This is a genomic window from Halorubrum aquaticum (assembly GCF_900113615.1).
In the GTDB taxonomy this organism is placed as follows: Archaea; Halobacteriota; Halobacteria; order Halobacteriales; family Haloferacaceae; genus Halorubrum; species Halorubrum aquaticum.
In genome coordinates this window covers 1-111,433 of sequence record NZ_FOPZ01000007.1, presented here as the reverse complement: position 1 = coordinate 111,433, position 111,433 = coordinate 1, and the positions used below count along the sequence as shown (strand labels likewise).

Here is a 111,433-nt window from a genome sequence, read left to right as displayed (position 1 = left end):
CGCCACACCCCCTGTTTCCCGTCGAGCCACGCGACGACGACGACGTGCGGGAGCGTCAGCGCCGCGATGGCGACGAGCGAGACCGCGAGGAGGTCCCCGGCGTCGCCGACGCCGGAAGGGACCGCGAGCGCCATCCCCCCTACGACGAGGAAACCGCCGAGCGTGAGCGGCGCGGCGTCGCGAGCGAACCGACGGAGCGCCCCCCGGACGCCCCTCGCGTCGTCGGAGAGGTCCGAGACGGCGTCCGGGTCCACCAACAGCAGCCGTCCGACGTGACGGAGCGAGTGCCAGGCGGCGAAGTAGACCCCGATCGCGAAGACGGGCGCGGAAAGGAGGAACCACGCCCACAAGAGCCCCGTCTCGCCGACGTCCCGGAGCCACCCCCGACGGTCCGCACCGTTCCGGACGCGGCGGTACCCGAGCCCCAGGGACAGCAGCGTCGCGACCGCCATGGCCGCGCCGATCGCGAACCGTGTCGCCGGGGCAAAGAGCGGATCGAGGGCGGTAGTGGCGGTAGTGGCGGTAGTGGCGGTTCCGTCGACGACGAACAGCCCGACGACGCGCTCGAGGACCAGCCGGTACTCCTCGGGGCGGCTCACCAGCGGAACGGCCATCGGAAGCCCGCCGCGGACGAACAGGGTGAGCGCCCGCTCGCCGCGCGTCGGGAGGTGTTCGACGCCGGCGACGGCGAGCGCGGCCACGTCGCCCTGCCCCCAGTGGAGCCACGTGAGCCCGAGGAATCCGACGAACGCGACGGCGGGCGCGGCGACGAACGTGACGACGACCGCGCCGCCGAGAACCGCGTAGACGACGGAGACGACCGCCACCGACCGCCGGAGCGACACGCCGCCCTCCGCTCCGTCGCCGGCAGCCGCCCGCAGCGGTACCAGGTGATCGACCGCGCCGTGGGCCATCCCGACGACGAGGGTACCGAGCACGAACGCCGCGATGCCGATCTCGACCGGAAACAGAGGGGTGACTGCCCCGAACGGAACCAGCGCCGCCAGCGCGATCGCGGGATACCGTGTGAACCAGCGGTCGACGACCGATCGCGCGGCGCGGTCGTCGTTCCCCGGGTCAGTCATCGACGGGATCGGGGTCGACGCCCGGTTCGATCGGCTCCGTCGGCCCGACCGGCTCGACCGACTCGGTCGGCCCCGTCGGCCCGATCGGTTCGTCCGACTTGACGGGCGTGACGGCTCGCGTGACCGTCCGGTCGACCGCGTCGCCGCGACGGTCCGCCGCGATCGTCCCCCGCCGGTCGTTCCGGTCGAGGACCCACTCGAACAGGACGAGCCCGTTCGCGGCCATCAGCCCGGCGGCGACGAAGAAGGCCATCTCCTCGATCGGGAGCCCGAGAACGGCCACGCCGGTGGTGAACTCCGCGGAGACGCGCCAGGTTCCCAACCCGATCGCGATCCGGTCGACGGTCCAGAGGTACGCCGCCGGCCCGAGGGTCGCCGCGAGCCACGGCCGGGGCGCCCGGGCGAGGTAGCCGCCGCCGACGGCCCACTGGAGCGCGAGGACGGGGCCGACCCACGCGAGGAGTCCGCCGAGATAGCGGAACGACGGGTCGAGGGAGACGAGCCACAGGCCGCCGACGAGCGCCGCGAGACCGACGAGGACGCCCGCGATCCGCGGGCGGCGGTCGAGGTCGCCCTCGCGGAACGTCGGGTCGAAGCCGACCCGGTGGAGCGCGAGCGCGACGAGAAGGGTCTGGATCGCGAAGAAGAGGTACTCCCCGAGCGGAACCGACAGCGCCCGGACGAGCACCGCGCCGTCGGCGTACCACCACGCCCCCCGGCGGATCATGTGGGCGATCCACGGCGTCGTGTACGCGTACGCGATGCCGACGAGGACCGCGATCCCCGCGGCCGCGCGGCGACGGCGGACCCCCTCGTACCGTGGCGCGGTCGCCCACAGCGCCGCGAGCGCGGGGAGGGTGAAGACGAGGTGGAACTGGAGGTACGTCGGGGTGGGGATCACCGTACCACCCGAACGGAAACGACCATGGAGTGACGTCCGAGTCGCTCGGTATTAACGATCGGTCCCGATTATCCCGAACGGATCTGCCGGCGTCGGAAGCGCCGGGGGCGTCGGAGTCGGCGGCGGTGGTTCACGCCGACTCCGACAGCACGCCGTGTGCCTCGAGCACCTTCCCGAGGCGGTACATCGAGGCGACCACCGCGTCGCATACCGGTCTGACCGCCGGCTTCGGCACGAACCCGACGGAGAGGCCCGCGACCTCGAGCATCGGGAGGTCGTTCGCGCCGTCCCCGACCGCGACCGTGGAAGCCATCGGGACGCCGAGGTCCGCGGCGAGGTCCGCCAACGCGTCGTCCTTGGTGCCCTCGATCAACGGGCCCTCCGCCTCGCCGGTGAGCCTCCCGTTCGCGATCGGCAGGCGGTTGGCGACGATCGTGTCGGCCTCGACGCCCTCGCGTTCGAGCGCGCGCTCGACGCCGCGCTCGAAGCCGCCGGTGAGCACCGCGACGTGGTGGCCGTCCGCGCGGAGCCGTGCGATCAGCCGCGCCGCACCCGGCCGGAGCCGGACCGCGTCGTACGCCTCGTTCGCGTCCGCCTCGTCGAGGCCGCCGAGCAGCTCCGCCCGGCTGTAGAGGCTCTCGGCGTAGCTGATCTCGTCGTTCATCGCCCGTTCCGTGATCTCGGCGACCTCGTCGGCGACGCCCGCTCGCTCCGCGAGCAACACCGTCATCTCGGAGTCGGAGAGCGTGCCGTCGAAGTCGAACGCGATCAGGCTCATGCCCGTCGTTGGTCCGGCAGGGGTCTTTAAGCGCCTGATCGGCGGGCGGATCGGAATCCGCCCTCCGCTCCGGTGGCCTTTTGCCCGCCCCGGGCGTCCCTGCCGACATGAACCGCGCCGAGATCGACTTCGACGACCTCCTGAAGGTCGTTCTCGCGCTCGCGATCGTGTGGCTTCTCCTGGAGATCCTCGGGACGGTACTGAATCTGACCTTCGCGCTGCTCGAAGCCCTCCCGACGCTGATCGTCGTCGTCATCGTCGTCCTGATCGCCTTACGGCTCGCCGATCGGATCTGATCGCGTCCGAACCGTGTTCAGCCTCAACGTCCCGCTTCCGCCCGCGGTGGGGCGTCTCGCCGACGATCTCCACGCGAAACGCTCGGGGTTCGATCGGGTACGCGACCGACACACGCTCGTCTGTAAGCGGTTCGGGACGGACGACGTGACGGCGGGAGGCGAGGCAGCCGGGTCGCCGCCGCCCGGACCGGAGGCCCTGGCGCGGCTCCGCGAGGACCTCCGACCGCGTCTCGCGCCGGTCGACCCCTTCGCGGTCGCGATCACCGGGGTCGACGCCTTCGAGACTCCCGCGTCCGGCTCCGGCCCGGTCGTCTATCTCGCCGTGGAGAGCGACGGACTCGTCCGGCTCCACCGTCGGCTGTGTGCCGCCTACGGCGCGATCGAGGCGATCGAGGGCGACGCGTACGTGCCCCACGTCACGCTGGCGCGCGGCGGGGAACCGGCCGTGGTGAGGGAGGTGATCGACGGTGGCGTCGCGTTCGAGCCCGTCCGGTGGCGGGTCCACGCGCTGGACCTGTACGACCCCGAGTTCCGCGAGGTCGCGGCGACGCTCGAGCTGTGACGCGAGGAGGTGCGAGCGGGGCGCGAGCGGGATGCGGCGACCTCGTGAGCGTCCCGACGCGCGAACCCCCGCAGCGACGACCTTAATCGGCCGAACGCCCAACGTCCGGTGATGTCGGAGTCGTCGGGAATGGACGCGTTCACCCACCTCGGGAGCGAGGTCCGTGAGGCGCTCTCCGAGCGGGGGTTCTCCACGCCGACGGAGCCACAGCGGAAGGCGATACCGCCGCTTTCGGCCGGTCGGAACGCTCTCGTGTTGGCTCCCACGGGCACCGGGAAGACGGAGACCGCGATGTTGCCCGTCCTCAACGCGATCCATCGCGCGCGCGACGCCCCCGGCGACGAGCCGCGCGAGGGGATCTCCGCGCTCTACGTCACGCCGCTGCGCGCGCTCAACCGCGACATGATGGACAGACTGGAGTGGTGGGGCGACCGGCTCGGGATCGAGGTCGCGGTGCGCCACGGCGACACCACCCGGTACGAGCGGTCGAAGCAGGCCGACGACCCGCCGGACGTGCTGATCACGACGCCGGAGAGCCTCCAGGCGATCCTGACCGGCTCGAAGATGCGGGTCGCCCTCGCCGACGTCGCCCACGTCGTGATCGACGAGGTCCACGAGCTGGCGTCGGCCAAGCGGGGCGCACAACTCACCGTCGGGCTCGAACGGCTCCGGCGGGTGGCGGGGCCCTTCCAACGGATCGGACTGAGCGCGACCGTGGGATCGCCCGAGGAAGTCGGTAAGTTCCTCGTCGGCTGCGGGCGGCGCGACCCGGACCGGGAGGGCGACCGCGAGTTCGAGACGGTCGAGGTCGCCGCCGGGACCCGGACCGACGTGCGCGTGCTCGATCCGGTCATCACCGACCGCGACTCGCGGCTGGCCGGCGAGCTCGCGACCGACGAGACGACCGCGAGCCACGTCAGGACGATCCGCGAGGTCGTCGCGGACCACGAGTCGACGCTGATCTTCGTCAACACGCGACAGACCGCGGAGGCGCTCGGGTCGCGGTTCAAGACGCTCGCCGAGGACGACCCGGAGGGGGAGGCGGTGGCGATCGAGGTCCACCACGGCTCGCTCTCGAAGGAGGTCCGCGTCGACGTCGAGGACCGCTTCAAGTCGGGCGAGGTCGACGGGCTCGTCTGTACGTCCTCGATGGAGCTCGGCATCGACGTGGGCCGCGTCGACCACGTGGTCCAGTACGGGAGCCCCCGCGAGGTCGCCCGGCTGCTCCAGCGGGTCGGGCGGGCGGGCCACCGCCGCGATCTGGTCTCCGAGGGAACCGTCGTGACGCAGGGCGGCGACGACACGCTGGAGGCCATGGCGATCGCCCGGCGGGCGAGCGAGGGGCTCGTGGAGCCGGCGAGCATTCATCACGGCAGCCTCGACACGGTCGCCAACCAGATCGTCGGCGTCGTGATGGACGAGGGGGAGGTCCACGCCCGGACGGCCTACGAGACGATCACGAACGCGTACCCCTTCCGGGGGCTCTCGGAGCCGACGTTCCAGGAGATCGTCCGCGAGCTCGACGGCAACCGGCTGTTGTGGCTCGACGAGGAGTCGGACACCCTCGAGAAGTCCGGCGGCACCTGGCAGTACTTCTACGCGAACCTCTCGATGATCCCCGACGAGTCCACCTACGAGGTGTACGACATGTCCTCCCGGCGGGGGATCGGGACCTTGGACGAGCGGTTCGTCGTCAATTTCGCCGGGCCGGGCGAGACGTTCGTCCAGCGCGGCGAGATGTGGCGGATCACGGAGGTCGACGAGGAGGAGGAGCGCGTCGAAGTCACCCCGATCGCGGACCCCGCCGGCGAGGTCCCCTCGTGGGTCGGGCGGGAGATCCCCGTTCCGCGGCCGGTCGCCGAGGAGGTCGGGCGGATCCGCGGGGAGGTCGCGGGCGCGCTCGAGGCCGGGTCGACGCCGGCGGCGGTCGCGGGCGACCTCGCCGAACGGTATCCGGCCGACGAGCGGACGGTCCGTGAGGCGATCGGCACGATCACTGACCACGTCGACGCGGGCCGTCCCGTCCCGACCGACGAGCGGGTCGTGATCGAGGGGAGCGCGCGGACCGTCGCGGTCAACGCGACGTTCGGTCACGAGGTCAACGAGACGCTCGCGCGCCTGCTCGCGGCGCTCGTCGGCCAGCGCACGGGGTCGTCCGTCGGGATGGACGTCGACCCCTACCGCGTCGAGTTCGAGGTGCCGGGCGGGGTCGGTCCGGGGACGTTCCGGGAGGTCCTCGAGACGACCGACCCGGACGGGTTGGAGGCGTACCTCGAGATCGCGTTGAAGAACTCCGACGCGCTGAAGTTCACGCTCGCGCAGGTCGCCGCGAAGTTCGGGTCGGTCAAGCGCTACCGCGAGGGGCGCGGGCGGTTCGGCGGCGACCGCCTCCTCGCGGCCCTGGAGGGGACGCCCGTCTACGACGAGGCGCTCCGGGAGGTGTTCCACGCCGACCTCGCGGTCGCGGAGACCGCCGAGGTCCTCGAGGGGATCCGGTCCGGGGCGATCGAGGTCCGAACCGCCCGCGAGCGGACCCCGCTTGGAACCGCCGGGCGGTCGGCCGGGACGGAGTTCCTCGTGCCCGAGAACGCCGACGCCGACGTGATCGAGACGGTCCGCGAGCGCATCCGGAACGACCGCGTCCGCCTCTTCTGTCTCCACTGCCGGGACTGGGAGCGGACCACGAAGGTCCGGCGGGTCCGTGAACGGCCCGAGTGCCCCGAGTGCGGGTCGACGCGGGTCGCGTCGCTGAACCCGTGGGACGAGGAGACGGTCGCGGCCGTCCGCGCGACCGACAAGGACGACGAGGAGGCGCGCCGCACCGAGCGGGCGCATCGGGCGGCGAGTCTGGTCCAGTCACACGGGAAGCGCGCGGTGATCGCGATGGCCGCCCGCGGCGTCGGCCCGCACAACGCCGCCCGGATCATCAACAGGCTGCGCGAGGACGAGGACGAGTTCTACCGCGACGTGTTGCGTCAGGAGCGCGAGTACGCGCGGACGCAGTCGTTCTGGGATTGAGGTCGTCGTCCGGGATCGAGGTCGTCGCCGCGGCCCCACGCCGCCGTCCGCGGTCGCGGAGATCACTCCGTGAACGGCCCGCGGCCCGATCGAGCGCGTGCTTCGGATCCGCGATCATAGATCAGTAACGACCATGAGGGAAAGAAAATCAGTAGTAATACCATTTCGAGAACGATATACGCACAGATCATCACGACTCTCCTTCATGATCCGGTAATAGAGAACTTGGTGAGTGGATGAACCACATATTTATATACTTGCTTACGAAACGGTGGGTTGATCCATGGTTAGGTCAGACGCGGACATGAAACGGCGTGACTTCCTGAAAGCGACCGGTGCGGGCGGCACGGTCGGAATTACGGCCCTCGCCGGCTGTTCCGGCGGCGGTGGCGGCGGCGACGACGGGAGCGGCGACGACGGGAGCGGCGACGGCTCGAGCGGCGACGGCTCGAGCGGCGATGACGGCTCGAGCGGAGACGACGACGGGTCGAGCGGCGGCGGCAGCAACCTCCCGACGTACACCTACGTCAACAACGCGCAGAGCTACAACCCGCCGCGACACGACGCGATCAACCTCATCGCGAGCCAGTTCGACGAGGAGCTCGGACTCGACATCGAGGTCGACGTGCTCGAGTGGGGGACCCTGTTCAGCCGGGTCTCCGAGGAGTACGACTACAGCTTCTCGACGTGGCACACGTTCTTCGTCTCGGAGCCGGTGACCGAGCTGAACAACCTGTTCAACTCGGGCAACACCGACCCGGGCCAGGGGAACTACTCGGGCTACGAGAACGAGGAGCTCGACGAGATGATGGGCAACTACCTGGCCGAGCCGGACGCCGACACCCGGGTCGACCAGGCACACGAGATCCAGCAGACGCTGATGGACGACGTGCCCACGATGCCCATCACGCAGATGCCCCAGACGGCCATCTACAACAACAACCAGGTCTCCAACTGGGAGGCGGACCTCGCGAACGGGTTCAACTCCTACTGGACGATGATCAACCTGGAGATGCAGGGCGGCGAGACCGCCCTCAAGGGGTACTGGCCGGAGACGCTCTCGACGATGAACGTGCTCGGACACAACGACGAGAGCAAGCACGTCTACCAGTTCAACATGATGTACGACTTCCTGGTCCAGCTCAACAACAACGCCGAGCCGGACCCCGAAGTCAGCCTCGCGACGGACTGGGACCGCGTCGACGAGACCACGATCGAGTACACCATCCGGACGGACCACTCGTGGCACGACGGCGAGGACCTCACGGTCGAGGACGTCGCGTTCACGTACAACTACATCAACGACAACGAGGTGCCGCTGTACTCCACGCAGTCGCAGTACCTCGAGGGCGCCGAGGTCGTCGACGAGGAGACGGTCCGGATCAACATGTCCGAGCCGTTCGGCCCGTTCCACCTCGGGATCGCGAACCTCATCCCGATCATCCCCGAGCACATGTGGGCCGACCGCGACAACCCGAGCCAGGCCAACATCTCCGAGCCGGTCGGCAGCGGTCCGATGATGTTCGACTACTGGGAGCAGGGCAGCGAGTTCGGCCTGACGAAGTTCGAGGAGCACTTCGCGCCGGTCGACTTCGACCGCCGCTTCTGGCGGGTCATCCCCGAGGCGTCGACCGTGTGGGAGAACCTCATCAACGGCGAGCTCAACTACGAGCCGTTCGGCCGGATCGACCGCAGCCTCGACCAGAACCAGGACAACGAGAACATCGGGACGCAGTTCAACACCGCCGCGACGTTCTGGCACTTCACGTCCAACACGCGTCAGGAGGGTCTCGACGACCCGCAGATGCGGAAGGCGCTGGTCGAGTCCATCCCGCGGACGCCCATCGTCGACCAGATCCTCTTCGGCTTCCCGGAGCCCGGCTTCAACGTCGTATCGTCGGCGTTCGGGCCGCTCCACACCGAGGACGTCACCGAGTACGAGGAGAGCATCGACGCGGCCCGCAGTCGGCTCGAGGAGGCCGGCTACACCTGGAACGACGACGGCGCGATCCAGGCCCCCGAATAGGGCGGACGGGCGCATAACACACCCCCGCGACGCAATCTTTAAACGAACCACAAGGATATTAGTGACTAAGTAACATGGGAAAAGCTAGCTTCGTTGTCAGGCGCACGCTCCAACTCGTCGTGACGTTGTGGGCGGTCGGAACGGTGTTGTTCGGGCTGTTCAGGCTCATGCCCGGTGACCCGACGTCGTACGTGGTCTCCTCACAGATGACACAGGAGGCCCGCCAACAGCTCATCGAGAGCTACGGGCTCAACGATCCGTTACACATCCAGTACATTCGATTCCTCGAGAACCTCGTGGCGTTGAACTTCGGGCAGTCGTTCCACTCGAACCAGCCCGTCACCGACATCATCGCGACGTACATGCCCAACACGCTCGTGTTGATGCTGACGGCGTTCATCGTCGCGTACGCCCTCGGCATCACGCTCGGCGTGTTATCGGGCTGGTACCGCGGCTCCCGCTTCGAGCGTAGCACGGTCATCACCGCGCTGACGGCCCGGAGCGTGCCGACCTTCTACGTCGGGCTCATCGTGTTGTGGATCTTCGGCGCCGAGCTCGGCATCATCCCGATGAGCGGGATGACCAGTCTGGGGACCGGGGGACAGAGCACCGGTTTCCTCGACATGGTCTTCACGATGGACTTCCTTCGACACCTGATCGCGCCGGCGGCGGTGTTGGGGTTCTACTACATGGGATATCCCCTGCTCATCATGCGGACGAGCATGCTGGAGGTGCTCTCGGAGGACTTCATCGACGTCTGCCGGGCCAAGGGGCTCAAAGAGCGGACGATCATGTTCAAACACGCCGCTCGAAACGCCCTCCTGCCGATCATCACGGCGGCCGCGATCGCCTTAGGCTACGCCGTGGGCGGGAGCGTCCTCATCGAGACGGTGTTCGCGTGGCCCGGGATCGGTCGGGAGATGGTCCGTGCGGTCCTCCGGCGTGACTTCCCGGTCGCACAGGGCACGTTCATCGTGCTCGCGTCGACCATCATCTTCCTGAACTTCGTGGCCGACCTCGCGTACGGCTACCTCGACCCACGGGTGACTTACGACTAGACCAATGGCCCAAGAAGAACAATCAAGTCGGTCGATATACACCGACCTCGACGACACCAGCTCCGACGAGGAGATAGACAAGTGGCAGCGCACGTTCCGCCTCTGGCGGGAGACGCTCAAGGAACACTGGGGAATGTTGACCGACGAACTGTCGGTCAAGCTCTCGATGCTCACCGTCGCGGGGTTCATGCTGATCGCGATCTTCGCGCCGTTCATCGCGACCCACCAGCCGCTCCAGCGACAGTATCAGGGAGAGGCGGGGATCATCATCGACAAGTGGGCGGAGGCCTCGCTGCTCGGCGCGGACAGCGAGTACCTCCTCGGGACGACCGCGGAGGGCTTCGACATCTTCAGCCAGCTCATCTACGGAACGCGCGCCGCGCTGCTCGTCGGACTCGTCGCCGCGTTCTTCACGGCGGGCATCGGGACGCTCGTCGGGCTCGTCGCGGGCTACTACGGCGGGAAGGTCGACGACGCGCTGATGCGCCTCGTCGACTTCCTGTACGGGATGCCGCTGCTGCCGACGGTCATCGTCCTCGTCGCGGTGCTCGGCCCGGACCTCTGGAACATCATCCTCGCGCTGATCGTCCTCCAGTGGCGCTCGACCGCCCGCGTCATCCGCTCACAGTCGCTGTCGCTTCGCGAGCGGCCGTTCGTGAAGGCCGCACAGGTCGCCGGAGCGGGCGACTGGCACATCATCAGCAGACACCTCGCGCCCAACGTGCTCCCGATGACGTTCCTCTACGGTTCCTTCGGGATCGCGTGGGCCATCCTCGCCGAGGCGGGCATCTCGTTCATCGGTCTCGGCGACCCCAACACGGTCTCGTGGGGAACGATGCTACAGGCCTCCCGCGCGTACTCGGCGCTCTCGTTCGGCGCCTGGTGGTGGTTCGTGCCGCCGGGACTCTGTATCGGCCTGCTCGTCATCAGCGGCTTCCTCATCGGCCGTGGCTACGAAGAGATCACTAACCCCAAAATACAATGAGTCAACTGGAAGTCGAAGACCTCGAAGTCTACTACGAAACGGAAGAAGGGCCGGCACAGGCCGTCGACGGCGTCTCCTTCGAACTGGAAGAGGGCGAGAACCTCGGTATCGTCGGCGAGTCGGGCTGTGGGAAGACCACGCTCGCGAAGGCGATCATCGGGATCCTCCCCGACGCCGGTTACATCAACGACGGGAGCATCAACTTCCAAGGCGACGACCTGACGGAGATGACCAACGCCCAGCGGCGTCGCCTCAAGTGGGAGGAGATCTCCATGATCGCCCAGTCGGCGATGAACTCGCTGGACCCGGTGTACACCATCCGCGAGCAGATCGTCGAGGCCATCGAGACGCACCGGCCCGGAACCGGTCGCGTCGAGTCCGACGAGATCGTGACGGAGATGTTCGAGCTCGTCGGACTCGACCCGGAGCGCGCGGACGACTATCCCCACCAGTTCTCCGGCGGGATGCGTCAGCGCGCCATGATCGCGATGGCGCTCGCGCTCGAGCCGTCGCTGATGTTGGCGGACGAGCCGACCACGGCGCTCGACGTGATCATGCAGGACCAGATCCTCAAGCGGATGGCCTCGATCCAGGAGGAGATCAACTCCTCGATGATGGTGATCACCCACGACGTGAGCGTCGTGGCCGAGACCTGCGACCGGGTCATCGTGATGTACGCGGGGAAGATCGCCGAGGAAGGCCCCGTCGAGGAGATCTTCGACCAGCCGTACCACCCGTACACGATCGGCTTGAAGCGCGCGTTCCCGAACATCCGGAAGAGTAGCCAGGACCTGCTTTCCATCTCGGGATATCCGCCCGAGCTCATCGACCCGCCGCAGGGCTGTCGGTTCGCCGAGCGGTGTCCGATGGCGACCGACAAGTGCCGCGAGGAGGAGCCGGAGGCACACTACAAGAACGGGCTCCGTTCGTACTGTCACTACGCCGACGAGATCGACGCCGAGCTCCGGCCGTACGCCGACGACCCGACGACGTGGAACCAGGCGGCCGCCGCCACCGACGGGGGTGTCGGCGAATGAGCGGAAACGACGTGCTGCTCGAGGTCGACGACCTGAAGAAGCACTTCAAGGTCAATCAGGGCTGGATCGCCAGCCTGGTGGAGTCCTTCGGCAGCGGCGAGCCCGACTACGTTCACGCGGTCGACGGCGTCAGCTTCGAGCTCCGCGAGGGGGAGACCCTCGGGCTCGCCGGCGAGTCCGGCTGTGGGAAGACGACCACCGGGATGTCGCTGGTGAAACTCCACGACCCGACCGCCGGCGACATCGTCTACGACGACACGCGCCTCTCGGAGGCGAGCGACGCGGAGATCAAGCAGTTCCGCCAGAACGCACAGATGATCTTCCAGGACCCCTTCGAGAGCCTGAACCCGCGGATGACGGTGTACGACACCGTCGCCGAGCCGCTACGGATCCACAACATCCGCAACGAGACGGCACGGGTCCAGCGTGCCCTCGAGTTCGCGGAGCTGCTCCCACCCGAACAGTACTACGATCAGTACCCCCACGAGCTATCGGGCGGGCAGCGACAGCGGGTCGCCATCGCGCGGGCGCTCGTGCTCGACCCCGACTTCATCGTCGCGGACGAGCCGGTATCGATGCTCGACGTGAGCCTCCGTGCCGGGGTGCTCTCGCTTCTGGACCGGATGACGGACGAGTTCGGCCTCTCCGTCGTCTACATCAGCCACGACCTCTCGCTGCTCCGGCACATGTGCGACCGGCTGGCGATCATGTACATGGGCAAGATCGTCGAGAAGGGACCGACGGACGAGATCATCGAGAACCCACAACACCCGTACACGCAGGCGCTCATCAACGCCGTTCCCGTTCCCGACCCGGGCGTGGGTCGCGAGCGCGTCGAGCTCCAGGGCGAGGTCGGCGACGTCATCGACATCCCGACCGGCTGCCGGTTCAAGAACCGGTGTTCGGAGTACATCGGCGACGTCTGTGACCAGGTCGTTCCGCCGCTGGAGGCGAAGACGGACTTCGAACAGGACGTCGCCTGTCACCTCTACGACAGCGCGGAGGGGTACGATCCCTACCAGGACGTGACCGGGAGTCCGAGCGCGGCGGAGACGGGCGAGGAGCCTGAGTCCACGCCGGCGGACGACTAGTCCTTCCTCGACGGTCCGGTTCCTCCGTCGACCGTTAGTTTTCGTCCACGATCGGCGCGTCCAGCCGGACGCCGGGCGCGGTCACCGCGAACGGGATCTGGGATTTGTGTTTCTCACAGGTGCCCGTCACCGTCTCCCGAGCCTCGCCGATCCGCGAGACGGTCCGCAACACGTCCGGCGCGTACTCGATGGAGACGCCGTCGAGACGGCCGGCGCGCTCGCCGTCCTCGAGGCGGTACGCCTCGGCGAGCGGGAACTCCGCGGAGCCGCAGTCGGGGCTGTCGATGCTCTTGCGGTCGATGTCCTTCGCGTAGAGGGCGCTCGCCGGGAACACGCCCTGACGCTGGACCCGTTCGAACTCGTCGCGGAACCACGGCTTCTTGAACCGCTCGACGTACACGTCGGCGTCCTCACGGAGCGCCGCGGCGTCGGCGTCGCCGGTAGCGACCTCCAAGTGGCGGGCGTGGATCCGCGGCGGTTCGGTGAACCCGAGGCTCGGAACGCTGTTGCCGGCGGGGTACGCGTCCTCCTCCGCGGCGGTCGTGGTGTTGTGGAGCAGTCGCTCGACCCGTCCGTTCGAGACGAGTTGCGTCGGCGTCGTCGGTTTGACCTCGGCGTCGTAGGCGCGGGCGGCCCAGGAGCCGGCGTGGACCGCGTCCTCGATCGCGAGGTCCTCGGGTCCGATCCGGTCGCCGACGGCGTAGGGACTCATCCCCATGTAGCCGGTGTCGGCCTCGAGGTAGTGTGAGACGAAGTGGAACAGCTGGCCGGCCGCCTCCGGGCTCAACGCGACGGTCGTCTCGCCGGTGGGTGCGTCGGCCGAATCGGCGTTCGAGAGCGCTCGAGCGTCGGCGGCGGCGGTCTCGAAGACGTCGGTGACCTCCTCGAGGAAGGCGGCCCCCTCCGTCGACCCGGCGTGACGGCTCACCTTCGGCCCGTCGGCGAGCGTCAGGCTGAAGTCCACCCTCGCCCGGTCGAGCGTCGTGCGAACGACGCTGCCGGTCGTGGTGCCGACCGCCTCCTCCACGTGTGCGTCGGAGTAGTTGGCCCACTGCCGGTCGAGATCGAGGTCGTCGGCCGCCGCGAGGCCCGCCTCGACCACGGAGGTCTTCTCCTCGAGGTCGCGCGTGTGTATTCCCTCGCTCGCCCAGCCGCCGTGGGTTCCCCGGTGGCTGGTGTACGCGTCGAAGCGTCCCGGCTCCTCTTGGGCCAGGACCTCGCCGCTTCGGATCGCACGGTCGGCCACGTCGGTCAGGGCCTCCTCCTCGAGGGAGTTCGTGTAGCGATAGTCGGCCGCGCCGTCGGCGAAGACCCGGAGCCACACGCCGGTCTCGGTGAACTCCGTCGTTTCGCGGGGACCGTCGCCGGTGACGACGAGGTCGGTCTTCTCCTGGTAGACGCCGCCGACCTCCGCATACGACACCGCGTCGTCGTCCTCGAGGCTGTCGAGCAGCCAGTCCATCGCGTCCAACACGTCCTCGCGTTCGTCGCTCATGGACGTGTGATCTCCGCTCTCACACATGAAACCCCTGACTTCCGGAGCGGGTGGTCGGCGCTGCGGCGATCCGAGGACGGCGCGCCGATCAGCGCTCGTTCTCCCGGCGCTGCTCCTCGGCTTTCGCCTCGTACTGTCTCGCCACGCGCTTCTCCTGGAGCTTCTTCTTGTATTCCCAGTAGCCGGCACCGAGGATGAGGACGGCGAGAACGGTGCCCTGAAACGGCGCGCCGTCGAGCGCGAAGTAGGCGAACGCGCCGACCGCAAAGAGCAGCGAGAGCCCGAGCGTCGCCCTCGCCCACCGCTGTTTCGGCGCGCGCGGCAGGTTCATGCGAGTGGGTTCTCCTCGGAACGTATCAACGTTGGCCTTCGAAACGCCGCGATCGCCGGTCGACCCGCTAGCTCGCGCCGCCGTACGTCTCCTCGAGATATTCGACGATGTCGTCGCTCTCGGGCATCGCGTCGATCCCGTTCGCCTCGTCGACGAGGACCGGTACGCCCGTCTGGCCGCTCACCTCCTCGACTTCGGTCCGCTCGCCGTGCGCGCGCGGGACCATGACCGACTCGTACTCGAGGTCGAGTTCGGCGAGCTTCTCCTTGACCTTCGCACAGTACGGGCAGCCCTCCAGTTCGTAGAGTTTCAGGTCCGTCATCGCCCGAGAATACGGGCTCGGGAGGTAAAGAACCTCCGCGGTCGATGTACGCGGCGCGCACGGGCGGCCCGTCGTCATCGACCGCGACGATCGGCCGGGCGCTACAGGATCACGCCGCGCGTCTGGAGCACGTAGTAGACGACGAGCAGCGCCGCGATGACGTACTGGCCGAGCCGGACGTCGTCGTACTCGCCGACCGCGGCCTTGATGAGCGGGTACGCGACGATGCCGGCGGCCAGCCCGTCGGCGATCGAGTAGGCGAACGGCATCACGGTGACGGTGAGCCCGGCCGAGACGGCCCAGGCGGGGTCGTTCCAGTCGACCTCGACGAGGCCCTGGAGCATCATCACGCCGACGACGATGAGCGCGATGAAGGAGGCGTACGCGGGGATGGCTGCCACCAGCGGGATCACGGCGAGCGACGCGAGGAACAGGAGCGCGACGACGAGCGCGGTGAGTCCGGTACGGCCGCCCTCCTCGACGCCGGTCGACGACTCGATGAACGTCGTCACGGTGGAGGTGCCGAGCATCGCGCCGGCCGTGGTGCCGACCGCGTCGGCCATCAGCGGCTTGTCCATCTCCGGGAGGTCACCCTCGTCGTCGAGGAAGTCGCCGAACTGCGAGACGCCGATGAGCGTCCCGGCGGTGTCGAAGAAGTCGACGAAGAAGAAGGTGAAGACGACCAGCGCGAACGTGAGCGGCTCGATGTTCGCGAGCCCGTCGAGGAACGCGCCGGCGAGCGGCGTGATGTCGTACTGGGCGGACGGCAGCGACTCCGGGGTGACGACGCCACGCTCGAAGAGTCCGGCGAGCGTGAGTCCCCAGCCGACGACGGTGGTCGTCAGGATGCCGATCACGATAGAGCCCGTGATCCCGCGCGCCCAGAGGCCGAAGGTGAACGCGAGCCCGAGGATCCCGAGGATCGCCCACGGGTTCCCGAACACCCCGCCGAGCGTGACGAGCGTCGCGTCGTCGGGGACGACGAGCTGGAGCTCCTGAAAGCCGATGAACAGCAGGAACAGTCCGATACCGGCGCCGACCGACCGCTTCACCGGTTCCGGAAACAGTTGGATGACGTACTCGCGCGCGCCGACCGCGGTGAGCAGCATGAACAGGATCCCCTCGACGAAGACGGCGGCAAGCGCCGTCTGCCACGGGATCTCGAGCGCGATGACGACGGTGTACGCGAAGAAGGCGTTGAGCCCGAGGCCGGGCGCCAGCCCGAAGGGGCGGTTCGCGTACAGCGCCATCACGGCCGTCGCGATCGCCGCCGAGAGGATCGTCGCGATGGCGATCATCTGGAACACCTCGCCCTGTCCGTACCCCTCGATCCGGATCGCTTCGGAGAGGATCGCGGGGTTCACGACGATGATGTACGACATCGCGAGGAAGGTGGTGAGCCCCGCCACCAACTCGGTTCGGAGGTCCGATCCGTGCTGTTCGACGTCGAACCGCGCCGTCAGGGTGTCTGCGATCCCCATTGGTTACTCGTGGATACTCCCGGTGTCGAACATAAGGATTGCTACCTGAAATCAGCAGATATACACAAGTATGGATAGGATTCCGGCCGATCTGTTCTCTCGCCGTCAAAAACTGGTCGAACGTGCGCACCTCCGTGCGCGGTCACCTCACTCGAAGGTCGTCAGCGCGCCGACCGGCGCGTCGGTTATCTCGCGGGCCCGGCGCATTCCCTCGTCGCCGACGGCGATGAGCGTGAACACGCCGCCGACGTCGGCGTCGGCCTGAAGCGCGATGTCGAGGAGCAGCTCCTGGGTCTCGCCCGACCGGATCAGGTCGTCGACGACGAGCACCGTGTCGCCGGCCTCGATCGCGCGTTTCGGCAGGTAGTAGGTGAGCTCGATCCCGGAGGCGAGCCGCTGGCGCGACTCGATGAACTCCTCGACCGCGGTCTCCTTCGACTTCTTGGCGTACGCAAGCCGGGCGTCGAAGAAGGAGGCCATCGCCGCACCCAGCGTGATCCCGTCGGTCGCGGCGGTGAGCACCACGTCGGGCGAGGCGAACTCGAAGGTCTCGGCGGCGACGGGCGCGACCAGGTCGAGGAAGGACTGGTCGAAGACGACGCCGCTGTTGTCGACGTACCCCTCGTCGTCGAACGCCACGCGGGCGACGAGCTCGTCGGCGAGCGCGTCGCGGCCGACTTCGGAGACGACCTCGCGCGCCCGGTCGGCCCCGGGAAGCACGTGACCGTTCACGTAGCGGTTCAGGTCGCCCGCCGGCAGCCCCGTGAGCGTCGACAGCTCCTCGTACGTCCGCGTCTCCTTCAGCGTCCGCAACACGGCGACCGCCTGTAACTGGAGGGCCGCCTTCTCTGCGCGGTTCATGTTAATGATCGCGATCGCACAAGTATGAATACATCGAAGTCACATCACACGTGGAATGTCCACGTCCGACCGTCTCTCGAGGCTATCGCTCGCGGACGACGACGAACTCCGCGAGGTCCCGGAGGTACTCGATCGCCTCGGTCTCGGGCGGGTCCGCGTCGTCGAGCGCGGCGAGCGCGAGTTCGGACTGCTCTCTGGCCCGCTCGTCGACCTCCTCCGGCGAGAGGGAGGTCACCTGGACGACCGAGGGGCGGTCCATCTCGGCGTCCTGACCCGTCGGCTTCCCGAGGTCGTCGGCGTCGGCGGTGGCGTCCAACACGTCGTCGCGCATCTGGAAGGCGACGCCGACGCGCTCGGCGTACTCGCCGAACGACTCGATCGCCGCGGGCTCCGCGCCGCCGGCGACCGCGCCGAGCTCCGCGGCCGCCCGGAACAGCGCGCCGGTCTTCCGGCGGGCCAGCTCCATGTACTCGGCCTCCGTGGTCGGGCGGGCGGCGAGCTCCGTCGCCTCTCCCTCGCCGAGTTCGACCATCGCCTCGGCGACGGTTCGCATCGCCCGGTCGTCGGCCGAGAAGAGCGCGAACGCCTCGCCGAGCAGGCCGTCGCTCGTGATCATCGCCGGTCCGTAGCCGAACTCGGCCCACGCGGAGGGCGTCCCGCGCCGGACCTCCGAGCGGTCGATGACGTCGTCGATCACGAGCGAGGCGTTGTGGACGAACTCGATGCCGGCCGCGAAGTCGACCGCGTCGTCGGGGTCGCCGTCGAACGCCTCGCAGGCGAGGATCGTCACCGCCGGACGGACGCGCTTGCCGCCCGCGAGCACGACGTGAGCGAGCTCGTCGGACAGCTCGTCGGGCTCGACGCGGTCGATGACCTCCTCGATACGGTCCTCGACCAGCGCGACCCGGCGCTCCAGGTACTCCATCCACTGAAGGGAGGGGACCGCCGCGCAAAGGCCTAACGGAACGGCGGGACGGGAGGACGACGGACGGAACCCGGGGCGCGTCTCGAGACGGTCACACGCTTCGCCATACCACGATTCGCCATACCACGATTCGCCATACGTGTCATTGCGATGGTGGCGCGCGCCGCCGAGCGCCCGACAGGGCGCGAGGAGCCCGTGCGAGGGACGCGGCGAGTGCTCGGAGAGCACGAGCCGCGAGGCTGGGGAGGCGTGAGGTGCGGTGCTGTGCGGTCGGGTGGGGCTTTGGTGGTTATCTCCATGCCGACAACGATCTACGACCGACCGCCGACCTACTGGAACCGGATCCCGAGATCGTGGAGCCCCTTGTTGTTGCTCGCGACGTTGATCAGAAGCGGGGTGAGCCCCTCGATCTCGGGGGCGTTCGCCAGTCCGCCCGCGTCGAGCGCGCGGAGCCCCTCGATCCCCTCGGCGATGTCGGCGACGATCCCCTTCGCGTCCTCGTCGTCGCCGATCACGAGCGTGTCGATCCCCAGATCCGCGTCGAGGTTCGCGAGGCGCGCGGCCGCGAGGTTGTGGAACGCGCCGACCACCGCGACCTCGTCCGGAGCCGCGTCCGCCGCGATCCGGGTGACCGAGCCCGCGCCGGGCTTGTGGTAGTGGAAGCCGTCGTCGTCGCGTTTCATCCCGGTCGCCGGCGAGACCAGAACGTCGCCGTCGTCGAGGGCGTCGGCGACCGCCTCGACGGTGTCGCCGACGTGGTACGGCGGGACCGCGAGCACGACCACGTCGGCCCGTTCCGTGGCAGCGACGTTCTCGAAGCCCGCCACCTGGCGGTCGAGCCCGCGGCTGTCGAGTTCGGTCGTGTACTCCGCGGCTTTCGTCTCGGCCTTCCCGGCGTCCCGCGAGCCGATCAGGACCTCGTGGGACGTGTCGGCGGCGAGGCGGAGCGCGAGCCCCTCCCCGATGTCGCCGGTGCCGCCGAGTATCGCGATGTCCATGGGATCCGTGGGCGCGTTACGACCTTAGGGGTTGCGTGACCGGCCGTCCTCGCCACCGGCGGAGGTCGTCGTCCGACTGCCGGCCGGCTACGTCCGGTGCGCCTATACGCCCCCCGGCCGATCCGGCCGCCATGGAGGAGCAGGACCGCGTTTCGGCGTTCGTCGACGAGCACGGACTGGAGGCCGACCTCGCGTACCGCGTGCTCGACCTCGAGAGCGAGGTCGGCGAGGTCGCGAAGGAGGTGACGACCTCGACCGACTACGGGTCGAGCCCCGAATCCGCCGCGGTCGCCACCGACGAGGTCGGCGACTGCCTCTTCGCGCTGCTCGCGGTCGCCGAGGCGGCCGACGTCGACGCCGGAGAGGCGCTCGAGGTCGCACTCGAGAAGTACGAGGATCGGATCGAGGCGACCGGCGGGGCCGGCTCGGGGGAGTAGAAAGCGCCCGGAGTCGCCTTCCGCACCCCGCACCCGGACTACGCGCGGATCTCGATCAACAGGTCGGACTCCGGCGACTCGCCCATGATCGACCGGACCCGGTCCCACGAGAGGTCCGCGCGGGCGGTGACGGTCCCGGCCGCGATCGCGCCGCAGGCGTTGGCGACGAGAAGCGGCACCTGGTACTCGCGCGGGTCGTGGGTGAAGCCGTCGGCGGCGATCTCGGGTTCCCTCAGCGCCGCGCCGAGAAAGCCCGCGGCGAACGCGTCGCCCGCGCCGGCGGTGTCGACCGCATCCACGTCGAAGCCCGGATGCGAGACGTCGCCGTGAGGGGTGTGGACGGTCGCACCGTCGCCGCCGTGTTTGACCGCCACGACGCGGTCGTCCGGTGCGCGCGGGTCGATGTCGGTCACGTCCGCCAGCGCGTCCGCCTCGCGGTCGTTCACGAAGATCAGGTCCGCGGCGTGGAGCGCCGCGTCGTACCCGCGGTCGGTCACCCGGCGACCGGGGTCGAAGCTCCGCGTCGGACCGACCTCGGCGGCGGTCGTCGCCAGCGCGGCCGCGGTCTCCGGTGCCTGTCCCGTCAAGTGGAGGTGGTCGGCGTCGGCGAGCGTGTCGCGGTCGAGGTCGCCCGCCGAGAACGACTCGTTCGCGCCCTCGTTGGCGAGCATCAACAGCTCCCCGTTCCCGTCGACGATCACGTAGGTGACAGAGGTGGGCGCGTCGGCGTCGACGAGCACGTGACCCGGGTCGACGCCCGCGCTCGCGAGCTCGCGCAGGGCGAGCGCGCCCGACTCGTCCCCGCCGACGCTCCCGAAGACGACCGACTGCCCGCCGAGCCCCACGACGCCGACCGCGACGTTCGCGGCGCTGCCGCCGCCGGACTGTTCGAGCCGCTCGATCCGCGTCTCCCCGTCGCGCTCGGGCAGTTCGTCGACGTGGATCGTCACGTCCCAGTTGATGTGACCCGCCGAGATCACCTTCGGCGCCCCGGTCTCGGCCTCCGGCTCGAGGTCCGGGTCGACGGCGGGTTCGACCTCGTCGCCGCCGTCGGCGGTCGCCCGTCGTGAGCCGTCGTCCCCACCGCTCATGGCTCGGCCCACGGCTCCGCGGCCCCCTCGCCGAACAGCTCCCGCATCAGCGTCACGATGCTCTCCGGCGGGAACTGGCCGTGCTCGGTCACGATCGCGTCCATGTACCGCGGCGGCGTCACGTCGAAGGCGGGGTTCTCGACGGCGATCTCGCCGATCCCCTCGCGCGTCTTCCGGTCGATCACCTCGTCCTCCGCGCGGGTCTCGATCTCGACGGTGTGGCCCGTCAGCGTCTCCGGATGGAGCTTGATCGTCTGTGCGGCGGTCATGATCGGCACGCCGCGCTCGCGGGCGTTGACCGCGAGCCCCGAGGTGCCGATCTTGTTGATGACGCCGCCGTCGGCGGCGATCGAGTCGGCCCCCACGAGGACGTGGTCCGCCTCGTTCAGGTAGCGCCGCGCCGCGGAGTCGACGATGAGCGTGACGGGAACGCCCGCCTCACGGAGCTGTTCGGCGGTGATGTGGCCCTGGTTGCGCGGACGCGTCTCCTTGACTATCGCCTCGATCTCCTTGCCCTGCTCGACGGCCGCCTCGATACACGCGAGCGCGTCCGTCGAGTGACAGTGGGTCATCACCGTGTCGCCGTCGGCGAGGCGGTTCGCGCCGACGCGCCCGAGGTCCTCCTGAGCGCGGTCGAGCTGCGCGACGAACTCCTCGACCGCGTCGGTCACGCTCCCTCGGAGGGCGTCGACGCTCCGCCCGTCCATCCGTCGGAGGACGTATCGGAGCGCGTTCGGGAGCGAGACGGCCGTCGGGCGAGTCTCGCGGAGCGTTCGCGCCGCCGCACGCATCGACGCGCGGAACGCCTCGGGAGAGTCGGCGTCGATCTCGCGCGCCTGCGTAGCGAGCGCCTCCGCCGCGCCCGCCGCGATCGTCGCCGCGCCGCGGATCTCCATGGACGCGATCGCCTCCGCGGTCTCCTCGACGTCGGGGGCGAGTCGGTGATCGGTCATGTCGATACCGTTTCCCCCGAGACGGATATAAACCCCACTGGGTCCACCGGACCGGCTCTTCCGCTTAGACGTCCTCCGGCTGCTGGCCGTAGCTCTCGAAGCGCTCCTCGACGGTCGCGAGCTGGTCGTCCGTGAGGAGGTTCGGCTCCCCGATCGCCGAGGAGCGCACGTAGAGCCGACAGAGGTCCTCGACGTGGTGGGCGTTCTCGAGCGCGGTCTCGAGGTCCGGCCCGGTCACCACCAGCCCGTGATTCGCGAGGATCGCGGCGTCCGACTCGGCGTCGGCCATCGCGGCGACGACGTTGGCGGCGAGCTCCTCGGTCCCGTACGGCGCGTAATCGGCCAACGGAACCTCCCGACCCACCGCGACGATCATGTAGTGGACCGGCGGGAGCGACAGCCCGAGCGTCGCCATCGTCGTCGCCCACGGCGAGTGGGTGTGGACGATCGCGCCGGGTCGCGCGTGCTCGTAGATCCCCGTGTGCATCGGTACCTCGCTCGAGGGAGCCATCCGGCCCGCCAGACGCTCGCCGTCGAGACCCACGACCGGCACGTCCGCCGCGTCGAAGGCGTCGTACGCCACGCCGGTGGGCGTGACGGCGAAGGCGTCGCCGTCGCGAACGCTCAGGTTCCCGGTCCGTCCCGGCGTCAGATCCGACAGCGCCGACGCGTACTCCGCGACCGTCTCGCGGGCCGCCCGGAGACGCGCCGGGTCGCCGTCGCTCACGTCGCTTCCGTCGGTCACGTCGCCACCTCCGTGAGCGCCGGGAGCGACTTGATCCGGCGATCCGGCTGTCTCCCCGCGGACAGTTCGTCGGCCGGCGGGGCCTCCCCGCGAGGGTCGAACAGCACGGTGTCCATGCCGACGGCGTTGCCGCCCTCGACGTCAGTAACGACGTTGTCTCCGACCATGAGCACCTCGCTCGGGCGGCAGTCGAAGCCGGCGAGCGCGGTCGTGAACGGGAGCGCACTCGGCTTCTCGCGGCCGACCTCCTCCGAAGTGACGAGCCGGTCCACCCGGTCGTCGATCCCGAGCCGTGCGAGCTTTCGTAGCTGAACGCGGGTCGTGAGGTTCGTCACGACGCCGACCGCGACGCCGGCGTCCCGGATCGCGTCCAGCGTGGTCGTGACGCCGTCGTACGGTGTCATCTCCGTGAGGTACCCGTCCCAGTACGCCTCGCCGATCGCGTGGGCGTCGGCGGCGTCGTGAACGTCCGCGTGGAGTCGGAGCGCCCGCTTGAAGTAGATGAACCGCTCGTGTGAGGCCGCGGTGCCGCTCGTTTCGCGTTTCACGTCCCGCCGGGCGGTCGCGTAGAGGTCGTCGAACGCCGAACGGTCGAGTTCGTATCCGCGCTCGCGGAACGCCGACAGCGCCGCCCGCTTGCCCGCCTCGTTACACGCCGGATACGGATACAGCGTGTCGTCGAGATCGAAACAGACCGCTTCATACACCATGTCGGAACCTCGAGGGGCGACGACTTAAGCGTGGTTCGCGGGACTGACACGGAAGTGAGGGATCCGACGATTCAAGGCCGATGCCGCGGCCAACCGTCCCGTGCGTTGACTCAGGCCCCGAACCGGGCGAGGCGGGTGTCCGGCGACCCGGTCGGGAGCGGTCCAGCCGGCTGTCCGCCACCCCCACCGACTCACTGCTCGTTCATCGCCTCGCTCGCGATGTTGCGCCCGCGGGAGTTGAGCGCCACCTCGCGGCGAACCCGCACTTCCTCGACGACCTCCAGTTCGATCAGCCGCTCGAACGTCTCCTCGACCTCGTCGACGTCGCTGCCCAGGAACGCGGGGATCTCGAACGGCGAGACGCCCGAGTACAGCGCCATCAACACCTCCCGATCCCGGCTGGATAGGTCGACGTTCGTCGAGCTCCGCTCCTCGCCCTTCCGGAGCCACGACTCGACGAATCGCATCCGGCGTGGCGTCCCGGCGAGATGGGTCTCGATGCTCGTGTCCTCGTCGTCGGTGTGTGACACCTCGATCACGGGTTTCTTCTCGCCGTCGACGGTTCGTTTCGCGGCATCGAGCCCGCTGATGTCGTCGAGGTCGAACTCGACGAACGCACCGCCCTCGAGGGCCGCACCGAGGCCGTTCTCGTCGATCTTCACGCGGGCCTGTTCCCACCCCGTGTCCTGAACGACGCCGCCCTCGACGGCCGGGTGTTTCGCCATCAGCGTGCGCTGGTCGAGCAGCGCACGGTATACGTCGCGCTCGAACGACTCGTGTTCGGCCGCGGCGACTAACAACACCTGCTCGCCGAGGTCGAAGCTCACGTAGTTGGAGACGCGGGCGATCGACTGGTTGGCGTCGTGACGACCGCCCAGTCCCTGAAGCCGCGAGAGCGGAACCGTTCGCTTCCCGTCGTTGCTCGCGAGTATCAGCCGCCGGTTCGACAACAGAACACGACCGGGCGTCCAGGAGACGTCGTTGATCGCTCTCCCCTCGCGGACGGCGACCGCGAACCGGGCCTGCGTGTCCGTGACCTTGTACTCGCCGTCGCCGGTCGGCATTTAGACACCCCCCGCCCGGAGCTTCGAGACCGCCGAGAACACCCGCTTGCGGACCGCGGAGCTCTCGTCGTCGGTCAGGTCCTCGAGCCGGTTCAGCGTCTCCTGCCCGCCGACCTGTCCGAGCACGAACACCGCCTTCGCGCGGACGTCATCGGGATGTTCGGTGCCGAGACGGTCGAGCAACCGGTCCTCGACGACCGGTCCGCCGAGGTTCGTGAGACTCGTCGCTGCGAACTGGGCCGTCTGGGAGTCGTCGTCGTCGAGCGCGTCCGCGAGCGCTTCGACGGCCGGCTCGGAGGCCGGATCGGCGACGCGTCCGAGGATCCACGCCGCGTTCCGGCGCTGTCGGCTCTGTTTGCCCTCGGTGAGGATCTCGACGAGGGGCTCGACGACCGTGGCGTCGTCGGCCGCCTTCAGCTCCGAGACCACGCGGTCACGGACCGTGTGGCTGTGTTCGGTCGGCACGTTCGAGAGCAGTTCGATGACCGAGTACACCGCCGCGTTCCTGACGATCGCGCTCTCGTCGCCGAGCGCGCGAGCGAGCGGTTCCACCGGCTTCGGGTTGCTCGCGTTCCCGAGCGCGCCGGCGGCGATCCGACGGAGCGATTCGTCCGGGTCCTCGAGCAGGTCGATGAGGGGGTCGAGCGCGCGGTCGGTCCCGACGGCCCCCAGCGCGTTCGCGGCCGCCCGCCGGACGCGCGGTTCGTCGTCGAGCCGCTCGACCAGTCCGGGAACCGCCCGCGAGTCGGCGAACGTCCCGCAGGCGTGACACGCCCTGAGCCGTACCCGCGGGTCCGGGTCCGAGAGCGCACCGACGATCGCGGGCAGCGCGCTCGGTTCGTCGAGACGGGCGAGCGCGTTCGCCGCCGCGATCCGCAACTCGGCGCGGTCGGCCTCGAGTGCCCGGGCGAACTTCCGGGCGGTGACCCACTCGGCCTCCGATCCGGACCCACCGGTGAGCTCCGCGAGGAGCTGTTCGAGCGCCTCCTGTCCGATCTCGTCGAGAGCGTCGACGGCGGCCCCGCGAACGCCCGCGTCCTCGTCGTTCGTCGCCGCGCGCAGGAGCCCGTCGATCGTCGCCTGGTCGTCCTCGTCGGCGAGCTCGCCGAGGAACTCGACCGCACGCTTCCGGACCGCGGTGCTGTCACTCCCCAGCGCGTCCCTGAGTCGGTCGACGTTCCCCTCGCGAGCGTGCTGGTACAGCGACATCAGCGCCTCCGAAACACCCGTCGTCGCTTGTCGATCGGTTCGTACCCGTCGCTGCGGTCCGGCGGGACGCTCTCGGTCATGCCGACGACGAGGGCGCCGCCCGCCGCGAGCGACGCCTCGAGGGTGTCGAAGAGCGACCCCTTGTGGTCCGCGTCGATGTAGATGAGGAGGTTCCGACACAACACCACGTCGAAGGGGCCCCTCGACCCGTCACTGATCAGGTCGTGGGTGTCGAACGTCACGAGCCGCCGGGACGCGTCGCGGACGCGAAACGCGTCCTCCTCGCGGTCGACGTAGCGGTCCGGATCCGAGAGCGGCTCGAGCTCCTCGGCGATGTCCGTCGTCCGCGTCGTGTGGTACACGCCGTTGCGAGCGTGGTCCAGTGCCTCCTCGCTGATGTCCGAGCCGAGCACCTCGAGGCGGGACTCGTCTATCGCGTCGTCGTCACACGCGAGCATCGCGAGCGAGTACGCCTCCCGGCCGTCCGCACAGGGGGCCGACCAGACGCGAACTCGTCGCTTCTCGTCGGTGAACTCGCGCAACACGTCCCGGAGAACCTCCCACATCTCGGGGTTCCGGAAGAACTCCGTCACGTTGATCGTGAGCGCGTCCATGAGCGCCTCGCGTTCGTCGTGCTCCTCGCGGAGCAGCCGTCGATACTCGCGGTGGGACTCAGTCCCTCGCCGGCGCATCCGGGCGGTGATCCGTCTGTCGAGGTACGACTCGTTGTAGTAGCCGGGCTCGAACGGCACTGAGTCGTCGATCTGTTCGAGCACCCCCTCGAAGGCCGTGTCGCCGGTCATAGGCTCACCACGTCGAGGACGGCCACGACGTCGCCGTCGCCGAGCACGGCGGTCCCGCTGAGCCCGGGAGTCCCGGACAGCGGACCGTCGAGCGGCTTCACGACGACCTCCTCCTGGTCCAACACGCCGTCACAGTGGAGCGCCACCTTCCGGGTCTCCTCGCGGATCCGGACGAGCATCCCCTCGCCGGCGGCCGTCCCGGCGGCGCTCGCGGCCGGGACGTCGTTTCCAGTGGTGCCCGTTTCGGCACCGGCCTCGACGGCTCCCCCGTCCGTCGCCGCGGCGTCCGTCGGGCCGGCCGTTCCGTCTCCGGGGTCGGCGGTTCCGTCTCCGGTCCCGGCCGTTCCGTCTTCGTCGGCGGCGGCGAGCCGCTCCTCGAGCCGGATGACCGAGTAGAGGTCGTCCTCGTGACGGACCACCTCGTCGCCGTGGACCGTTTCCACGTCATCGGCGCGGGAGACCTCCGCGATCGACTTGATCGGGATCCCGTACTCCGTGCCGCCCACGTCGACGAACATCACCTTCACGATGGCGACGGTGACCGGGAGGCGGAAGCGCACCGTCGTCCCCTCGCCGGGCTCGCTGTCGACCGAGACTGAGCCGTCGAGGTCGCGGGCGGTCGTCCGCACCACGTCCATCCCGACGCCGCGACCGGAGACGTCGGTGACCTCCTCGGCAGTCGAGAATCCCGGGTGGAAGACCAGGTCGTACGCCTCCCCGTCGGTCATCGCCTCCACGGTCTCGCGGTCCTCGACGCCCTCCTCGACCGCCTTGTCGCGGAGGCGGTCCGCGTCGAGACCGGCGCCGTCGTCGGCGACCTCGATGACCACGTGGTCGCGCTCGCGCTCCGCCGTGAGTTCGACGCTCCCCACGGGCTCCTTTCCGGCGGCCTCGCGCTCCTCGGGGGGTTCGATCCCGTGGTCGACCGCGTTCCGCAACACGTGGACGAGCGGGTCCCGCATCTCCGTGAGGATCGTCCGGTCGAGTTCGACGTCGTCGCCCTCGATGTCGAACTTCACCCGCTTGTCGAGGTCGCGAGCGATGTCCCGGACCAGCCGGGGGAACGAGTCGGAGACCTGCGAGAACGGGATGAGCCGCATGTCCATCGCGGTGTCCTGAAGGCTGGACGCGAGCTTGTCGAGCTCGTCGAGGGTGTCCGGCTCCGTTCCGGTTCCCTCCAGCTCCCGCCGGAGCTTGATCCGGCTCGTCACGAGCTGTTCGACCAACCCGTACAGCTCGTCGACCTGGTCGACGTCGACCCGGATCGACTTGATCTCCTCCCGGTCGGTCGATCCGTCGGCCTCCGAATCGGCGTCGTCGCCGTCGTCGGGTTCGGCGCCGCCGTCCACGTCTTCGACGTCGATGGCGGCGGTTGCGTCCGCATCGACGCCGGTGGCGTCGGCGGCGGTAGCGTCGGCTCCGGATCCCCCATCCGGGTCCGCACCGAGGCCGTCCGCCACGAGCGCGGTCCGTACCGCCGTCACCTGCGTGAGCGCCTCGAGACCCTCCGCGACGACCGCCGGCTCGGCGTCGGCGACGAAGGCGTCGAAGGCCTCCTCGTACTCTCCCTCCTCCAGCGCCTCCGCGTCCGGCCGGGTGGCGTACTCCTCGAAGTTCTCCTCGAGAGCCTGAAGCACGAGCGCCGCGTCGACGCCCGGCATCGCCGTCTCGCCCACCGTCACCTCGGCGTAGACCGCGTCCTCGAACCCGGCCGCCGCGGCCGGCGGTTCCGGGACGTCGACGCCGGCGTCGACGTCGTCGGACTCGCCGCCGTCGTCCTCGCTCCCGTCGTTCCCGGCGGCGTCCTCGTCGTCGCCGTTCTCGGGTGCGTCCGCGCCGTCGTCGATCTCGACGTCCGCGGCGCCAGCGTCGACGTTCTCGTCGTCGTCTCCGTCCGCGCCGGGATCGACGGTCCCGTGCTCCTCGACGGCCCGGAGCCGCGATTCGAGGTCGGAGGGGTCCGTCGACACCTCGCCGGTCTCCTCGATCTCCGCGACCATCGCCTCGACGGTGTCGACCCCCTCGAAGAGCAGGTCCATCAGCTCGGGCGTGACCTCCCGCTCGCCGCCGCGGACCGCGTCGAGGAGGTCCTCGAGAGCGTGGCCGAACGAGGAGACGTCCTCGTACCCCATCGCGGCGGCGTTCCCCTTTAGGGTGTGTGCGACCCGGAACACGTCGTCCATCGCCGCGTCGTCTCCGGGGTCCGCCTCGAGCGCGAGCAGCGCGTTGTTGAGGTCGGTGATCCCGTCTTCGGCCTCCGCGACGAACGCGGCGCGGTGTGAATCCATCAGGCCTCACCTCCGAGGATCGTGCCGGCGACGTCGTCGAGGTCACACACCGCGTCGACCGCCCCGGTCCCGACGGCGCGTTTCGGCATCCCGTAGACGACGCAGGTCCCCTCGCTCTGGGCGACCGTTCGTGCGCCCGCGTCGGCCATCGCCCGGATCCCCGTGGACCCGTCGTCTCCCATGCCAGTGAGGATCACGCCGACGAGCGGGTCCGAGACCGTTCCCGCGGCCGACCGCATCGTCACGTCGACCGCCGGCGTCACCGACGCCTCGTCGTCGAGATCGTCGTCGTCGACGAGTTTCACGCGTAGGCGACCCGCCCGATAGCTCCCGACCCGCATGTGTCTGCCGCCGGGCGCGACGAGCGCCTCGCCGGCCCCGATCCGCGCGCCGTCCGTCGCCTCCCGCACGTCGTACGCGGAGGCCGCGTCGAGCCGTTCCGCGAACCGCGGCGTGAACGCCTCGGGCATGTGCTGGACGACGAGCACTCGACAGTCGGCCATCGGGAGCGCGGAGAGCACCCGCTCGACGGCCTTCGGGCCGCCGGTCGACGCGCCGATGACGGCGGTCAACGGTTCCTCGAGGTCGACTGCCGACGCCGAGCCCGTGGCGGACTCGGTCCGGGGCTTCCGGTCCCGCGTCGCCGCCTCGAGGTCTGCGTCGGCGACCGAGCGAACCGCCGCGACGAGCCGGTCGGCCTCCCTCGAGACGCCGGTCGACACCTCGCCGCCGGGTTTCGAGAAGAAGTCGACCGCGCCGCGCTCGAGCGCCTCGAAGGTCACGTCGGCCCCCTCCGCGGTGTGTGCCGACAGCATCAACACGGGCGTCGGCGTCTCCGCCATCAGCCGTTCGACGGCCTCGAGCCCGCCCATTCCGGGCATCTCGACGTCCATCGTCACCACGTCCGGTCGGGTCTCGGCCACCACCGACAGCGCCTCCTCGCCGTCGCCCGCCTCGCCGACGACGGCCACCCCCGCATCGGTCAGAACGTCCCCGATCAACCCGCGCATGAACGGCGAGTCGTCGACGACGACCACTCGGGGGGCGTCGCTCCGGCCGCCACGCCGATCCGTCGTCCTACTCATGTGCGAAACCGGTCCCAGAGCGAGCATAAACCCACGGACCCAGTAATCACCGGTGATAATTCAGGGGATACCGTTATTGGTCGCCTCGAGACGAGTGGAGGTATGCCAGCCACGGAGGCGGACGCCGAACACACGAAGGTACTGGAGTTCGGTCTCGGCGACGGCACGTACTGTCTGGACATCGGGGTCATCGACGAGATCGTCGACGCCGGCGAGCTCACGCGGATCCCCAACTCGCCCGACCACGTCGAGGGCGTGATGGACCTCCGGGGACGGACGACCACGATCGTCGACCCGAAGACGCTCTTCTCGATCGAGGAGACGGGCCCCCGTGAACGGATCGTCGTGTTCGACGACGACCGCGTCTCCGAGGGCGGCACGGTCGGGTGGATCGTCGACGAGGTTTTCCAGGTCAGAGACGTCGCCCCCGGGGACGTCGACGAGGGGACCACCGCGGACGACGAGGGCGTCCACGGGATCGTCAAGTCCGACGACAGGTTCGTCGTCTGGGTCGCCCCCGACGTCGCGGCCGACGCGAACGTCGAGATCGATGGATCGGGAGGCGACGCGTCGGCGGACGAGTCCGCGGAGGCGTAGGCGACGATCGTAGCGAGATCGCCGGTCTCACGCGACCCGCTCGGGTTCTCACCGCTGAAAAACGGGTGCCAACGCTTATCGGGTCGCCCGCGATGGTCCACGTATGCGAGTCTCCAGCGGGGTTCCCGGGTTCGACGAGCTCGTCGACGGGGGGTTCCCGTCCGACCGGCTGTACGTGGTGAGCGGTCCTCCCGGCAGCGGCAAGACGACCTTCTGCTCGCAGTTCGCGGCCCAGGGCGCCCGAAACGGGGACGACGTGCTGTACGTCAGCATGCACGAGACGAAGGAGGGGATCCGCCGCGACATGGGCGGGTACGACTTCGGGTTCGACCGCGCGCTCGACACCGACCGGGTGACCTTCCTCGACTCCTTCTCGGCCGATGGCCGGCGGTTCTTCGGCCTTCCGGGCGAGCGTCGTGACCGATCGGGCGTCACGAACCGCCTCACGGGGTTCGTCAACTCCCGCGACATCGACCGGGTCGTCTTCGACTCCACGATGCTGTTGCGGTTCCTGCTCGACGACGACGAGGACACCATGATCCAGCTGCTCTCCTCGCTGAAGCGGACGGACGCGACGACGATGCTCATCTCCGAGATGACCGACCCCAGTGCCTACTCCGAGGAGCACTACCTCGCACACGGCGTCGTCTTCCTCCACAACTACCTGGAGGACGAGGGGATGCGCCGCGGGATACAGGTGCTGAAGATGCGGGGAACCGACGTGAACACCGACATCCAGGACGTCGAGTTCACCGACGGGGGCATCCGCGTCGGCTCGGCGACGACGGTGACCCGGTGATGTACGACCGGACGTTCGGGACGGACTGGGAGGAGACCGAGTTGACCCGCCAGGCGGCCATCGACCGGGCGTTCGCGCTCGGGGTGGCCGCCGGCTGCGGGAGCGAGCGACCCGAGGAGCTCGATCGGATCCTCGAGGCGTTCCCGGGCGCGTACGAGCGGAGCATGATCGAGCTCGCCTACGACGAGGGACGAACCAAGGCGCTCGAGGCACCGATCGAGGAACCCGAGGCCGTCTGGGAGGAACTGGTCGACGGCGTTGGAACCCCTCGGACGCCCCCTCTTCCGGCGGCGCTGCCCGGAGCTCTCAGCGAACTGACGCTCACCCGATCACCGCGAACCGGACCACCGTCCGCGCTTGACCTGCCGAGGTTCCTCCGAAAGTGATCCCTCGGAAGGGTTTTATCGGGGTCGTCCCGTTGTGTGAGACATGAGTCCGCTTCCCGACGCTGTCGTCTCCGCCGACAGCGTCCTCGTCAGCGGACCACCGATGAGCGGGAAGTACGACCTCTTCAATCGACTGCTCGCGGCGTGGTCCGACGCACCCGTGATCGTTTCGACCGGTCGGACCGCCGAGAAGGTCCGGGCGGATCACGAGCGGCTCGTCGGCGACGACGGCGACGACCTCGTCGTCGTCGACTGCGTCACCCACCAACAGGGTGACAAACGCGCCGACACGCCGACGACGAAGTACGTGAGCGGGCCGGGCGACCTCACGGAGATCGGGATCAAGTTCACCGACGTGGTCGAGTCGTCGGCCGGGCGCGAGCGGGCGGTCGGCGTCTACTCGCTGTCGGAGCTGTTGATGTACTGGGACCCCGACCGGATCTACCAGTTCACCCGGGTGATGGCCTCCCAGTCCTCCGGGCAGGGGTGGCCGTTCGTGAGCGTCGTCGGCTCGACCGCCCACGACGAACAGGTCATCCACACGCTGTACGAGCCGTTCGACCTCGTCGTCGAGACCCGCGTCGAGGGCGAGGAACGGCAGTTCAGGGTCCTCGACCGCATGGGACAGCCCTCCGGCTGGGAGTCCTTTTGAGCACACGCCCGTGACGCCGACCCGCCCGACCGGTTCGGACCCTCACCCGATCAGTTCGAACTCGATCCCGACCGGCGGGGCGTCGACGAGTCCCCAGTAGACGAACCGGTGCGGTCCCGGTCCGAGCGGGGGACAGACGCCGAGCTCCCGGTTCGGCACGGCCGACGCGATCGCCGGCTCCTCGAGGTCGATCGACCAGCTGTAGGTGTCGCCCGGGCCGAGCGCGCCGTCCTCGACGGGGAGGTCGACCGCCTCGCCGGTCGTCGATCCGCGCACGTCGACCCACCCCTCGCCGGTCCGTCGCTGTATCGAGTACGCGTGCTCGCCGCGGGTCCCGACCGAGTCGTCTCCGGTGTTCCGGAGCACGAGCCGGATCGGCTGTCCGTACGTCTCCGCAGTGCCCTCCGCCGACAGCTCGATCGTCGTTCCGGCGCCCGTCGATTCGACGGTCCGCGACGCGACGGACTCCTCGAACGGGGCGTCGAGACGGACGAACCCGTCCTCCGAACACGACAGGGTCTCCGGCGTTCCCGCCGGCCCCTGTGGGCCGTCACCGGCGGCGGCGTCGAGACAACCGGCCGTCGCGCCGACCGCGAGGACGGCCGTGCCGGCCCGGCACAACAGCTCCCGCCGTGATCGCTCCATGCGTGTGATACGGCCGCGACGGGTTTCAACCCCGCGAGTGCGACCGACGGGACGGGAGCCGCGCTCGGCGGATCCGGCGCTCGCGTTCGGAACCGCTTTCCCGTCGGCCGGCCCATGGCCCCGTATGGAGCTGTTCGGATCCAGCGGCATTCGCGGGGTCGCACTCCGGTATCTGACGCCGGAGCTCGTCCTCGACATCGCGAAGGCGGCCGGGACGACCTGGGATGCGGACCGGGTCGCCGTCGCCCGCGACACCCGCACCACCGGCGAGCTGTTCGCCAACGCCGCCGCCAGCGGGCTCGCCGCCGTGGGCCGTGACGTCGACCGGCTCGGCGTCGTCCCCACGCCCGCGGTCGGGAACTACTGCGAGTCCACCGGCGTCCCCTGCGTGCTCGTCACCGCCTCGCACAACCCGCCGGAGTTCAACGGGATCAAGCTCGTCGGCGACGACGGCGTCGAGCTATCAGTCGACGTGTTGGAGCGGATCGAGCGCCGCGTCCTCGACGACGAGTACGACCACGCCGACTGGCGGACCGCCGGCAGCGAGACGACCGTCGAGGGCGTCGTCGACGACTACGCCGACCAGCTGATCGCCGCGGTCGACCGCGGGGCGATCGACGACGCCGACCTCACCGTGGCGGTCGACCCCGGCCACGGTGCCGCGTCGGTGAGTTCGCCGCGTATCTACCGGGAGCTCGGCTGTGAGGTGCTGACGGTGAACGCCACCCCGGACGGCCACTTCCCCGGCCGGGACTCCGAGCCGGTGCCCGAGAACCTCCGGGCGCTCTCGCGGCTCGTCGCGACCTCCGAGGCGGACGTCGGGATCGCCCACGACGGCGACGCCGACCGCGCCGTCTTCGTCGACGAGACCGGCTCGGTGGTCGACGGCGACACGTCCTTCGCGGCGCTGGCCGACGACGCGTTATCCCCGGGAGACGCCGTCGTCAGCGCGGTCAACGTCTCCCAGCGGCTCGTCGACGTCTGTGAGGCGAACGACGCCGACCTCGAGTTGACGCCGATCGGCGCGACCAACATCATCACCCGGACCCGGGAGCTGTACGGGGAGAACGTCCACGTTCCCATCGCCGGCGAGGGCAACGGCGGGGTGTTCTTCCCGCCGTATCGGCTCTCACGCGACGGGGCGTACATCGGCGCGCGCTTCCTCGAACTGCTCGCGGACGCCGACGCCCCCGTCAGCGAGGCGATCGCGCCCTACACGGACTACCACTTCGTGCGCGTCAACGTGGGGTACGAGGACGGCGACGAGCGCGAGGACATGCTGTCGGCCGCGCGAGCGTTCGTCGAGACCTCGGAGGCGACCCCCAACACGACCGACGGCTACCGGCTCGACTACGGCGACGCGTGGGTGCTCGTCCGCCCCTCGGGAACGGAGCCGAAGATCCGGATCTACGCCGAGTCCGGCGACGCCGACCGCGCCGAACGGCTGGCCGAGGAGATGCGCACCGCCGTCGAGAGCGGTCGGTAGGCCATATTCTACCCGCTCGTACGGTGGCATTGCCGACCGCTGAGCCGACGACGACGTGACTGGACCTTTGGACGCGTCCACCACGTCAGCAACGATCCGAAAACCGGAGTCTCAGTCGAGCGCCGCGAGCGCCTCCGCCGCCTCCCGCGCCGCTCGCAGGTGATCGCGGGCACGCCGCGGGTCGTCCGTCTCCTCCGCCGCGCGGGCGAACCGGGTCAGCGTCCGCGTCAGCGACTCGCGGGCCGCGGCGATCCCGCCGGTCGCGTCGCCGCCGACCGCGTCCCGGTCGGGTGCGGCTTCGCCGGCCGAGTTCGGTGACGCCGCGGTCGTCGGCGGCGTCGACGACGGCGATCGCCCGACGGCCTCCTCCGAGGCGTCATGTTCGCCGCCGACCCCGGCCGGTTCCGTGGCGTTCGGTCCGGCGTCGTTCGATGCGATGACGTCGTTCTCGACGGCGGGATCCGTGCCGGCCGTGGCGTCGACGCCGGCGTCGCCGTTGGCGGCCGCCGCCGGCCCCGGTCGGTTCCGGGCCGTTTCCGGAGCCGTCGTCTGGTCGGCAGCCGCGGCCGAGCCGTCCTCGTCCGCTCCGGTCTCGTCGCCTGCCGGGACCTCGTATCCGTCGTCGGTCGCGTGACACGTCGGGCAGAACTCCCGGCCGTCGTGTCGGAAGATCGGATCGCCACACGTCTCGCAGTGGCGGTTCGTCATCGTCGCCCCCTGTAAGAGCAACTCGGACATCCGCTGGGTGTGCTCGCGCTTCTTCTCGTCCTCCGCGAACTTCTCGCGGAGCTTCTCGCGTTCGGCCTCCTTGTCGAACCCGTCGCTCATGTGTGCTCGAACGTGGTTCGCGAAGAAAAGTCCCGTGCTCGACCGACGAAGCGGCGGAAACGCGGTGGTTCGCGGGTATCGACCCGTACTCGCGGCTGACGGGCCCGTTACTCCTCGGTTCGGCTCCGGTCGGCGTCGGGGTCGAGCTCGCCGCGGTGGATCTTCGCGCCGTCCTGGGCGACCTGTCGGCCGAGCACGGCGCACTTGATCCGCATCGGGGAGATCTCGACGCCGAGCATCTCGGTGACGTCGTCGGTGTCGAGCGCGTCGAGCTCGTCGACGGTCATCCCGTGGAGCCGCTCGGAGAGCATGCTCGCGGAGGCCATCGAGATGGCACAGCCGTCGCCGGTGAACCCGACCCGCTCGATCCGGTCGCCGTCGTCGTCGAGGTCGACCTCGATCTTGATCGTGTCGCCACAGGAGGGGTTCTCCCCGACGTGTGTGAAGTCCGGATCCTCGAGTTCCCCGTAGTTGCGCGGGTTCTTGTAGTGGTCGAGGATCTGCTGTCGGTACATGTCCGAGCCGGTTCCCATACTGGTTCCGGATAGGCCTGTCGCGTTCAAAAGCGTTCCGTCGCGGCCGTCACGCCGCCGAACTGGCCGTCACGCCATCGAACCGGCCGTCCCCGTCGATCGACGCCCGCGACGTCACTCCTCCGAACGCAACGGCGGCGTTCCCACGCCCGCCTCGGAGACGGTGGGGGCGGATTTCGACGGTCCGATCGAGGCGGCACCCTCGTCGCCGGTCGTCTCGAGGCGTTCGCGGAGCACGCCGATCAGCCGCTCGTACTGGCCGCGCTCGGACCGTTTGCGGACGTAGGCGGCCGCGCCCGATTCGAACGCTCGGGCCTCGACGACGGACTCGTGGCAGGTCGTGTGAAACAGAAACGGCGTCCGAATCCCTCGCTTGCGGGCGGATTCCAGCAGACCGATCCCGGACCCGTCCGGGAGCCGCTGTTCGGTTATCACGCAATCGACCGTCTCGAGTACCTCGCGCGCCTCCGAGACTCGACCGACCGACCGCACCGCGACGTCCGGTTCGAACCGCTCGAGGAACGTCGCGAGCACCTCCGTCGACTCCGGGTCCGGTTCCACGTGGAGGACCGTCGCCCGCGGTGGACGCTCGGTGCCGCTTCCGGGGGAGCGTTCGGGATCGCGTCCCGACGGGTCCCCCGTCTCGGTTCGCGACGGGCGGGCGTTCCCCCGATCGGAGGCGTTGGTTCGCGTGGCGGTTCCGGTCGCGTGTCGGTCTCGAGTTCGGTCGTCGGTCATGGTGTGGTTCTGGGGCGACGCGTCGTCGACGGAGGACGGCTACTACGTGTGTAGTATTCGTTTCTCTCAGAGTCGAAATTCGTGTGTCACTAGGATAAGTATTGTGCGGCCCGGGTTGTCATGCCTCGAAGCGACCGAATTCGAGCGATACGGAAACGAGACACACGGTACAGGAACGAGACGCGCGGTACGAAAAACGGGCAGACGCGAGGGTCCAAGAACGGCCTCGGAACGTCCCGAGACGGCTCGAAACGGGTTCGGAGGTCGTTCGACGAGGAGGTCGGAAGGAAGGAGGAGGTCGGAAGGAAGGAAGGAAGGAAAGAAGAGGTCGGGGAGGCGGGACCCGGCTCAGGCGAACAGGTCCCGCGCTTCTCGGACCGCGTCGACGAGGGCGTCGACCTCCTCGACCGTGTTGTAGAGGTAGAAGGACGCGCGTGCGGAGGCGGCGACGCCCAGTTCGTCGTGGAGCGGCTGGGTACAGTGGTCGCCCGCGCGGATCGCGACGCCGTAGTCGTTGAGGACGCTCGAGAGGTCGTGTGCGTGGACGTCCTCGACGTTGAACGCGACGAGCCCGCCGCGCTCGTCGCCCGGCGGGCCGTAGATCTCCACGCCGCCGAGGTCCGTCAGGCGGTCGTAGGCGTACTCGGCGAGCAGGGTCTCGTGTTCCTCGATCCGCTCGAGACCGACCTCCTCGAGGTACTCGATCGCGGCCACGAGCCCGATCGCTTGGGCGATCGAGGGAGTGCCGGCCTCGAACTTCCACGGGAGGTCCTCCCAGGTCGACTCCTCGAAGGTCACCTTCCGGATCATCTCGCCGCCGTAGAGGTACGGCTCCATCGACTCGAGCAGTTCCTCCCGGCCGTACAGCGCGCCGATCCCGGTCGGTCCGCACATCTTGTGGCCCGAGAAGGCGAGGAAGTCGACGTCGAGCTCCGCGACGTCGACCGGGCGGTTCGGCACCGACTGGGCCGCGTCCGCGAAGATCAGCCCGTCGTGGTCGTGTGCCAGTTCCGCCAGCTCGCGGATCGGGTTCACGGTCCCGAGCGTGTTCGAGACGTGGACCGCCGACACCATCTCCGTGTCGTCGTCGATCTTCGCCTCGGCGTCGGCCATGTCGAGTCTCCCCTCGTCGGTCACCTCGATGAACCGCACCTCCGCGCCGGTCTTCTTGCCGATCTGCTGCCAGGTGACGAGCGAGGCGTGGTGTTCCATCTGCGTGAGCACGACGTTGTCGCCGGAACCGAGCTCCTCGAGCCCCCACGCGTACGCGACGAGGTTCATCGCCTCCGTCGTGTTCTTCGTGAAGACCACTTCCTCGCGGCCGGCCGCGCCGATGAAGTCGGCGACGACGTCGTGGGCCTCCTCGTAGGCCACCGACGCCTCCTGGCTCAGCTGATGGATCCCGCGGTGGACGTTCGAGTTGTAGCTCCGGTAGTAGTCGGCGATCGCGTCGACGACCGGGTCGGGGGTGTGTGAAGTCGCCGCGTTGTCGAGGTACACGAGGTCGACGTCGTCCGCCTCGTCCTGCCCGGGCGAGGTGGGGTCGCCGCCGACCAGCCGATCGAGGATCGGGAAGTCGTCGCGGACGGCCGCCACGTCGAACGGGTACTGCTCCTGAACTCCCATTACCGGTCAGAGGGCCCCGAGCACTAACACACCTTCGGTCCGGTACGTCTTGCCCGTATCGCGGAGCCGAACGCGGAACCCCCCGACGGCCCGACGACCCGACCGTAGGGACCGACTCGGCCACGTCACGTTCGAACTCCCGCCGTACCGTCGAAGGACGATCGTGCGGATCGGCGGCGGAGAGGTCGTGCGGATCGGCGACGAAGAGCAACCCTTACGCGCGCGGCCCCCGGATCCGAACGCATGAACGAGACGACGGCCGCGTCGGCGTCGGCGTCCGCGACCGACGCGGCGGAGGCCGGCGACGCCCCCGTGGTCGTCGGCGAAGGGGTCCGGAAGTCGTACGGCGACGTCGTCGCGCTCGACGGCGTCGACGTGACGGTCGGGGAGGGCGAGGTGTTCGGGCTGATCGGTCCCAACGGCGCGGGCAAGACGACGCTCGTGCGCGCGCTCACCGGCACGACCGACGCCGAGGGGACGATCCGGGTCCTCGGATCGTCGCCGAGCGCGGTCGACCCCCAACGGATCGGGCTCCTGCCGCAGTCGTTCGACCCGCCGGAACGGCTCACCGCCCGCGAGCTCGTCGACTACTACGGCGGCCTCTACGAGGACGCCCGCGAGGTCGAGGCCGTTCTGGACGACGTGGGAATGGCCGACGACGCCGACGCCTGGTACGAGACGCTCTCGGGCGGACAGAAGCGACGGACCTGCGTCGCGACCGCCATCGTCAACGACCCCGACCTGCTCTTTTTAGACGAGCCGACGACCGGGATCGACCCCGCCGGGCGACGCTCGATCCACCGGCTGGTGGAGCGGCTCGCCGCCGCCGGCACCACGGTGTTCCTCACGAGCCACGCGATGGACGAGGTCGAGCGGCTCGCCGACCGCGTGGCGCTGTTGCGCGACGGCGGCGTCGTCGCCGTCGGCGCGCCCGCCGACCTGATCGCCGACCACGGCGGCCGGCCGCGTCTGGAGGTCGAGATCGACGGGTCGCCGCCGGACGACGGCGCTCTCGAGACCGCTTCCGGCGCGCTCGACGGCGTCGGGACGGCGGCGACCGCCGGCGAACCCGAGATCGGGGCGACAGCGGACGAACTGGAGATCGAGGCGACCGCCGACGGGCTGCGGGTGCTCGGCGTGCGACCCGAGGGGATCGGCGCGGTCGTCGACGCGCTCGGGGAGGCGGGCGTCGAGTTCGAGTCGCTGACGTGGGCGGAGCCGTCGCTCGAGGACGTCTACCTCCGACTGACCGGCGAGGAGTACTCGCCGCGAGCCGGCGGGGGCGTTCCCGATGACTCCCTCGACGACGGAGGGGACCGATGAGCCGGACCTCGCGAGTGCTCACGGAGGCGACCGCGGCCGCGCGGTCGTTCCTCCGGCGGCGCACCGCCGTCTTCTTCACGTTCTTCTTCCCCGTGATCCTCGTCGTCATCTTCGGCGCGCTGGTCCGGACCCAGCCGACCGGCGGCGGGCTCTTCGCCGAGCCGGCCGGCTACTACATCCCCGGCTACCTCGCCGTCGTCGTCCTCTTCACGCCGCTCTCGCGGGTCGGCTCGGAGATCGCCCGCCACCGCGACGGCGGCCGCTTCGAGAAGCTCGCGACCACGCCGTTGACCCGCGGGGAGTGGCTGCTGGCGCACACGCTGGTCAACGTCGCGATCATCGGCGCGGCCAGCCTCCTGATACTGGGGCTCGTGCTCGCCGTGACCGACGCGGCGCTCGTCGTCTCGCCGGCGCTTCTCGTCTTGCCGGTCTTCGTCGCCCTCGCAGTCGCGCTGTTCTGCGGGCTCGGCGCGGTCCTCGGCGCGCTCGCGGACTCACAGGACGGGGTGATCGCCGCGAGCAACACGGTCGCGCTCCCGCTTTTATTCCTCTCCGAGACGTTCGTCCCGCCCGCGCTGTTGCCCGATTGGTTCCTGCCGGCCGTCGCCGCCTCGCCGCTGACCTACTTCGCCCGCGGGACGCGGGCGATCGTCCACGAGCCGGGACCGTGGGTCGGCGACCTCGCCGTGCTCGCCGCGCTCGCGGCCGGGTTCCTCGCGCTCGGCGCGTACGCGGTGCCGCGGACCGACTGATCGGTTCCGTTCGCGGGTTAGAGCGCGCTCACGGCGAGATACGGGAGCAGGAAGAACGCGAGAAAGATCAGCCCCGTCGCGAGCGCGTAGCCGGCACCGACACCCGCGAGCGTCAGCCATCCGCCGTGGACTCCCTCTATCTCCATACCCTCCGATCCGGCGGTTCCGGCTTAATCGTTACCGTCGGTTCGACCGCCCCGTCGCGATGGTACGTCGTCGCGGTCGGATCCCGCCCGTCACACGTCGCCGGCCATGGCCCGGAAGAGGGCGTCCGCCAGCCCGTCACGGTCGACCGTCTCCGGCTCCGATTCTCCCGTGGGGTCCACCTCCGGGGTGATCGTGCCGCCGCCCATGCGCGAGTGGCCGCCGCCGTTCCCGTTCGTGACCTCCGAGAGCACCGAGTCGATGGCGTTGCCCATGTGGACCCGGTCGTCGCGGGACCGTCCCGAGAGGTGGATCGTGCCGTCACGCTCCCCGATGACGACGACCGCGCTGACGCCCTCGAGCTGGATCAGCTCGTCGGCCGCCTGCGGGATCGCGTCGACGTTGTTCACGCCGCCGACGTCCGCGACCGCGAACGACCCCTCGATCTGCCGGCCGGCTATCGCGCGGGCTTTCACCTCCAGTACCTCCGCGTCGACGGCGGGGTTGGCGATCCGGTCCAGCCGGTCCTGGTCGACGCCGGGGTAGACGTACGCCGCCGAGGCGAAGTCCGGCTCGCTCGCGCCGACGGTGAGGTGTTTGGTGTCGGTGAGGATGCCGTAGAGGAGCCCGGTCGCCGCCCGGGTGGACAGGACGAGGTCGCCGCCCGTCTCGCTCGCGTGTTTGTCCGGCGGCACGGGGATCGCTCCCATGTCGTCGAAGTACTCCGCGACGACGGAGGCGGTCGCCCCGTAGTCGGTCCGGACGTCGGTGAACTCGTCGCCGCGTCCGTCCCCCGGATGGTGGTCGACGACGGCGGTCGGCAACACGCCGTCGGCCCCGGCGAACCCGCGCGCCTCGTTGTGGTCGACGAGGACGACCGTCTCCGCCGCGAGGTCGCTGACGTGGTCGATCCGGTCGAGCTCGAGGTCCAGCACCGTTCGGAACGCCCGGTTCTCCTGATGGCGGATCTGTCCCGGATACTGGATGGTCGCGTCGACGTCGAGTTGGTCCGCCAGCGACGAGACGCCGATCGCCGCCGCCATCGCGTCCGGGTCCGGATTGGGGTGCATCAGCACCGCGATCTCCGATTCGTCCGCCAGCAGCCGCCGGAACTCCTCGCCCGCCGGCCGCCGCGCCCGGACGAACGCGTACGTGCTGACGAGCACGACGACCGCACCGAGGACCGCGCTGGCGGCCAGTTCGGGGTTCTCCCGGACGAACGCCTCCGCCTCCGAGAGCCGCCCGCTGACCGTTGCTGGGGCCCACATACGTCCCCCCGGAGTCACCGGGACCACAAGAAGCTTCGTGGGAGTTCCGACCTCGTGGATCCGACCGGATCGCGACGATCGGCCGGATCGCGACGCTCCACCGACCCGTGACGCGCCACCGGCTCTCGACCGCCGACCGCCGATCGGCGACCGCCTCACTCCCGCGATCGGCGGAACTCGTCTACCGCGTCGCGATAGCCCTCGCGGAACGTCGGGTACGCGAACTCGTATCCGAGCCCTCGCAGCCGTTCGTTCGAACACCGCTTGCTCGTCCGGATCCGGCGTTCGGCCGCAGTCGAGAGGTCGCCCGCGGCGATCCGTGCCTCCTTCGAGCGCTTCTCCGGCCGGTCGACCCCGCACTCGTCGGCGAGCCAGTCGGCGAACGCGTGTTTCTCGACCGGCTCGTCGTCGACGACGACCACGGGCTCCCCGCGGGCTGCGTCCGTCTCGAGGAGGAACCGTATCGCGCCCGCGGCGTCGTCGCGGTGAACCATGTTGAGGTAGCCGGCGGTCACCGGTCCCTCGAGGTACCGGTCGAGCCGATACCGATCCGGCCCGTACAGGCCCGCGAACCGCGCGACCGTGCCGTCGATGCCGTGCTCGGCCGCTCCCTCGAGCGCGACGCGCTCCGCCTCGGCGAGCACCCGCGTCTTCTCGGTGGTGGGCTCGATCGGCGTCCCCTCGTCGACCCACGCGCCGCCGTGATCGCCGTACACGCCGGTCGAGGACGTGTACACCAACCGGTCGGGGGCGCTGGCGCGGCCGCCGTACTCCTCGACGACGTTCCGGAGTCCGTCGACGTAGACCTCGCGGGCGGCCTCGGCGCCCCGACCGCCCGAACTGGCCGCGAACACGACCGCGTCCGCGTCGGGCAGCGCGGCGAGCGAGGCCGGATCGGTCGCGTCCGCGCGAACGGATCCGACGCCCTCGGCGACCGCCTCGACCGTGTCGAGTCCCGCGTCCGACCGCCGAACCCCGGTCACGTCGTGGTCGCGGTCGGCGAGCTGCCCCGCGAGCGCGAGCCCGACGTAGCCGCAGCCGACGATGGCGACCCTCATGGCTTGCGCGTCTCGACGACCGCCATGACCTCCGCGAGCTGGTCGAGCGTCATCGCCGCGCGACCCTCGAGGACCTGCTGGACCTCCTGGCCGGTGAGGTCGGCGTCGATCGACGCCGCGATCGTGTCGACGTCGAGCACCGCCGTCGCCATTCCCATGAGGAGGTGGTCCCGGAGCTCGGCGACCATCGCGTCGGCGTCGCGGCCGTCGGCGGCCGCGAGGACCGATACCGCCTCCTCGACGGTCAGGCTCGCGGCGTCGCCGTCGTCGATCGCCTCGATGATCGCCGGATCGATCGACGGTCCGTCGCCGGTTCCATCGCGAACGACCTCGGCGGCCGCCTCGATCAGCATCGACTCGAACGCCGCCGAGAGCGCCGTTGCCTCGATCTCCTCGCCACCCTCAACATCACTCTGGTCGGCCTCTCCGCCGTCGATCGAGGCGGGTCCGCCCGACCCGTCGACGACCTCGTGGAACATACCCGTGATCGGCGGTCGCGTCCCAAAACGCCTCCGGTCGGCCACACGGGCGGTTTCGATTTCCGCGCTCACCACCCGGGAGAGGTCTCGTCTCGCGTCCCGTCCACGTCCCCGACGCCGGGCGAACCCGCGGGAACCGCGACCACGACGACGGTCTCGGTCTCGAACCGAACCGGCTCCGTCCGTCCCAGTTCGACTCGCTCGCCGCCGACGTCGACGGTCACCGTTGCCTCCTCACGGACGTACTCGAAGGGGCGGTTCGGCGTCCCGACGTCGCCGGACAGCGTGAACCGCGGGTACTCGCCGCGAGCCTCGACTCGCCAGGCATTGACCGTCGCCACCCAGTACCCCGGAACGGGAGCGACGGGGAGTCCCGCCCCGATGCTTCGATTCGGCTCCCGCATCCAGCGCGCGACCGCTCGATCGGAGTCCGACGCCCACCGATCGACGGCCGCCTCGCTCCCGCGTCGCAGTTCGTCCTCGACCGCGCCCTCGATCTCCCCGCGAACGTGTCCTCGTACCGCCTCGGTCGGCCCGTCGACGAACCTCGTCGGGATCCGGACGGCGTCCCGACCGGTCGCGTCCCGGAGCGTGACGCGGAGCCGCGCCGCGATCGCCCCCTCCTCTCCGTCGGACAACTCCTCGACGCTCGCGGCCTCGGACGCGATCCGATCCGCGTACTCGCCCTCGTCGATGGCGACCGCACGCGAGCCCGGCGACCCGTACTCTCCCGCGACCGCCCCGACGACCGCCCGCGCGTCGGAGCGCGTCAACGCGGTCCGGTCTCCGAGCGTGGCGACCAGTTCACGGTCGACGGTCGCGCTCGCCGATTCGACCCGGTCCGCGAGCTCGTTCCTGTCGGCCCGCAGATCGGGATCGCTCCGTTCCGCGAGCGACCGATCGGCCGCGAGGAGGACGCGTCCGGCCACGCCGATCCGAACGTGGTCCCCGCTCCCGAGCACCCGCTCGACCACGCCACTCGCCACGTCGCCGTACGGGACGGTCACGTAGTTGAGGTTCCGGACGGCGAGCGGTCGAGTGGTCGTCCCGTCGACGGCCTCGACGGTCGCCCCGTCGACGGCGGTCCGCGGGAGGTACCCGGGGGAGGCGTTCGGCGTCAACTCGACGGAGCCGCCCGGCCCCTCGTCGCCGATCCGGTACGTCTCCGTGTCGCGTGCGGCCTCTCGGCTCGCGATGACCTCCCCGATCGACGGCCCGCCGAACGCGTCCTCCACCCGCTCGAGGAACGCGTCGGTGGCGACCTCCTCGTCCTCGCTCGCCGATTCCAACTCCTCGGCGACCGACTCGAGATAGGCGATCCGGACCGAGATCCGCGCCCGGTCGACCGCGCCGTCGTAGGTCCGCGGCGCGTCCACGAGATCGCTCCGACGGTCGCGGATCGTCCCGGCGAGTCCGCCGTACGGGTCCGCCTCGCCGACTGCCATCTCCTCCATGGACAGTTCGGATTCGATCCCTCGGACCACGACCCGGAGGTCGTCGAGGTCGGACCTGACCCGCTCCACCGCCCGCTCCGATCGCTCGCCGAACACGACGGTCGAGCGCTCGACGTCGCCGTGGTCGACCGCCTCTCGAGCGAGCCGGTCGACGTCGCGGGCTTCGTCGACGCCGAGATCCGATCGAGCGGCGGCAGGCGTTCCGGTGAGGTCGGCCCCGCCGGTTCCGTCTCCGGCGCCGAACGTCCCGGTCGGTCGATCGGGAGCGCGGTCTCGCGGCTCGTATCTCCCGGTCACGTCGACCGAGACGCGGTACCGGTCGGTCGCGCTCGCCCGGGTCGTCTCCCGGTCGACGACCACGTCGCGCATCCCGTACGTTGCCGGTTTCAGGACGGTTCCGTTCTCGTCCACCACCGCCGACTCGACGACGACCTTTCGTCTGACGACCTGCTTCCACCGACCGGTCGCGACCCGTTCGATCCTGACCTCGCGGGTCGTCGAACCGAAATCGACCCGCTCGCCCGATTCGACGGTGCCGGACGGGACGCCCGTCGGTGTCCCGTCGTCGGAGACGACGCGCGTGGTCTCGTCGGTTGACACGCTCACCCGTTCCCATCGCCCCGCGCCACCGCTCGGCCGCGGCGGTCGCGGCCGCCCGCCCGCGACGAACCGGTCGGCGGAAACCTCGAGCGACGCCTCCACCCGGTAGCTGTCCCGCATTTCGGCCTCCAGATCGTCGTGGACCGACACGGCGGCCACGTCGGCCGCGTGACCGACCGAGACCGACGTCGTCCGGTCGGAGTGGTTTCTCGCCGGTCCGAACCCGTCTCCGCCGGCGTTCGGGTCGGGCGTCGGCGTGTCGAGGACGCGCTCGCTCCACGCCGACTCGTCCAACTCCGTCGGCGCGAGGAGGTCCGTCAGCCCGGTCCTCGCCGTTGCCTCGGCGACGCCGCCTCGAGCGTCCGGGTCGCTCGTGCCGAACACGTCCCGCTGGGTCCTGACGATCCCGGCGTTCGTCGACAGCTCGACGTGCCGGTTCGCGAGCACGTTCTCGATCGGCGCGCCGGCGTACTGGCCGTACCCTCGAGCCCACGTCACCGGATAGAGACTGGCGGTCAGCTGTCGACCGAGTCCCGGACCCTCGACGGGACCGCGATTCAGCCGCGTCTCGAACCGCTCGGTCCGCTCGTGGGCCGCGAACGTCGGAACGGCGACGACGACGGTCCGGTTCTCGGTTCGCTCGCCCACCGTCCAACCGCTCCGCGTCGCGGTCAGCGTCACGTCCTCGAAGACCACGCGAACGGCCGTCCCGTCCGCGACCGGCTCCGCACGTACCGTCTCCCGGAGCGACTCCAGATCGCTCGGCGCGAGCGGACCGTCGATCCGTTCGAACCCGGCGGTGACGGAGACGTCGCCGACCCCGGCGGTCACCGCGTCCAGCGCCTCCGTGCCGGCGAGCGCCAGCCGGATCCGGAACGCGTCCTCGAAGGCGGAGCCGGAACGGACGGCGTCCGTCGGCGTCCCGTCGGCGGTCCGCCACGCGGGACCCGCACCGTCGCGTTCGATCGCCGTTGCTCGAGTCACCGGTCGTTCGGCGGCGTCGTGGGCGGCCTCGCGAGCGGCGTGTCTGAGCGCCGCCGTCGCGTCCGCGTCCACCCGTTCCATCGCGCGTTCGACGCTCCGGTCCTCGCTCACGAGACCCTGATCGACGACGCCGGCGGCGTACGCCGAACTGGTCACGAGAAGCAGCACGCCGACGAGCGCGAACGGAACCCGGGCCCGTTCGTCGTCGGCGAGCGACACCGTGCGAACGCGTCTCGATCTCCCCATCTACCACGCCCTCACGACGATCCGAAACCGCCCTGGTCCGTCCGGGTCGATCCGAGCCGAACCGATCCGATCCGGGCCGGGATGCGTGAGAACGGCCGCGGTCACGTCGGCGTTCGCGGGCGGTTCGTTTCCGATCGTGACCGTCCACGGACCGATCCCGTCCCCGTCTCGGACGTGGTGGCCACCTCCGCCCAGCGCGTCGATCCCCGACGACGGGTCGTTCGTCTCGTACCGTACGTCGACCCGAAACCGTCCGTCGAGCGCGTCCGTCACGCGGTCGAGCACGCGGGACCGGAACCGGTCCACGGTTTCGCGGTCCGTCCCCGACGGCCCCCGTACGGACGCCGCGAGCAGTTCCACGAGGGTCGCGTGAACCGTCCGCGACTCGTGATCTCCGCCATCGACCTCGTAGGTCACCGTCGCGGTCTCGGTCGCGAGCCGGTCGGCGGCGTCCGCGGCGGCGTCCGCTCCCGTTTCGGTATCGGTCCCGACGGTGCCGAGCGCGATGACGCTCGCGGAGACGCAGAGCAGCATGACCGTCACGTCGAGAACGGTGCTCGTCATCGCCGGACCACCACCCGGAGCACGCCGCGAACGTTCTCGCCGGGGGAGACGGCCACCGTCACCGACCGCTGCGCGACCGCGGGAGAACGGGGATCGATCCGACCGCCGGCGTCGGGGGAGACCGCACCCACGCCGACCCGCCACCGTCGTCGCTCCGTCTCCAGTTCGACGACCGCCGGCGTCTCGTCCTCGAGACGACGCAACCGATCCGGACGGACGATCCCGCCGACCGTCGCGTCGCGTTCGATCCGGTCCAGGGCGGCGTCGGCGGCATCGGCGGCGGGGTCTTCGGGTCCCGGCGTCGCGTCGTCGAGCGCCGTCACGTACAGCCCGAGGGCCGCACCGACCGCGAGCACGGCGACCAGCGCGGCGAGCGGTTCGACCGCGGCTCGGTCGGCTCCGCCGAACCGCTCACCCCGCGAGCGTGACACGGTGTCCCCCGTATCGAACCTGCCGAACGGTCAGTCGCTCCGGGGCGGTCCGCCACCCGTGGTCCGCCGTCCGTGCCCGCGCCGCCGCGTCGGCGAACCGCTCGGGGTCCTCGAAGACGATCCGCGGCGGAACGCCGTTCAACACCCGACGAAGCCGCGGGTCGTCACCGGATCCGGCCGGCGGGACGGGCGTTATCGGCGGTCCTCGAACGGTCGAACGGACGGAGCCGCCGGCGGTCGAGAGTTCGATCGTTCGCGGCGTGAGCCGCATCCGATCGGCGGCCAACCCGTGTTCGGCGGTCGCGACGTACTCGCCGTCCGCCACCGACCCGATCGTGTGTGCGACGCCGTCCGCGTCCGGCGGCGGGGCCGTCGGGAGCGCGACGACCACGCCGACGGCCGCGACGCTCACCAGCGCGAGGCCGAACCACGCGTAGGTGGCATCGAGGTGAGTCTCGAACATGAGACGGATGGTTCCGGTTTGGTATATAAACCGTCGCCCGCGGTGTCGCTCGACGTCTCGAACGGCTACAACAGCATTCCCGCCGCGGCGAAGGCGAGGAGGTACGTGGTCGTCGCCGTCGGCAGCGCGATCCCGATCCGGTACGCGACGAGCGTCCCGTCGAAGCCTCGTTCGAGACCCGTCCCCAGCGCGGTGAGGATCCCGGCGAGGAGGACCACGTAGACGCCGACGATCCGGCCGAGAACCGGCACCGACAGCGCGGTCGCGGCGTCCCCGCTCGCCGCTCCCGCCGACGGGACCGACCCGGCGGCACCGTCGACCGCGAGGGGATCGCTCGCCATCGCGGCGGTCGTCTCGAGCCCGCCGGTCCCGATCGTCTCGACGCCGGTCGCGAGCGCGACCGTCGCGCCGCCGACCAGCGGGGCGAACACCGCCGCCGTGTTCGACAGCGTCCCCGTCACCGTCGCGAGCTGTCTCCGTGCGTCGCGTTCCAGCTCGCGAAGCCGTTCGAGTTGGTCCGCGAGCTCCAACAGCACGTCCCCTGCCGGCCGGCCCTCCCGCGCGGCGACCGCCAACAGGGCGACGGTTCCCTGGACCCGCGGAGAGGGGACCGTCGCCGCCGGCCCGCCATCGCCCAGAAACGCCTCTCGAACGTCGACACGGAGGGTGTCACTGCGGCGTGCGGCGAGTTCGAAGACGTCTCCGGTGGCGCCGTCAAGCTTGTCGCCGGCGTTGGCGACCGCACGCTCGACCGAGACGCCCTCGGCGACGTCGCCCCCGACGATCGTCATCGCGTCCGGGAGCCCGCTCTCGATCGCCGTGACCCGCGAGAGCACCGCTCGTCGCGGTCGAACGACGACGACCAGCGCCGCTCCGGTCCCGACGCCGATCGCCCCGATCGGGGCCGCCCACGACGCGACCAGCGATCCCGACGCGATCCCGGCGACGACGCCGGATCCCACTCCGACGGCGACGGCGTGGATGCGTCTGTCCGGGACGTCCGGGTGGTCGCTCCCGATCGTCGGCGGCGGGAACGCGACCGGACGCTTCGAGAGGAGCCACGCGGCGGCGGCGAGGAGGCCGGCGGGAAGCGCCACCAGATAGATCCCGGCAACGACCGACGGCGGGATCGGTACCCCCGAGGCGGCGGCCGCCGGGAGCAAGGCCACGAGCGCCAGGGGCAGGAGCACGCCGAAGGCGTACAGCGCCGAGACCGGCCCCTGGACGTCCCCGACGAACTCGGCCAGTCGTTCCGTCGTTCCCGAGAGCGTCGTCTCGAGCGCCCGGTCGAGGCACCGACCGCGGCGCTCCGCCGGCGCGGCCGCCGCGGTTCGGACGAGCGTCGACGCCCGTTCGATCGCCGGGAACCACGGACCCCACTCGCGGGCGAACCCACGGAGCCCGCTGGTCGGGCCGTTGACGCACCGTCGCTCGTGTCGAAGCAGGTTCTCCGCGAGCGGTCCGCGGCCGGTCCGGGCGGCGAACCGCACCGCGCGCTCCGTCGACGGATCGAGACGCATCCGCAGGACGAGTCGCCCGACGAGTCCGGGAGTCGCCCCGAGCGCACGGGTTCGCCGTAGCGCCGCGAGCCAGACGGGCCCTCGATGTACCGCGTGGGTCGCTGCGAGCCCGCCGGAGAGCCCCGCGAGCAGACCGGAGCCGACGCCGGCGAGGACCACGCCGGCGACGGCGAAACAGAGTCCCGCCACGAGTCCCGCGCGATATCCCGTCTCGATCACCCGCTCGGCCGTCGACTCCCACTCGAGGAACGCGATCGCCCGTCCGAGCTCGTCCGATCCCGTTTCGGTCGACCCGACGCCGCCGTCGTCGCCGCCCGCGATCCCGGCGATCGTCGCCAGCGCGGTTCCGACCGGCGATCGCTCGTCGTTCGTGTGCTCGTCCGCCGTATCGAACGGGTCTTCCGGACGTCCCGGTTCGTTCCCTCCCTCCGACACGACGTCCTCGAGGCGTCCGCTCGAGCGGGGTTCAGTCACCGTCCCCACCCCGCGTAGCGGTCCGGGGTCGTTCGTCCGGTCGTCGACGCCGAGCGGATCCGGTCGGCGCGTCGGCCGATCGTCTCCCGGACATCCGCGTACGACTCGCCGGTCTCGGCGAGGTCGTCGACGAGCCGGCTCTCGCCCCGGTCGATCCGGCCGGTCGACGCGAGCCCGTCAGCGGTTCGGTCGAAGAGCGCGTCGAAACTCACCTCGTCGCCGTGGTCCGCCACCTCGACGACCGTTTCCACCCGGTGGTCGTCCAACACCACGAGGAGGTCCGTGGACGCGAACGACGAGAGCGTTACCTCGAGGTCCGTGACGACGCGTTCGCGGACCGCCGCCGGGTCCTCGCCGTGGATCGTCCCGAGGACCGTCTCGCCGGCGGCTCCGACCCGCATCGCCTCGTACAACGCCTTCGCCTCCCCGCCGCGGACCTCGCCGACGACGAGCGCCCCGCCCCCGAGCCGGAGCGCGGTCCGCACCGCCTCGGTCGGCGTCGGCTCCGCGCCGTCGCCCACGCGGAGCCGCTGAACGTCCCTGCCGGCGCCCGCGAGCGCGTCGGCGGGGAGCTCCGGCGTGTCCTCGATCAGGATCGACCGCGCGTCGGGCGGAAGCTCCCACAACAGGGAGCCGAGCGCGGTCGTCTTGCCGGCCCCGCGGCCGCCGGCGACGAGTCCGGTGACGCCGCGCTCGACGGCCACGGAGCAGAGCCCGGCCGCCGCCGGCGAGAGCGTCCCGACGTCGACGAGGCGGGCGAGGGTCCAGGCCTCCGGGTCGCCGCGGCGGAAGGTGAACGAGAGCCCGTCGCTCGCGGGCGCGGTCGTCGCCGCCACCCGCACCGTCCCCGACTCGGTACCGATGGTCGCGTCGAGCGTCGGCGCCGCCCGGGAGAACGCCCGACCGCTCGTTCGGCGGAGTCGGGACGCGAGCGTCGCGGCACCCTCCGGCGGGAGCCTGACGTTCGTGTGACAGCGTTCACCGTCGAGGACGACGCGGAGCGGGTTCTCCGCGACCGGTGCCGAGAGGGTCGCGTCGCTGACGCGGTCGTCGGCGAAGACGTGTTCGAACGCGCCGTATCCGTGGGTGTGTCGCCGGAGCGTGTCGGTGATCGCGCCGACCGGGTCGTCCGGGTCCGCGACCGCCCGGACCGCCCGACCGGGCGCCCGATCGCCACCGGTCGGGTCCGCGAGCAGCCGCTCTTTCGCGGCGTCGAGCGTCTCGAATGCGGCCGCGTCGAACCCCGCCGCCGGCGGCGTGAGGTGGTACGTCCGGAGCGCGTCCGTCCCCTCGTAGATCCTGACCGTCGCGCCCGTCTCGAGCTCCCATCGGTCGACGAGCGTCGCCCCCGGCGGCGGGTCCGCGGCGATCCGCGTCGCCGCCACGGTCGGCCCGACGTGCGCACGGAGCGCGTCCGCCGTCCGATCGATCCCGGCGACCGCCTCCTCGAGTCCCGTTTCGGCGACGATCCGGCCGACGGATCCCGCGCGTCCGGTCGCCTCCCGAGCGGCTCCGACCGGGTCCCGAGTCACGCGTTCCGCGAGGCGCGTCTCGTGGAACTCGACGCGCTCGCGAAACCGTCCCGCGGCGAGCAGACACGCCGCCGCCCGTCCGGCGTACGCTCGTTCGCGGCCCGCGTGCTCGGTCCGGACGACGTCGGCGTCGCGGTCGGCGAGCGCGTCGATCACGGTAGCCAGACACTCCGGGCTCTCGGCGAGGTCGCCGCGACCCGGACAGCCGTTGGCGTCGACCGCGAGGACGACCCGATCGTCGACGCCCGTCCCGACCGGCCGCTCGAACGACGCGTCACAGCCGCACCCGTCGTCGGTCCCGAACCGAGGGAGCGAAGGGAGATCCAGACTCATGGCGGCCGTGGCCGCGACATCGTATATAAGCGGTCGGCCGACGACTCGGCCGGCGCGTTCGATCGTCAACGAAGGCCGATCAACCGTCCCGAGCGACCCGGACCGTCGGCCCGTCGTCGTCGACCAGCCGCAGTTCGAGGCCGGTCTCGCCGCCCGGCTCGAGTTCGATCGGTGCGCCGTCGAGGGAGATCCCGATCGCGTCCGTCGGCGGCGCGATCGGGATCGACCGAACCGGACCGTGCCGGAGCCGATAGCGGAGCACCACGGAGTCGTCGGGGACGCGCCCCCCGACCACCGCGTCGGTTCGCGCCGGGTCCGCGAGCACGAGGCGGTCGATCGGGGCCGCGGCGAATCCGGTCGGCGCGGACACGACGAGGGAGGTTCGCGCGGCGAGGGACGGAAACTCGACGGCGACCGAGTCGGCCGTCAGCGCGCCGGCGACGCGTTCGATCCGATCCGTCTCCGTTCCGAGCCGCTCGACCGTCGTGTCCGTCCTGGCGTCCTCGAGCGCCGGCATCGAAACCGCGAGGAGCGCGACCGCGAGGAGGACCGTCAGGACGACGCGGATCACGGGTTCGCCTCCGCGGCAGCGGTCGTGCGGTCGCTCGCTTCACGCCGACCCCGCTTACAACGCTTCACGGAGCCGTTCCAGCGGACTCGCCTTTCCCTCCGATCCGTCGTTCGGCCCGCTTCCGGTCGCGCGATCGCCCGATCGCCGCTCCGTCGCGCTCTCGGATCCGGACCCGAACCGCCCGACGTTCGCCGCGAGCGATCGGCCGTCGGTCGACGGGTCGTCCGGGATCGCCGCGTCGAGCGCGTCGTCGCCGGGGATCTCGTCGGGCTCCGGAGCGTCGTCGTCGAGAGTTCCGCCGTCGTTCGGCGCCTCGAGGGTCGAAGCGGACCCGTCCCGGGCGGCCGTGGCCCTCGCGAGCGCCAGGTCGGCCCGGCGCTCGACCTCCCGGTTGACCGCGCGGATCGCGCCCGCGTACCCGCGGACGGCCTGCGTCGCCGCCTCGAGCTCCTCGATCCGGGTCTCGATCGCGTCGAGCCGCTCCGCGAGCGCCTCGCGTTCGGCGTCGGCCGTCACGCCGTCGGCGACTCCCGCGACGGACCGATCTGTCCCGGTGAGCGCGCGTTCGACCGCGTCGAGCCGCTCCTCGAGGCGGGCACGGTCGGGCGGCGATCCGGCGGCGTTCGTCTCGCTTGCCATGCCCCGGCTGGCCGCGGTTTCACACTTAAGCGGTCGGGGAAAGAGTATTACTGTCAGCGCCACATCGTGAATCCATGAAGGCCCTCCTCGTCGGCGTCGGACAGGCGGGCGGGAAGCTCGCGACCGCCCTCTCCGAGTTCGACGCGGAGATGGGGTTCGGTGCGGTCCGTGACGCGCTCGCCGTCAACACCGCCGCGGCCGACCTCGACCCGCTCCCGCTCGATACGGTGCTCATCGGTCAGTCCCGCGTGAGCGGCCACGGCGTCGGCGGCGACAACGAGCTCGGCGCGGAGCTGATGGACGAGGACTCGATCGAGGTGCTGGACGCGCTCGCCCCGCGGATGACCGCGGAGATCGAGGCGGTCGTCGTCGTCGCCGGACTCGGCGGCGGGACCGGCTCCGGCGGCGCACCCGTGCTCGTCCGCGAGCTCTCGCGGGTGTACGACGTGCCGGTGTACGCGCTCGGCGTGCTCCCCGGACGCGACGAGGGCGCGCTCTACCAGGTGAACGCCGGCCGGTCGCTGAAGACGCTCGTGCGGGAGGCCGACGCGACGATCCTCCTCGACAACGACGCCTGGCGCTCGGCGGGCGAGAGCGTCGAGGGCGGCTACGCCGCGATCAACGAGTCGATGGCGAAACGCGTCGGGCTGTTGCTCGCGGCCGGCGAGGCCACGGAGGGGGTCGGCGAGTCCGTCGTCGACACCAGCGAGGTCATCAACACGCTCCGGGCCGGCGGGATGGCGGCGGTCGGGTACGCCTCCTCGCCCGCGGCCGAGGACCCGGGAGAGAACGTCAACACGGTGACGAGCGCGGTCCGCAGCGCGGTGATGACCGGGCTCTCGCTGCCGAACGCCACCGACGCCGACGCCGGCCTCGTCGCGGTCGCCGGCGACCCGAACCGGATCTCCCGGAAGGGCGCGGAGAAGGCCCGAAAGTGGCTTCAAGAGGAGACGGGGTCGATGCAGGTCCGCGGCGGCGACTTCCCGCTCGACTCAGACCGACTCGCAGCCGTGGTGTTGCTCGCGGGCGTCGAGCGCTCGAAGCGGGTCGAGGAGTTCCTCGAGCGCGCCCGGCAGGCCGTCCGCGACGAGCCGGAGGCGAAACCGGACCCCGCGGCCGCGTTCCGGACCGACGAGCTCGACGATCTCATGTAACGCGCTTCGTCGGGACGCTTCCGCACCTTTTTGGTTCCCCCCGGAGGACAGTCGTCCGATGAGCAACCCGTGGGACGACTGGGACCACGTGCTGAAGATCGACCCCGACAAGGACCTGTGTGACGGGGAGACCTTCGAGGACGTGTGCCGGACCGGGACCGACGCGATCGAGATCGGCGGGACTCTCGACGTCACCGCCGAGAAGATGACGCGGGTCATCGACGCCACCGCCGAGTACGACGTCCCGCTCTACCAGGAGCCGTCGAACCCCGGCGTCGTCATCGACTCGCCGGCGCTCGACGGGTACCTGATCCCGACGGTGTTCAACGCCGGCGGTCCCTTCTGGATCACGGGCGCGCACAAGGAGTGGGTCCGCATCGACGACCTCGACTGGGACCGAACCCACACCGAGGCGTACATCGTGATGAACCCCGACGCCTCGGTCGCGGAGCTGACGGAGGCGAACTGCGACCTCGACGCCGACGACGTGGAGGCGTACGCGAAGGTCGCCGAACGGATGTTCGGCCAGGAGATCGTCTATCTGGAGTACTCGGGCACCTTCGGCGACGTCGAGAAGGTCGCCGCCGCCGGCGACGCGCTCGACGACGCCACCCTCTTTTACGGCGGCGGGATCTCGGACTACGAGTCGGCGAACGAGATGGCGGCACACAGCGACGTGGTCGTCGTCGGCGACCTCCTCCACGACGAGGGCGTCGACGCGGTCCGCGAGACGGTGAAGGGCGCGAAGGACGCGAAGGATGCAAAGGGCACGAAGGACGCCTGAAGCGCCCGAGACCGCCGAGACGCGGACCTAGGCGTACCCGTCCAGCATGTTCTCGACGTACTTCGCGATCACGTCGACCTCCAGGTGGACCGGGTCGCCGGCGGACTTCCCCGAGAGCGTCGTCAGTTCGTGCGTCGTCGGGATGATCGCCACGTCGAACTCGTCTCCGCACTTCTCGGCGATCGTGAGCGAGATCCCGTCGAGCGTCACGGAGCCCTTGTCGACGAGGTAGCGGCCGTGTCCCTCCGGGACCGAGAAGGTGAACCGCCAGTCCTCGCCCACCCGTTCGATCGCCCGTACCTCCGCCACCGTGTCGACGTGGCCCTGTACGACGTGGCCGTCGAACCGCCCGTCGGCGGGCATCGCGCGCTCGAGGTTGACCGCGTCGCCCGCGCGGAGGTCGCCGAGGTACGTCTTCGCGACCGTCTCCGCCGCGAGGAAGACCTCGAAAAAGGCCTCCGTCCCGGCGTCTCCGCCGTTTCGCCCGCCCGTTCCGTGTTCCTCGACGGTCAGGCAGACCCCGCTCACGCTTATCGACTGGCCGTGAGCGAGGTCGTCGAAGCCGTCGACCCCGTCGACGCCGATCCGCAGCCGGAGGCCGTCGGGCGTCTCGGTCCGCGTCCGGACGGTCCCGGTCCCCTCGACGATGCCGGTGAACATGCTCGGAACTGGGGCCGGCCGACGGATAGCCGTTCTGGGTTCGGACGCCGGCGCGCCTCCCGATACTCTCAAGTCGATGACTGTGTTTCTGTGTGACGTGTCCCGACCGGCGGTGATAGCTGACGACGACGAGGCGATCCGGTCGATCCTCCAGTACAAACTGTCGATGGCCGGGTTCGACCTCACGGTCTGTCACGACGGCCTCGAGGCGCGCGAGGCCCTCGATTCGCCCGGCGTGAACCCCGACGTCGTCGTTCTCGACGTGATGATGCCGCGACTGAAGGGGATCGACCTGCTCCGTGCGATCCGCCGGGGCGAGCTCGCGGTCGACCCCGACGTCCCGGTGGTCCTCCTCACCTCGCGCGGCCGCGAGGACGACGTGTTGACCGGGCTCGAGGCCGGTGCCGACGAGTACCTCACCAAGCCGTTCAGCCCGAACGAACTGCTGGCACGGATCGAGAAACTGCTGGAGGAGTGACGTGTACGTCCCCTCGTCGCGTCTCCTCGGCGGCTCGCTGTCGAACCCGCCGGTCGCGGCCGTCGAAGCGACGGATCTCCCGTCCCTCGTCGTCTCGTTCGGGCTCGTCGTCCTCGGATCGCTTCTCGTCTCGGCCGCCCTCATCACGGTCGGCTACTCGCTTCTCGCGGCGCTGCGTCGGCGGCGCCGCGAGCCGATCCGGGCGGACCTCCGCTCCGAACTCCTCGACCGACTGTACGGCTCCGAGGTCCCCGACTGGGAGCCGTGGGTCGCGTCGCTGTCGGCGGCCCGCCGCGACGAACTCGAGTCCCTGCTCGACGTGTACCTGCGCCAGCTCGACGGGAGCGACGCGGAACGGTTGGCTGGGCTCGGCGACGCGCTGGGCCTCCCGGAGCGGTCCCGCCGGGAGATACGCGAGGGCGACTACTGGGACCGGCTTCACGCGCTGACCTGGCTCGCCCTGCTTCGGGATCCGCCCGCTCGCGACCTGCTCGAGACGCACTGTACCGACACGCCGCGCGAACGGGCGGCGGCCGTCCGGATCCTGTACGCGAGCGACGCGCCGGACCTCGCGTCGACCGGCGTCGACCTGCTCCTCGGCGACGACCCGTCCGCGTTCTCGGTGTTCGGGATCGACACGCTGTACCGGGTCGGCGAGGCCGATCCCGGGCCGCTCTTCGACCGGGCGGCGGCCGAGTTCGACGACTGGGAGCCGGCGCTCCAACAGCAGGTGCTGTCCGTGACGGGCCACCTCCACACGGTCGTCGGCGACGCCGACCTCTCGTGGGTCCTCGAGGCGGTGTCGAACCCGGAGGAGCGGGTGCGGGTCGCCGCCTGGCGCGCGCTCGGCGCGTACGGCTGGAACGCCCCGTTGCGGTCCGGGATCGATCCGACCGCGGTGGGCGAGGACCCCTCTCCGATCGTCCGAGCGAGCGCCTATCGGCTCCTCGGCGCGTGGGGCGACCCGGAGGCGCTGTCCGCGCTCCGGACGCTCGCGGCCGCGGAACCCGACGGCCGGACCCGCGTCGTGGCGGCGGAGGCCGCGCTGTCACACCGCGGCCGCGGGGGCGTCCGATCGGTCGAATCACCGGACGGCCACGAGAGTGCGTACCCCGCCGAGTTCGAGGACGCGTGGGCGTGGGCGGCCGAACACGCCCGGTTCGACGACCTCGCGCGCGAGATCCCCGATCGGGGGACGGTCACGCGCGGTCGGGAGGGGTTTCCGTGATGACGACGCTCGAGGACCTCGCGGTCGCGCTGGTGGTCGGCTCCGGCGCGTTCATCGTCGGCTACTACCTCCTCGTCAACCTCGGCTACCTCCTGATCCACGTCCTCGCGCTCTTCGAACTGCGTGACAGCGTGCGCGAGTCGGAGTGGAACCCGCCGTTCCGGCCGTTCGACAGCCCCTTCTACCCCGGCGTCGCGATGGTCGTCCCCGCGTACAACGAGGCGGCGACCATCGTGGAGAGCGTCCGGTCGATGCTGGCGCTGAACTACCCGGACCAGGAGGTGGTCGTGGTCAACGACGGCTCGACGGACGCCACGATGGACCGGCTCCGCGAGGCGTTCGAGTTGGAGCGGATCGACGCGGCCCTCCCTTACGACGTGCCCGCCGAGCCGATCCGCGGGGTGTACCGCTCGACGCGACACGAGGACCTGTTCGTCGTCGACAAGGAGAACGGCGGGAAAAGCGACGCGCTCAACGCCGGACTGTGGCTCACCGACCAACAGCTGTTCTGTGCGGTCGACTCCGACACGGTCATCGACCGCAACGCCCTGTTACAGATCGTCCGCCCGTTCCTCGAGGAGCCGGAGAAAGCGGTCGCCAGCGGGGGAACGATCCGGGTCGCCAACGACTGCGTCGTCGAGGACGGCGAGGTCCAGGAGATCAACCTCCCGAGGACCGGGCTCCCGGGGATCCAGGTGATGGAGTACCTCCGCGCGTTCTACTCCGGTCGGCTCGGGTTGAGCCGGCTCAAGGGGCTCGTGCTCATCTCGGGAGCCTTCGGCGTCTTCCGAACCGACCGCGTCCGCGAGATCGGCGGCTACCGCCACGACACGGTCACCGAGGACTTCGACGTGGTCGTCCGGCTCCATCGGTACCTCTCCGACGAGGACGTCGAGTACACGGTCGACTTCCTCCCGGAACCGGTCGCGTGGACCGAGGTGCCGTCGGACCTGCGCACCCTCGGCCGCCAGCGGCGCCGCTGGTACCGCGGGATGCTCGAGACGGTCGTCGCCAACCGGGGGGTGTTCTTCAGACGACGGTACGGGCGCGTCGGAACCGCGATCCTGCCCTTCTTCACCGCCGCGGAGGCGCTGGGACCGCTCATCGAGGGGTTCGGCTACGTCCTCCTCCCGCTCGCGTGGTACTTCGGCATCCTGAACGTCGAGTTCTTCCTCGTCTTCCTGCTTCTCACGGTCGGCGTCGGCGTCTTCCTCTCGTGGTTCGGCGTGTTCAGCGAGGTGTGGAGCTTCAACCGCTACGAGGACCCGAAGGACGTGCTCCGGCTGCTGTGGTACGGCGTCCTCGAGAACTTCGGCTACCGCCAGTGGAAGACGGCGGTCGCCTGGCACGGGCTCGTCGAGTTCCTCCGCGGCGAGAAGTCGTGGGGCGCGATGGAGCGGCGCGGGTTCGGCGGCGCGGGCACCCCCGCGGCGGCCGCCGACCCGCCGGACGTGACGGCCTCGACGGCGGCGGGCGCGGACGACCCGGACGGGGGGTTCGCGTGGATCGACCGGTTCGCCGACGACCTCCCCGACGGCGACCCCATCGACGCCGCCGGGTTCGCGTGGATCGACGAACTCGTCGAGGAGCCCGGCACCGACGGGATCCGCTGGATCTCCCGGATCGCGGGGGTGGAGACGGAGTCGTCCGCGGCGGTGTCGTCGTCCGTGGAGACGGAGTCGTCCGCGGCGGAGTCACCCGCGGGGATCGTCGGCGCCACCGCCGGCGGCTTCCTCCGGACTCCGGACCCGGGCGCGGGACTCGACGACGGCGGGTTCGTCCGGACCGACGACTTCACCGAGGGAGTCGGGAACGGCGGGTTCGTCTGGACCACGGACCCCTCAGAGGGCGCGGGCGACGGCGGCTTCGTCCTGCTGTTCGGTGCCGACGACGACCCCGCATCCGGCCGGATCGTCGCGACGACGGACTTCTCGCTCGGGGTCGGCGACGGCGGGTTCGTCTGGACCACGGATCCGAGCGACGGAGTGGGAGACGGCGGCTTCGTCTGGACGCGCGAGTTCGACGACGGAGAGGGTCGGGAGGGCTACGTCTGGATGGTCGACGGGACGGGACCGGCGGACGGCGGGGTGGAACCCGTAGACAGCGGAGTGGATCCGCCGGACCACGCCGACGACTAGTCGTCCAGTTCCTCGTGGACCGGCTCCGCGGCGTTGAGGTCGCTCACGCGGAAGGCGGTCCCCTCGGCCGAGCTGTCGACCGTCAGGTCCCACCCGTGCCCGGAGACGACCCGGAGGAGGACCAACAGCCCGAGCCCGAAGGACTTGACGTTCTCGGCGTCGGCGTCGGCGAGCGCGGCCTCGACCGCCGGCGGCAGTCCGGGGCCGTCGTCCGCGACGACGAACTCGTGGTCGTCGCCCGAGACGGTCACCGAGACGTCCGGACCGCCGTGTTCGACCGCGTTGCGGAACAGGTTCTCGAGGAGCCGCTGGAGCCGCTCCGCGTCGGCGAGGACGGTCGTTCCTGGCTCGATTTCGACCGACAGCGCCGCGTTCCGGGTCCGGACCGTCTCCCAGGCGTCGCGGACGATCTCCTCGAGGTCGACGCTCGCGCGCTCGCCCACGTCGGCCCCCTCCTTCGCCAGTATCAGACACTCGGCGATCATGGTCTCCATGCGGCCGAGCGAGCTCCGGACCCGCGAGAGGAACGCCGCGGTCTCGCCGGTCGCCTCCTCCCGTGCGAGCTCCGTGAACCCGATCGCGCCCGCGAGCGGGTTCCGGAGGTCGTGTGCGATTATCCCGGCGAACTCGTCGAGCCGGTCGTTCTGTTCGCGCAACTCGGCGTAGTGTTTCTCGCGTTCGAGCTCGTGGCCGACCCAGTCCGCGAGCACCGAGACGAAGTCGCGCTCCTCGTCGGCGATGGACTCCGATCGGGGCTCCTCGTCGGAGAAACACAGCGTCCCGTACGTCTCCCCGTCGATCTCGACGGCTGCGCCGACGTAACAGCTCAGTCCGGTCGTCTCGCGTGCCCGATCGTCGCGGTAGGGGCTCTCGGCGGCGTCGGCGAACCCGATCGGCTCGCCCGTCCCGACGACGTGGCGACACCACGTCTCCGACAGGTCGACGACGCCCCCCTCGGCGTACGGCCCGGACTCGATGTTCGTGTTGACCACCTCGTAACGGCCCTCGCCGGTGTACGAGAGGACGCCGTTGTCGACGCCGAGGTACTCGCGGCCGACGTCGATCGCGCGGCCGATCCGTTCTTCGGTCGTGTAGTCGGCGTCTGCCAGCCGGAGGAGGCTCTCGAACGGGTGGATTCGATCGGAGTCGTCGTGATCGTCGTGGTCGGGATCGGTGTTCATGGTCGGACGGGCGGACCGTCGCCGCCGACTTGTCGACGACGGCTGAAAAAACGAGGCGTTCCCCGACGCCTCGTCCCGGGATCAGGGTTTTATCGTCCAAGCGAGTGGGATCCCCGTGCACAGACGCGCGTTCCTCGGAACGGTGGGGGCGGCCGGCGCGGTCGGGACCGCCGGATGCGGGTTCCGCGCCGGGACGGACGGCGACGGGGGCGGAACCGACGAGGGGAGTGCGGACGGAGCCGGTAGCGGGAACGGCGACGACGAGTCCGGAGACGACGCCCGACCGGACGGCCCCGACCGGCGCTTCCGCGTCGGCGACGACGGCTTCGAGGTCTCCGTCGACGGCGGGCCGTTCGCCGAGTTCGTCCCCCGCGGGGTGAACCTCGGGATGGCCAAACCCGGACGCTTCCCGGGCGAGGCGGCGATCACCCGCGCGGAGTACGACCGCTGGCTCGCCGCGATGGGGGAGTTGAACGTGAACGTCGTCCGGGTGTACACGGTCCACCCGCCGGCGTTCTACCGCGCGCTCGCCGCCCACAACCGGGAGAATCCGGACCCGATCTACCTCCTCCAGGGCAACTGGATCGGCGAGGAACACCTGATCTCCGCCGGCGACGCGTTCGTGCTCGCCGAGGAGTTCGACCGGTCGCTCCGTCGGGCCGTCGACGTCGTCCACGGCGCGACGACGATCGACCCCGAACCCGGCCACGCGAGCGGGACGTACGACGCCGACGTGAGCGACTCCGTCCTCGGCTACGTCGCCGGGATCGAGTGGCCGCCGACCGTGGTGCGGGAGACGAACCGGTCGAACGAGCCCGGCGCGTACGACGGCGAGTACCTCTCCTCGACCGTCGACCGTCCCTTCGAGCGCTGGCTCGCCGGGCGGCTCGACCGGGCGGTGGCCCACGAGGTCGAGGCGTACGGGGTCGGGCGGCCCGCCGCGTTCACGAACTGGGTGACGACCGACCCGCTCTCACACCCCTACGAGCCGTTCGAGACGGAGGACGCGGTCACCGTCGACCCCGACGCCGTCGTCGCGACCGACGCCAACGACGCGGGCACGTTCGCGGCCTACCACGTCTACCCGTACTACCCGCCGCTTCTCAACGAGACGCCCGAGTACGCGAACTACGTCGACCATCGCGGCGAGGCGAACGCCTACGCCGGCTACCTGAACGACCTCGTCGGTGCCACCGGCCACCCGCTCGTGGTCGCCGAGTTCGGGGTCCCCTCGTCACGCGGGATCGCCCAGCGACACGTCCACGGACGCGACCAGGGCCGCCACACCGAAGAGGAGCAGGGCGAGATCGTCGCGGCGATGTACGAGGACCTCCGCGAGGTCGGCGCGGCCGGGGGGCTCGTCTTCAGCTGGCACGACGAGTGGTTCAAGCGGACGTGGAACCTCGCCGACCTCTCGGACCCGAACCGCCGGCCGGAGTGGTCGAACGTCCAGACGCCCGAACAGCGGTTCGGCCTGCTCGCGTTCGATCCGGCGAACGCGGTCCCCCTCGACGGCTCCGGAGGCGCGTGGACCGACGCGACTTCGGCGACGCCGGCCGGCTCGCCCGCCCCGATCGGCGACGGCGACGACGCCGGGAACGATGCCGCCGCCGGCGACCGCGAGCTAACCGCGCTCCGGGTCACGAGCGACGCCGCGTACCTCTCGATCCGACTCGAGTTCGCGGACCTCGGCGGCACGGCCGGAGAGAGCGCCGACGGCGGCGTCGACTGGGACCGGACCAACTACCTCGTCACGCTCGGCCTGACCGGTCGCGACGGAGTCGAACTCCCCTACGGCGTCGACGCGACCTCGGCGTCGACCGACTTCGTCGTCCGGCTCGGCGGTCCCGACGACTCGCGCGTGACGGTCCACCCCCGATACGACGCGTTCGCGTACCTGTACGGCGCGGAGGCGGGACTGGACCTCTCGCGGTATCGCGACCCCGAACCCGGCGCGTTCGCGCCCGTTCGAATGACGATCAACCGCGGGTACACGGTCCCGCCGACCGGCGAGCGGGTTCCGTTCCAGTCGGTCGAGACGGGCGCGCTCCGCTACGGGAACGGCAACCCCGACTCCCCCGAGTACGACTCGCTCGCGGACGTCCACGTCTCGCCGGCGACCGACGCGGTCGAGGTCCGGCTCCCGTGGCTGCTCCTCAACGTCGCGGACCCGAGCCGCCGGCGGCGACTCGGCGACCTCTGGGCCGACGGGGTCGACGCGTACGAGCCGTTCGAGGCGATCGACGTCGCCGCCGCCTCCTACGTGCCGGCGGGTGGCGAGGACGACGCCGAAGCACCCGGATCCGCCGCGCCGATCGACTCGACGCCGACGAACCTCGCGCACGCGGTTCCCGGGATCGAGGGCGACCGACTCGACGCGGTCGGGTACGTCCCGCCGACCTGGGACGAACCGGCGTACGACGAGCGGCTCAAGGAGTCCGCCGACCGCCTTCGGGAGGTCTTCGGCCGGGAGGCGTCGGCGCCCGACGAATGACCCGGGAAGTGACGCGACGACTCCCGCGACGGCTCACTCCACGGTGACGCTCTTCGCGAGGTTGCGCGGCCGGTCGATCGGCCGCCCCTTCTCGTCGGCGACGTGGTAGGCGAACAGCTGCCAGTAGACGTTGGCGACGAGCGGCTCCAGCGCGCCGGTGACGGGAACGGGCAACTCGACGTCGAGGTACGTCGAGTCGGCCGCCGCCTCGCCGTCGCCGTCGGCGGTCGCCGCGCCGATCACCGGCGCGCCGCGCGCCTGGACCTCCTTGACGTTGTTCAGCGTCTCGGTCGGTCGGGAGCCGTCGGTCAGCAGCGCCAACACGGGGGTGTCCTCGGTGACGAGCGCGAGCGGCCCGTGTTTCAACTCGCCGGCGGCGAACCCCTCGGCGTGGTCGTAGGAGATCTCCTTGAGCTTCAACGCGCCCTCGAGCGCCACCGGGTGTCCGAGCTTCCGGCCGACGAAGAAGAACGCGTCGCTGTCGGCGTACTCGCGGGCGACCTCCCGGACCCGGTCCTCGCGGTCGAGGACGCCCTGGACCGCGTTCGGGAGCTTCCGGACCGACTCGAGCAGTTCGCGCGCCCACCCGTACGACAGCGACCCGCGGGCGCGGCCGACGTGGACCGCGAGCAGCGTGAGCGTCGCCACCTGGGAGGCGAACGTCTTCGTCGCGGCCACGCCGATCTCCGGGCCCGCCCGGATGAACACGCTGTCGTCGGTCTCGCGGACGATCGTGCTCCCGAGCGTGTTGGTGACGGCGAGCGTCCGCGCGCCGGCGCGTTTCGCCCGCCGGATGGCCGAGAGCGTGTCGGCCGTCTCGCCGCTCTGGGTCACCGCGACCACGAGCGTCCGCCAGGGGTCGCGGCCGCCGTCGAACTCGTACTCGCTCGCGACCTCCACGGTCGTTCGGACGTCCACGACCGACTCGAGGAGCTCCGCCGCGTACCGCCCCGCGTAGTTGGAGGTGCCGCAGGCGACGATCTGGATCTCCTCGATGGAGTCGATGTACTCGGCGGGGAGGTCGACCTCGATGTCGACGGTCCCGGCGTCGGCGTCGATCCGCCCGGAGATCGTCTGTCTGAGCGCCCGCGGCTGCTCGTGGATCTCCTTGAGCATGTAGTGGTCGTAGCCGCTCTTCTCGGCGGCGTCGGCCTCGTACTCGAGCTGCTCGATCGCCGGGTCGACCGCCTCGCCGTCGCGGAACAGCGAGAGCCCGTCGTCGCCGACCACGGCGAAGTCGCCGTCCTCGATGTAGGTCACCTCGCGGGTGTGCTCGAGGAAGGCGGTCACGTCGCTGGCGAGGAACGTCCCGTCCTCGGCGTGGCCGACGACGAGCGGGCTGTCGCGGCGGGTCGCGTACACCTCGTCGACGCCGGCGATCGTCACGACCACCGCGTAGGTCCCCTCCAGCCGGTCGACGGCGGCCTCGACCGCCGCCCGCGGCTCCGCGCCCGCGTCGAGCTCCGCCTCGATCAGGTGCGGGACGACCTCCGTGTCGGTGTCGCTCGTGAACTCGTGGTCCGAGAGCTCCTCGCGCAACGCCTCGTAGTTCTCGATGATCCCGTTGTGGACGACCGCGACCCGGCCGGTACAGTCCGTGTGCGGGTGCGCGTTCTCGTCGGTCGGCGGGCCGTGCGTCGACCACCGGGTGTGGCCGATCCCCCGCGTGTGGTCGGTCGACTCGGGGAGGATTCCCTGGAGCTCGCTCACCTCTCCGGACTTCTTGTACACCGAGAGCGCGTCGTCGGTGAGCGCGACGCCCGCGGAGTCGTACCCGCGGTACTCCAGGTTCGAGAGGCCCGAAGAGAGGATCGGGAGGGCGGGGCGGTCGCCGACGTAGCCGATGATCCCACACATGTTACCCCCTCCGTACCGTCACGCCGTCCTCGATCCGCCCGCTCACCGACGCGCCGTCGCCGACGACGGCGTCGTTGCCGAGGACGGTCCCCGGCGAGAGCGCCGCCGCGCCGCCGACGGTCGCGTCGTCGCCGACGACCGCGCCGAGGCGCACGCCCTCGTACAGCTCGCCCGCGACGGCGACGGTCGCGGTCCCGCCCCGGACCGTGGCGTTCGCGCCGACGTCGGCACCCGCGCCGACGATACAGTCGCGGACCACCGCGCCGGCCTCGACGGTCGCGTCCGGGAAGACCACGGAACGCTCGACGGTCGCGTTGGATTCGATCCGGGCGTTCTCGCCGACCGTCGTCCCCGCGCCGACGACCGCGCCGCGGCCGACGGACGCGGTCGAGGCGACGACGCAGCGGTCGTCGACGCCCGCGCCGGGCGCGAGCGTCCCCTCGACGGCCCCGCCGTCGCGGTCGAGCACGTCGTCGGTGACCGCGAGCAGGTCCCAGAGGTACGAGACGTCGTGCCAGCCGCCGTCGTACCTGACGGCACGGACGCCGCCGTCGTCGATGAGCCGCTCGACGGTGTCGGGCAGCTCGTACTCGCCCTCCTCGGACGGTCGGGTGTCGCGGATGGCGTCGAACACCGCGGGGGTAAACGCGTACACGCCCGCGTTGATGACCTCGGAGTCCGCGCCCTGCCGGGGTTTCTCGACTATGGTCTCCACGCGGCCGTCACGGACGGTGACGACCCCGTAGGCCCGCGGCCGGTCGCTTCGGGTCACCGCCATCGCGCCCGCGGCGTCGCCGTCGGCGAGCGCCTCGCGGACGTCTTCGACCGCGGACGGCTCCACGATCCGGTCACCGTTCAACACGAGGAACGGCCCGTCGACGAGCGGTTCGGCCTGCGAGACCGCGTGTGCGGTACCGAGCCGCTTCTCCTGGGTCACGTATCGGATCGAGACGTCCCAGTCGTCGCCGTCGCCGAAGTGAGTCTGGATCCGCTCGCGCTCGTAGCCCACGACGAGGACTATCTCGTCGACGCCGGCCGTGCTCGCGGCCTCTATCACGTACTCGAGGAGGGGCTTGTTGGCGACCGGGACCATCGGCTTCGGCCGCCGGTTCGTCAACGGACTCAGCCGTCGCCCCGCGCCGGCGGCGAGGACGACGGCGGTCGTCGGTCGGTCGGACATGTCGGACCGGAAACGTCCGACCGACTTGAAGGGTGGTGTTCGCCGACCCCATGAATCGTTCCCTCGGCCGAGTCGGTAGAGGTCCGCAAACCGATCCATCCACTCGAAGAACGATCGTCCACACGAGGTCCCGTCCGAACGGAAGGCACCAACAGAGCCGTTTATCCGGGCCGAGGGGATAGGGGAGCCACATGAGTCTCGGGCTGTTCGACATGATCGGGCTGGCGGCGTCGCTGGTGTTCGCGCTGCCGCTCGCGAACTACGCGATCGTCCGGCTCCTCGCGGGCGAGGTCGCCCTCGGCGGCGGGCTGCTCGTCGTCGCCGTCGCGATGGTCGTGTTGCCGCAGTACTTCCTCGACCCCGGTCGGATCTTTCGTGGACTCGTCCGCGGGCTCCTCCCGCGGCAGCTCCGCGACGACGACGCGGAGTCGGGGTCCGACGGCGACCCCGTCGAGAAGTAGTTCAACGGGGATCCGAAAACCCGCGGGCGACCGACCTACGCGCGCCGCCGGTTCGCGACGAGCGCGGTCGCACACAGCGCGAGCACGGCGACGACGACGCCGAAGCCGGGGACGCTGGTGTCGGTTCCGTCGTCGGAGCCGCCGTCACCGGAGCCGTCGTCGGCGCTGCCGGTTCCGCCGTTCCCGCCGTCCTCACCGCTCTCCTCGACGCCGATCGACTCGTCGACGATCAGGACCTCGTGCTCGTTCTCACCGTCGAGCCCGTCGTTCCCGCGGACCGTCAGCGTCGCGCGGTCGCCGTGGCTCGCCCGGCTCAGGTCGAACGTCGCGGTCGCCTCGCCGTCCTCGACCGTCGGCTCCGCGGTCTTGATGTACGCGGGAGTCGCGTCCCCGGTCGACCGGATCCGGAGGGTCACGGTCTCCCCGTCCGCGAGGTCGACGGGAACGCTTACGTCCGTCTCGGCCGGCTCGACGACCACGTCGGCCGCCTCGACGTCAGACTCGGTGACGACGGCCGGATCGCTCGATCCGTCCGTCGAATCGTCGTCCGCCGACTCGCCTTCGTCGCCGTCACCGGACCCGTCTCCCGTCGATGCGGGTTCGACCATCAGCGTCCCGACGTCGTCCGGTTCGTCGCCGTCGGTGGACACTTCCACGTCGTAGGACCCGGGCGCGATGGGTTCCTCGAGGCCGGTCTCGTCGTCGATCGAGACCGAGGCGTCGCCCTCGGCGGTCAGGGGCGTCCCGCCTCCACCCGTCTCGGCGTGATCGAGAACGAGCGACGTGGTGCCGTCGTCGTCCGGAGTCACCGTCGCGTGGAGCGCGTATCCGGTGTCGGACTCGTCGCCGATCGCGATCGAGAACTCGTCGACGCCGTCGGTCTCGACGCCGATGGCGGCGGTGCCGTCCTCGCTCACGGAGACGATCGACGCGTCGAGGCTGGCGGTGCCGTCCGCGGCGGCGGTCCCCGCGAACGCGCTCCCGACGAGCGCGACCCCGACCACCGCGAGCGCGGCCACGAGGACCGTGGCCGCGGCCGGGAGCAGTTTTCGCACGATGCGTCCGCTCGATTCGGCCTCGTCGGCCGTGGAGGGCTGCGTCGGCATGTGTTCCGACGATCGGAGGGGGAGGACATAGGACCGCTGATGACTCAAACGACCATCGTAGCTATCGACGGCCCACCGTGGCTACCGATCGTGCCGGAGACCGTCGAACTCCCCTCGATCGGTGGGACTCGTCCCGAACGGGTATTCGACGAGGACCTCGTGACCGTTCTCGCGCACGACGACGAGGTCACCCAGCCGAACGCCGCCGATCTCGGGGTCGTACACGCCGGGTTCGACGGCGAGGACGTGCCCGGGACGGAGGTCGGTTCCCCCCGGCAGCGCCGGCGGCTCTCGTCGAGACAGGCCGACCCCGTGACCGGTGTCGTGGGTGTATCCCGGCTCGCCCGGCGACGCGTTCGGATCGAAGCCGTAGGCGGCCAGTTCGGCGGCCGCCTCCCCGTGGACGGTCGCCGTCGGGGCTCCCGACTCTACCTCCGCGAGCGCGGCCTCGCGGGCCGACTCGACCGCGACGTACGCCCGACGCGCCCAACCGCCGTCGCCGTCGACGACGAACGTCCGCGTGAGCGCGCCGTGGTAGCCGTCCGGCCCGCGCGGGGCGAGTTCGACCACGACCGTCTCGCCCGACCGGATCGGAGCGGCTCGGTCGACGCCGAGGGTGACGGGAGCGCGGACGGAACCGCCATCGCCGTCGCGATCCGCGGCGGTCCGCCCCGCGGCGACGACGGTGTGTCCGGCGTCACCGGCTCCCAGTTCGGCGACCGTCGCGTTCACCGCGCGCCGGAGCCGCTCGGTCGTGAGCGGATCGCCCTCCCAGCGGAGGACGGGTCGTTCGTCCCCGTCGACACCGGAGGGATCGACGGGCCCGCTCCGCGCGAGTATTGCCTCCGCGCGCGCCATTCCGGCCGCGGCGACGCGCTGTATCCGCCGGATCCGGTCCACCTCCGCCGGGGTCTTGACCGCCCGCGAGTCGGTCACGACGGGCGTCGACGTGGGGTCGTAACCCGCCCGCTCGAGGTAGACGGCGGCGTCGTGGGGAACGGTGCGGGGAACGAGGACGCGACGGGCGTCGTCGCGGGCGAGACCGTCGTCGCGACCGACGTCGTCATCGGGGGCGCTCCCGCGTTCGTCGAGGACCGCGGCGGCGCGGACGCCGATCGGGTCGCCGGCGCGCCCGGTCCGAACCGCGCGGACGACCCCGTCGTGGAAGGCGGCGGGGTCGCTCCGAGCGGATCCGTCCCGAGCCGCGTCGATCCGGGCGGCGTCGACGAATCGTCGCTCGGCCGATCCGACGACGGAAGGGGTCGCGAGGAGGACCGCCCGCGGGGGCGACGACGCGGACTCGGGAGTCACGACGACTCCGTACGTCCGGTCCGGCCCGGAAACGCGCGTCAGGTACCGGAGGTCGTCGTCGAGGCGGTCGCCGACCGCGACGAACCCGGCGGCGTCCGCCTCCGCGACCGCCTCGGCGACGGGGGAGAGGTCGGTCCGGAGCGGGCGAGGTTCCGAGCGCTCGCCGCTCACGGCTCGGGTTCGGGGACCGCCACCTCGTCTTGGACCTCCTCGATGAGTTCCTGTGGCGGCTCGTCGCGGAGCTCGTTGAACAGCAGGACGCTGATCGGGAGCGTCGGCGCGCCGCCGATGAGGCTCTCCATGATCACGAGGCGCTCGCGGGCGCGGGACATCCCGACGTAGAACACCCGGCGCTCGTTGTCCGTGAGCACCGGAACGGGGCTCGTCGTCTTCGTGAACTCGTCGACGCCGTCGACGTCGGTCGGGTCGTCGATGGAGGCGGCCATCTGCTCGACGACCTTCTCCGTGAGGTCCGTCGCGACGAACACGTGGTCCGCCTCGCGACCCTTCGCGGAGTGGATGGTTCCCACCCGAACGCGGGTCGGGTCCATCCCCTCGTAGTCGCCCTCGAAGTACGCGCCCATCGACTTCCGCTGGAAGCTCGTCACCTTCCGGACCATGTCGTCGGCGCTCGCCGCGTCGGGCATGAACGGGATGCGGTCGCGGACCTCGTCGGTCGCCACCTCGATGAGCGAGATGTCCTCGGCGTCGGCGGCCTCCTCGCGGTCGTCGATGAAGTCGTAGAACTCCTCGCGGTCGTGGGTTCCGAACGCCGACTCCTGGAGCATGTCCGCCAGCCGACGAGCCTCGAGCAGCGTGATCGGCTCGTCGTCGTCGAGCTTCTCGATCGCGGAGACGTAGTCCTGTACCCGGTCGGTCCACATCCGCCCGTCGGTCAACATCGTGAAGGGGATCCCGTGGTCGATGAACTCGTCGATGAAGTCGAACATCTGGTAGCGCGCGCGGAACAGACACATCACGCTGCCCTCGTCGTCCTCGACGGTGTACCGGACGTTCCGGACGAGTTCGAGCATCGACGGCGACTCGATCGCCTCGACGCTGCCGCCCTCCTTTCGCGGGTGGAGGTCCTTCTCCTGGCGCTTGTCGATGTGGCGGATCTCCGCGTTGACGACGTTGAGGATCTCCGAGGGGAGCCGGTAGGAGTTCGGGAGGATCACGTCCTCGTCGACGTCAGTCTCGAGGAGGAGGTCGGGGTCAGCGCCCTGCCAGGCGTAGACGACCTGGTCGTCGTCGCCGGCGATGAGGACCTTCTCCATGTGGGGTTTCCACTCCTCGAAGACGCCGTACTGGAGTGTCGTGATGTCCTGGAACTCGTCGATGATCAGGTACTCGACGTTCGGGACGAGCGAGCGCTGGGCCACGCGTTCGAGCATGTCCGCGAACCCGACGAGCCCGTGTTCGCCCTTGTAGGCTCGCCACGCACGGATCGCTTCGGGGATGTCGATCCGGTCGTCGTCGGAGGGCCACGTCGGCGTGTACTTGTTGCCCTGCTGGGCGTTGGGGTCCTCCTCGGGCGGGAGCCTGACCTCCTCGACGTTCCACTGGAAGGGCACGTCGTACCAGTCGGCCACGTCGCGCTCGGTGCGCTGGAGCCACTGGGAGGTGGCGATGATCTTGTTGCCGATGGTCGTCGACCGCGCGGTCCGGCGGCCGGCCCCGCCGTGTTGGTCCTCGAACTCGATGCCGTACTCCCCACAGAACTCCTCCTTGTCGCTCTCGCCGACGACGTCCCCCCGCGAGAGGTCGAGCAGCTCGTAGGCCTTCGCGTGCATCGTACAGACGTTCCCCTGGAGGCTTCGAGGGGAGACGTCGAGGCGCTCGGCGAGTCGCTCGCGGATCTCCGCGGCGGCCGCGCGGGTGTAGGAGACGACGAGCACGTCGCGGACGTCCGCTTCGTCGTCCTCGAGGATCCCCTCGACGCGGTCGAGGAGGGCCGTCGTCTTCCCGCTCCCGGGGCCGCCGAACAGTCGCGTTACGGTGGGGTCGTTCATTACCGACTACTGATCGCGGCTCTCCTTAAACGCCGTGGCTCGATGACGGGGTGTTCGGGCCGCCTACGGGCACCTCGAGAACGAACGTGGGGACGAAGACTGGAGTCGATCCGGTGGAGGGCCGGTCGCTCGAGGATCAGTTGCTTCTGGTCGCGCGCGCTTCTCGCACGTCGGCACCGTCACGGACGAGGTCCTCACAGCCCGGACAGACGCGGGGCCGGTCCACGTCGTTGGGCGTGAACACCCGGACGTAGTCGGTCGTGACGAACGAACCGCAGTTCTGGCAGGTCGGCATACGCCCCACTAGCTAATCGTTATACATAATACTGCCGCCCGGATCGGACGGAAAGAAAACCGCTAACCGGTCGATCGGTGCCGTCGGCGTCAGGTCGGCCGCCAGTCGCAGACGGAACAGCTGGCGGTCCCCTCCGGATGGAGCGCACCACACTCGGGGCACTGAAGCTTGTTATACGATCGCTCCCAGCGTACGATCTCCGTCTCGTGGCCCCGGTCGGACAGGAACTCGTCGAACACGTCGTCGTTCGTGCTGGGTGCGCTAGACATTGCGTGAGAACGTATGCCACACACCCATAAGTATCTTTCCGTGGTTTCGGATCCGGTCGCCCATCCGATCGGATCCGACCGATCGGTCACGGACGCCGCCTTCGGACCGACGATCCCGTACTTTTTTTATCGCGTTCCCGCTCATCTCCAGATGGCATGTCCACGGTCCTCGCGAGCGCCCTCCCCGAGAAGCCGGTGCTCAGCGCAGACGGCAGAAAGCTCGGTACCGTCCACGACCTCACCATCGACCCGAAGTCCGGCGACTTCGAGACGCTCCTCGTCGATCCCGGCCCGGACGCGCCCGGACGCGGCGACGCGATCGAATCGATCGAACGTGATCGCGACGTCGACCACGATGTCGACCGCGACCGCGACGTCGCCGACGGCGACGACGAGACGATCCGGATCCCCGGCGACGCCCTCACCGCGGTCGGCGATCAGGTGATCGTCGACCTGTCGACGGGCCGGAACCGGTAGCGAGGAGCGCGGCTTTTCCGCCGGATCCCCGTCGCCGCTCGGAGCCGCTCACCAGGGCTCGTTCTTCAGCCCGAGCGCGTAGGCGGCGACGTTCGTCACCACGTGGAGGACGGGCGTCATCACGGCCACGACGGCGAGAACCGGGAGCGTGAAGACGGCGGTCGCCCAGCCGGGCGCGACGAGGAAGACGGCCAAGAGCGCGCCGACGACGAAGTCGAGCTGGTCCAGCCCGGGGAACGACGCCCCGCGCTCGCGGCCGGAGCGCCGCTTCAGGAAGGACGCGCCGATGTCGCCCGCCATCGCGCCGAACGCGAGCGCGACCGCCGCGGGAAGCTTGAACGTCGGGAAGTCCACGCCGACGGCGGCGCTCGCGGGGTCGACGACGGCGTTGAGCCCGAGCGCCACGAGCACGCCGACGGCCGTCCCGACGGCGGTGCCCCGCCAGGTCTTCCCGTCGCCGAGCAGGCGGGCGCCCCGCCACTCGCGGCCGCCGTCGATGGGGCGGCCGCCGCCGGCGAGCACCGCGGCGTTGTTCGGCACGTACGCTGGCACCATCGCCCAGAACGCGGTCGCGACGAGCGAGCCGACCATGCCGGCACCACGCCCGTCCGGGTGATATAAACCGCGGATCCGACGCGCGGACCGGAGGCCGAGTCCCCGTCCCGTCCGCGGATCGACCGGTGACAACGCTCAAGTCGGGCGGCACCCTCCTCCCGATATGATCCCCCCGATCGCGCGCCGGTTCGTCGCCGGCGAGAGCGTCCCCGAGGCGCTCGAGCACGCACGGGCCAGAAACGAGGAGGGAATCGCCGTCATCTTGAACCTGCTCGGGGAGCACTACGACGACCCCGCCGACGCCCGCGCGGACGCGGACGCGTACCGTCGACTCCTCGACGATCTGGCGAGCACGGACCTCGACGCGTGTATCTCCGTGAAGCCCTCGCAGATCGGACTCGACGTCTCCGCCGACCTCTTCGAGGAGCAGTACCGCGACCTGGTCGCACACGCCCACGAGCGCGACGCGTTCGTCTGGTGTGACATGGAGGACGCCGACACCACCGACGCCACCCTCGATGCCTTCGAGTCGATCGCGGCCGACTACCCCTGGAGCGTCGGCCAGTGCGTCCAGTCGAACCTCAAGCGGACCCGCGAGGACCTCGAACGCCTCGTCGACGTTCCCGGCGTCGTCCGGCTCGTGAAGGGCGCGTACGACGAGCCCGAGTCGGTCGCCTACACCGACAAGGCCGACGTCGACGAGGCGTACCGCGGCGACATCGAGTTCCTCTTCGAGCGCCGCGACCGGGGGGTCGCCGTCGGCAGCCACGACCCCGAGATGGTCTCGCTCGCCAACCGTCTCGCGACCGAACACGGCACCGACTACGAGGTCCAGATGCTGATGGGCGTCCGCGAGGACGCCCAGCGCGACCTCGCGAGACAGGGCGTCGACGTGAAACAGTACGCGCCCTACGGGGACAAGTGGCTCTCGTACTTCTACCGTCGCGTGCGCGAGCGCAAGGAGAACCTGACGTTCGCCGTGCGGGCGATCGCCGGGGGGTGAGCCGGTCGGATCGGGGCCGTCGAACTCGTTCGACGCGACCGCTCGCTCGCCCGACATGAGAAGCCCTCTTAAGCGTCCCCGTCGCATAGCGAGACGATAGATGTCCACGTGGAAACGCGACTTCGCCAGCGGGCTCATCGTGTTGGCCCCGCTCCTCGTTCTGCTCCTCGTCATCCGGTGGATCTACCACCACATCGCGTCGATCCCGCTCATCGACGCACTCCAGCCGAACTGGATCCCCGCTCCGCTGGAGCCGGTCTCGCGGGTCGTCATCGCCATCGCGGTGTTGTCGACGCTCGTGCTCGCGGTCGGCTACTTCATGCGAACGACGCTCGGCCGGCTCGCGGAGGCGAAGGTCGACGACGCGATAAACCGGATCCCCGCGTTGCGCGTGGTGTACAACGCCTCGAAGCTGGCGGCCGAGACTGCCATCTCCGGCACCGACGAGCTTCAGAACCCCGTCTACCTCGAGACGTGGCCCGGCATCCGGATGACCGCGTTCCGGACGGGCAAGAAGACCCGCGACGGGAAGATCGTCCTCTTCATGCCGACCGCCCCGAACATCACCACCGGCTTCGTCATCGAGGTCGAGCCCGAGCGTGTCGAGGACACCGGCGAGAGCGTCGAGGAAGGGATGACCCGTATCCTCTCGGCCGGCTTCGGCGAGTCCGCCCACCAGATCCCCGTCGAGGAGGAGCGGCCGCCCGCCGACGACCGTCCCGAGGACCACCGGCCCGGCGTCGGACATCCGGGGAAGGCCGCGGGGGATCGGCCGGAGGGCGAGGAGGGGTCCCCGAGCGGCGGCGTGGACGACTCGACCGGGACGCCCGGTTCGTGACGAACGGGCTACCGGGACGTGAACCGACCTAGAGGTACGTGAACCACTCGTCGTGGTCGTCGGTCCGGCGTTCGATGACCTCGAAGAAGGCCTCCTGAAGCTCCTCGGTCACGGGCCCCCGCGTGCCGCTTCCGATCTCCGTGTCGTCGACCGAGCGGATCGGCGTCACCTCGGCGGCGGAGCCGGTGAAGAACAGTTCGTCGGCGGTGTACAGCTGGCCGCGCGAGATGACGGCCTCGTCGTGGACCTCGTAGCCGCGCTCCTCGGCGAGCGTGATCACCGTGTCGCGGGTGATGCCCTCGAGGATCGACTGGGCCTGTCCGGTGGTGTAGACCTCGCCGTCGTTGACCATGAAGACGTTCTCGCCGGGACCCTCCGCGACGTTCCCCTCCTTGTTCAAGACGATCGCCTCGACGTAGCCGTTCCGGCGGGCCTCCTCGCCCGCGAGCATGGAGTTGACGTAGAGGCCGGTGGTCTTCACGTTCGTGGGAACCTGCGAGGAGGCGTGTTTCCGCCAGGAGGAGACCATCACGTCGACGCCCTCCTCTAAGGCCTCCTCGCCGAGGTAGGTCCCCCACGGCCAGGCGGCGAGCACGAGGTCGGTCGGGCAGTCGCCCGGCGAGACGCCGAGCGAATCGTAGCCGTAGTAGGCGATCGGCCGGATGTAACAGGAGGTCAGGTCCTGGCGGTCGAGGAGTTCGAGGGTCGCCTCCGTGATCTCCTCGCGGGAGTGCTCGATCTCCATGTCGTACATCTTCGCGGAGTCGAAGAGACGGTCGAGGTGCTCCTCGAGCCGGAAGATCGCGGGACCCTGCTCGGTCTCATAGCACCGGAGCCCCTCGAACACCCCGCTGCCGTAGTGGAGCGCGTGCGTGAGAACGTGGGTGGTCGCGTCCTCCCAGTCGAGGAACTCCCCGTTCTTCCAGATCGTGTCGACGTCCATCTCGTCGAATCCCATACTACCGGACTCGCGGCGTCCGGGCTTAAAATTATGAGATACCCGTCCCGCTCCGCCGGATCTACTCTTCTCGAATAGGAAGAACGTCACGGAGGACGGTATCACTGCCCCGGGCGTTCGATGTGAGATCGTTGCTGGCGCGGTGAGCACTTCCGAAACCCCAGTCGCTCGGATCTACGTCGTTGCTGTCGCAGTGAACACCGCCAAAGCCCCAGCCGCGAGGGCTCACGGCTTCGTCGCCGGCGGCTCCGCCGCCGGCTGCCAGAGGCGCGGAGCGCCTCGCTGCCGTTCGCCAGTCGAGGGCTCTCTCCGGTCGCCCTCGTACGACTCGCGGCTGCCCCTTTGAGCCCCACCCTACACAGCACCGCAGCCGCACCTCACGCCTCCCCAGCCTCGTCGGTCGCCTCCGGCGACCGACTCCCTCGCGGGCCGGTCGCGGGCCTTTGGCCCGCTCCCGGGCGCGCCGACAGCAGAGTTGCGTCGTCCGATTACCGAAGCGACTCGACGAGCGCGGCACCCTCGACGTAGGGGATCCCGCGTCGCTCCGCGTAGGCGGCGGCGTCCTCCGGCGTGAGCGCCTCGCCCGTCTCGTCGTCGAGCATCTCACACACCACGGCGGCGGGCGGGGCGTCGACGGCCTCGGCGAGCGCCAGCCCGAGTTCGGTGTGACCGACGCGGTCGTCGATCCCCTCGACCGCACCGCGCAGGACGTGGACGTGTCCGGGTGCCCGGAAGGACGCCGCGAAGTCCTCGGGGGTGTAGCCAGCGGGGTCGGCGGCGACGGCGGCGGCCGCGTTCGCCACCTCCGTGATCGTCAGCGCGCGGTCGGCGTCCGTGATCCCCGTGAACGTCTCGCGGTGGTTGACCGGCAGCGAGAAGGAGGAGCGGTCGTCGTAGGCGGGGTCGTCGTCCACCGCGGGGTGGTCGAGCGCGTCCGCGAGGAACGGGAGCCCGAACGCGTCCGCGACCGCGTCGTCGACCGCGACGCAGATCAGCCCGCCGGCGTCGTTGCGCATGTGTGCCACGGCCGCCGGGTCGACCGCGCCCGCGGGGTAGACGATGTCCGTCTCGCCCTCGCGGTCCGCGAAGTCGTGGATACAGACCGGGTCGCCGGCGCGGAACGCCGCCAGGGCACGGTCGACCGCCGCGGCGGCCTCCGTGTCGGCGGTCGCGTCCGCGTCGGCAGCCCCCACCGGCGCGTCGGCCGGGTCGGGCTCCGTCTCGGGACCCTCGGCGTCGGCGCGCATCAGGCCACCTCCCCGATCGGCTCGTCGGGTTCGTCGGCCTCTTCCGGCTTGTCCGCCCGCGAGGTCGCCTCGACGCGCACTTCGATCGCGTCGCCATCGGCGAGGTCGAGCTTCGTCCGGAGCTCGTCAGGGGCGATCACCTCGAGCTTGTCGTCGTCGTGGTGGGTTCGGTCGGGGACGATCGCGTGGGCGTCCTCGTAGCGGCCGCCGTCGGCGACGAGCGTGACGGCGTAGCACGCGGCCGCGCCGTACGTGCGGTCCTCGTCCTCCCACGCGTCGATCGGGACGGCGTCGACGCCCGCGATCTCACCGCGCCGGCGGACGCTCTCCTCGTCGAGTTCGAGGTTGAGCGTGCCGGGGAACGGCTCGTAGCCCAGCCGGGCGGCGAACTGCTCCGCGTACCCCGGCAGGGTGATGTAGTGGCGGCCCTCGCCCATCCCGCCGGTGACCTCCCCTCGAAGCACGAGCTCGACGTCGCTCTCGAAGAGCCGGCGGTAGTCGGCGTACTCGCCGCGCAGTGCGGCCTCGCCCGCGTCAGTCACCCGGACCCACTGGCCGTCGCCGACCACGTCGCGTTCGAGCAGCCCCGCGGACTCGAGCGCCTGGAGGCGTCTGGAGGCCGTCTGGGTCGAGGCGTCGAGGCGGTCGCCGAGCGCCGCACACGACACCTTCGTCTCCGTCAGCCCGCCCGCGAGCGCGACGTGTTTCAACGCCGCCATCGCCGCCGGGTCGGCGGCCGCCGCCGTCGCTTCTGACATACCCCGATCGAGGAGGCCCGCACGCAAAAGGATAACGAATGTGCGATGTATCCCAAAATCGTTACGAAGTTCGGGATCGCACGACGCGATCCCTCCGTTTCAACTCGAACTCGGTCCGGCGGCCACCTAAGGGCGTCGGTCGCGGCGGTGGCGTGGATCCCGACCGGTACGACGCGCCGGCTCGCGGGTGTGAACCCTTCGCTCGGGGATCCACGAAAAGTAAGGTACAAGTACGAACGGGGACTCGTTTCGGGTGCGGGCTCGTAGATCAGCGGCAGATCGCTTCCTTCGCAAGGAAGAGGCCCGGGGTTCAAATCCCCGCGAGTCCATTCACTTTTGGAAGCCGCCGAGTGACTGTATTCTGCCTTTAGAAGACTCACTACATCAATATTCGTATTCAGGCACTACCCGACAAGGAGATTTGAATCCGCCTTACGGACGGGATTGCCGCCTACATTTGATTCGGTAACGGGGTCGCAGGCGAGCTGTGGTATGGTTTCGACTATCGAAGCGCTTGCCCGCAACGAGTGATCGGCCGGAGCGAAAATAACCGAGCGCGAGCGTGTGCCTCTGACGGAGTACGCCGGACGCTCCGGTAGTGGAGATATCGAACGGCGGAGGCAAAACGCCGTCTCGGTTGGGTGTCGAGATCACACAGGAGAAGCGGCCGCGATCCCGTCGACGCCGTTCGTGAGTCACGACAAGACTTTACAGACACCGTCGCGATCGGTCCGCATGACCGAGCACACGCCCGCCGACGTCTCCGACTCCATCCGCTATCAGGGAAAGGCGATCGACGATCTCGAATGGATCCCGGAGTTCCTCGCCGAGCAGGAGACGGGCGTGCTCGGACTCGTCGACGACGACACGCCGCACCTCGTGACGCAACTGTTCGTCTACGACCCCGAGGCGGGCGCGATCTACCTCCACGGCGCGCAGGGCGGGCGGGCACACGACCTCGTCGAGGACGGCGACCGGCCGAACGCGACCTTCACGACGAGCGAGAAGGGGCGGTACGTGCCGGCCGACGAGCCGGTGAACTTCACCGTCGAGTACTCGAGCGTCGTCGCCTACGGGACCGTCGACTTCCTCACGGAGCGGGCGGAGAAACGCCGCGTCCTCGAACGGTTCATGGCGAAGTTCGCCCCCCAGTTGACGCCCGGCGAGGACTACGAGGAGATGGCCGACGAGTCCATCGACCGGACGGCTGTCTACCGCCTCGACGTGGACTCCTGGAGCGGTAAGGAGGGCTGGAAGGAGCCCGACCACCCGGACGCCTACGATCTGGGCGCGGTGGAGTGATCGCCGGCGCGTCAGTGCCCGCCGGACGCGAGGTGGAGCCCGACGATGCCGACGACGATCAGACCGATACACCCGGCCCGGACGAGCGTGGCCGGCTCGTCGAAGAGGACGACACCGAGCGACGCGGTGCCGACGGCCCCGATGCCGGTCCACACCGCGTAGGCCGTGCCCACGGGGAGGTCCTCGACGGCCCGCGCCAGAAGCACCATGCTGATCACGATCGCGACGCCGGTCCCGAGCGTGGGGAGCGGCTTCGAGAAGCCCTCCGAGTACTCGAGTCCGATCGCCCACGCGATCTCGAACAGTCCGGCGAGCAGCAGGAGGTACCACGACATTCGGATCCGACTTCCCACCCGGCCGCGCTATAGGTTCGGGTTTCCGCCGCCCGAGCCGTCCGCGTCGTCCCGGTCGCTCTCGACCCGGTCCGCGTTCACGAGTTCGACGACGAACACCGACCCCTTGGGGTCGCCGTCCTCCACCCACACCTCGCCGCCGAACTGGCTCGTCAACACGTGAACGAGGTACAGTCCGATGCCGGTTCCGGGGCTGTCCAGTCCCTTCTCGCCCTTGCCGAAGACCTCCCGTTTCCGGTCGTCGGGAATCCCCGGTCCGTTATCCCGCACCGAGATCCTGACGGTCTCGCCCGTCGTCTCGACGCCGACCGCGACCTCGGGAGTCGGCTCGTCGTTGTGCCGGACCGCGTTCTCGAGGAGGTTCCGGAGGACCGAGGAGAGCATCTGGTTGCCTCGAACCCGCACGTCGGGGACCTCGCCGTCGACGCGGAACGTCGCGTCCGGGAACGACTCGCGGACGGCCGCGAGCTCCGCGTCGATCGTCTCCCGTACGTCGACCGGCCGGAGGTTCGCCGTCTCCCCCTCCGAGAGCGACTCGACGAACTCGCGGGCGGTCTCGGTGAGCTCGACGACGTGCGTCGCCTTCCGCAGGACGCGGTCGAGGACCACCTCGAGGTCGTCGTCGACGCGTCCCTCGAACGTCTCCATCCAGCCGAGGATCACGGCCATGTCGTTCCGGATGTCGTGTCTGACGACGCGGTTCAACGCCTCGAGCTGCTCCGTTTTCACCTCGAGTCGTCGACGATACGCCTCCCGGTCGGTCACGTCCGTGAGCGTCACGAGCCGTCCGGTCGGAACGTCCCCGACGGTGAAGGGCGTGCTCACGACCTCGTAGGACCGCGACTCGCCGTCCCGGTCGATCGCACACACGCCGTCCGTCTCCAGTCGTTCGGCGACGACGGGGTTCACCGACTCGATCGGGTCTCCAAGCGAGTCCGCGAGCGACGGAAGGATCTCCCGTGCCGAGGTGTTGTAGTCCCGAACGCGGCCGTCGCCGTCGAGGTAGATGGCCGGCTTGTCCGACGCCCCGGTGAGTCGGATCGTCTCGAGGCGGTTGCTGTAGACGAACAGCGTCCCGACCGCGAACAGCGCGACCCCCGGCGGCTCGTACATCAGCGGAAGCAGCCACTCCACCCGGTCGCCGAAGAGCGTCGCGGCGACGGGGATCGCCGTCACGCTCACGAGGACCGCGAGCGGGCGGCTGTCGGCGCCCGTGTAGTGGAACCGCTCGAGCAGCATGAAGAAGCCGACGGCGATCACGACGTACGACAGCCCGAGGACGAGCCAGTAGAGCACCTGATGGCGGATCGCGAGGTGAGGGAACGGCTCGGTCGTCCACGCGGTCGTGAAGTAGAGCTCGTGATACGCGTTCGTGAGTTTGAGCGCGGTGAGGACCACGAACGCCGCGATCGCGGCGTTCCGATACGGGGCCTGTCGCGGGGGGCGGCCGGTGTAGGCGGCACAGAAGTACAGCCACGCGCCGACGGCGGCGAACGCGAACACGAATCCGACCGTGTACCACGCGATCTTGCCCGCGGCCGTCGGAGCGAGCAGGTACCCGACGTAGCCGACCGACCAGACGGCGACCGAGAGGAGGAGCGCCGCCAGCCCGCGGCGGGTATCGGCGTGCCGGATGCTCCGCACGCGCGGGAGGCTCGCCACGCAGGCGAGCGCGGAGACGGCGAAGACCGCCACGTGGCTGAGCAGGACCGGATCCATGCCTGAACCTTGAATTCCTCGCACGCTACGAAAACGGTTGGGATACGCGAGCCGCACGACGCCGCCGTCCCGGCAACTCCGTCATGTACCCTCGGGATTATGCCCGCCCCCGGTAAACGTCGGGTTCACATGGACGCGAACGAGCGACGCATCGTCGCCTTCACGGCGAGCTCCCACGGGCTCGTCCACACCTACGAGCTTTCCATCCCGATCCTGCTCACGGTGTGGATCGCGGAGTTCTCGACCACGGCCGCGACCCTCGGAGCCCTCGTCACGGTCGGCTACGGGCTCTTCGGCGTCGGCGCGCTCCCCGGCGGCGTGGTCGTCGACCGCTTCGGATCGAAGCCGGTCATCCTCGCGTGCCTGCTCGGGATGGGCGGCTCGTTCCTGCTGGTGGGGGCCGCCCCGAGCCTCCCGGTGCTCGCGCTCGCGCTCGCGGTGTGGGGCGTCACCGCCAGCGTCTACCATCCGGCCGGGCTCACGCTGCTCTCGAAGGCGGTCGAGCGCCGCGGGACCGCGCTCGGCTACCACGGCATCGGCGGCAACCTCGGGATCGCGCTCGGCCCGCTCGCCGCGGTCCTGCTGCTCGTCGCCTTCGACTGGCGCGTCGTCGCCGCGCTGCTCACGGTCCCGGCGTTCCTCGTCGCCGGCTACGGGCTCACCGTCGACGTCGACGCCGCGCTCGCGGCCGCCGGCGAGGGCGACGAGGCCGGCGAAGTCGCGGCCGACGACGACGCCGACGGCGACCTCGGTCCCGATGCCGACGCGGACGCGACTCCCGGAAGCTCGCTCGCCGGGTTCGTCGGCGACACGCGAGCGCTCCTGACGCTCGGGTTCGCGCTCGTGTTGGTGTTCGTCACGTTCAGCGGGCTCTACTACCGGACGTTCCTCACGTTCCTCCCGGACCTGCTCGGCGACGCGCTCGGCGGGTTCGCCGACCTCCAGCTGGTCGATCCCGAGGGGCCCTACGCCGAGGAGTTCGACCCCGCGCGATACCTCTACGTCGCGATCCTGATGGTCGGCGTCCCGGGCCAGTACCTCGGCGGCCGGATCGCCGACCGGATCCCGCCCGAGCGGGGGCTCGTGTACCTCATGTCGATCCTCGCCGCGCTCGCGCTGGCGTTCGTGCCCGCCACCGGGCAGGTCTGGTCGTTCCTGCTCGTCTCCGGGCTGCTCGGCGTCGCGCTGTTCACGGTCCAGCCGCTCTCGCAGGCGACCGTCGCCGCCTACTCGCCGCCGGGAACGCGGGGGCTCTCGTTCGGGTACACCTACCTCGGGATCTTCGGCGTCGGATCGCTCGGGGCCGGCCTCGCCGGGTTCGTTCTCACGGTCGCCGGCACCCGGGAGCTGTTCTTCGTGCTCGCGGGGATCGCCGTCTGCGGCGCGCTCGCATCGGGTTCGGTCCACCGGTTCGGCGAGTCGCGGGAGTGAGCCGTCGCGGGACGGGTGAACCGCCCCCCGGAAGGGCTTAGTCGCCGGCGGCGTCCCTCCTCGTATGGACGGCGAATCCGGAGGAGAGGCGTCCTCCCCGACGGACGGAGACGACCCGTACGCCCCCGCGAACGCGGCGCTCGATCGCGGCGGGTTCGAATCGGACCCGGTGGAGACCGCCGCCCGCCTCGACGCGGACGACCCGCTCTCGGGCTTCGCGGACCGGTTCTCGGTTCCCGACGACGGGCTCTACATGGACGGCAACTCGCTCGGACCGGCAAGCGACGCCGCGCTTGCGAGCCTCGACCGCGTCGTCGACGAGTGGCGCGAGCTGCTGATCGGGGGGTGGACCGACGCGGACCCGCCGTGGTTCGAGGTCGGCGAGCGGATCGGCGCGGCGCTCGCGCCGCTGGTCGGAGCGAAACCCGAGGAGGTCGTCGTCGGCAACTCGATCACGGTGAACGTCCACACGCTCGTCGGAACGTTCCTCGACGAGTTGCTCGCCGGAAACGGCCCGGATCGGGCGGGGCACGCGGCCGCCGACGGGACGTGGGCTCCGGGCGGGGATCCCGACGTCGACCCCGCGGTGCTGGTCAACGACCTGGACTTCCCCTCGGACCACTACGCGATCCGCGCACAGCTCCGCTCGCGAGGGATCGACCCCGACGAGAAGCTCCGGATCGTCGAGAGCCGCGACGGCCGAACGATCCGCCCCGCCGACGTCGAGGCGGCGCTCGACGAACACGACGACGTGGGGATCGTCTTCATGCCGACCGCGCTCTATCGGTCGGGCCAGCTGTTCGACGTCGAGCGGATCACGCGGGCCGCACACGACGCCGGCGCGTACGCGGGGTTCGACGCCGCCCACTCGGTCGGGGCGGTGCCGCACGCGTTCGACGACGCCGGCGTCGACTTCGCGGTCTGGTGCACCTACAAGTACCTCAACGCCGGCCCCGGGTCGATCGGCGCGCTGTTCGTCGCCGAGCGCCACCACGGGCTCACGCCCGCGCTCGCCGGCTGGTGGGGCCACGAGAAGGCGACGCAGTTCGAGATGAACCTGACGTACACTCCCGCGGACTCCGCGGGCGCGTGGCAGATCGGCACCCCGCCGCTGCTCGCGGCGGCGCCCCTGGAGGGTTCCGTCGAACTCCTCCGAGAGGCGGGAATCGAGCGGATCCGCGCGAAGTCGCTCGCGCTCACCGACTTCCTGATCGCCTCGGTCGACGAGCGTCTCCCCGACGTCTCGATCGGGACGCCCCGCGACCGCGACGCCCGCGGCGGCCACGTCGCCCTGGAACACCCCGACGCCGAGCGGTTGAGCCAGGCGCTGACGGACCGCGGCGTGGTCGTCGACTTCCGCCCGCCGAACGTCGTGCGGGTGTGTCCGGCCGCGCCGTACACCGCCTTCGCTGACGTCCTCGAGGTCGTCGACCGGATCGAGACGATCCTCGAGGCCGGGGCGCACGAGGAGTACGCGACGAGCGAGGGCGGGGTGACGTAGCGACGCCGGCTCGCGTCACTGCTCGCGGATCCGCATCGGCACCGGGTGATCGGGGTGCATCGTCAGCGACCCACGCAGCGAGAGGTCGGGCCCCTCGTACTCGAGTTCGTAGCGCGAACGGACGCAGGCGAGGATGATCTTCGCCTCCAGAAGCGAGAACGCCTTCCCGATACAGTGGCGCGGCCCGCCGCCGAACGGGAAGTACGCGAACCGCGGCCGCTCGCTCCGTCGGTCGGGCGTCCACCGGTCCGGATCGAAGGAATCCGGGTCGTCGTACCACCGCGGCGAGCGGTGGACGACCCACTGTGAGCACATCAGCGCGGAACCCTCCGGGATCCGGTACCCGTCGATCTTCACGTCGAGTTTGGGCTCGCGAAACAGCGTGTAGACGGGCGGGTACAGCCGCATCGACTCCGAGAGGACCCGGTCCGTGTACGTCATCTCCCGGGCGGCCGCGGCGTCCGGCGGGCCGTCCGCGGTCGCGGCCGCCGCCTCCCGCCCCACGCGCTCTCGGGCCGTCGGGTGTTTCGAGAGGAGGTAGAACGTGTACGTCAACGCGAGCGCGGTCGTGTCGTGACCCGCCAGCAACATCGTCACCAGCTCGTCGCGCAGGTTCTCGTCGGTCTGCTCGCCACGCTCGCGCGCCCGGAGCAGGACGGACAGCAGGTCCATCGGCACGTCGCCGTCGGGGTCGCCCGGCGGACCGCTCACGGCGACACCCTCGGGGCCGGCCGGGTCGACCCCCGGGTCCCGCTCGGTTCCCCGTCGCCGGTCGAGGATGCCGTCGATCACCGACTCGAGAGTGTCGACGGCGGCGGCGAACTCGCGGTTCTCGCGCGTCGGCACCCAGTTCGGGATCAGGAAGCGGCGCGGGTCCGGCTCGAACCGAGCGCCGAGCGGTTCCAGGCTCTCCTGGACGGTCCGGACCTCTTCGTCGGTGACGTCCGCGCCGAACATCGCCGAGACGATGATCCGAACGGTGAGCCGCGCGACCTCGAGTTGGACGTCGACGATCTCGCCGTCCTCCCACTCCGCGATCTGTGACTCGGTGTGTTCGACCATCGTCCCCGCGAGCGCGCCGATCCGACGGCTGTGAAAGGAGGGGTTCGCGAGCCGCCGCTGGCGTCGCCACGTCTCCCCCTCGCTCAACAACAGCCCCTCCCCGAGCAGCGTCCCCATCGCGTCGTCGCCGAAGTTCGGCTTGCGGTACCGCTCCGCCTCCGCGACGAGCACCCGCTCGATGTCGTCGGGGTTCGTGAGCAGGTACGTCTCGCGCGGACCGAGGTCGAACCGCACGACGTCGCCGTAGCTGTCGGCGCAGGCACGCATGAACGAGAAGGGGTCGTCGGCGAATTGTCGACCGTTGCCGAAGAGGGGGTCCCCGATGGGTCCGGGCGGCGTGACGGACATACGATTTCTGGGGACTGAGCGAGGTTAAACGTTCGGCGGCGACGATCCACGCGAGTCGAGTTCCCCGGGGCGTATCCCTCCTCTCCGGACTACTGGGCAGCGTCGAGACGCTCGACGCGGTCGATCAGCTCCGCGACGGCGGCCTCCTGGTCGTCGGTCGCCTCGACGATCCGCCCGGTCGCCGATTCCGTCCGGTCCGAACGGTCGCGAACGCTCTCGAGGGTCGCGGTGAGCTCCTCGACGGTCGCCGCCTGGTCGTCGGTGGTTCGCGCCACCTCGGCGACGCCGTCCGCCGCCTCGTCGACCGCGTCGGCGATCTCCGTGAGCGAGTCGAGGACGGTCTCGATCTCGTCGCCCGCGTCCTCGATCCGCTCGTGTGAGCGCTCGACCGCCGCCGACGTCTCGTCCGACTGCGCCTGAAGCTCGGCGAGGCTGTCGGTGATCGCCTCGGTGTGCCCGCGGGTCTCGTCGGCCAGCTTCTTCACCTCCTCCGCGACCACCGCGAAACCGTTGCCGTCCTCGCCCGCGCGGGCGGCCTCGATGTTGGCGTTCAGAGCCAGCAGGTTGGTCTGTTCCGCGACGTCGGAGATCACCTCGATCACCTCCTCGATGTCGTCCATGCGGTCCGAGAGCGCGCCGACGCTGTCGACCAGCTCGTCGCCGATCTCGACCACGTCCTCCGTCGCCTCGCGGGCGTCGCTGCTGGCGTCGAGCCCCTCCTCTGCGGCCTCTCTGGCGTTCGAGGCCGCCGCGTCGACCTGGTCGGCGGTCGCGGCGACCTCCTCCATGCCTGCCGAGAAGGACTGCATCTCCGCGACGCCCTCCGCCAACAGCTCGTTCTGTTCGTCGACGTTCGTCGCGATCTCGCCGGCCGCCGCGCTCGCCTCCTCGACGGTGTCGTCGATCTCGCGGGCCTGTTCGTGGACGCTCTCGGAGAGCTCCTCGAGGTTCGCTGCCATCCCGTTGACCGCGCCCACGACCCGGAGCAGTTCGTCGTCGAGCCGTTCGAAGGAGTCCTCGCGAGTGATGCGAGCCTCCAGGTCGCCCTCGCCGATCGCCTCGGCGGTCCCCCTGATCTCGGAGACCAGCGCCGCGGTCGCCTTTCGTCCCTCGACGTTCTCCGTTCGGTCGATGACGACCTCGGTCACGCCGATTACGCCGTCGTCGTCGTCGTACAGCGGGGTCGCGGTGAACTCGATGTGTCGCTCGTCGCCGTGTCGATCGACCATCGTGCTGGAGTCGCGGTAGCGGTTCCGGACGGAATCGCGGCGCTCGACGTCATACGCCTCGTCCGCGTTCTCCGGCGCGTCGAGCACCTTGTCCGCGAGCGTGTCGGCCCGACGACCGTCCGGATAGAACAGCTCGGAGACGTGTCCGTGACCGATCGCGTCCTCGCGGTCCACGCCGGTGAGCGTGGTGATCGCCTCGTTCCACTCGGCGACGTTGCCCTCACAGTCGAGAACGAACGTCGGGACGCTCGTCGCGTCGAACACCTGTTCGAATCCCGCGTCCGCGAGCGTCTCCGCACGATTGACTCCGTCCTCGTCACTGACCGTATGGCGCTCGTTCGTGCGTTCGTCCGTCCCGGTCCCCGCGTCCGCCTCCGGGAAGTCCTCGCCGGACGCCCCGTCGACGACGACCCCGCCGTCCGGGACCGATCGTGTTCCTCGGTCCCGTCCGAGCACGCGGCGGAGGAGCCCTCGAAATCCCGTCATGTTCATCCGAACCTCGCCGAACGCCCTATAAAATAATCACTCTCGAAAAATCAGATCTGATAGTTCCGTCCGACGAGGGATCCCGCCCGCAGCGTTCAAGCGCGTCCGTCGGTTACGTCTCATCGATGGACGCCGACGCCGTGAGAGCCCGCGCGGCCGATCTCCCGACGGAACCCGGCGTGTACCAGTTCCGATCGGGTGAAACCACGTTATACGTCGGCAAAGCGGTCGACCTCCGGGATCGGGTCCGGTCGTACGCCGACCCGCGCTCGGGGCGGATCCGCGGCATGGTCGGACGGGCGGACCGGATCGAGTTCGCCGTTACGGACACCGAGACGCAGGCGTTGCTCCTCGAGGCGAACCTGATAAAGCGGCTTCGGCCGCGGTACAACGTCCGGCTGAAGGACGACAAGTCCTATCCGCTGGTCGCGTTCTCCGACCACGAGGTCCCGCGGATCGAGGTGACGCGCGATCCCGACGAGGGGGCGGTCGCGTACGGGCCGTTCACGGACAAGGGCCGCGTCGAGACGGTCGTGAAGGCGATCCGCGACGAGTACCGGCTCCGCGGCTGTTCGGACCACAAGTACACGAACCGCGACCGGCCCTGTCTCGACTACGAGATGGGGATCTGCTCCGCACCCTGTACCGGCGAGATCGGCCCGGCGGCCTACGCCGAGGACGTCGCCGCCGCACGTCGGTTCTTCGAGGGGGAGACCGGCGTGCTCGCGGAGCCGCTCCGCCGCCGAATGGAGACGGCCGCCGAGAACGCCGAGTTCGAGCGCGCGGCGAACCTCCGCGACCGCCTCGAAGCGGTCGAGGCGTTCCACGGCGAGGGCGGCGAGGCGGTGAGCGACCGCTCCGACGACCGCACCGTGGACGTGCTCGCCGCCGTCGTCGAGGGCGAGACCGCCCGGGTCGCGCGGCTTCACAGCGAGCGCGGTCAACTCGTCGACCGGAGCCGTCACCGGCTCGACACGCCGACGGTGGAGGCAGCAGTCGGCGACGCGGAGGGCGGCAACGTCGGCAACGACGGCGACGTGGACCGTGATGGCGACGACGCCGTCGCCAACGGCGCTTACACGCCGGCGGCGGTACTGTCGGCGTTCCTCGCCCAGTACTACGCCGAACGCGAGTTCCCCGACGCGGTCCTCCTGGCAGAGCGTCCGACCGATCTCGACGTGATCGAATGGCTCGAAGGCGAGGGCGTCGCGGTCCGCGTTCCGGGTGCCGGCCGGGAGGCGAAGCTCGTCGAGCTCGCGCTGAAGAACGCCCGAAAACGCGGCGGCCGCGACGATCCCGTCGGCGCGCTCGCCGACCGGCTCGGGATCGACCGCCCGACGCGGATCGAGGGGTTCGACGTGAGCCACGCGTCCGGAACCGCCGTCGTCGGCTCGAACGTCCGTTTCGTCGACGGAAGCGCACGGACGAGCGAGTACCGCCGGAAGAAGCTCACCGACCGCAACGACGACTACGCCAACATGCGGGAGCTGGTCCGCTGGCGTGCGGCCCGAGCGGTCGAGGACCGGGACGACCGTCCGGACCCGGACCTGTTGTTGATCGACGGCGGCGAGGGACAGCTCGGCGCGGCTCGCGACGCGCTCGCCGAGGCCGGCTGGCGGGTGCCGGTGATCGCGCTCGCGAAGGCCGAGGAGATAGTGGTGACGCCGGACGGGCCGTTGCGGTGGCCCGACGACGCGCCGGAGCTCCACCTGCTCCAGCGCGTCCGCGACGAGGCACACCGCTTCGCCGTCCAGTACCACCAGACCGTCCGTGACGAGGTGAAGACGGTGCTCGACGACGTGTCCGGGGTCGGCCCCGAGACGCGAAAGCGGCTGCTCCGGCGCTTCGGATCGGTCGAGAACGTCCGTGACGCCTCCTTCGAGGACCTCGTCGACGTCGACGGGATCGGCGACACGACGGCCCGACGGCTCCGCGATCGGTTGTAGTGGCGAGCAGGCGACGCGTCTCCGTCCCGGAACGACCGCCGCACACCCGTCCCCCGTTCCGGGGCCTCGGTCAGGTCACGGGGCGGATGGCCGCGGCTTCGGATATATACTCACGGATCGTAGAGATCGACCGCGGCGAGTCGGGTCGGTCCTCAGTTCCCGCTCTCGTCCGCGACGAGTTCCTCGTACCGCGCGCCGGTCTGTTTCAGCGTCTCCGTCGAGTAGAGCCGCTCGTGGTCGAACGGGAGGTACTCCGCGGCGAGCTCGTCTATCTTCGCGTCGACGGCCTCCGCCTCCCGTCCGTGGATCATCGTGAACAGGTCGTACTCCCAGCCCTGCTCGGGTCGACGCGGCCGGTGGTAACACAGCGTGACGTACGGGAGACTCCCGACCGCCTCGCCGCGCGCGTCGAGTTCGTCGTCGGGAACGTCCCAGACGACCATACAGTTGTTCGTGAACCCGGTGACGACGTGGTTGACGACGCAGCCGATCCGCTTGATACAGCCGTCGGCGAGCAGGCGCTCGACCGCCGCGAGCACGTCCTCGATCGGGGCGTCGATCTCGCTCGCCACGTCGGCGTAGGGGGTCGAAGAGAGCGGGAAGCCGTCCTGGATCGCCACGAGGAGGTCGGCCTCCAGCGCCGTGAGGTCGCCACGGGCGTCCTCGGAGATGCGGGTCGCCGACACGTCCGTCCCGGACGCTCGCGGGTCGCTCTGCTCCCCGCTCGCGGAGTTCGAGGCGCTTCGTGCCTCGCCCGATTCTCGGGCGAACCGGTCGCCGTTCACCACGGGGAACTCGAGGTCGATGTAGTAGTCCGTGAGCATCGGGAGGTTCAGTACCTCGCAGCCGGTTCGCTCCTCGATCTCCGCGAGGATCGCGTCGCGCTTCTCGCGGGAGCCCGCGGTGACGACGAACCACTGGTTCCACTCGTGGTCCCGGCGGTAGTTGTGGTTCACCTGCCGGTAGCCGTTGATGACCTCGGCGATCTCGTCGAACCGCTCCTCCGGCGCGCGCACGGCCGCCAGCGTCGAGGAGCCGATCACGGGCGGGTTGAGCACCGCCCCGAACCGCCGGAACACGCCCCGTTCCCGGAGGTCGCGAACGCGGTCGAGGACCTCGGCGGCGTCGACGTCGACGCCCGTCTCGACCGCGATCTCCCCGGCGACCCGCTCGAACGGGCGCGATTCGACCGGAAAGCCGCTCTGGTACTCGTCGATGAGGGCCGCGTCGACCGCGTCGACGTCGGCCCGCCAGTCGGCGTCGAGACTCATTGTTCGGATAAGGGGGCCCGCGTACGTACGGGTTTCGGAGCGCGACGGTCGCTTCGGCCGTGGAGGCTCGGAGGGCGTCAGTCGTCGGCGGGGGACTCGGCCGAGGCCGGGGCGAACGCCCGGGCGCTCTCCTCGAGCTGTGCCGCGGAGCAGCCGCCGGCGGTCGCGGCCTGTTCGAGCGTCAGCGTACGGGAGCGATACAGCGTGAGTGCGGTCGCCACGGATTTGGACGTCATCGGGAACGATCGTCTATTTGATGGACGAACATATAGTTCTAACTCTTTTCACACCTCGTGATACCGAGTTGATGGAACTATAATTTCCATATTTGGATAATATCTCGGTATGGATGTCCGTTTGTCCAGACATTGTTTGGGAACGAGTCGCACGGATCGGCCGTGACACGCACCGGATTCCGACCTCTCCGTTCGCGCGCGGTCGACGTCTCGCGGTGTAGCCGGCTCCGCATCGTCGGCTCCGCGTCGAGCCCGACTCCCGGTCCCGTCGTTCCCGTCGCGTGGGAGTCGAGCGGGAGGCTTTTCGTTCGAGAACCCGAACGGCGCGTATGGCTCAGGCGACCCAGGAGTTCGGCGAGTGGCCCCTCAAGCGGCTGATGACCGAGGTCTGCGGCTCCGGCCACAAGTCGGCCGACGACCTGACGCGCGCGCAGGCGACCGAGGCGTTCGAGCGGATCCTCGCGGACGAGCCGGACCCGACGACGCTCGGGGCGTTCTGGCTCGCGAACCGCTGGAAGCGGAACACGCCCGAGGAACTCGGCGCGTACGTCGACGTCATGTGCGAGCGCGTCGAGTACGCGGAGCCCGACGCCGACCCCGTCGACTGCGGCGCGAACTACGACGGCAAGGGACGCTCCGCGGTCCTCGGCGTCGCGGCGGGCGCGGTCGCGGCCGCCGCCGGCACTCCCGTCGTCGTCCACTCGGGCGACCGCGTCCCGACGCAGAAGCAGGACGCGTACAAACACGTGCTCGACGAGATGGGCGTCCACACCGAGTTGACGCCCTCGGATTCGGCCGACATGGTCGACGAGACCGGCTTCGGCTTCTACTACCAGCCCGCGTTCAACCCCGCGATCGACGACCTGTTCGAGCGCCGCGACGTGATGGGCGTCCGCACGTTCGTCAACACGATCGAGACGCTGGCGAACCCCGCCGGCGCGTCGGTCCACCTCGGCTCCTTCTATCACCTCGCGTTCGCGAAGAAGGTGGTCGACACGTTCGTCGAGAGCGAGTTCCACGACCTCGACCGCGTCCTGATGTTCCAGGGAATGGAGGGGTACGACGACGTGCGCCCCGGCTACACCAAGGTCGCCGAGTGGGACGCGGAGGGAGATGACGCGGGGTCCGAGGGCGCGTCCTTCGACGACTTCGAGATCGAGACCGCCGAGTACGGAATGGACCTCGAGGAGGCGGACCTCGCCGTCGACGACGTCGCCGCCGAGTCGGCCGCCATCACCGAGGAAGTCCTGGCGGGCGAGCGCGACGGCGCGTTCGCCGACGCGGTCGCGGTCAACGCGGCGCTGCGGATCTACGCCCGCGAGGACGCCGACTCCATCGAGGAGGGACTCGAGACGGCCCGTGCGGTCATCGATGACGGTTCCGCCTACGAGGTCCTCGAGGCCCTTCGCGACTTCTAACCGCACGGGTTCGAGCACGCTTTCGGTCCCGCTCACGCGACCGGATCCGCCGATCCGGGTCGAATTTTGGACGGAATTCGGAAAGCCGTCTTGGGTCTACGGTACCAAGTGAACGCGTACCGAACATGACCCACGATACCCCCCTACACCATGCCGACGTGTGAGCACTGTCAGGCGCACGTCTCCGAACGGTTCGTCCGGGTGTTCGCGGACGCTCGCGGCCGGATACACGCGTGTCCGAACTGCTCGGCGAACGCCGGGATCGCGGAGGTCGCGAAGGAACGGGCACACGACGCCTGACACCGAGACGAGGCCGTGGCCTGCGGTGGCCCGCGATCGACCAACCTACCGCTTCGGTGCGGGCGGCATCGACCGTTTGTGCGCGCTCCGCTCGTACAGTTCGACGACACGGTCGACGGCCTCTCCGGGGACGTCCAGTTCCCTGACCGTCGCCGCCCGCGAGAGCCCGCCGTCGACGTGGACCGCGAGGATCGCGTCGACCGTGTCGTAATCGAGGCCCATCTCCGCGGCATCGGTCTGTCCCTCCCACATCCCGGCGGTCGGCTCCTGCATCACGAGGTCGCGAGGGACGCCGACGTGGGCGGCCAACTGGCGCACCTGCTGTTTGTAGAGGTTGCCGATCGGGTTACAGTCGACGGCCTGGTCGCCGTACTTCGTGAAGTAGCCCGTCATCGCCTCCGCGCGGTTGCCCGTCCCGAGCACCACCCGGTTCTCCGCGTTGGCGACGAAGTAGTTCAGGACCGCACGGGTCCGGACGTAGACGTTCCCCGCCGCCGTCCGGTCCTCTTCGGCCTCCGGGAACGCCGCGAAGAAGGACTCCGCGATCGGCTGGATCTCCACCACGTCGTACTCGATCCCGAGGTCGTGAGCGACCCGCTCGGCGTCGCTCATCACGTCCGGGTCGTTCACCTCCGAGGGCATCGTGATCCCGTGGAGCCCGTCCTCGCCGAGCGCCTCGACCGCGAGGTGGGCCGTGAGCGTCGAGTCGATCCCGCCTGAAAGACCGAGGACGGCCCCCTCAGCGCCCGCGTCGTCGGCGAGGTCGGCGATGAACGAGACGATCCGCTCGCGCGTCTCCTCCAGTTCCGCCTCCGAGAGCCGCAGGTCGATCGGGGGGTCCTCCGACAGCAACACAGACTGCTCCGGCGTCTGGCTCATGGAACGAGGATGGGGCCGCGCCGACTAATAGCTCCCCGTCCCGGAGTCGAACTGGACGTTCGTCGGGTTTCAGCCGATGACAGCGAGGAACTCCCACACGGACGGACGGACGAGCCGATCGTCTCGCGGTCGGCGCGCGCCTCCGAGCGCCCGACAGGGCACGAGGAGTCCGCGCGAGGGAGGTCGAGAGGACCCGCCGGCGGTTCCGGCGGGTCGTCGAGACCGAGGCTGGGGAGGCGCGAGGTGCGGTGCGGTCGCCGGCGGGGCGAGGGAGAGGGGAGATCCTCGGCGGTCGTCACCGCCCCGGCGACGACGCGCGCTACTCCAACACGCCGTCGCGTTCGGCCAACAGCAACCCCTCCAGCGTCGCGTCGTTCGTCGGCGTCTCGCGTGCGAGCGCCAGCGCCTCGTCTATCGGCACGGTCCGCGGGACGAGGAACTCGTTGCTGTCGGCGTCGACGTCGACCGGCTCCAAGCCCTCGGCGAACACGTATCCTCGCTTGTGTCGCAACACGCCCGTCGAGCACCACACCTCCTGGAGCAGCGTCGTCGACGACGGGGAAAACCCGGTCTCCTCGGCGAGTTCGCGGGCTCCCGCGGCGGTGTAGGACTCGCCGGGCTCGACGATCCCGGCGGGCAACTCCAGTTGGGTGTTCCGCACCGTGGGGCGGTACTGCTCGACGAACAGGACGAGGTCGTCGGCGACCGCGACCACGACCGTCGCGGGCGGCAGTTCCGCCCAGTAGTAGTTCTTCTCCGTCCCGTCGGGCTGTTCGACCCGGTCGTACCCGCCGACGAACCAGCCGGGGTCGTACTCGACGGCGACCTCCCGAACCGGCCACTCCGGCTCGCCCGGCAGCGAGTGGAGCCGTCCGTCCGAGAAGGCCGGCAGGTCGCGCAGGTCGCTCGCGGCGCGGTCGTCGTTCGCGGGCGCGTCCGTCTCCGGCGGGTCCTCCGCGGGTCCGTCGCTCATGTCGGAGACTGTGTGACCTCGACGTAATACGTTTCGCCGTCGCGCTCGACCCGAACCCCGTCGTCGGTGCCCGCCGCCGGCGCGCGCCGGGTGAGCGCGTCGACCTCGTCGAACGGCGTGTGCGTGAACCACTCCTTCAGCCCGTAGGGGCCCGTCAGGTACGGCTCCGAGCGGCCCCCGTCGCTCTCGATCGCGCCAGTCAGGTACGGGTAGCGACGCTCGGAGAGGCCGGTGGCGTTCGCGGTCGGCTCGTCGGTCTCGATGGGCTCGGCGGTGAGGTAGTAGGGATCGCCGCTCCCGAGGTAACTCGGCAGCGCCCCCAACGCCAGCAGCGCGAGCGCGATCACCGCGATGGCGACGAGGAGGTTCCGCGTGACCGGGCGCATACCCGGGATACGGGGCGGCGTCGAATACGGGTTTCGGCCGCGAACCGGGCCGGCCGAACCCGCCGGTGGCCGACGCGTTTTACCCCTCGGCGACCCTCCCCCCCTCCATGGAGTTCCGGTTCGAGCTGGCCCTGTGTTCGGCCCTCGAGTCGCCCGACCGCGTGATCGCGCGGCAGCTCGGCGCGGGGGTGACCCGGCCGGGCGCGCGGATCGTCGACGTCTGCGTCTTGAGGCCGGGATCCGGATTCGACGCGCGGGCCGCCCTGACGCCCGAGGGGATCCCGCCGGCGGCGATCGAGGCCCGCGTCGGCCCCGGCGAGGCCGTCCCCGTCGCCGACGCGTTCGACCTCCCGCCGGAGCGCGCGAGCGCGGTCGCCGACGCCGCCGTCGAGGCCGGCTACCTCGAGCGCGAGCGCCGCGACGGGCGGCCGGTGGTGCGCGCGACCGACCGCTACCCCGACGACTGGGTCGGGTCGCTGACCGCGATCGAGAACAAGCCCGACCTCGGTACTCCGGGCGACCTGGCGGCCCAACTCCGGTACGACGCCGCGCTCGGCCTCTTCGAGAGGGTCGTGCTCGCGACCGCCTCCTACGTCACCCGTGCGCACCTCAACCGGATCCCCGACCCGGTCGGCGTCTGGCGGTTCGATCCGGAGACCGGCGAGCGAGAGGTGGTCCGGGAGCCGACCCCCCTCGATCCGGGCGCGCCGGGCGTCGAGATCCGCGAAGAGCGGTCGCTCCGGACGGACGTCGCGCTCGTCTCCCCCGAGGCGAAGGCGCGGAAGCGACGCCGGATCGCCGAGCGCACCTACGGCAAGGGGTGGCGGCCGGAACCGCCGGCGTGCGCACACGCAACGACCACCGACGACGGCCGACCCCGCTGTAACCGCTTCGACCGGGTCGTCGACCCGGGTCGCGAGTGCGGCCACGGCTGTCCCGAACACGAGCCCGCCGACGCGCCGGCGCTCGACCGCGACCGCCTCCGCGACGACCGGACGGCGTGGGTCGCGGAGCCCGACGGCGACGGCCCGCGGAGGCAGTCGGGACTCTCGCGGTTCCGGTGAAGTTCCCAGTAAGCGAGACGCTCTGACCCGAGAACGGTCAATACGGATGAGAGAACGAGCGATTGCGGCGGCGCGCCTCCGAGCGTCCCAGAGGGGCGCGAGGAGCCCGCGAGGGACGTCGCGAACGAAGTGAGCGACGAGGCTGGGGAGGCGTGAGGTGCGGTGCTGTGCGATTCGGGTGGGACTCAAAGGGGCAGTCGCCGGCGGCTCCGCCGCCGGCTGCCAGAGGCGCGGAGCGCCTCGCTGCCGCAGGGACGGCACAGGCAACGTAAGCACCGCAGGGAAGGAGGGAAACGACTGACCGAGGAGCGCAACGAGCGTGTGCCGTCCCCGCGGCTGGGGCTTTGGCGGTGCTCGCCGCGCCAGCAACGACTCCACACCGAACAACTCGATTCCACTCAAAACGGCGATCAACGAGTACCTTTCATCGACCAACCGTTTCGGACTGAAACGCATCTGAAAGAGAGCGTTTCAACGGAGACGGTGAGGCCGAAACCCTCCCGATCCACCGTGTCCCGTCGTGAGAACGCTTATACGGCAACGGCGGGATTCTCATGTATGAACGAGATCGAGGACGTCTTCGTCGCCCGACTGATGACGACCGACCTCCACACCGTGACCCCGGACACGCTCGTCGAGGACGCCGCGGCCGTCCTGCTCGACAACGACATAAGCTCCGCGCTCGTCGTCGAGGACGGCCGGCTGGTCGGGATCCTCACCACCACCGACTTCGTCGAGATCGTCGCGAAGAGCCAGCCCAAAGCCGAGACCACGGTCGAGCGCTACATGACGCCGGACCCGATCACGGCGGGCGCACAGGACGTCGTCTCGGAAGTCGCCGCCACCATGATCGACCACGGGTTCCACCACGTTCCGGTCGTCGACGACGAGGGGACGCCGATCGGGATCATCACCACCTCCGACTTCGCGGCGTACGTCTCCGGGAGCGAGCCGCTGACGCCGTAGGCGTACCGTCGGAGACGACCGGTTCGCTTCGTCCGTTCGACCGGTTCGCTTCGTCCGTTCGACCGGTTCGCTTCGTCCGTTCGACCGGTTCCCCTCGACCCGTTCACCACGGTTCCGTTCGCCAGTTCTTCGATCCGCATCGCGTCCGAGATGTCGTCAAGATCCACCCCTTCCTCGGGGGTATTACGGCGGGCGGCCGAACGGGACCCGTGACCGACCGCCTACGCCTCAACCTCTTCACGATGTCGTCCGTCGAGCACGTCTCGCCGGGCTCGTGGACGTACCCGGGCGACCGATCGCCCGAGTACACCGACGTCGAGTACTGGACGGAGATCGCCCGCACGGCCGAGCGCGGCGGCTTCGACGCGGTGTTCTTCGCCGACGTTCGCGGGATCTACGACGTGTACGGCGACGACCGGGAGACCGCCGTCGAGCGCGCGGTCCAGACGCCCGCGAACGACCCGCAGCTCGTCGTTCCCGCGATGGCCGCCGTCACCGACGAACTCGGGTTCGCCGTGACGCGCTCGACGACCTACACCCACCCCTACCAGCTCGCCCGCGAGTTCTCGACGCTCGACCACCTCACCGACGGCCGGATCGCGATCAACGTCGTCACCTCCTACCTGGAGTCGGCCGCCGAGAACCTCGGGCTCGACGGGCGGATGGAGAAGGGCGAGCGGTACGACCGCGCCGACGAGTTCCTCGACGTCTGTTACGCGCTGTGGGAGGAGTCGTGGGCCGACGACGCCGTCGAGCGCGACCGCGAGGCCGGGCGCTACGCCGACCCCGCGAAGGTCTCGACGATCGACCACGAGGGCGAGCACTTCTCGGTGCCCGGCCCCCACGGCTGTGAGCCGTCCCCGCAGCGCACGCCGGTCGTCTACCAGGCGGGCTCGTCGGACCGCGGCCGGGAGTTCGCGGCCGCCAACGCGGAGGCGGTGTTCGCGAGCCAGCCGACCGAGGAGGGCGTCCGCGAGTACATGGAGGACGTGAAGGGCCGGGCCGCCGAGTACGGCCGCGACCCCGAGAGCCTCCAGTTCTTCATCGGCGTCGTCCCGATCGTCGGCGAGACGCGGGCGCTCGCGGAGGCGAAACGCGAGGAGTACACCCGTCACGTCGACGTCGAGGCGACGCTCGCGCTCCTCTCGGGCTTCCTCGACATGGACCTCTCCGAGCTCGACCCCGACCAGCGGGTCGAACACATCGAGACCGACGCGATCCAGGGGACGATGAACGCGTTCACCCGTTCACAGCCCGACCGCGAGTGGACGGTCCGGGAGGTCGCCGAGTTCTGCGGGCTCGGGACCACGTCGCCGACGATCGTCGGCACCGCCGAGGACGTGGCAGACGAACTCGAGTACTGGCACGAGGAGGTCGGCGTCGACGGTTTCAACGTGAAGGAGGTGGTCCGGCCCGACTCGCTGGTCGACTTCGTCGACCTCGTCGTCCCCGAACTCCGCGAGCGCGGGCTGGTCGACCCCGCCGACGCCGACCCGCCGGGTGACACCCTCCGCGAGCGACTCCACGGAACGCCGGGCCCTCGACTCCGGGAGGACCATCCCGCGCGCCCGTCCGACTGAGCGGATCTCGTCGGTCTACGTGCTCGTTCCCGGCGGGAGACGGTCCAGGCCCTCGCGGAGTCGTCCATGTTTATTAAGTAAACGGCTATCGTTAACACGTCGTATCTGCCGCCCCCGGCACCGTTAAGTGGATCACGCGTCTGGTGTCAGGTGACGCTTCGCTTGGAGGGCCGAAGCGTCAGCGGGGACCTACTGAACGACCCCGGCGTGCCACCTTTTGTCGGCACGCGGGGTCGTTCGTTCCTTTGAACGTTCGAGCGACCGCGTTCTTGCCGATTCAGATCCCCTCGGACTGGTAGTCGCCGTCGTACGTCCCCTCGTGATCCGCGCGTGCGAGCACCAGCTGGGCGATCCGCGCGCCGGGTTCGATCTCGATACGGTGGCCGACGTCGAGCCGACCCTCGCCGACGCCCTCGTAGCCGGCGTCCCAGACGGCCGTATCGAGCGTACACGAGTTCCGCAGTAGGGTCGACCGCGGGAGGACGAACCCGACGTGTCCCTCGGGGATCCGGACCGGCTCGCCGTACCGGACGACGTACGTCCCCGCGTCGAGCCGATACGTGCCGTCGTCGGTCTCGACCTCGGATCGGTCGCCGACGCGTTTCCCGTCGCGACCGATCCGGCCGGGCCCCGTCTGCCGGAGGACGGCCCCCGCCGTGAGATCGACCCCGTTCGGCTGTCGCTGTTCCGCCTCGAGCGTCGCGCCCGCCGCCTCCAGTGCGGCCGCCACCGACTCACCCGACTCGAACATGTCGTCCCCGAGCCGCGGCGCGGGCAAAACCGTGTCGTCCGCGCGCCACGAACGCCGGGATCCCCGGTCGAATCCGCCCCGATCGGGACGTGTCATCACGGGCTGGTTCGCCCAATACTTGCTGGATCCGCCGGTCCCACACGGTCGATCCGGCGGAACACTCGCGGGTTTTATATTCACGGGACGGCCATCTTCGACCGATATGGGAAAGACGATTACGGAGAAGATCCTCGGCGACCATCTCGTCGAGGGCGAGCTGACTCCCGGAGAGGAGATCGGCATCGAGATCGACCAGGTCCTCACACAGGACACCACAGGGACGATGGTCTGGCTCCAGTTCGAGGCGCTCGACCTCGACGAGGTCCAGACCGAACTCGCCGCGCAGTACTGTGACCACCAGACGTACCAGTTCGACTTCAAGAACACCGACGACCACCGCTTCCTCCGCTCCGCGGCAGGCACCTACGGCGCGTACTTCTCCCGGCCCGGCAACGGCATCTGCCACCAGGTCCACAAGGAGAACTTCGCCGCGCCCGGCAAGACGCTTCTCGGCTCGGACTCGCACACCCCGACGCCCGGCGGGCTCGGCCAGCTCGCGATCGGCGCGGGCGGGCTCGACATCGCCGTCGCGATGGGCGGCGGCCCCTACTACGTCGAGATGCCCGAGGTCGTCAACGTCCACCTCGAGGGCGAACTGCCCGAGTGGGCGACCGCGAAGGACGTCGCGCTCCACCTCCTCGGCGAGCTGACCGTCAAGGGCGGCGTCGGCAAGATCTTCGAGTACACCGGCCCCGGCGCCGAGAACCTCACCATCCCCGAGCGGACGACGATCACGAACCTCGGCACCGAACTCGGCGCGACCTCCTCGATCTTCGGCACCGACGAGAAGACGAAGGACTGGCTCGCGCGCCAGGACCGCGAGGAGGAGTTCGTCGAGCTCGAGCCCGACGAGGACGCGGAGTACGCGGAGACGATCGAGGTCGACCTGAACGACCTCGAGCCGCTCGTCGCCGCGCCGTCCATGCCCGACAACGTCGCTCCCGTCAGCGAGTACGAGGGTACGGACGTCGAGCAGGTCATCGTCGGCTCCTGTACGAACGGCGCCTACGAGGACATCCTCCCCAGCGCGAAGATGCTGGAGGGCCGCGAGGTCAACAAGGGGACCGAGATGATCGTCGCGCCCGGCTCCAAGCAGGCCTCCGAGATGCTGGCCCGCGAGGGCTGGACCGCGGAGATGATGGCGGCCGGCGTCAACTTCTCCGAGGCGACGTGCGGGGCCTGTATCGGCATCGGCCACGTGCCCGCCTCCGACTCCGTCTCGCTGCGCACCTTCAACCGCAACTTCGAGGGTCGATCCGGCATCGAGGACGACTCCGTCTTCCTCTGCTCGCCGGAGGTCGCCACCGCGGCGGCCATCACCGGCGAGATCGTCGACCCGCGTGACCTCGCCGACGATCTCGGCGACCTCGAGGCGCCCGGCCTCGAGATGGGGACGAAGTACGGCCCCGGCATGGGGAAGGACGACTCCGACATCATCTCGCCCGACGAGGCCATCGACGACGGTCTCGTGAAGGGGCCGAACATCGGCGACGTGCCCCTCAAGGACGGGATCGACGTGGACGGCGGCGAGGCCCTCCTCAAGATGGAGGACAACATCACCACCGACCACATCATCCCGGCGACCGCGGACATCCTGAAGTTCCGCTCGAACATCGAGAAGCTCTCGGAGTTCACCCTCTCGCGCGTCGACGACACGTTCGCACAGCGCGCGCTCGACGCCGACGGCGGCGTCCTCGTCGCCGGCGAGAACTACGGTCAGGGCTCCTCGCGTGAACACGCCGCGCTCTGTCCGATGTACCTCGGCATCGAGGCGGTTTTCGCACAGAGCTTCGCACGCATCCACAAGGCGAACCTGTTCAACTTCGGGATCGTCCCGCTCGCGATCGACGCGGAGACGTACGAGAAGATCGACCAGGGCGACGACATCGAGATCGTCGACGACGTGCCCGCGGGCGTCAACTCCGGTCAGACCGAGTTCACGGCGCGCGTGAACGACGATTGGGAGTTCACCGCCGAACTCGACGCCTCCGAGCGCGAACGCGAGATCCTCGCGTCCGGCGGCAAGCTCTCGTGGGTCAAAAAGCAGCACGAGGGCGGCTCCGACGCCGCGCCCGCCGACGACTGAGGACGGACCCACGCCCCGGTCTCCGGTTCTCCCTTTCTCTCTTTCGTCCGTTCCCCGAGCGACCGCTCCCCGCGACCGTCCGTGAGAGCGCGTCCCCACGGCGCTGCCGCTCACGCGTCGAGGTCCTCGAGAAACGGAAAACCGCCCGTCGCTCGATCTCCCGCGTCAGCGGGCCGCGGCGGCGACGCGCTCGCGCTCCTCCTTCTGTGAGATGGAGTAGGAGGCGTTGGCGTCGTAGTCGGCGGCCGCGATCAGCTCGTTCGCGAGCGCCTCGGCGGCCGAGGTGGTGGACTTGTACGTCGCGTTCGCGACGCCGTCGGAGATGAACAACAGCGCCTGGTCGACGCGGCGCTGGGGCGCGACGTCGACGGCCTTCGGGACGGAGATCCCGCCGTACTTCAGGCGGACGGTCTCCTCGCGCGGCGCCGCGTTCTCGACGGCGCGCACGAGGATCTGGACCGGGTTCTCCTCGGTTCGATCGTGGATCACGTCGAACGCGTCACGGACGATCCGGGTGGCCTGCTGTTTCTTGCCCGTGTTCTCGTCGGTCTGCATCAGCCGGTTGATCAGCCGCTCGACGAGCGAGATCTCGCTCTTCTGGAACTGTTTGGACGCGTGTCGCCCCATCGTGTGGGCGATCGGCGTCACCGTCATGTATCGCTTCGTCGAGGGGTCCTCGTAGGCGATCTCGGTGACGTCCCAGACGCCGAACAGCTCGGCGTTCTCGTTCGCGGCCTCGCTGGCGGCGGGCGCGTCCGGGTCCGGCTCGTCCGCGGCGACGTCCGCGTCGGACTCCGCCTCGACTTCCTCCCCGCTCATCGGACCGGTTTCTCCGCGTTTCCGCGAACCAGTTCGATCATCGAGACGCCGTTGACCTTCTCGACCTTGTAGTTGACGCCGGAGAGGTCGCCCATCGCGCGACCCTTCGCGCCGCCGATCCCCGCGATCGTGACCTCGTCGTGCTCGTCGATGAAGGAGATCGCGCCGTCGCCGGGACAGAAGGCCGTGACCTGCTTCCCGTTCTTGATGAGTTGAACCCGGACGCACTTCCGAATTGCCGAGTTCGGTTGCTTCGCCTCGATCCCGACCTTCTCGAGGACGATCCCGCGAGCCTGCGGGGCACCCTCGAGGGGGTCGGACTTCTTCTTGAGCCCGCGCTCTCGCCGAGCGTACTCGGAGTCGGACCAGCGGCGCTTCTGCCGGTCCTGTTTGAGCTTACGGGCGGCATATTTGCCGTTCGCCATCGTACGTCTCCTTCCCAACGGAGCTACTTAAGCGTCGTCTTTCCGCTCGGAGAAACGTGCGGAGATCGCTCGAGCGGTACCTCTCGTCGGATCTGCGTGCGTTTCTCCGATCGATAACGACGGGTGCTCGTGACCGTTGAACCGATAAGCCCCCCGGAGAGACCGTCGTTGGCCGGAGAACGTCCCGTCGATGACCCGTTCTCATCCCTCCGTCTCGACGCGGGCCTCCTCGGCCCACTCGGGTTCCGCGACGGTCGCTCCCCGGTCGCGGTACTCGACGTCGACCGCGACGGTCGCGGTCCCGTCGTCGTGTGGTCCCTCCCAGGACTGCTCGATCCGCGGGACGAACCCCGACTCGAACACGTGGACGGTCGCGCTCGCGGTCTCGACGGCCTCCGGAACGTCCCGATCGCCGTCGAACGACTCGGAGACGAACCGGGCGGTCGGCCGTCCGTCGATCTCGCCTTCCCCGTCGGCGTTCGGGTCCCAGTTCCCGAGTCCCGCGTACGTCGTCTCCCCCGAGTCGTCGTCTCCCTGCGGCACCCGGATCCCCACGAGCGCCTCCGACCGGAGCGCCTCCTCGAAGTCGCCCGTCGTTCGCTCGACCGCCTGTCGGCCGTATCGCACCTCTCCTCCCGTCCGTTCCCGGACCAGCGCCTCGCCGTCCACGACGTACCGCTCGATGACGTCCGGCTCCCCGGACCCGGTCAGTTCCTGTCTGAGATACGACCGGCCGTTCTCGAGGTCGTAACTCGACTCGTACTCCTGTGACGGGAGCCACGGACTCGGGTCTCCCTCGCCGTCGTAGGTCGTCTCCGCCGTCGAGAAGAGCGTCGCCCCGCCCGCCTCGACCGCCGACTCGACGTGGCTCGTAGCGAGCGTCTCGACGTCGAGCCCGTCGCCCTCACGCCAGTCGGCGTCCGGGAAGGGACCGTCGACGCTCCCGCCGAGACACCCCGCGAGACCGACTCCGGCGGCCGTGCCGATCGCCGTGAGAAGCCGCCGTCTGTTCACGCATCGTCCGTTCATACCGGCTCGTGGTGACGCACGCGAAAAAGCCCGCCGGAGGCGACGGCCGCTCGCAATCGGCGGGCCGAGCGTCGACCGCGGTCAGGTCAGTTGGACGTCGTCGATGTCGTGATGACGTTTCGCCAGCGTCCGCGCGGTCTCGATGTTCCGGCCGTCGGCGCCGATCGCGACGCCCCGGTCCGGCTCGGCGACCTCCACGTACGCGACCCGGTCGTTCTGCTCGGAGACGGTCACCGCGTTGACCGCCGCCGGCGCGAGCGCGCTCGCGACGAACGCCTCCGGCGTGTCCGCGTCCTCGACGAGGTCGATCGACTTGCCGAGGTCCCGCTCGGCCGCCTCGACGGTCTCTCCCGCCTGGCCGATCGCCGCCGCCATCTCGCCCGCCGGCAGCAGGAACACGAGCCGGTCGCCCTCCACGAGGCAGTCCTTCGGCGCCACGCCGGTCAGCTCGTCGAACCGACCGATGTAGCGCCGCGCCTCGTCGGAGAGCTCGACGCGCATCAGTCGTCGCCCACGACGCGCGACCCCATCCGGAGGTCGACGTCGCCGGTCCCGATCGAGATCGGCTTGCCGGCGATGACGTTCTCGATGACGCCGTCGAGCTCGTCGTACTCGCCGTGGACCGCCGCGTCGAGGAGGTGGTTGACCGTCACCTCGAAGGCGGCCCGCGCGAGCACGGAGTCCTTGGATCCCGAGATCCCGTGTCGACCGATCGACTCGATCTCGCCGTTGTTCGTCATGATGTCGGCGACGAGCATCAGGTGCCGGACGTTCACGTCGTCGAGCCCCTGCTCTTCGAGCGTGTTCTTCGTCTCGTCGATGATCGTCTCGCGGGCCGCCTCGACGCCGAGGTTCCGATAGATCTCGTGGATGTTGTTACACGTCGTCCGCGAGGCGTCCACGCCCTCGATCTCGAGGACGTCGCCGAAGGCGGACCCCTCGGTGTAGAGGACGAACTCCTCGCCGTCCTCGAGCTGCTCTTTGCGGATCACGACGCGTTCGACCTCCTCAATCCCCTTGAAGACGATCTCGCGCAGCCGCTCGACGAGCTGCAACAGCTCGCGGTAGCTCGGCTCGTTGGGGCCGAACTCGATCACGGTGCCCGCCTGTCGGGCGTCGACGCCCAGCGAGTCCTCGATCGTCTCTGCGATGATCCCGGCGACCTCCGTGGGGTCCGAGTGGGTCGGCCACCGCTCCAGGAGGGTGTCGTCGTTGAGGTCGATCCGCACCAGCATGTCCGCCACGTTGGTGGAGACGTCCCCGAGCGCTAAGATCCGCGTCGACTCGATCGACCAGACGACCTCGTGGGCGCGCTCGCGGTCGGTCGCGTACTCGCCCTCGAGGTGGACCGTCATCATCGGCGTGTCCGGCGTCTTCCGGGCGTCCACCAGCTCGATGAGCCGGGGGAGCCCCTGCGTGACGTCGATCTCCGCGACGCCGGCGTAGTGGAAGGTGTTCATCGTCATCTGCGTTCCGGGCTCCCCGATCGACTGCGCCGAGACGGTCCCGACGGGCTCCAGCGGGTCGACGCGCGTCTCGATGTAGCGGTTCTCGACGCCCGTCACGATGTCGGTCGCCTGCTCGATCGTGACCCCGCCGTGCTCGTCCGCCTTCGTCTCCAGCGTCTCGTACACCTCGGTCTTCAGCCGCTTCGGGAGCTCCGTCGCCTCCACGACGGCCTCCATGTCGTCGGTGACGTGTTCGTACTCAGTCATCGGATTCCACCCCCAGCTCGTCCGCCTTGTTCAGGCCCGGACCCGCATGCTCCGAGAGGTTCGTCGGCGGCGCGCGCTCGCCGAGGAACCGCTCCTTCTCGTCGTCGGAGGCGAACTCCGACTCGAGGACGCGGTCGGCGATGCCGTCGACGTCGATGCCGTCGCCCTCGCCGGAGGAGACCTTGATCGGCGAGGTGCCGTCCTCACCGAACTCGAACTGGACGATCCGTCCGGAGGTGTCCCGGACGGTACCGTCGTACTGCGCCTCCAGCTCGGAGAGCGCGTTGATGAGCCGCCGCTGGAGGTAGCCGGACTTGGAGGTCCGGACCGCCGTGTCGACGAGCCCCTCTCGGCCGCCCATCGCGTGGAAGAAGAACTCCTCGGGCGTGAGCCCGCCGCGGTAGGAGTTCTCCACGAAGCCGTGCGCCTCCGCCGAGAGGTCGTCGGCCTCGTAGTGGGCGAGCGTGCGGTCCTCGTAGCCGCGGTTGATCCGCTCGCCGCGAACCGCCTGCTGGCCGACGGAGCCGGCCATCTGCGTGAGGTTGAGCATCGACCCACGCGCGCCCGAGCGGGCCATCACGACCGCCGGGTTGTCGTCGCCGAAGTGCTGGTCGGCGATCTCGCCGGCGGAGTCGCGGGCCTTCCCGAGCGTCTGCATGATCTTCATCTCCAGCGTCTCGTCGACGCTCCGGCCGGGCAGCGACTCCAGCTCGCCCGCGCGGTACGTCTCGATCAGCTCGTTGACGCGGTCGTAGGCGCTGCCGATCGCCTCGTCGACCTGATCTTCGGCCTCCGGCGGGATCGACTCGTCGTCGATCCCGATCGAGAAGCCGAAGTGCATGATCGCCCGCATCGCGAGCGACGCGATCTCGTTGATGAAGACGCGAGCGCGCGTCTCGCCGTACGCCTTGGTGAGCGTGTCGACGACCTCGCCGCCGAACGCGCCGACCGCGTCCTCGTCTATCGTTCCCTCGATCAGCTGGCCGTTCTCGATGACGACGGCGTCGCCGGTCGAGGAGGTGAACTCGAGGTTGAGGTCGTCGGGCAGCAGTTCCGAGAACAGCGTCCGCCCGGTCCAGAACTCGCGGCCGTCGTCGTCGACGCCGTCGGCCTCGGGCAGTTCGTCCACCCGAGTCGCCCGGAGCAGGTCGAGCGCCTGCGTCTCGGTGAACTCGGGGTTGGCGTGGGTGAGCAGGTACGTCCCGGAGATGTGGTCTTGGATCGCGCCGATGATGTTCCCGCCGAACCGCGGCGAGAGGATCTGCTCCTGGACGCGCATGAGCACGCGCGCCTCCGCGCGGGCCTCCTCGTTCTGGAGCGCGTGCATGTTCATCTCGTCGCCGTCGAAGTCGGCGTTGTACGGCGGACAGACGACGGTGTTGAGCCGGAACGTCTTGTACGGCATCACGACCACCTCGTGGGCCATGATCGACATCCGGTGTAGCGACGGCTGCCGGTTGAAGATCACGATGTCGCCGTCGACGAGGTGGCGGTTCACCTCCCAGCCCGCCTCGACCTTCTCGGCGAGTTCCTCGCAGTTCTTCTCGGTCACCTTCAGGCGGCGACCGTCGGGCCGGCGCACGTAGTTCGCGCCGGGGTGCGCCTCGGGGCCGTTCCGGACGTACTGGCGCGCGTCCTCGACGTTGCGCTCGGTGACGTTGAGCGTCTGGGTCATCTCCTTGGCCACGCGGTCGGGGACCCCGACCTCGTTCAGCGAGAGCGTGGGGTCCGGCGAGATGACGGTCCGCGCCGAGAAGTTGACGCGTTTCCCCGAGAGCGAGCCGCGGAAGCGACCCTCCTTGCCCTTCAGCCGCTGGCTGAGGGTCTTGAGGGGTCGCCCGGAGCGGTGCCGGGCCGGCGGCGTCCCGCTGATCTCGTTGTCGACGAACGTCGTGACGTGGTACTGTAACAGCTCCCAGAGGTCCTCGATGATGAGCTGGGGCGCGCCCGCCTCGCGGTTCTCCATGAACCGCTGGTTGATGCGGATGATGTCGACCAGCTTGTGCGTGAGGTCGTCCTCGGAGCGCTGACCGTTGTCGAGCGTGATGGAGGGCCGCGTGGTGACCGGCGGGACCGGAAGCACCGTCAGGATCATCCACTCGGGCCGGGAGTGTTCGGCGTCGATGCCGAGCACCTCCAGGTCCTCGTCGGGGATGTCCTCGAACCAGTCGCGGACGTCCGAGGGCATCAGCTTGTTCATGTCCTCCTCGGTGAGGTCGATGTCGAGCGCCTTCTCGATGGCGCGGCGGTCCTCCTTGCGCGGGCGGAACTCGCCCGCCATGATCTCGTTGACCCGCTCGAGGGAGATGTCCGTCTTATCGGCCAGCTCCTGCGGGGAGGTGCCGGGGTCGTCCTCCTCCTCGTCGGGCTGCATCGCGGCCGCGATGTGCTCGGAGTAGTCGCCCGAGAGCACGTCCTGGACCTCGTAGTAGGTCGTCGGCTTCTCGTGTTTGATGTCCGCCTGCGGCTCGCCGCAGTACGGACACGTCGACGCCTTCCGGGCCTGCCGGACGGCCGCCTTCAACACGTCGTGGGGGTCCTCGCCGAGCTCCTCGGCGCGTTCCAGCCGGTCCCCGAACTCCTCGCGTTCCGCCTCGGTGAGCGCCAGCTTCCCACACTCGCGACACGTCGACCGAAGCAGTCGGCGGATGAGCTTCGTGAAGCCCACGTGGATGACGGGGGCGGCCAGTTCGATGTGCCCGAAGTGGCCGTTACACGACCCGGAGTGGGACCCGCAGGTCCGACACTCCAGGCCGGGGTCGATGACCCCGAGTCGCGGGTCCATGAGCCCCATGTCGATCGGATAACCGTCGTCGTCGTACGTGTCCGCGGTGATGACCTTCGTGGCCGACATGTCCCGGTACGTCTCCGGGTCCATCAGGCCGAAGTCGATCCCGCCGAGCACCTTCGGTGTTTGCATTGACATTTAAATCGCGTCCTCCAGTTCGAGTTTCGGTCGGATGCCGAGAGCGATCATCTCGTCGAGCAGCAGCTTGAACGCGTAGCTGACCTCGAGCTCGTGGATGTCGTCCTCGTCGCCCGTGACCGGGTCGTACACCCGGCGCTGTTCTCTGTCCTCGACGGCGACCAGGCCCGTCTCAGCGGAGACGTACACCTGCTCGGCGTCCGAGGACTCGAGCAGTCGCTCGTTGAGCACCATCGACGCGCCGTGGCCGATGATCGTGTCGCGCTCCATCTCCCCCACCCGAAGGCCTCCCTCGCGGGCACGCCCCTCGGTCGGCTGGCGCGTGAGCACCTGGACCGGCCCGCGCGAGCGGGCGTGGAGCTTGTTCGACACCATGTGGTACAGCTTGTGGTAGAAGATCGTCCCGACGAAGATCTCCGCGTCGATCTTCTCGCCGGTGACGCCGGAGTACATGACCTCCTTGCCGGAGGACTTGAAGCCGTGCTCCTCCAGCCCGCTCCGGAGCTCCTCCTCGTCCTCGCCCTGGAACGGCGTGCCGTCGACGCGCGAACCGCGCAGCGAGCCGACCTTGCCGCCGAGCATCTCCAGTACGTGGCCCACCGTCATCCGCGACGGCAGCGCGTGCGGGTTCATCACGAGGTCGGGGACGACCCCCTCCTCGGTGAAGGGCATGTCCTCCTGGGGCGCGAGGTGGCCCACGACGCCCTTCTGGCCGTGCCGGGACGCGAACTTGTCGCCCAGTTCGGGCACCCGCTGGTCGCGAACCTTCACCTTCGAGAGCTTCGAGCCGTCCTCGCCCTCCATCAGCGTCACGGTGTCGACGACGCCGGACTCGCCCGAGCGCATCGTCACCGACGTCTCACGGCGCTTCTGCGGGGAGAGTCCGCCCATGTCGTCCGGCTCCTCCAGGAAGCGCGGCGGGCTCGTCTTGCCCAAAAGCACCGAGGACTCGTCGACCCGGGTCTCGGGGTTGACGAGGCCGTCCTCGTCCAGGTGCGTGTACGCGTCCTCGCCGCGTGCTCCGCGAACGTCCTGATCGGGGATCTCGAAGCGGTCCTCTTGGCCGCCGGGGTACCGGCGCTCCTCGCCCTCGTAGGTCCGGAAGAAGTGCGAACGCGTGAGCGCGCGGTCGACGGAGCCCTGGTTCATCACCAGCGCGTCCTCGATGTTGAACCCCTCGTAGCTCATCACGGCGACCACGAAGTTCTGGGCGGCCGGCCGCTCGTCGAAGCTGATCTGGTCGGACGTCTGGGTCTTCACCATCGCCAGCTGCGGATAGTGTAGCAGGTGCTGGCGGGTGTCCGGCCGGATCCGGTAGTTGGCCGAGGGGAGCCCGAGCGACTGTTTCATCATCCCCGCGCCCATCGTGATCCGGGGGCTCGCGTTGTGCTCGGGGTACGGGATCATCCCCGCACCGATGCCGAACACGAGCTGCGGGTCGATCTCGAGGTGCGTGTGCTTGTCGGTCACGTCCTCCTCGTCGACCGCGACGAGGATGTCCTCCTCCTCCTCGGCGTCGATGAACTCGATGTAGCCGCGGTCGACGAGGTCCTCGAACTCGACGTCGCCGCGCTCGAGCGAGGATATCTCCTCGTCGCCCAAGAGCGGCTCGCCGTTCTCGACGACGATCAGCGGCCGGCGGGCACGCCCCGCGTCCGCGTTGACGATCACCTCCCGCGTTCGTTCCTTCACCGAGACGTTCACCATCTCGCTCACGTCGCCGCGTCGGCGAGCTTCGCGGATCTGGTCGGCGAGTTCGTGCGGGTCCGGGTGGGTCCCGACGAGGCTCCCGTTGACGTACACCTTCGCTTCGCGTTCTGCTTGTGCCATGTTAGTCGTCCGCCGTCTGTCGTTCGACGCCCTCGATGCCGGGGATCCCCTCGACACCCATCGACGCCAGTTCTCGTTTCAGCCCCTGTTCGTCCTCGACGGTCTGTGACAGCTCCATCGCCTGCGCGAAGTTCTTCACGAGCCCGCAGTTCGGTCCCTCCGGCGTCTCGGAGGGACAGATGCGACCCCACTGGGTCGCGTGGAGGTCCCGCGCCTCGAAGTGCGGCTGCGAGCGGGAAAGCGGCGAGCGCAGCCGGCGCAGGTGCGAGAGCACGCCCATGTAGTCGGTCCGGTCGACGAGCTGGGAGACGCCGGAGCGACCGCCCACCCAGTTCCCCGTCGCGATCGGGTGTTCGAGCCGTTCGGTCAACACGTCCGAGCGGACCACCGTGTTCACGGTGAGCTGGCGGTTCCGCATGTTCGCGCGCTCGAGCTGGTACTTCACGTCGCGTGCCAGCTTGTTCAAGGCGGTCCGGAACAGGTCCCGCATCAGGTCGCCGGAGACCTTCAGCCGCTTGTTCGCGTAGTGGTCCTTGTCGTCGGCCTCCCGGCGGTCTAAGGCGAGCTCGAAACACGCCTCGGCCATCCGGCAGAGGTAGTACGCCTTGTTGATCCGCACGTCCTCCTCGTCGACGCCCTCCTCGTGGAGGTGCGGCAGGAGGTAGCGGTCGATGACGTAGTTCGCCCGCTTGAGCTGGTAGTTCTTCCCCTGGCCGCTCGCGACGCGCTCGCCGAGCGTCTCGATGGCCTCCTCGGTGGTCTGGACCGAGGCCTCCTCCAAGTTCTCCAGCATGAACTTCACGATCTCGGGGTCGTCCGAGACGCGGTGGACGATCTCCTCGTCGGACTCGAGGCCGAGCGCGCGGACGAGGGTCACGAAGTCGATCGAACCCGACACGGACGGGAACGAGACCTCGAGCAGCCCCTCGCGGTTGCGCTCACAGAGCACGAGCGCGCGGTAGCCGCGCCGTTGGGAGAACGTCTTGGCGACCTGGATCTCGTCGCCGTACTTCGAGTCGTACTCCGCGAGGATCTTGTTCGGTGCGAGGTCCTCCGAGGTCATCAGCACGCGCTCGGAGCCGTTGACGATGAAGTAGCCACCGGGGTCGACCGGGTCCTCGCCGATGTCGATCAGTTCGTCGTCGGTGAAGTCGGCCATGTTACACTTATCGGAGCCGACCATGATCGGCATCCGGCCGACCTTCGTCTCCGTGCTGTCGACGACGGTCTCGGGTTCCTCCTCGCCGCCGCGCACGATGGACATCTCCATGAACACCGGCGCGGAGTAGGTGATGTTCCGCAGACGGGCCTCCTGGGGGTAGAGGAGTTCCTCGGAACCGTCGGCCTCGCGGACTCGGGGCGTGACCATCCGCACGTCGCCGAGTTCGACGTAGACGGGCTCTTGGCCCTCCTTGTCGCCGATGTCGGTCTCGATCGTTTCCTTTTCGTCGACCACTTCCTGCATCCCGCGGCCCAGGAAGTTGTTGAAGGATCGGAAGTGGTGTTCGGCGAGTCGTTCGTCGGAGAAGTACTCGCGTGACACCACGCGTCGGTCTTGCCTGTTCATGAGACGACCAGTCGGAACACGACCGCTTGGTCCGTCGTGCGTGAATCACGGACGATCTTCACCACGTCCCCGACTTCGGCGTCGTCAGGGGTCGCGGGGTCGGTGCGTTTGATCTTCGGTAGGTTCGTCTTCTTCACGTCGTACTCGGCCAGGACCTCCTCGATCTCCTCGGGATCGTCGATCAGGACGTGGTCCGGGACGAGTTCGTGTTGGCTTACGTCTACCATGGGTGGTGGTGGTGGGGAAAAGCTATCACGAGATACTACAGTGCGTTACCGACTCCAGCCGCATAAGGTTTGTCAACTCCGCCGCGCACGGCTCTCCGCGACGGGGCGTTCCTCGTTCTCACGCTCGGGAGTGACACACAAAAACGTACCGCCCGCCCTGTGAGAGTCCACCACCGCCGCCGCCGATGACAAGCCTTATTTGCCAGACACGGGTACGACAGATTGCGACGCGCCCGGATGGTGTAGTGGCCCATCATACGACCCTGTCACGGTCGTGACGCGGGTTCAAATCCCGCTCCGGGCGT

At 69.9% G+C, this 111,433-nt stretch carries 104 protein-coding genes and 2 tRNA genes (1 of these 106 cut by a window edge); 38 read left to right on the top strand and 68 right to left on the bottom strand.

The window, feature by feature from the left end; genetic code table 11:
* The 3 genes from F3H10_RS08195 to serB form a co-directional block, all read right to left on the bottom strand.
* Positions 1–1,085, bottom strand: partial view of a Brp/Blh family beta-carotene 15,15'-dioxygenase gene (locus F3H10_RS08195; RefSeq protein ID WP_149784289.1) — the 5' portion only. The gene continues 19 nt to the left of window position 1, outside the view; 1,085 of the gene's 1,104 nt are visible here — the first part of the coding sequence; the start codon lies at positions 1,083–1,085; the stop codon falls past the left edge of the window.
* The gene (locus tag F3H10_RS08190) at positions 1,078–1,986 is read right to left on the bottom strand and encodes a lycopene cyclase domain-containing protein (RefSeq protein WP_149784288.1); all 909 of its coding nucleotides are present in this window, start codon (positions 1,984–1,986) and stop codon (positions 1,078–1,080) included. Before F3H10_RS08190 ends, F3H10_RS08195 begins: the two co-directional genes overlap by 8 nt.
* A 130-nt stretch (positions 1,987–2,116) precedes the next feature.
* Entirely contained in the window at positions 2,117–2,764 is a 648-nt protein-coding gene (serB, locus tag F3H10_RS08185; protein WP_149784287.1) for a phosphoserine phosphatase SerB, read from the bottom strand.
* Between the two features lie 107 nt (positions 2,765–2,871).
* Between serB and F3H10_RS08180 the strand changes: the two genes are divergently transcribed.
* The 8 genes from F3H10_RS08180 to F3H10_RS08145 all read left to right on the top strand — a co-directional run bounded on the left by F3H10_RS08180 (position 2,872) and on the right by F3H10_RS08145 (position 12,837).
* The gene (locus F3H10_RS08180) at positions 2,872–3,060 is read left to right on the top strand and encodes a DUF7554 family protein (protein WP_149784286.1); all 189 of its coding nucleotides are present in this window, start codon (positions 2,872–2,874) and stop codon (positions 3,058–3,060) included.
* 13 nt (positions 3,061–3,073) lie between these two features.
* Positions 3,074–3,622: a 2'-5' RNA ligase family protein gene (locus F3H10_RS08175; protein WP_149784285.1), complete on the top strand. Its 549-nt coding sequence runs from the start codon at positions 3,074–3,076 to the stop codon at positions 3,620–3,622.
* Between the two features lie 111 nt (positions 3,623–3,733).
* Complete coding sequence (locus F3H10_RS08170; RefSeq protein ID WP_188127904.1) at positions 3,734–6,640, top strand: DEAD/DEAH box helicase; 2,907 nt, start codon at positions 3,734–3,736, stop codon at positions 6,638–6,640.
* A 283-nt stretch (positions 6,641–6,923) separates the two neighbouring features.
* Entirely contained in the window at positions 6,924–8,666 is a 1,743-nt protein-coding gene (locus F3H10_RS08165; protein ID WP_223174270.1) for an ABC transporter substrate-binding protein, read from the top strand.
* Between the two features lie 74 nt (positions 8,667–8,740).
* Complete coding sequence (locus tag F3H10_RS08160) at positions 8,741–9,724, top strand: ABC transporter permease (RefSeq protein ID WP_149784284.1); 984 nt, start codon at positions 8,741–8,743, stop codon at positions 9,722–9,724.
* Positions 9,725–9,728: 4 nt separating this feature from the next.
* Positions 9,729–10,709 carry an ABC transporter permease gene (locus tag F3H10_RS08155; protein WP_149784283.1) on the top strand — a complete coding sequence of 327 codons (981 nt, stop codon included), beginning with the start codon at positions 9,729–9,731 and terminating at the stop codon, positions 10,707–10,709.
* A complete protein-coding gene (locus F3H10_RS08150; protein ID WP_149784282.1) occupies positions 10,706–11,746 on the top strand; it encodes an ABC transporter ATP-binding protein in 1,041 nt (346 codons plus the stop codon). Before F3H10_RS08155 ends, F3H10_RS08150 begins: the two co-directional genes overlap by 4 nt.
* Entirely contained in the window at positions 11,743–12,837 is a 1,095-nt protein-coding gene (locus F3H10_RS08145; RefSeq protein WP_149784281.1) for an ABC transporter ATP-binding protein, read from the top strand. Before F3H10_RS08150 ends, F3H10_RS08145 begins: the two co-directional genes overlap by 4 nt.
* A 34-nt stretch (positions 12,838–12,871) precedes the next feature.
* Here the strand turns inward: F3H10_RS08145 and F3H10_RS08140 are convergent, their stop codons facing one another.
* The 7 genes from F3H10_RS08140 to npdG all read right to left on the bottom strand — a co-directional run bounded on the left by F3H10_RS08140 (position 12,872) and on the right by npdG (position 19,250).
* Positions 12,872–14,332 (bottom strand): TldD/PmbA family protein, encoded by a 1,461-nt coding sequence (locus F3H10_RS08140; protein ID WP_149784280.1) that lies wholly within the window; start codon positions 14,330–14,332, stop codon positions 12,872–12,874.
* A gap of 88 nt (positions 14,333–14,420) precedes the next feature.
* Entirely contained in the window at positions 14,421–14,663 is a 243-nt protein-coding gene (locus tag F3H10_RS08135) for a hypothetical protein (protein WP_149784279.1), read from the bottom strand.
* A 67-nt stretch (positions 14,664–14,730) separates the two neighbouring features.
* The gene (locus F3H10_RS08130; protein ID WP_149784278.1) at positions 14,731–14,985 is read right to left on the bottom strand and encodes a glutathione S-transferase N-terminal domain-containing protein; all 255 of its coding nucleotides are present in this window, start codon (positions 14,983–14,985) and stop codon (positions 14,731–14,733) included.
* Between the two features lie 101 nt (positions 14,986–15,086).
* Positions 15,087–16,466: an NCS2 family permease gene (locus F3H10_RS08125; RefSeq protein ID WP_149784277.1), complete on the bottom strand. Its 1,380-nt coding sequence runs from the start codon at positions 16,464–16,466 to the stop codon at positions 15,087–15,089.
* A 147-nt stretch (positions 16,467–16,613) separates the two neighbouring features.
* Positions 16,614–17,327 (bottom strand): phosphoribosyltransferase family protein, encoded by a 714-nt coding sequence (locus F3H10_RS08120; RefSeq protein ID WP_122104074.1) that lies wholly within the window; start codon positions 17,325–17,327, stop codon positions 16,614–16,616.
* 82 nt (positions 17,328–17,409) lie between these two features.
* Positions 17,410–18,252: a polyprenyl synthetase family protein gene (locus tag F3H10_RS08115; RefSeq protein ID WP_149784276.1), complete on the bottom strand. Its 843-nt coding sequence runs from the start codon at positions 18,250–18,252 to the stop codon at positions 17,410–17,412.
* A gap of 329 nt (positions 18,253–18,581) precedes the next feature.
* A complete protein-coding gene (gene npdG, locus F3H10_RS08110; protein WP_149784275.1) occupies positions 18,582–19,250 on the bottom strand; it encodes an NADPH-dependent F420 reductase in 669 nt (222 codons plus the stop codon).
* Positions 19,251–19,381: 131 nt separating this feature from the next.
* On the opposite strand from npdG, the gene F3H10_RS08105 reads away from it, so the two are divergent.
* Positions 19,382–19,687 (top strand): MazG-like family protein, encoded by a 306-nt coding sequence (locus tag F3H10_RS08105; protein ID WP_149784274.1) that lies wholly within the window; start codon positions 19,382–19,384, stop codon positions 19,685–19,687.
* A 38-nt stretch (positions 19,688–19,725) separates the two neighbouring features.
* Here F3H10_RS08105 and F3H10_RS08100 read toward each other — a convergent pair whose 3' ends face one another.
* The 9 genes from F3H10_RS08100 to cheB all read right to left on the bottom strand — a co-directional run bounded on the left by F3H10_RS08100 (position 19,726) and on the right by cheB (position 29,635).
* Positions 19,726–20,778 (bottom strand): carbohydrate kinase family protein, encoded by a 1,053-nt coding sequence (locus F3H10_RS08100; RefSeq protein WP_149784273.1) that lies wholly within the window; start codon positions 20,776–20,778, stop codon positions 19,726–19,728.
* A complete protein-coding gene (locus F3H10_RS08095) occupies positions 20,775–21,731 on the bottom strand; it encodes a ribose 1,5-bisphosphate isomerase (RefSeq protein ID WP_149784272.1) in 957 nt (318 codons plus the stop codon). Before F3H10_RS08095 ends, F3H10_RS08100 begins: the two co-directional genes overlap by 4 nt.
* Before the next feature lie 64 nt (positions 21,732–21,795).
* A complete protein-coding gene (locus F3H10_RS08090) occupies positions 21,796–22,476 on the bottom strand; it encodes a class II aldolase/adducin family protein (RefSeq protein WP_149784271.1) in 681 nt (226 codons plus the stop codon).
* The gene (locus tag F3H10_RS08085; protein ID WP_149784270.1) at positions 22,473–23,186 is read right to left on the bottom strand and encodes an HAD family hydrolase; all 714 of its coding nucleotides are present in this window, start codon (positions 23,184–23,186) and stop codon (positions 22,473–22,475) included. Before F3H10_RS08085 ends, F3H10_RS08090 begins: the two co-directional genes overlap by 4 nt.
* A 191-nt stretch (positions 23,187–23,377) precedes the next feature.
* On the bottom strand, positions 23,378–24,250 hold the full coding sequence (locus tag F3H10_RS08080; RefSeq protein WP_149784269.1) for a CheF family chemotaxis protein: 873 nt from the start codon (positions 24,248–24,250) through the stop codon (positions 23,378–23,380).
* On the bottom strand, positions 24,251–25,459 hold the full coding sequence (locus F3H10_RS08075; protein ID WP_149784268.1) for a HEAT repeat domain-containing protein: 1,209 nt from the start codon (positions 25,457–25,459) through the stop codon (positions 24,251–24,253).
* Complete coding sequence (locus F3H10_RS08070) at positions 25,459–26,262, bottom strand: CheR family methyltransferase (RefSeq protein WP_149784267.1); 804 nt, start codon at positions 26,260–26,262, stop codon at positions 25,459–25,461. Before F3H10_RS08070 ends, F3H10_RS08075 begins: the two co-directional genes overlap by 1 nt.
* Positions 26,259–28,550, bottom strand: coding sequence for a chemotaxis protein CheA (locus F3H10_RS08065; RefSeq protein WP_149784266.1), 2,292 nt, complete (start codon positions 28,548–28,550; stop codon positions 26,259–26,261). Before F3H10_RS08065 ends, F3H10_RS08070 begins: the two co-directional genes overlap by 4 nt.
* Positions 28,550–29,635 carry a chemotaxis-specific protein-glutamate methyltransferase CheB gene (gene cheB / locus F3H10_RS08060; protein ID WP_223174269.1) on the bottom strand — a complete coding sequence of 362 codons (1,086 nt, stop codon included), beginning with the start codon at positions 29,633–29,635 and terminating at the stop codon, positions 28,550–28,552. Before cheB ends, F3H10_RS08065 begins: the two co-directional genes overlap by 1 nt.
* Before the next feature lie 102 nt (positions 29,636–29,737).
* Between cheB and F3H10_RS08055 the strand changes: the two genes are divergently transcribed.
* The 4 genes from F3H10_RS08055 to F3H10_RS08040 all read left to right on the top strand — a co-directional run bounded on the left by F3H10_RS08055 (position 29,738) and on the right by F3H10_RS08040 (position 32,069).
* On the top strand, positions 29,738–30,232 hold the full coding sequence (locus tag F3H10_RS08055; RefSeq protein ID WP_149784264.1) for a chemotaxis protein CheW: 495 nt from the start codon (positions 29,738–29,740) through the stop codon (positions 30,230–30,232).
* A 103-nt stretch (positions 30,233–30,335) separates the two neighbouring features.
* Entirely contained in the window at positions 30,336–31,031 is a 696-nt protein-coding gene (locus F3H10_RS08050; protein ID WP_149784263.1) for an RAD55 family ATPase, read from the top strand.
* Complete coding sequence (locus tag F3H10_RS08045; protein ID WP_149784262.1) at positions 31,031–31,417, top strand: hypothetical protein; 387 nt, start codon at positions 31,031–31,033, stop codon at positions 31,415–31,417. Before F3H10_RS08050 ends, F3H10_RS08045 begins: the two co-directional genes overlap by 1 nt.
* A 43-nt stretch (positions 31,418–31,460) precedes the next feature.
* On the top strand, positions 31,461–32,069 hold the full coding sequence (locus F3H10_RS08040) for a DUF7504 family protein (RefSeq protein WP_149784261.1): 609 nt from the start codon (positions 31,461–31,463) through the stop codon (positions 32,067–32,069).
* Positions 32,070–32,111: 42 nt separating this feature from the next.
* On the opposite strand, the gene F3H10_RS08035 is transcribed toward F3H10_RS08040, so the two are convergent.
* Positions 32,112–32,714 carry a hypothetical protein gene (locus tag F3H10_RS08035; RefSeq protein ID WP_149784260.1) on the bottom strand — a complete coding sequence of 201 codons (603 nt, stop codon included), beginning with the start codon at positions 32,712–32,714 and terminating at the stop codon, positions 32,112–32,114.
* A gap of 124 nt (positions 32,715–32,838) precedes the next feature.
* Here F3H10_RS08035 and glmM point away from each other — a divergent pair, with 124 nt between their 5' ends.
* Positions 32,839–34,200, top strand: coding sequence for a phosphoglucosamine mutase (gene glmM, locus F3H10_RS08030; protein ID WP_149784259.1), 1,362 nt, complete (start codon positions 32,839–32,841; stop codon positions 34,198–34,200).
* 111 nt (positions 34,201–34,311) lie between these two features.
* On the opposite strand, the gene F3H10_RS08025 is transcribed toward glmM, so the two are convergent.
* From F3H10_RS08025 to F3H10_RS08010, 4 genes are all read right to left on the bottom strand, one after another.
* On the bottom strand, positions 34,312–35,028 hold the full coding sequence (locus F3H10_RS08025; protein ID WP_149784258.1) for an Sjogren's syndrome/scleroderma autoantigen 1 family protein: 717 nt from the start codon (positions 35,026–35,028) through the stop codon (positions 34,312–34,314).
* Positions 35,029–35,135: 107 nt separating this feature from the next.
* Positions 35,136–35,561, bottom strand: a complete 426-nt coding sequence (gene sufU, locus F3H10_RS08020) for a Fe-S cluster assembly sulfur transfer protein SufU (protein WP_149784257.1) — start codon at positions 35,559–35,561, stop codon at positions 35,136–35,138.
* Between the two features lie 114 nt (positions 35,562–35,675).
* Positions 35,676–36,299 carry a response regulator gene (locus F3H10_RS08015; RefSeq protein WP_149784256.1) on the bottom strand — a complete coding sequence of 208 codons (624 nt, stop codon included), beginning with the start codon at positions 36,297–36,299 and terminating at the stop codon, positions 35,676–35,678.
* Between the two features lie 348 nt (positions 36,300–36,647).
* Positions 36,648–37,925 (bottom strand): aminotransferase class V-fold PLP-dependent enzyme, encoded by a 1,278-nt coding sequence (locus F3H10_RS08010; RefSeq protein ID WP_149784255.1) that lies wholly within the window; start codon positions 37,923–37,925, stop codon positions 36,648–36,650.
* Positions 37,926–38,168: 243 nt separating this feature from the next.
* Between F3H10_RS08010 and F3H10_RS08005 the strand changes: the two genes are divergently transcribed.
* On the top strand, positions 38,169–39,248 hold the full coding sequence (locus F3H10_RS08005) for an ABC transporter ATP-binding protein (protein WP_149784254.1): 1,080 nt from the start codon (positions 38,169–38,171) through the stop codon (positions 39,246–39,248).
* A complete protein-coding gene (locus F3H10_RS08000; RefSeq protein ID WP_149784253.1) occupies positions 39,245–40,000 on the top strand; it encodes an ABC transporter permease in 756 nt (251 codons plus the stop codon). The genes F3H10_RS08005 and F3H10_RS08000 overlap by 4 nt, the downstream gene beginning before the upstream one ends.
* 17 nt (positions 40,001–40,017) lie before the next feature.
* Here the strand turns inward: F3H10_RS08000 and F3H10_RS16450 are convergent, their stop codons facing one another.
* From F3H10_RS16450 to F3H10_RS07945, 12 genes are all read right to left on the bottom strand, one after another.
* A complete protein-coding gene (locus F3H10_RS16450; protein ID WP_262488564.1) occupies positions 40,018–40,146 on the bottom strand; it encodes a hypothetical protein in 129 nt (42 codons plus the stop codon).
* Between the two features lie 90 nt (positions 40,147–40,236).
* Positions 40,237–41,412 carry a DHH family phosphoesterase gene (locus F3H10_RS07995; protein ID WP_149784252.1) on the bottom strand — a complete coding sequence of 392 codons (1,176 nt, stop codon included), beginning with the start codon at positions 41,410–41,412 and terminating at the stop codon, positions 40,237–40,239.
* A 155-nt stretch (positions 41,413–41,567) separates the two neighbouring features.
* The gene (locus F3H10_RS07990) at positions 41,568–42,470 is read right to left on the bottom strand and encodes an NAD-dependent epimerase/dehydratase family protein (protein ID WP_149784251.1); all 903 of its coding nucleotides are present in this window, start codon (positions 42,468–42,470) and stop codon (positions 41,568–41,570) included.
* A complete protein-coding gene (locus tag F3H10_RS07985; protein ID WP_149784250.1) occupies positions 42,467–42,949 on the bottom strand; it encodes a DUF5791 family protein in 483 nt (160 codons plus the stop codon). Before F3H10_RS07985 ends, F3H10_RS07990 begins: the two co-directional genes overlap by 4 nt.
* Before the next feature lie 68 nt (positions 42,950–43,017).
* The gene (locus F3H10_RS07980; protein WP_149784249.1) at positions 43,018–46,233 is read right to left on the bottom strand and encodes a DUF7286 family protein; all 3,216 of its coding nucleotides are present in this window, start codon (positions 46,231–46,233) and stop codon (positions 43,018–43,020) included.
* The gene (locus tag F3H10_RS07975) at positions 46,234–46,797 is read right to left on the bottom strand and encodes a DUF7284 family protein (RefSeq protein WP_149784248.1); all 564 of its coding nucleotides are present in this window, start codon (positions 46,795–46,797) and stop codon (positions 46,234–46,236) included.
* Complete coding sequence (locus F3H10_RS07970; RefSeq protein WP_149784247.1) at positions 46,794–47,228, bottom strand: DUF7285 family protein; 435 nt, start codon at positions 47,226–47,228, stop codon at positions 46,794–46,796. Before F3H10_RS07970 ends, F3H10_RS07975 begins: the two co-directional genes overlap by 4 nt.
* Positions 47,209–47,691 (bottom strand): DUF7283 family protein, encoded by a 483-nt coding sequence (locus tag F3H10_RS07965; RefSeq protein WP_149784246.1) that lies wholly within the window; start codon positions 47,689–47,691, stop codon positions 47,209–47,211. The genes F3H10_RS07970 and F3H10_RS07965 overlap by 20 nt, the downstream gene beginning before the upstream one ends.
* A gap of 65 nt (positions 47,692–47,756) precedes the next feature.
* The gene (locus tag F3H10_RS07960) at positions 47,757–49,541 is read right to left on the bottom strand and encodes a type II secretion system F family protein (RefSeq protein WP_223174272.1); all 1,785 of its coding nucleotides are present in this window, start codon (positions 49,539–49,541) and stop codon (positions 47,757–47,759) included.
* Between the two features lie 140 nt (positions 49,542–49,681).
* On the bottom strand, positions 49,682–51,550 hold the full coding sequence (locus F3H10_RS07955) for an ATPase, T2SS/T4P/T4SS family (protein ID WP_149784245.1): 1,869 nt from the start codon (positions 51,548–51,550) through the stop codon (positions 49,682–49,684).
* A gap of 79 nt (positions 51,551–51,629) precedes the next feature.
* Positions 51,630–52,121, bottom strand: coding sequence for a DUF7311 family protein (locus tag F3H10_RS07950; protein WP_149784244.1), 492 nt, complete (start codon positions 52,119–52,121; stop codon positions 51,630–51,632).
* A gap of 54 nt (positions 52,122–52,175) precedes the next feature.
* Positions 52,176–52,760: a DUF7310 family coiled-coil domain-containing protein gene (locus tag F3H10_RS07945; RefSeq protein ID WP_149784243.1), complete on the bottom strand. Its 585-nt coding sequence runs from the start codon at positions 52,758–52,760 to the stop codon at positions 52,176–52,178.
* A 74-nt stretch (positions 52,761–52,834) separates the two neighbouring features.
* Between F3H10_RS07945 and F3H10_RS07940 the strand changes: the two genes are divergently transcribed.
* Positions 52,835–53,914, top strand: a complete 1,080-nt coding sequence (locus tag F3H10_RS07940) for a tubulin/FtsZ family protein (protein WP_149784242.1) — start codon at positions 52,835–52,837, stop codon at positions 53,912–53,914.
* 58 nt (positions 53,915–53,972) lie between these two features.
* The gene (locus F3H10_RS07935; RefSeq protein WP_149784241.1) at positions 53,973–54,698 is read left to right on the top strand and encodes a phosphoglycerol geranylgeranyltransferase; all 726 of its coding nucleotides are present in this window, start codon (positions 53,973–53,975) and stop codon (positions 54,696–54,698) included.
* Between the two features lie 27 nt (positions 54,699–54,725).
* Here F3H10_RS07935 and F3H10_RS07930 read toward each other — a convergent pair whose 3' ends face one another.
* The gene (locus F3H10_RS07930) at positions 54,726–55,358 is read right to left on the bottom strand and encodes a riboflavin synthase (protein ID WP_149784240.1); all 633 of its coding nucleotides are present in this window, start codon (positions 55,356–55,358) and stop codon (positions 54,726–54,728) included.
* Positions 55,359–55,455: 97 nt separating this feature from the next.
* Between F3H10_RS07930 and F3H10_RS07925 the strand changes: the two genes are divergently transcribed.
* From F3H10_RS07925 to F3H10_RS07915, 3 genes are read left to right on the top strand one after another with little or no spacing between them, the layout of a single operon-like run.
* Entirely contained in the window at positions 55,456–55,836 is a 381-nt protein-coding gene (locus F3H10_RS07925) for a response regulator transcription factor (RefSeq protein WP_149784239.1), read from the top strand.
* 1 nt (position 55,837) lies between these two features.
* The gene (locus F3H10_RS07920; protein ID WP_223174268.1) at positions 55,838–57,064 is read left to right on the top strand and encodes a HEAT repeat domain-containing protein; all 1,227 of its coding nucleotides are present in this window, start codon (positions 55,838–55,840) and stop codon (positions 57,062–57,064) included.
* Positions 57,064–59,202 carry a glycosyltransferase family 2 protein gene (locus tag F3H10_RS07915; RefSeq protein WP_149784238.1) on the top strand — a complete coding sequence of 713 codons (2,139 nt, stop codon included), beginning with the start codon at positions 57,064–57,066 and terminating at the stop codon, positions 59,200–59,202. Before F3H10_RS07920 ends, F3H10_RS07915 begins: the two co-directional genes overlap by 1 nt.
* On the opposite strand, the gene F3H10_RS07910 is transcribed toward F3H10_RS07915, so the two are convergent.
* The gene (locus F3H10_RS07910; RefSeq protein WP_149784237.1) at positions 59,199–60,383 is read right to left on the bottom strand and encodes a sensor histidine kinase; all 1,185 of its coding nucleotides are present in this window, start codon (positions 60,381–60,383) and stop codon (positions 59,199–59,201) included. The two genes, F3H10_RS07915 and F3H10_RS07910, sit on opposite strands and share 4 nt — an antisense overlap.
* A gap of 115 nt (positions 60,384–60,498) precedes the next feature.
* On the opposite strand from F3H10_RS07910, the gene F3H10_RS07905 reads away from it, so the two are divergent.
* Entirely contained in the window at positions 60,499–62,877 is a 2,379-nt protein-coding gene (locus tag F3H10_RS07905; protein ID WP_188127903.1) for a hypothetical protein, read from the top strand.
* Between the two features lie 33 nt (positions 62,878–62,910).
* Here F3H10_RS07905 and glmS read toward each other — a convergent pair whose 3' ends face one another.
* A complete protein-coding gene (gene glmS / locus F3H10_RS07900; protein ID WP_149784236.1) occupies positions 62,911–64,734 on the bottom strand; it encodes a glutamine--fructose-6-phosphate transaminase (isomerizing) in 1,824 nt (607 codons plus the stop codon).
* A 1-nt stretch (position 64,735) separates the two neighbouring features.
* Positions 64,736–65,914, bottom strand: coding sequence for a bifunctional sugar-1-phosphate nucleotidylyltransferase/acetyltransferase (gene glmU / locus F3H10_RS07895; protein ID WP_149784235.1), 1,179 nt, complete (start codon positions 65,912–65,914; stop codon positions 64,736–64,738).
* Between the two features lie 191 nt (positions 65,915–66,105).
* Between glmU and F3H10_RS07890 the strand changes: the two genes are divergently transcribed.
* Positions 66,106–66,375, top strand: a complete 270-nt coding sequence (locus tag F3H10_RS07890; protein ID WP_149784234.1) for a DUF7533 family protein — start codon at positions 66,106–66,108, stop codon at positions 66,373–66,375.
* A gap of 35 nt (positions 66,376–66,410) precedes the next feature.
* Here F3H10_RS07890 and F3H10_RS07885 read toward each other — a convergent pair whose 3' ends face one another.
* The 5 genes from F3H10_RS07885 to F3H10_RS07870 all read right to left on the bottom strand — a co-directional run bounded on the left by F3H10_RS07885 (position 66,411) and on the right by F3H10_RS07870 (position 71,368).
* Positions 66,411–67,481, bottom strand: coding sequence for a BGTF surface domain-containing protein (locus F3H10_RS07885; protein WP_149784233.1), 1,071 nt, complete (start codon positions 67,479–67,481; stop codon positions 66,411–66,413).
* Between the two features lie 81 nt (positions 67,482–67,562).
* Positions 67,563–68,963, bottom strand: coding sequence for a M24 family metallopeptidase (locus tag F3H10_RS07880; protein WP_149784232.1), 1,401 nt, complete (start codon positions 68,961–68,963; stop codon positions 67,563–67,565).
* On the bottom strand, positions 68,960–70,804 hold the full coding sequence (locus F3H10_RS07875) for a UvrD-helicase domain-containing protein (RefSeq protein ID WP_149784231.1): 1,845 nt from the start codon (positions 70,802–70,804) through the stop codon (positions 68,960–68,962). Before F3H10_RS07875 ends, F3H10_RS07880 begins: the two co-directional genes overlap by 4 nt.
* A 136-nt stretch (positions 70,805–70,940) precedes the next feature.
* Positions 70,941–71,099: a DUF7563 family protein gene (locus F3H10_RS16055; protein WP_188127902.1), complete on the bottom strand. Its 159-nt coding sequence runs from the start codon at positions 71,097–71,099 to the stop codon at positions 70,941–70,943.
* A gap of 89 nt (positions 71,100–71,188) precedes the next feature.
* Positions 71,189–71,368 (bottom strand): HVO_0416 family zinc finger protein, encoded by a 180-nt coding sequence (locus F3H10_RS07870; RefSeq protein ID WP_066412020.1) that lies wholly within the window; start codon positions 71,366–71,368, stop codon positions 71,189–71,191.
* A gap of 156 nt (positions 71,369–71,524) precedes the next feature.
* Between F3H10_RS07870 and F3H10_RS07865 the strand changes: the two genes are divergently transcribed.
* Positions 71,525–71,845 (top strand): PRC-barrel domain-containing protein, encoded by a 321-nt coding sequence (locus F3H10_RS07865; protein ID WP_149784230.1) that lies wholly within the window; start codon positions 71,525–71,527, stop codon positions 71,843–71,845.
* A gap of 48 nt (positions 71,846–71,893) precedes the next feature.
* Here F3H10_RS07865 and F3H10_RS07860 read toward each other — a convergent pair whose 3' ends face one another.
* Positions 71,894–72,436, bottom strand: coding sequence for a CDP-2,3-bis-(O-geranylgeranyl)-sn-glycerol synthase (locus tag F3H10_RS07860; protein WP_149784229.1), 543 nt, complete (start codon positions 72,434–72,436; stop codon positions 71,894–71,896).
* 127 nt (positions 72,437–72,563) lie between these two features.
* Here F3H10_RS07860 and F3H10_RS07855 point away from each other — a divergent pair, with 127 nt between their 5' ends.
* Positions 72,564–73,403 carry a proline dehydrogenase family protein gene (locus tag F3H10_RS07855; RefSeq protein ID WP_149784228.1) on the top strand — a complete coding sequence of 280 codons (840 nt, stop codon included), beginning with the start codon at positions 72,564–72,566 and terminating at the stop codon, positions 73,401–73,403.
* A 100-nt stretch (positions 73,404–73,503) separates the two neighbouring features.
* On the top strand, positions 73,504–74,241 hold the full coding sequence (locus F3H10_RS07850; RefSeq protein WP_149784227.1) for a DUF502 domain-containing protein: 738 nt from the start codon (positions 73,504–73,506) through the stop codon (positions 74,239–74,241).
* 28 nt (positions 74,242–74,269) lie between these two features.
* Here the strand turns inward: F3H10_RS07850 and F3H10_RS07845 are convergent, their stop codons facing one another.
* The 3 genes from F3H10_RS07845 to F3H10_RS07835 all read right to left on the bottom strand — a co-directional run bounded on the left by F3H10_RS07845 (position 74,270) and on the right by F3H10_RS07835 (position 77,204).
* Positions 74,270–75,199 (bottom strand): branched-chain amino acid transaminase, encoded by a 930-nt coding sequence (locus tag F3H10_RS07845; RefSeq protein WP_149784226.1) that lies wholly within the window; start codon positions 75,197–75,199, stop codon positions 74,270–74,272.
* A 488-nt stretch (positions 75,200–75,687) separates the two neighbouring features.
* The gene (gene ribB / locus F3H10_RS07840) at positions 75,688–76,446 is read right to left on the bottom strand and encodes a 3,4-dihydroxy-2-butanone-4-phosphate synthase (protein ID WP_149784225.1); all 759 of its coding nucleotides are present in this window, start codon (positions 76,444–76,446) and stop codon (positions 75,688–75,690) included.
* The gene (locus F3H10_RS07835) at positions 76,446–77,204 is read right to left on the bottom strand and encodes a DUF120 domain-containing protein (RefSeq protein WP_149784224.1); all 759 of its coding nucleotides are present in this window, start codon (positions 77,202–77,204) and stop codon (positions 76,446–76,448) included. Before F3H10_RS07835 ends, ribB begins: the two co-directional genes overlap by 1 nt.
* Before the next feature lie 257 nt (positions 77,205–77,461).
* Here F3H10_RS07835 and F3H10_RS07830 point away from each other — a divergent pair.
* A tRNA-Ala gene (locus F3H10_RS07830) sits at positions 77,462–77,533 on the top strand.
* Between the two features lie 406 nt (positions 77,534–77,939).
* Positions 77,940–78,506, top strand: a complete 567-nt coding sequence (locus F3H10_RS07825; protein ID WP_149784223.1) for a pyridoxamine 5'-phosphate oxidase family protein — start codon at positions 77,940–77,942, stop codon at positions 78,504–78,506.
* 11 nt (positions 78,507–78,517) lie between these two features.
* On the opposite strand, the gene sugE is transcribed toward F3H10_RS07825, so the two are convergent.
* Both sugE and F3H10_RS07815 read right to left on the bottom strand, forming a co-directional pair.
* Entirely contained in the window at positions 78,518–78,841 is a 324-nt protein-coding gene (sugE, locus tag F3H10_RS07820) for a quaternary ammonium compound efflux SMR transporter SugE (protein WP_149784222.1), read from the bottom strand.
* Positions 78,842–78,868: 27 nt separating this feature from the next.
* Entirely contained in the window at positions 78,869–80,578 is a 1,710-nt protein-coding gene (locus tag F3H10_RS07815; protein ID WP_149784221.1) for a sensor histidine kinase, read from the bottom strand.
* A 129-nt stretch (positions 80,579–80,707) separates the two neighbouring features.
* Between F3H10_RS07815 and F3H10_RS07810 the strand changes: the two genes are divergently transcribed.
* Both F3H10_RS07810 and kynU read left to right on the top strand, forming a co-directional pair.
* Positions 80,708–82,009: an MFS transporter gene (locus tag F3H10_RS07810; protein ID WP_149784220.1), complete on the top strand. Its 1,302-nt coding sequence runs from the start codon at positions 80,708–80,710 to the stop codon at positions 82,007–82,009.
* A gap of 64 nt (positions 82,010–82,073) precedes the next feature.
* On the top strand, positions 82,074–83,510 hold the full coding sequence (gene kynU, locus F3H10_RS07805) for a kynureninase (RefSeq protein WP_149784219.1): 1,437 nt from the start codon (positions 82,074–82,076) through the stop codon (positions 83,508–83,510).
* Positions 83,511–83,525: 15 nt separating this feature from the next.
* Here the strand turns inward: kynU and F3H10_RS07800 are convergent, their stop codons facing one another.
* Together F3H10_RS07800 and F3H10_RS07795 are read right to left on the bottom strand one after the other, a co-directional pair.
* On the bottom strand, positions 83,526–84,920 hold the full coding sequence (locus F3H10_RS07800) for a cytochrome P450 (protein ID WP_149784218.1): 1,395 nt from the start codon (positions 84,918–84,920) through the stop codon (positions 83,526–83,528).
* A gap of 89 nt (positions 84,921–85,009) precedes the next feature.
* A complete protein-coding gene (locus tag F3H10_RS07795) occupies positions 85,010–86,635 on the bottom strand; it encodes a methyl-accepting chemotaxis protein (protein WP_149784217.1) in 1,626 nt (541 codons plus the stop codon).
* 125 nt (positions 86,636–86,760) lie between these two features.
* Here F3H10_RS07795 and F3H10_RS07790 point away from each other — a divergent pair, with 125 nt between their 5' ends.
* Complete coding sequence (locus F3H10_RS07790; RefSeq protein WP_149784216.1) at positions 86,761–88,581, top strand: excinuclease ABC subunit C; 1,821 nt, start codon at positions 86,761–86,763, stop codon at positions 88,579–88,581.
* Between the two features lie 152 nt (positions 88,582–88,733).
* On the opposite strand, the gene ahbB is transcribed toward F3H10_RS07790, so the two are convergent.
* Positions 88,734–89,852, bottom strand: coding sequence for a siroheme decarboxylase subunit beta (ahbB, locus tag F3H10_RS07785; protein WP_149784215.1), 1,119 nt, complete (start codon positions 89,850–89,852; stop codon positions 88,734–88,736).
* 77 nt (positions 89,853–89,929) lie between these two features.
* On the bottom strand, positions 89,930–90,088 hold the full coding sequence (locus F3H10_RS16050) for a DUF7317 family protein (protein ID WP_188127901.1): 159 nt from the start codon (positions 90,086–90,088) through the stop codon (positions 89,930–89,932).
* Positions 90,089–90,417: 329 nt separating this feature from the next.
* Between F3H10_RS16050 and F3H10_RS07780 the strand changes: the two genes are divergently transcribed.
* Both F3H10_RS07780 and F3H10_RS16045 read left to right on the top strand, forming a co-directional pair.
* Positions 90,418–91,506 (top strand): anthranilate phosphoribosyltransferase, encoded by a 1,089-nt coding sequence (locus F3H10_RS07780; RefSeq protein ID WP_149784214.1) that lies wholly within the window; start codon positions 90,418–90,420, stop codon positions 91,504–91,506.
* Positions 91,507–91,656: 150 nt separating this feature from the next.
* Positions 91,657–91,806: a DUF7563 family protein gene (locus tag F3H10_RS16045; RefSeq protein WP_179234045.1), complete on the top strand. Its 150-nt coding sequence runs from the start codon at positions 91,657–91,659 to the stop codon at positions 91,804–91,806.
* A 45-nt stretch (positions 91,807–91,851) separates the two neighbouring features.
* Here F3H10_RS16045 and F3H10_RS07775 read toward each other — a convergent pair whose 3' ends face one another.
* The 3 genes from F3H10_RS07775 to F3H10_RS07765 form a co-directional block, all read right to left on the bottom strand.
* Positions 91,852–92,685, bottom strand: coding sequence for an NAD+ synthase (locus F3H10_RS07775; RefSeq protein ID WP_149784213.1), 834 nt, complete (start codon positions 92,683–92,685; stop codon positions 91,852–91,854).
* 319 nt (positions 92,686–93,004) lie between these two features.
* Positions 93,005–93,658 (bottom strand): NUDIX hydrolase, encoded by a 654-nt coding sequence (locus F3H10_RS07770; protein ID WP_149784212.1) that lies wholly within the window; start codon positions 93,656–93,658, stop codon positions 93,005–93,007.
* Positions 93,655–94,044: a hypothetical protein gene (locus F3H10_RS07765; protein WP_149784211.1), complete on the bottom strand. Its 390-nt coding sequence runs from the start codon at positions 94,042–94,044 to the stop codon at positions 93,655–93,657. Before F3H10_RS07765 ends, F3H10_RS07770 begins: the two co-directional genes overlap by 4 nt.
* A gap of 107 nt (positions 94,045–94,151) precedes the next feature.
* On the opposite strand from F3H10_RS07765, the gene F3H10_RS07760 reads away from it, so the two are divergent.
* The 3 genes from F3H10_RS07760 (at position 94,152) to F3H10_RS07750 (ending at position 97,654) form a co-directional block, all read left to right on the top strand.
* Positions 94,152–95,108 (top strand): DUF5787 family protein, encoded by a 957-nt coding sequence (locus tag F3H10_RS07760; protein ID WP_149784210.1) that lies wholly within the window; start codon positions 94,152–94,154, stop codon positions 95,106–95,108.
* A gap of 558 nt (positions 95,109–95,666) precedes the next feature.
* The gene (locus F3H10_RS07755; RefSeq protein WP_149784209.1) at positions 95,667–96,074 is read left to right on the top strand and encodes a CBS domain-containing protein; all 408 of its coding nucleotides are present in this window, start codon (positions 95,667–95,669) and stop codon (positions 96,072–96,074) included.
* A gap of 209 nt (positions 96,075–96,283) precedes the next feature.
* Entirely contained in the window at positions 96,284–97,654 is a 1,371-nt protein-coding gene (locus F3H10_RS07750; protein ID WP_149784208.1) for an LLM class flavin-dependent oxidoreductase, read from the top strand.
* 277 nt (positions 97,655–97,931) lie between these two features.
* Here the strand turns inward: F3H10_RS07750 and F3H10_RS07745 are convergent, their stop codons facing one another.
* Positions 97,932–98,405: a deoxyuridine 5'-triphosphate nucleotidohydrolase gene (locus F3H10_RS07745; RefSeq protein WP_149784207.1), complete on the bottom strand. Its 474-nt coding sequence runs from the start codon at positions 98,403–98,405 to the stop codon at positions 97,932–97,934.
* A gap of 202 nt (positions 98,406–98,607) precedes the next feature.
* Here F3H10_RS07745 and F3H10_RS07740 point away from each other — a divergent pair, with 202 nt between their 5' ends.
* Positions 98,608–100,590, top strand: a complete 1,983-nt coding sequence (locus tag F3H10_RS07740; protein WP_149784206.1) for an aconitate hydratase — start codon at positions 98,608–98,610, stop codon at positions 100,588–100,590.
* Positions 100,591–100,755: 165 nt separating this feature from the next.
* Here F3H10_RS07740 and F3H10_RS07735 read toward each other — a convergent pair whose 3' ends face one another.
* From F3H10_RS07735 to F3H10_RS07695, 9 genes are all read right to left on the bottom strand, one after another.
* Positions 100,756–101,409 carry a 30S ribosomal protein S7 gene (locus tag F3H10_RS07735; RefSeq protein ID WP_149784205.1) on the bottom strand — a complete coding sequence of 218 codons (654 nt, stop codon included), beginning with the start codon at positions 101,407–101,409 and terminating at the stop codon, positions 100,756–100,758.
* Complete coding sequence (locus F3H10_RS07730) at positions 101,406–101,834, bottom strand: 30S ribosomal protein S12 (RefSeq protein WP_004048726.1); 429 nt, start codon at positions 101,832–101,834, stop codon at positions 101,406–101,408. Before F3H10_RS07730 ends, F3H10_RS07735 begins: the two co-directional genes overlap by 4 nt.
* A 201-nt stretch (positions 101,835–102,035) precedes the next feature.
* Complete coding sequence (locus F3H10_RS07725) at positions 102,036–102,848, bottom strand: DUF7537 family lipoprotein (RefSeq protein WP_149784325.1); 813 nt, start codon at positions 102,846–102,848, stop codon at positions 102,036–102,038.
* A 96-nt stretch (positions 102,849–102,944) separates the two neighbouring features.
* Positions 102,945–103,364, bottom strand: coding sequence for a NusA-like transcription termination signal-binding factor (locus F3H10_RS07720; protein ID WP_094534035.1), 420 nt, complete (start codon positions 103,362–103,364; stop codon positions 102,945–102,947).
* Complete coding sequence (rpoA2, locus tag F3H10_RS07715) at positions 103,364–104,578, bottom strand: DNA-directed RNA polymerase subunit A'' (RefSeq protein ID WP_149784204.1); 1,215 nt, start codon at positions 104,576–104,578, stop codon at positions 103,364–103,366. The genes F3H10_RS07720 and rpoA2 overlap by 1 nt, the downstream gene beginning before the upstream one ends.
* On the bottom strand, positions 104,571–107,498 hold the full coding sequence (locus F3H10_RS07710; RefSeq protein ID WP_149784324.1) for a DNA-directed RNA polymerase subunit A': 2,928 nt from the start codon (positions 107,496–107,498) through the stop codon (positions 104,571–104,573). Before F3H10_RS07710 ends, rpoA2 begins: the two co-directional genes overlap by 8 nt.
* Before the next feature lie 6 nt (positions 107,499–107,504).
* Positions 107,505–109,334 carry a DNA-directed RNA polymerase subunit B gene (gene rpoB / locus F3H10_RS07705; RefSeq protein WP_149784203.1) on the bottom strand — a complete coding sequence of 610 codons (1,830 nt, stop codon included), beginning with the start codon at positions 109,332–109,334 and terminating at the stop codon, positions 107,505–107,507.
* Between the two features lies 1 nt (position 109,335).
* Positions 109,336–110,901, bottom strand: coding sequence for a DNA-directed RNA polymerase subunit B'' (locus tag F3H10_RS07700; RefSeq protein ID WP_149784202.1), 1,566 nt, complete (start codon positions 110,899–110,901; stop codon positions 109,336–109,338).
* Positions 110,898–111,128, bottom strand: a complete 231-nt coding sequence (locus F3H10_RS07695) for a DNA-directed RNA polymerase subunit H (RefSeq protein ID WP_149784201.1) — start codon at positions 111,126–111,128, stop codon at positions 110,898–110,900. Before F3H10_RS07695 ends, F3H10_RS07700 begins: the two co-directional genes overlap by 4 nt.
* A 231-nt stretch (positions 111,129–111,359) precedes the next feature.
* Between F3H10_RS07695 and F3H10_RS07690 the strand changes: the two genes are divergently transcribed.
* A tRNA-Asp gene (locus F3H10_RS07690) sits at positions 111,360–111,432 on the top strand.
* Position 111,433: the final 1 nt, after the last annotated feature.

Excerpts from the sequence above, each read along its gene's own strand:
- serB (WP_149784287.1), bottom strand. The coding sequence starts at position 2,764 with ATGAGCCTGATCGCGTTCGACTTCGACGGCACGCTCTCCGACTCCGAG.
- F3H10_RS08180 (WP_149784286.1), top strand. The coding sequence starts at position 2,872 with ATGAACCGCGCCGAGATCGACTTCGACGACCTCCTGAAGGTCGTTCTC.
- F3H10_RS08170 (WP_188127904.1), top strand. The coding sequence starts at position 3,734 with ATGTCGGAGTCGTCGGGAATGGACGCGTTCACCCACCTCGGGAGCGAG.
- F3H10_RS08165 (WP_223174270.1), top strand. The coding sequence starts at position 6,924 with ATGGTTAGGTCAGACGCGGACATGAAACGGCGTGACTTCCTGAAAGCG.
- F3H10_RS08160 (WP_149784284.1), top strand. The coding sequence starts at position 8,741 with ATGGGAAAAGCTAGCTTCGTTGTCAGGCGCACGCTCCAACTCGTCGTG.
- F3H10_RS08155 (WP_149784283.1), top strand. The coding sequence starts at position 9,729 with ATGGCCCAAGAAGAACAATCAAGTCGGTCGATATACACCGACCTCGAC.
- F3H10_RS08150 (WP_149784282.1), top strand. The coding sequence starts at position 10,706 with ATGAGTCAACTGGAAGTCGAAGACCTCGAAGTCTACTACGAAACGGAA.
- F3H10_RS08145 (WP_149784281.1), top strand. The coding sequence starts at position 11,743 with ATGAGCGGAAACGACGTGCTGCTCGAGGTCGACGACCTGAAGAAGCAC.
- F3H10_RS08140 (WP_149784280.1), bottom strand. The coding sequence starts at position 14,332 with ATGAGCGACGAACGCGAGGACGTGTTGGACGCGATGGACTGGCTGCTC.
- F3H10_RS08135 (WP_149784279.1), bottom strand. The coding sequence starts at position 14,663 with ATGAACCTGCCGCGCGCGCCGAAACAGCGGTGGGCGAGGGCGACGCTC.
- F3H10_RS08130 (WP_149784278.1), bottom strand. The coding sequence starts at position 14,985 with ATGACGGACCTGAAACTCTACGAACTGGAGGGCTGCCCGTACTGTGCG.
- F3H10_RS08125 (WP_149784277.1), bottom strand. The coding sequence starts at position 16,466 with ATGGGGATCGCAGACACCCTGACGGCGCGGTTCGACGTCGAACAGCAC.
- F3H10_RS08120 (WP_122104074.1), bottom strand. The coding sequence starts at position 17,327 with ATGAACCGCGCAGAGAAGGCGGCCCTCCAGTTACAGGCGGTCGCCGTG.
- F3H10_RS08115 (WP_149784276.1), bottom strand. The coding sequence starts at position 18,252 with ATGGAGTACCTGGAGCGCCGGGTCGCGCTGGTCGAGGACCGTATCGAG.
- npdG (WP_149784275.1), bottom strand. The coding sequence starts at position 19,250 with ATGGACATCGCGATACTCGGCGGCACCGGCGACATCGGGGAGGGGCTC.
- F3H10_RS08105 (WP_149784274.1), top strand. The coding sequence starts at position 19,382 with ATGGAGGAGCAGGACCGCGTTTCGGCGTTCGTCGACGAGCACGGACTG.
- F3H10_RS08100 (WP_149784273.1), bottom strand. The coding sequence starts at position 20,778 with ATGAGCGGTGGGGACGACGGCTCACGACGGGCGACCGCCGACGGCGGC.
- F3H10_RS08095 (WP_149784272.1), bottom strand. The coding sequence starts at position 21,731 with ATGACCGATCACCGACTCGCCCCCGACGTCGAGGAGACCGCGGAGGCG.
- F3H10_RS08085 (WP_149784270.1), bottom strand. The coding sequence starts at position 23,186 with ATGGTGTATGAAGCGGTCTGTTTCGATCTCGACGACACGCTGTATCCG.
- F3H10_RS08080 (WP_149784269.1), bottom strand. The coding sequence starts at position 24,250 with ATGCCGACCGGCGACGGCGAGTACAAGGTCACGGACACGCAGGCCCGG.
- F3H10_RS08075 (WP_149784268.1), bottom strand. The coding sequence starts at position 25,459 with ATGTCGCTGTACCAGCACGCTCGCGAGGGGAACGTCGACCGACTCAGG.
- F3H10_RS08070 (WP_149784267.1), bottom strand. The coding sequence starts at position 26,262 with ATGACCGGCGACACGGCCTTCGAGGGGGTGCTCGAACAGATCGACGAC.
- F3H10_RS08065 (WP_149784266.1), bottom strand. The coding sequence starts at position 28,550 with ATGGATTCACACCGCGCCGCGTTCGTCGCGGAGGCCGAAGACGGGATC.
- cheB (WP_223174269.1), bottom strand. The coding sequence starts at position 29,635 with ATGAGTAGGACGACGGATCGGCGTGGCGGCCGGAGCGACGCCCCCCGA.
- F3H10_RS08055 (WP_149784264.1), top strand. The coding sequence starts at position 29,738 with ATGCCAGCCACGGAGGCGGACGCCGAACACACGAAGGTACTGGAGTTC.
- F3H10_RS08050 (WP_149784263.1), top strand. The coding sequence starts at position 30,336 with ATGCGAGTCTCCAGCGGGGTTCCCGGGTTCGACGAGCTCGTCGACGGG.
- F3H10_RS08045 (WP_149784262.1), top strand. The coding sequence starts at position 31,031 with ATGTACGACCGGACGTTCGGGACGGACTGGGAGGAGACCGAGTTGACC.
- F3H10_RS08040 (WP_149784261.1), top strand. The coding sequence starts at position 31,461 with ATGAGTCCGCTTCCCGACGCTGTCGTCTCCGCCGACAGCGTCCTCGTC.
- F3H10_RS08035 (WP_149784260.1), bottom strand. The coding sequence starts at position 32,714 with ATGGAGCGATCACGGCGGGAGCTGTTGTGCCGGGCCGGCACGGCCGTC.
- glmM (WP_149784259.1), top strand. The coding sequence starts at position 32,839 with ATGGAGCTGTTCGGATCCAGCGGCATTCGCGGGGTCGCACTCCGGTAT.
- F3H10_RS08025 (WP_149784258.1), bottom strand. The coding sequence starts at position 35,028 with ATGAGCGACGGGTTCGACAAGGAGGCCGAACGCGAGAAGCTCCGCGAG.
- sufU (WP_149784257.1), bottom strand. The coding sequence starts at position 35,561 with ATGGGAACCGGCTCGGACATGTACCGACAGCAGATCCTCGACCACTAC.
- F3H10_RS08015 (WP_149784256.1), bottom strand. The coding sequence starts at position 36,299 with ATGACCGACGACCGAACTCGAGACCGACACGCGACCGGAACCGCCACG.
- F3H10_RS08010 (WP_149784255.1), bottom strand. The coding sequence starts at position 37,925 with ATGGGAGTTCAGGAGCAGTACCCGTTCGACGTGGCGGCCGTCCGCGAC.
- F3H10_RS08005 (WP_149784254.1), top strand. The coding sequence starts at position 38,169 with ATGAACGAGACGACGGCCGCGTCGGCGTCGGCGTCCGCGACCGACGCG.
- F3H10_RS08000 (WP_149784253.1), top strand. The coding sequence starts at position 39,245 with ATGAGCCGGACCTCGCGAGTGCTCACGGAGGCGACCGCGGCCGCGCGG.
- F3H10_RS16450 (WP_262488564.1), bottom strand. The coding sequence starts at position 40,146 with ATGGAGATAGAGGGAGTCCACGGCGGATGGCTGACGCTCGCGGGTGTC.
- F3H10_RS07995 (WP_149784252.1), bottom strand. The coding sequence starts at position 41,412 with ATGTGGGCCCCAGCAACGGTCAGCGGGCGGCTCTCGGAGGCGGAGGCG.
- F3H10_RS07990 (WP_149784251.1), bottom strand. The coding sequence starts at position 42,470 with ATGAGGGTCGCCATCGTCGGCTGCGGCTACGTCGGGCTCGCGCTCGCG.
- F3H10_RS07985 (WP_149784250.1), bottom strand. The coding sequence starts at position 42,949 with ATGTTCCACGAGGTCGTCGACGGGTCGGGCGGACCCGCCTCGATCGAC.
- F3H10_RS07980 (WP_149784249.1), bottom strand. The coding sequence starts at position 46,233 with ATGGGGAGATCGAGACGCGTTCGCACGGTGTCGCTCGCCGACGACGAA.
- F3H10_RS07975 (WP_149784248.1), bottom strand. The coding sequence starts at position 46,797 with ATGACGAGCACCGTTCTCGACGTGACGGTCATGCTGCTCTGCGTCTCC.
- F3H10_RS07965 (WP_149784246.1), bottom strand. The coding sequence starts at position 47,691 with ATGTTCGAGACTCACCTCGATGCCACCTACGCGTGGTTCGGCCTCGCG.
- F3H10_RS07955 (WP_149784245.1), bottom strand. The coding sequence starts at position 51,550 with ATGAGTCTGGATCTCCCTTCGCTCCCTCGGTTCGGGACCGACGACGGG.
- F3H10_RS07945 (WP_149784243.1), bottom strand. The coding sequence starts at position 52,760 with ATGGCAAGCGAGACGAACGCCGCCGGATCGCCGCCCGACCGTGCCCGC.
- F3H10_RS07940 (WP_149784242.1), top strand. The coding sequence starts at position 52,835 with ATGAAGGCCCTCCTCGTCGGCGTCGGACAGGCGGGCGGGAAGCTCGCG.
- F3H10_RS07935 (WP_149784241.1), top strand. The coding sequence starts at position 53,973 with ATGAGCAACCCGTGGGACGACTGGGACCACGTGCTGAAGATCGACCCC.
- F3H10_RS07930 (WP_149784240.1), bottom strand. The coding sequence starts at position 55,358 with ATGTTCACCGGCATCGTCGAGGGGACCGGGACCGTCCGGACGCGGACC.
- F3H10_RS07915 (WP_149784238.1), top strand. The coding sequence starts at position 57,064 with ATGACGACGCTCGAGGACCTCGCGGTCGCGCTGGTGGTCGGCTCCGGC.
- F3H10_RS07910 (WP_149784237.1), bottom strand. The coding sequence starts at position 60,383 with ATGAACACCGATCCCGACCACGACGATCACGACGACTCCGATCGAATC.
- glmS (WP_149784236.1), bottom strand. The coding sequence starts at position 64,734 with ATGTGTGGGATCATCGGCTACGTCGGCGACCGCCCCGCCCTCCCGATC.
- glmU (WP_149784235.1), bottom strand. The coding sequence starts at position 65,914 with ATGTCCGACCGACCGACGACCGCCGTCGTCCTCGCCGCCGGCGCGGGG.
- F3H10_RS07890 (WP_149784234.1), top strand. The coding sequence starts at position 66,106 with ATGAGTCTCGGGCTGTTCGACATGATCGGGCTGGCGGCGTCGCTGGTG.
- F3H10_RS07885 (WP_149784233.1), bottom strand. The coding sequence starts at position 67,481 with ATGCCGACGCAGCCCTCCACGGCCGACGAGGCCGAATCGAGCGGACGC.
- F3H10_RS07875 (WP_149784231.1), bottom strand. The coding sequence starts at position 70,804 with ATGAACGACCCCACCGTAACGCGACTGTTCGGCGGCCCCGGGAGCGGG.
- F3H10_RS16055 (WP_188127902.1), bottom strand. The coding sequence starts at position 71,099 with ATGCCGACCTGCCAGAACTGCGGTTCGTTCGTCACGACCGACTACGTC.
- F3H10_RS07870 (WP_066412020.1), bottom strand. The coding sequence starts at position 71,368 with ATGTCTAGCGCACCCAGCACGAACGACGACGTGTTCGACGAGTTCCTG.
- F3H10_RS07865 (WP_149784230.1), top strand. The coding sequence starts at position 71,525 with ATGTCCACGGTCCTCGCGAGCGCCCTCCCCGAGAAGCCGGTGCTCAGC.
- F3H10_RS07860 (WP_149784229.1), bottom strand. The coding sequence starts at position 72,436 with ATGGTCGGCTCGCTCGTCGCGACCGCGTTCTGGGCGATGGTGCCAGCG.
- F3H10_RS07855 (WP_149784228.1), top strand. The coding sequence starts at position 72,564 with ATGATCCCCCCGATCGCGCGCCGGTTCGTCGCCGGCGAGAGCGTCCCC.
- F3H10_RS07850 (WP_149784227.1), top strand. The coding sequence starts at position 73,504 with ATGTCCACGTGGAAACGCGACTTCGCCAGCGGGCTCATCGTGTTGGCC.
- F3H10_RS07845 (WP_149784226.1), bottom strand. The coding sequence starts at position 75,199 with ATGGGATTCGACGAGATGGACGTCGACACGATCTGGAAGAACGGGGAG.
- ribB (WP_149784225.1), bottom strand. The coding sequence starts at position 76,446 with ATGCGCGCCGACGCCGAGGGTCCCGAGACGGAGCCCGACCCGGCCGAC.
- F3H10_RS07835 (WP_149784224.1), bottom strand. The coding sequence starts at position 77,204 with ATGTCAGAAGCGACGGCGGCGGCCGCCGACCCGGCGGCGATGGCGGCG.
- F3H10_RS07825 (WP_149784223.1), top strand. The coding sequence starts at position 77,940 with ATGACCGAGCACACGCCCGCCGACGTCTCCGACTCCATCCGCTATCAG.
- sugE (WP_149784222.1), bottom strand. The coding sequence starts at position 78,841 with ATGTCGTGGTACCTCCTGCTGCTCGCCGGACTGTTCGAGATCGCGTGG.
- F3H10_RS07815 (WP_149784221.1), bottom strand. The coding sequence starts at position 80,578 with ATGGATCCGGTCCTGCTCAGCCACGTGGCGGTCTTCGCCGTCTCCGCG.
- F3H10_RS07810 (WP_149784220.1), top strand. The coding sequence starts at position 80,708 with ATGGACGCGAACGAGCGACGCATCGTCGCCTTCACGGCGAGCTCCCAC.
- kynU (WP_149784219.1), top strand. The coding sequence starts at position 82,074 with ATGGACGGCGAATCCGGAGGAGAGGCGTCCTCCCCGACGGACGGAGAC.
- F3H10_RS07800 (WP_149784218.1), bottom strand. The coding sequence starts at position 84,920 with ATGTCCGTCACGCCGCCCGGACCCATCGGGGACCCCCTCTTCGGCAAC.
- F3H10_RS07795 (WP_149784217.1), bottom strand. The coding sequence starts at position 86,635 with ATGACGGGATTTCGAGGGCTCCTCCGCCGCGTGCTCGGACGGGACCGA.
- F3H10_RS07790 (WP_149784216.1), top strand. The coding sequence starts at position 86,761 with ATGGACGCCGACGCCGTGAGAGCCCGCGCGGCCGATCTCCCGACGGAA.
- ahbB (WP_149784215.1), bottom strand. The coding sequence starts at position 89,852 with ATGAGTCTCGACGCCGACTGGCGGGCCGACGTCGACGCGGTCGACGCG.
- F3H10_RS16050 (WP_188127901.1), bottom strand. The coding sequence starts at position 90,088 with ATGACGTCCAAATCCGTGGCGACCGCACTCACGCTGTATCGCTCCCGT.
- F3H10_RS07780 (WP_149784214.1), top strand. The coding sequence starts at position 90,418 with ATGGCTCAGGCGACCCAGGAGTTCGGCGAGTGGCCCCTCAAGCGGCTG.
- F3H10_RS16045 (WP_179234045.1), top strand. The coding sequence starts at position 91,657 with ATGCCGACGTGTGAGCACTGTCAGGCGCACGTCTCCGAACGGTTCGTC.
- F3H10_RS07775 (WP_149784213.1), bottom strand. The coding sequence starts at position 92,685 with ATGAGCCAGACGCCGGAGCAGTCTGTGTTGCTGTCGGAGGACCCCCCG.
- F3H10_RS07770 (WP_149784212.1), bottom strand. The coding sequence starts at position 93,658 with ATGAGCGACGGACCCGCGGAGGACCCGCCGGAGACGGACGCGCCCGCG.
- F3H10_RS07765 (WP_149784211.1), bottom strand. The coding sequence starts at position 94,044 with ATGCGCCCGGTCACGCGGAACCTCCTCGTCGCCATCGCGGTGATCGCG.
- F3H10_RS07760 (WP_149784210.1), top strand. The coding sequence starts at position 94,152 with ATGGAGTTCCGGTTCGAGCTGGCCCTGTGTTCGGCCCTCGAGTCGCCC.
- F3H10_RS07755 (WP_149784209.1), top strand. The coding sequence starts at position 95,667 with ATGAACGAGATCGAGGACGTCTTCGTCGCCCGACTGATGACGACCGAC.
- F3H10_RS07745 (WP_149784207.1), bottom strand. The coding sequence starts at position 98,405 with ATGTTCGAGTCGGGTGAGTCGGTGGCGGCCGCACTGGAGGCGGCGGGC.
- F3H10_RS07740 (WP_149784206.1), top strand. The coding sequence starts at position 98,608 with ATGGGAAAGACGATTACGGAGAAGATCCTCGGCGACCATCTCGTCGAG.
- F3H10_RS07735 (WP_149784205.1), bottom strand. The coding sequence starts at position 101,409 with ATGAGCGGGGAGGAAGTCGAGGCGGAGTCCGACGCGGACGTCGCCGCG.
- F3H10_RS07730 (WP_004048726.1), bottom strand. The coding sequence starts at position 101,834 with ATGGCGAACGGCAAATATGCCGCCCGTAAGCTCAAACAGGACCGGCAG.
- F3H10_RS07720 (WP_094534035.1), bottom strand. The coding sequence starts at position 103,364 with ATGCGCGTCGAGCTCTCCGACGAGGCGCGGCGCTACATCGGTCGGTTC.
- rpoA2 (WP_149784204.1), bottom strand. The coding sequence starts at position 104,578 with ATGACTGAGTACGAACACGTCACCGACGACATGGAGGCCGTCGTGGAG.
- F3H10_RS07710 (WP_149784324.1), bottom strand. The coding sequence starts at position 107,498 with ATGCAAACACCGAAGGTGCTCGGCGGGATCGACTTCGGCCTGATGGAC.
- rpoB (WP_149784203.1), bottom strand. The coding sequence starts at position 109,334 with ATGGCACAAGCAGAACGCGAAGCGAAGGTGTACGTCAACGGGAGCCTC.
- F3H10_RS07700 (WP_149784202.1), bottom strand. The coding sequence starts at position 110,901 with ATGAACAGGCAAGACCGACGCGTGGTGTCACGCGAGTACTTCTCCGAC.
- F3H10_RS07695 (WP_149784201.1), bottom strand. The coding sequence starts at position 111,128 with ATGGTAGACGTAAGCCAACACGAACTCGTCCCGGACCACGTCCTGATC.